The organism is Brucella pseudintermedia (assembly GCF_008932435.1).
Taxonomy (GTDB): Bacteria; Pseudomonadota; Alphaproteobacteria; order Rhizobiales; family Rhizobiaceae; genus Brucella; species Brucella pseudintermedia.
Genome location: NZ_WBWE01000006.1, coordinates 1 through 113,476, shown reverse-complemented (window position 1 = coordinate 113,476; position 113,476 = coordinate 1). Strand labels below are relative to the sequence as shown.

Below are 113,476 nucleotides of genomic sequence, written 5' to 3'. Positions count from 1 at the left end.
AGTAAGGCAATAGGAAAAATGGGCGGCGGCAATCCGGCAGATAAAACCATACTGCCCTACTGCCTTATTGCCCTATTCCCCTAAAACGGCAGCTTAAACCCCGGAGGGATCGGCAGGCCGGCGGTGAGCGACTGGGTCTTTTCGGCCATGGCGGCTTCGAGCTTGGCCTTGGCGTCGTTATGCGCCGCGATGATGAGGTCCTCGAGGATTTCCACCTCGTCTTCCTTCATCAGCGACGGGTCGATCTTCAGCGCCGACAGGGTGCCCTTACCGGAAAGCGTGATCGTCACCAGCCCGCCGCCCGAAGACGCCGAGGCTTCCAGATTGGCGATCTCGTCCTGCATGGCCTTCATCTTGGCCTGCAATTCCTTCGCCTGCTTCATCATGCCCATCATGTCACGCATGGGTTTACTCCATCATTCCGTAGTTCAGTCGTCTTCAGACGTTACGTCCGGTGTTTCCGGTATAGCGTCGAGGTCGATATCCTCGTCGTCATTCTGTTCCGGCACGGCAATGCGCACGTCCGTAATCTTCGCGCCCGGAAAGGCTGCGAGAATGGCGGCCACATCGGGATCGGCTCGGGCGTCGGTCACCAGATTGTCGCGGCGCTCGGTTTCAGCCTCGGAAATGGTCTGCCCCGCCACATCGCGCGCGACGGTGACGATCCAGCGAATGCCGGTCCAGTTGAGGAGGCGCTGCGAAATATCGCTCGGCAGCGACTTCGGCGCATCGTCGGTCAGGCCGATTTCGAGACGTCCGGGCGCAATAGAAGCCAGACGCACACAGTTCTTGACCAGAATCTTGAACTGCATGTCGCGGTGCTTGTCGGCAAGGGCCACAACATCGTGCAGGCTGTTGATCGGTACCGAGGGCTGCGGCGTGGGTTCGACAGCCGGCTGCGCTGCCTGCACCGGCTGCGCCAGTTGCGCCGTGGTTTCCACGATACGCATGGCCGTGGCTGGCCCACCGGAAGCGGGCGCCATCGAAGATGCGCCAACCGCGTCAGTGGCAAAACGCGCTTCGGGCTGGCCACCGCCATTTGGGCGCGGATTGCCCGGCTGCGGGCGCGGCGCGGAAACCGAACCACTGTCGAGACCGCGGATTGCTTCATCCAGCGTCGGCAGATCGGCGGCATGGGCAAGGCGAATCAGCAGCATTTCCGCTGCCTGAACCGGCCTTGTTGCGGTGTCCACTTCCGCAATGCCCTTGAGCAGCATCTGCCATGTCCGCGACAGCACGCGGACCGAAAGTTTCTGCGCGAATTCACGGCCTCGCACGCGTTCGTCTTCCGACAATGACACGTCTTCCGCCACGTCAGGCGTGAAACGGAGGCGCGTGACCAGATGGTTGAAATCGGCCAGATCGGTCAGCACAACTGAAGGATCCGCGCCGACATCATATTGGGCGCGAAATTCGGTCAGAGCGCCTGCGACGTCACCGCGCATCAGCATCTCGAACAGGTCGATGATGCGAGCGCGGTCGGCAAGGCCCAGCATGGAGCGCACGGCTTCCGCCGTGACGGTGCCAGCGCCATGCGCGATGGCCTGATCGAAGATCGACAGCGAATCGCGTGCCGAGCCTTCGCCTGCGCGGGCGATCATGGCCAGCGATGCGTCATCCACCTCGATCTGTTCGGCTTCCGCAATACGGCGCAGATGAGCGGCAAGCGTGCCCGATTCGATACGACGCAGGTCGAAACGCTGGCAGCGCGACAGAACCGTGATCGGTACTTTTCGGATTTCAGTGGTAGCAAAGATGAATTTGACGTGCGGCGGCGGCTCCTCCAGCGTCTTCAACAGGCCGTTGAAGGCGGCGGTGGAAAGCATGTGCACTTCGTCGATGATATAGACCTTGTAGCGCGCCGAAACCGGACGGTAGCGAACCTGCTCGATGATCTCGCGAATGTCATCGATGCCGGTATGCGAGGCGGCGTCCATCTCGATCACGTCGACATGGCGGCCTTCCATGATCGCCTGGCAGTTTTCGCCCTGCACGGAAAGGTCGATGGTCGGCTGGTCAACCGTATCGGTCTTGTAATTGAGCGCGCGCGCCAGAATGCGCGCCGTGGTGGTCTTGCCGACCCCGCGAACGCCAGTGAGCATCCAGGCCTGCGCGATGCGGCCCGTCTCGAACGCGTTCTTGAGCGTGCGGACCATCGGCTCCTGGCCGATAAGGTCGTTGAAATTCTGGGGGCGATACTTGCGGGCGAGAACGCGGTAGGCGCCATCAGCGGATTTTGTGTCCATGAGCTGCCCTTCCGTTCTCCATTCGCTTCTTTCTCAGCCGCCAGTTTGGACCGGACGCATGAGCGGCGTCAACCAAAGAGGCTGTCCATCAACAGTCGTCGGCGCGGTGAGAAGGGTGGGAGGCTGGCACGATGACCCGTGCCGTGGCTCGTTAGGGCTGCTTCCTTCCGGACCTGACCCGGTTGGCGAGTGGCTCGTCCACCACCAACCTCCCGGTCTGCATATCGTCAATCGTTGCGCAAAAAGCAAGCGCTGAACGAAAAAAACTGATAGGAATCGGCCTATGGGACAATTTGAACTTGATAAACGGCTCAATGCCGACACTTTTTCCGTCGCCAAGCTCGGCCTGTGCGAGCTTCGGCTGATGAATGACCGGCGCTGGCCTTGGCTGATCCTGGTGCCGCGCCGTCCTGATCTCGCCGAGATTCACGACATGACACCGCTCGACCAGACGATGCTGACCTTCGAGACCGGCATCGTTGCGCAGGCGCTCAAGTCGGCGACGGGCTGCGAAAAAATCAATACGGGCGCGCTCGGCAATATCGTGCGGCAATTGCATTTGCATGTGATCGCCCGCAACGAGGGCGATGCGGGCTGGCCCGGTCCCGTTTGGGGTTTTGGCACCCGCGAAGCCTACGACGAAAGAGACGCCGAAAAATTCATCGCCGCCATTCGCGCGGCGCTTTAGTTTGTTTTCGCGCGCATCTTTTCGGGATGCGTTTCGATCCCCCAAAATCCTTTCCAGAGATAATCATGGCTTTCCGTCTTTATGACCTGCCGGAAATCGAACCAAGCCGATCCGTCGGTTTTTCCGGCAACCGGATCGACCGCCAATCCGAAAAGCGGCAGGATGATTCGGCCTTCACGGCGCTGGAACTTCCCCAAACCCGAATCATGCTGCTGGGCGGCAACAGGCTGCTTCTCGACTATGCCGATGAGAAAGCGCCGCGCGCCTTGTTCCGCTTCGGCGAGGCGAAGGAATTTGCGCCCGACCTGCAGGAGCCTGTTCTGCTCGGGCTTCAGGACGGAATGCCGCTTGTGGCATTGACGACGCAGCTCGATCCGGAAGCGATGGAAGCGCCTTTCCGGATGCAGGACTATCGCAGCATCTATACGGAGGGGCTGGTGTCTGCCGAACTGCTTGGCGCGCTAGCACACGCAGCAGCACTCACCGCATGGCACGCCAATCACCGTTTCTGCGGACGATGCGGCACGAAAACCGAAATGCGCGCCGGTGGCGCCAAGCGGCAATGCCCCAATTGCGGCGCGGAGCATTTTCCGCGTACCGATCCGGTGGCGATCATGCTGCCGGTGCGCGGCGAAAAATGCATTCTTGCCCGTGGGCCGCATTTTGCGCCCGGCTCCTATTCCTGTCTCGCGGGCTTTATCGAGCATGGCGAAACAATCGAGGCAGCCGTGCGCCGGGAAAGCGTGGAGGAAATGGGGCTCGCCATCGGCCGTGTCGCCTATCATGCGAGCCAGCCCTGGCCGTTCCCCTATTCGCTGATGATCGGCTGCCATGCAGAGGTTTTGAGCGACGATTTCACCATCGACCGTTCGGAGCTGGAAGACGGCCGCTGGTTCTCGAAGGCTGAAGTGCGCACCATGCTCGAAGGCACGCATGAAAACGGGCTGCGGGTGCCGCCATCCGGCGCCATCGCAACCCATCTGATAAGGGCGTGGGCCTACGACCCGAGCTGACTACTCAGCGGCAAGTAGCTGTGTGCCGCGAATATCGCTGCCCTGATAGACGCCGAGGATGCGGACTTCCTTCGTGAAGAAGCGCAGTTCTTCCAGCGCAAGCTTCAGATTGGCATCTTCCGGATGCCCTTCGACATCGGCATAGAACTGCGTGGCGATGAAACGCCCGCCGATCTGGTAGCTTTCGAGCTTGGTCATGTTGATGCCGTTGGTGGCGAAACCGCCCAGCGCCTTGTAGAGCGCTGCCGGGACGTTGCGCACGCGAAAGACAAAAGTCGTCACGATCCGCTCGCCGTTTTCGGGACGCGGCGCCCATTGGCTGTTCTTGGACAGGACCACGAAACGGGTCACATTGTCTTCCGAATCCTCGACATTTTCTTCCAGGATATCGAGGCCATAGAGATCGGCGGCAAGGCGCGGCGCCAATGCCGCCATGGAGCGGTCCTTCATGTCGGCGACGAGACGCGCAGCTCCTGCCGTATCGCCCGCGATGACGCCCTTCCAGCCATTCTGGCGGATGACGTTGCGGCACTGGCCGAGCGCGTGGACATGGCTGTGCACGGTCTTGATTTCCTCCCGTTTGACGCCCGGAAGCACCATGAGCTGGAAATGGATCGGCAGGAAATATTCGCCGACGATATGCATGTCGGCGAGCGGCAGCAGATAATGAATATCGGCGACGCGACCGGCCAGCGTGTTTTCGATCGGGATCATCGCGAGGTCGGCGGCGCCGGTTTCAACCGCGTTGAAGGCATCCTCGAAAGTCGGGCACGGCAGAGGCTCCATGTCGGGAAACATGTTGCGGCACGCCGTATCGGAGTTTGCGCCCGCTTCACCCTGGAAGGAAATCCTGTTGGTTTTCATCGTGTCCATGCTTTCTCAATTGCCGCCAAACGACGGTCGTCAGATACCCTTTGCGACAAGAAGGCGCGCACGGTCAAGATCGGCCTGCGTGTCAACGCCGAGCGGCACCGTCTTCACCAGTTCCACATCGATGCGCATTCCAGCTTCGAGCGCCCGCAATTGCTCCAGTTTCTCGCGCTTTTCCAGCGGCGATGGCCCGAGCTTCACAAAGCGCTCCAGTGCCGAGCGGCGATAGGCGTAAAGGCCGATATGGTGATAGAGCGGACCTTCACCATAGGGCGCGGTTGCGCGAGTGAAATAGAGCGCGCGCAGGCGGCTGTTGCCTGCCAGCGGCGAGCCGACGATCTTCACCACGCTCGGATTGGTCTTTTCCGATTCTTCCTCGATTTCGACGCCGAGCGTCGCAATGTCAGCAGGTCCGTCTTCCAGCGGCAGAAGCGCGCGCCGGATGATGTCGGGATCAATGGTCGGCAGGTCCCCCTGAACGTTCACCACCGCATCGACCTCACCCGCGGGATCGACTTTCAAAAGCGCTTCATAGATGCGGTCCGAACCGGATTCGTGATCCTCCCGCGTCATGATGGCTTCGTGGCCATGCGCGGTCACGACCGAAAAAATCTCCTCGCTGTCGGTTGCAACCACCGTCCGGCCCAGCTTTGCAGCAGCAGCACGATCGGCCACATGGACGATCATCGGCTTGCCGCAAATATCGGCGAGCGGCTTGTTCGGCAGGCGCGTGGAGGCCATCCGTGCGGGAATCAGCGTGAGGGTCTTTAAGGTCTGCAGCATGATGGCCTCTTGAGAAGAAATAAGGTCGCGAACGCCTTGTACCGCGCTTCGCCGGTGCTGGAAATGCATCAAAAGTGTCAAAAAGTCACGGGTCCGGTCCCCTTTATTAGTGTTGCATCGCCCTGGCAAAAGACCTAGTTTCCGCCCGATGCCGGGGAGAGAATTGCGACCTTTATTAAAGGCTTGCATGCCGGCTAGGAGAGCGTTCTCGGGGAGAGCGTTTTGGTAGAGGGAGCGCTGACCGGCGATGAATTCAACCCGGACTAACAAGTTTATCATGGCTTTTCTGGCAACGGTATTCGTTGTCATGACAACGGGCATCCTGTCCGATTCGCTGTTTCACTCGCCTGCGCCTGAAAAGCCGGGCTTTGCCATCGAAGCGGCGGAAGCCTCCACCGGTGAAGGAGGAGCTGCACCGGCCAAGGAAGAAGTTTCGATCGCAACCTTGCTGCAGTCTGCCGATCCGGCACGCGGTGAAGCCGTCTTCAAGCGTTGCGCGGCATGTCATACCGGTGAAAAGGGTGGCGCCAACAAGGTCGGTCCGCATCTGTGGGATGTCGTGAACCGCCCGGCTGCCTCCGTTGAAGGTTTTGGCTATTCGGCTGCGATGAAGGAATTCGGCGCTGCGGGCAACAAGTGGGACTTTGAGCATCTCAACAAGTTCCTGACCTCGCCGAAGGGCTTCATCAAGGGCACGGCCATGGGCTTTGCCGGCGACAAGAAAGACAATGAGCGCGCCGATCTGATCGCTTATCTGCGCACGCTGTCCGACAATCCGGCTCCGTTGCCAGCCGCCGATGCGGCACCTGCTGAAGGTGGCGATGCAAAGCCAGCCGAAGGCGAAAAGCCCGCTGAAGGCAATGCACCGGCAGGCGGGGAGCAGAAGCCTGCGGAACCGGCACCGGCGAATTAAGCCGACGACACGGAATGACGATCAAAGCCCGGCTCGCCGGGCTTTTTTCTTGCCCGCATCAAATTTATTGTCCGCATGCCTTTCTTCCTCCGCAAAAACCCATAAGACTTCATCCTAATATATCCGAAACAGAGACGGAGAAGGCTGGATGAGAGCTTTTTGGGCGGGTGCGTTCGCGGTGGCCATGCTTGCGGGCACGGTTTCAATGGTTCGCGCAAATGATGCGGAACCCCAATGGCGCTATTCTTCCAGCCTGCTTGGCGAGCCCAAATATCCAGCCGATTTCAAGCATTACGACTATGTGAACCCGGATGCGCCGAAAGGCGGCACGCTGAATATGGTTGCCGTCGGCACCTTCGACAGCCTCAATCCCTTCGTGGTGCAAGGGGTTCCTGCCGCAGGACTGTCGGACTTCGGCGGCGGGATGCTTTACGATACGCTGATGACGGATTCGCTAGATCAGGGATCGACGCAATATCCGCTGATTGCCGAAGCGCTCCAATATCCCGACGATTTTTCGTGGGTGAAGTTCAAGCTCAATCCAAACGCCAAATGGCATGACGGCCAGCCGATCACGGTCGATGACGTGATCTGGTCGTTCGATGTGCTGAAGAAGCAGTCGCCCTTGTACAACAAATATTATGGCGACGTGGAGAAGGCAGAAAAGACCGGCGAACATGAGGTGAAATTCACCTTCAGCCAAAAGGGCAACCGCGAACTGCCGCAGATCATGGGACAGCTTGCCGTTCTGCCCAAGCACTGGTGGGAGGGCAAGGACGCGCAGGGCAGGCAGCGCGACATCACCCGCCCGACGCTCGAAATCCCGCTCGGCTCCGCCGCCTACAAGATCGAGAGCATGACGCCCGGACGCTCGATCACCTGGGCGCGCGTTGACGACTATTGGGGCAAGGATTTGGCCGTCAATGTGGGGCGCAACAATTTCGACCGGCTGCGCTATGAATATTATTTCAACGAGGACGCGACCTGGGAAGCCTTCAAGAAGGGCGGCCAGTATGACTATCGTCTGGAAAACCGCATCCAGCGCTGGATGGAGCAGTATAATTTCCCCGCAGTGCAACGCGGCGATGTCGTGAAGGCGTCTTTCCCCTACCATGCGGTCGGGCGGATGCAGGGTTATTTCCTCAATATGCGCCGCGACAAGTTCAAGGACCCGAAAGTGCGTCAGGCGCTGACTTACGCCTTTGACTTCGAATCGATGAACCGCCTGCTGTTCTTCAACCAGTACAAGCGCATCAACAGCTATTTCGCGGGCAATGAACTGGAACTGAGCGGCCCGCCGACGCCCGCAGAACAGGCCATTCTGGAAACGGTGAAGGATTCGCTTCCTGCCGATGCGCTGACCAAGGAATTCAAGCTGCCGGTCTATGACACGCCGCAGGCGACGCGCGACAACCTGCGCACCGCCCTGAAACTCTTTTCGGAAGCAGGCTGGACATTGCAGGGCAACAAGCTCGTCGATGCCAAGGGCAATCCATTCACCATCGAGTTTCTCGGCAAGGACCCGACGGACGAGCGCATCTACAATCCATTCGCGGCAAGCCTGCGCAAGATCGGCATCAACGCCACCGTGCGCATCGTCGACACAGCCCAGTATCAGGCCCGCGTCAATGATTTCGACTATGATGTCATCACCTCAGTCATCCCGCAGACGGCTTCACCGGGCAATGAGCAGCGCGACATGTGGGGCTCCAAGGCCGCCGACTTCAAGGGCAGCCGCAATTATGCGGGTATCCAGAACCCCGCCATCGACAAGCTGATCGACCGCGTCATCTATGCCAAGGACCGCGACGAGCTGGTCGCTTCCACCCATGCGCTCGACCGCGCGCTTCTGTGGAACTATTACGTCATTCCGCAATGGTATTCCGACAAGATCAACGTGGCTTACTGGAATAAATTCGGAATGCCTGAAAAGCAGCCCGACTATGTTGGGATTGACCCGTTCTCCTGGTGGATAGACCCTGCGAAGGAAGCCAAGCTCAAGACCGGCAGTGAATGAGGGCCGAACGGGAATGACAATCCTTCGCATGAACCGCCGCCATTTTCTGGGGTTTTCGGGAAGTGCCGCTTTTGCGGCCTTCCTGCCACCGAGAGCCATTGCCGACATACCGACAGGCAGGGCGCTGCACGGACTTTCGGCTTTCGGTGACCTGAAATACGGTCCCGATTTTCAGCATTTCGACTATGCCAGCCCCGAAGCGCCGAAAGGCGGCACGTTCAATTTCGCGCCGTCGAGCTGGATCTGGAACCAGAATACCGACACGTTCAACACGCTCAACACCTTCACCTTCAAGGGCGATGCGCCGCCGCGCGTGGAACTGACCTTCGATACGCTGATGGCTTCGGCGCTGGACGAGCCGGATTCCGTCTATGGCCTGATCGCGGAAAGCGCGACGCTTTCCAAAGACCGGCGCAGTTGCACCTTCAAGCTTCGCAAGGAAGCGCGTTTTCACGACGGTTCGCCGATCGAGGCGAAGGACGTGGTGTTCACCTATACGACCATCAAGCAGAAAGGCCATCCGACACTGCGCCAATATCTGGCAGGTGTGGAAAAGGTGGAGGCAACCGGCAAGCACGAAGTGCGTCTGCGCGTCGTAGAGGGGCGCGGCGCGAACGCCCTTCTCGATGCGGTTGTCGTGCCGATTCTGTCGGAAAACTGGTTCAAGGATCGTGACTTTGAAGCCACGACCATGGAGCCGGTGCTGGGTTCCGGCGCCTATAAGATCGGCAATTTCGCCGCCGGTCAGTTCATCGAATATGACCGCGTAGAGGATTATTGGGGCAAAGACCTGCCGGTGCAGAAAGGCTTCAACCATTTCGACCGCATTCGCATCGAATTTTTCCGCGATCGCCAGCCGCAATTCGAAGCCTTCAAGAAGGGCAACATCGATTATCGCGAGGAGACCGTCTCCAAGAATTGGGCGACGGCCTATGATTTCCCGGCCATCCAGCAGGGAAAGGTCATCAAACGCACCTTTCCGAAAGAAAAGCGCCCGCTGATGCAGGCCTGGGCGCTGAACCAGCGCCGCGAGCGGTTCCGTGATCCGCGTGTGCGCGAGGCAATTGCGCTCTGCTTCGACTTCGAATGGACCAACGAGCATCTGTTCTACAACATTTATACCCGTTCGCAATCCTGCTTTCAGGGATCGGATTTTCAGGCAAGCGGCCTGCCGACACCCGATGAGCTGAAGGTGCTTGAACGCTATCGCGGCAAGCTGCCCGACGCCATTTTCGGCGAAGCCGTGCTGATGCCGGTTTCCGACGGAACAGGACGGGACCGGAAACAGTTCGCAGAGGCCATCAAGCTGTTGGAGGCCGCGGGCTTCGAGCGCAAGAACGGTCAGTTCCACGACAAGGACGGATCGAAGTTCGCGCTGGAAATGCTCTCCAATTCCGAAGCTTTTACTCGGATCTATAATCCCTTTGCGCAGAAGCTGCGCGCCATCGGCATCGATGCAAGCCTGCGGCTTGTCGATGCTAGCCAGTATCAGGCGCGGCTGCAGGATTTCCAGTTCGACTTGGTGGGCATGGCGCTACAGTTCAGCCCCACGCCAACACAGGAATCGCTCGCCGGAATATTTGGTGCCGAATCGGCCAGGATGCCGGGCAGCTACAACCTTCCCGGCACGGAAGATCCGTTGATCGACGCGCTGATTGCGGATATCGGCGCAGCTTCGACGCGTGAGGAGTTCGTCGCCACGATGCGTGTGCTCGATCGGTACTTGCGTATCCGGCGCGACTGGATTCCAAATTGGACGTCAGCGAATCATCTCGCGGCCTATTGGGACCGGTTCGGTTTCAAGGAGCCGAAGCCCGATTACGGCTTCCCTGTCGAGATGCTGTGGTGGATTGATGAAGAAAAGGCAAGAGCTGTTGGCAAGCCATAAGACTGATCTGAACCTGCGGAGAAAAACGGGCTGATGGGCGCTTATATTCTCCGTCGCCTGCTTCTGATGATCCCGACGATTTTCGGCATCATGGCCATTTCCTTCGCCGTCGTTCAATTCGCCCCCGGCGGCCCGGTCGAGCGTGTGATCGCGCAGTTGTCGGGTCAGGGCGGCGATGCTCTTGACCGCCTTTCGGGTGGCGGCGGCGATTTCGGGCAAAGTGCCGTCGATAGCGGCTCAGTCAATTCCAAATATCGCGGCGCGCAGGGGCTGGACCCGCAATTCATCGCCGACCTTGAAAAGCAGTTCGGTTTCGACAAGCCGCCGCTGGAGCGCTTCGGACAGATGTTGTGGAACTATCTGCGCTTCGATTTCGGTCACAGCTATTTCCGCGACATCAGCGTGATTGATCTCATCAAGGAAAAGATGCCGGTTTCGATCTCGCTGGGCCTGTGGCTGACTTTTCTGTCCTACATGATCTCCATACCGCTCGGCATCCGCAAGGCGATCAAGGACGGTTCGCGCTTCGACACCTGGACCAGTGCCGTCATCATCGTCGGCTATGCCATTCCAAGCTTCCTGTTCGCCATCCTGCTGATCGTGCTTTTCGCGGGCGGCTCGTTCTTCGACTGGTTCCCGCTGCGCGGCCTCACTTCGCCCGAATTCGCGCAGATGTCGTTCTGGGGCAAGATCGGCGATTATCTTTGGCACATGGTTCTGCCGGTGACGGCACTGGTGCTTTCCGCCTTCGCCACGACGACGCTTCTCACCAAGAATTCGTTTCTGGAAGAAATCCGCAAGCAATATGTAACGACGGCCCGCGCCAAAGGGCTGACCGAGAACCAGGTTCTCTATCGTCACGTTTTCCGCAATGCGATGCTGATCGTTATTGCCGGTTTTCCGGGCGCGTTCATCTCGGCCTTCTTCACCGGCTCGCTTCTGATTGAAACCATCTTCTCGCTCGACGGACTTGGATTGCTCGGCTATCAGTCGGTCATCAACCGCGATTATCCGGTGGTGTTCGCCAACCTCTTCATCTTCTCGCTGATCGGCCTGCTGGTCGGCCTCCTGTCCGACCTTACCTATACATGGATCGATCCGCGCATCGATTTTGAGCGGAGGGACGTGTAATGACCGACACCACCCTCTCCGCCGCAAAGCCGGTAAAACGTCCGTTTCTGTCACCGCTCAACAAGCGCCGCTGGCAGAATTTCAAGGCCAACAAGCGCGGTTACTGGTCGCTGTGGATTTTCCTGTTCCTGCTTGTCGCAGCCCTTTTCTCCGAGTTCATCGCCAATGACCGGCCTATTCTCGTTTCCTACAAGGGCGAGCTGCTGATGCCGGTTTTCGTCGACTATCCGGAAGAAAAATTCGGCGGCTTTTATGCCGTCACCGACTATCGGGATCCGGTGATACAGGACGAGATCAACAATAATGGCTGGGCCATCTGGCCGCCGATCCGTTATTCCTACAACACCGTGAACAGCGAGATACCAGAAGCGGCCCCGTCGAAGCCGTTCTGGCTTTATTCGCCCGAAGAGCGCTGCCAGCGCTATCCACAAGGGGTGAGCGATCCCAATTGCCGTTTCGGTAATTTCAACCTGCTCGGCACCGACGATCAGGCCCGCGACGTCTTTGCGCGCGCGCTCTACGGTTTCCGCATTTCGGTGCTGTTCGGCCTCATCCTCACCTTCTTCTCGGCCATCATCGGCGTGACGGCTGGTGCGGTTCAGGGCTATTTCGGCGGCTGGGTCGATCTTCTGTTCCAGCGTTTCATTGAAATCTGGTCCTCGATCCCGGTTCTCTACCTGTTGCTGATTATCGCGGCGATATTGCCGCCCGGCTTCTGGGTCCTTCTCGGCATCATGCTTCTGTTCTCATGGGTCGCCTTCGTCGGCGTCGTGCGCGCGGAATTTTTGCGGGCGCGAAATTTTGAATATGTGAATGCGGCGCGCGCGCTCGGCGTGAAGAACGGCACCATCATGTGGCGGCATCTCCTGCCCAACGCCATGGTGGCGACGCTGACCTTCCTGCCTTTCATCCTGAACGGCTCGATCACCACGCTCACCTCGCTCGACTTCCTCGGTTTCGGCCTGCCGCCCGGCTCGGCTTCGCTGGGCGAACTTTTGGCCCAGGGCAAGAACAACCTGCAAGCGCCATGGCTCGGCATTACCGGCTTCGTGGTCATATCGCTGATGCTGTCGCTTCTGATCTTCATCGGTGAAGCAACACGTGATGCCTTCGATCCGCGAAAGGCATTTCAATGAGCGAGCCAATGAGCGGATCAATGAATAAAAACTTGCTGTCCGTCCGCGATCTGTCCGTCGCATTCCGCCAGAACGGTGAGGAACGCGTTTCTGTCGACCGCATATCCTTCGACATCGCCGAAGGCGAAACGGTGGCACTCGTCGGCGAATCGGGTTCAGGCAAATCCGTTTCGGCCTTGTCCGTCCTGAAACTGCTGCCCTACCCTTCCGCCAGCCATCCTTCCGGGGAAATTCTTTTCAACGGCAAGGATCTGATGAAGGCCTCGGAGCCGGAACTGCGGCGTGTGCGCGGCAACGACATCACGATGATTTTTCAGGAGCCGATGACCTCGCTCAATCCGCTGCACAGTGTGGAGCGGCAGATCGGCGAAATCCTGAAAATGCACCAAGGCATGGGCGACGCCCAGGCACGGGCACGCACGCTTGAACTTCTGCACGAAGTTGGCATTCGCGAACCGGAAAAGCGCCTGACCGCTTTCCCGCACCAGCTTTCCGGCGGTCAGCGCCAGCGCGTCATGATCGCGATGGCCTTGGCCAACAAGCCAAAGCTGCTGATTGCCGACGAGCCGACCACCGCCCTCGACGTTACCGTGCAGGCGCAGATATTGAAGCTGCTTGCCGAACTGAAAGCCGCACAGGGCATGTCGATGCTGTTCATCACCCACGATCTCGGCATCGTGCGCAAGATCGCCGACAAGGTCTGCGTGATGAGCAAGGGCAAGATCGTTGAGGTCGGACCGACCCAAGGGATTTTCGAGAACCCGCAGCATCCTTACACCAAGCACCTGCTTGCCGCCGAACCGAAAGGCGAACCGCCCGCTGCGGACCCGGCTGCGAAAACGGTGATGGAAGGCAAGGACATTCGCGTCTGGTTCCCGATCAAGAAAGGTTTCTTGCGCAAGACCGTCGACCATGTGAAGGCGGTGGACGGCATCGATGTGAACTTGCGCGCCGGACAGACGCTCGGCGTCGTTGGCGAATCCGGTTCCGGCAAGACGACATTGGGACTAGCGCTTTCGCGGATGATTTCATCCAAGGGTGAGATCAATTTCGACGGTCGCGATATCGCGAAGTTCAGCTTCAAGGACATGCGCCCGCTGCGCCGGGAAATGCAGATCGTGTTTCAGGACCCGTTCGGCTCGCTGTCGCCGCGCATGACCATCGCTGACATCATCGCCGAAGGACTTCTCGTGCATGAGCCCAAGCTTTCCGCAGATGACCGCGATGCCCGGGTGGTGGCAGCGCTCAATGAGGTGAACCTCGATCCTGAAACCCGTTTCCGCTATCCGCACGAATTTTCCGGCGGCCAGCGCCAGCGCATCGCGATTGCACGCGCCATGGTGCTGAACCCGAAATTCGTCATGCTGGACGAGCCAACCTCGGCGCTCGACATGAGCGTGCAGGCGCAGGTGGTCGATCTGTTGCGCGCATTGCAGCAGAAGCACGACCTAGCCTATCTTTTCATAAGCCACGATCTGAAAGTGGTGCGGGCGCTGGCAAATGATGTGCTGGTGATGCGCAACGGCAAGGCGGTCGAATATGGCGCGGCAAAGGATGTGTTTGCCAATCCGCAGACCGATTATACCAAGGCGTTGATGGCTGCTGCTTTCCATATGGAGGCAACACAGGGAGGGGTAAAACAATGAGCGAAACCAAGGGCAATATTCTTCTCGCGATCACCGACTGGGACCCGGAAATCTGGCTGAAGACATTTCGGGACCATGCGCCGGACCGTCCGGTGGTGACGGATCGTGCGGAAAACGACCCTTCCGTCCAATATGCGCTGGTCTGGAAGCAAAAGCCCGGTTCGCTTGCGAACCTGCCCAACCTGAAAGTCATCTTCTCGCTGGGCGCGGGCGTCGATCACGTCTTCCGCGACGACCGGATTCCCGATGTGCCATTGGTGCGCATCATCTCTGACGATCTTACCATGCGCATGACGGAATATGTCGTCTGGCAGGTGCTGGATCACCACCGTCTCGGACAGCGCTATCGCAAGCAGCAGCAGAACCATGTCTGGCACGAGGATCGCCGCCAGCCCGCCGCGCATGAAGTGACGGTCGGCATCATGGGGCTTGGCGTATTAGGGCGCGATGCGGCCGAAAAGCTGAAGGTGCTCGGCTTCAATGTCACAGGCTGGAGCCGCCGGCCGCAAGAGATCGATGGCGTGCAGACTTATCACGGCAAGGACGGCTTTGGAAAATTCCTCAAGGCGCCGGATATCTTTGTCTGTCTGCTGCCGCTGACGCCCGACACCAAGGGCATCCTCTCCATGTCAATGTTCGCGCAACTGAAGAGCGACGGGCCGCTCGGCGCTCCGGTGCTGATCAATGCCGGGCGCGGCGGATTGCAAAATGAGGCGGATATTCTGGCCGCGCTCGATCGCGGTCTTCTGTCGGCAGCGTCGCTCGATGTGTTCACGCAGGAACCGCTGCCAACCAGCAGCCCGCTTTGGGATCATCCGCGCGTGACGATCACCCCGCATGCGGCGGCGAGCTCATCCGCAACCGCTCTTGTGCCGCAGATCATCCGGCAGATCGAAGCGTTCGAGCGCGACGGCACGCTGGAACATGTCGTGGATCGTTCAACTCAATATTGACCGATCCAGATAGCCCCATCCTCGCCGACCGTCACACGATGGCCGGCGAGTTGCTTTTGCGCCTCCCGGTCAAGCTCAATGGCAATCGGCACGTCATGGCCCATTTCACGGGCAACGATGAGGCCAAGCAGCAGGATTGCATCAGGCTCGTGCAGGACAATGGCTGCGGGCGCGTGGCCGCTATGGACCAGTTCCAGCAGGACGGCAGCGGCTGACGACGAACCGATGGTTCCTGGCAGGCACAGCACGCGCCCGGCGATGCTTTGCCCATGTTCTGGATGGCGCACATCGGCAATCCGCCCGCTTTTCGGATCGACACCGCCCCAGAAGCTGATCGGCGCGGAGAGAACCAGCGCCTCCGCTTCCGCGCCTTTTCCGGCAACAAGGATCGAGGTTTCGAGCCCGCTCATACCGCTTGTCCCTCAAAAATGGGACGCCCCATGACAGCACTTTCCACGCATTCCTCCAGCGAGCCATACAGCACGCCGTAGCCGGTATTGCCGGGCGCATAATGGGCGAACTTGCCGGAATTGGTCATCAGGACGGCATCATCTTTAGCTGGCAAAATAGGCGTTACCAGCACACATGTATCAGCGACGATGATGACGCCCGCCTTTTCCAGCTCCTGCCTGCGCCCGCCCTTTTCCAGTTCAGCCAGCGCATGACGCCCGGTGCAGGCATAAAGCGGCACAGCGAGCTTGCGTTCCGCGATGGCTCGCTCCAAGCGGTCGAATTCCGTTATCGAAAGATGCGGACTGCCGATGGCGACCGCATCGATATGATCGACCCGTTCGACCGTCGAGAGCCGCTTGCGCGTCATCTCGATCATGTCTCGCGTGACCCGAATGACACCTTCCGGCTCCTGATGCTGCAAGGCCGTTTCAAGATCGGGCGCTTCCGGCGTCACGCCCGCGATATGGAACAGACCGACGGCACCAACCGACGCCGACGCCGCACCGAAAGCCTTGAGATCGTCCTCATCGGGATGGACAGGACTGCCAGCGACGACACCGATATTCGTGCCCACGCTGCGTCCGAACAGATTGCCGAGAATGGGCCAGGCCACCTCGGACGACAGGAAGCCAGGATCGAGCGCCGAAATATCGATCACCACGGTAGCGCGGCGGTTTTCGGGCCGGTGCAGGCCATAATCCGGCGCGCGGCCTGCAATGGCGCAGGCGATATCCAGAAAATCGCCATAGCGATTGGTGCGCGCGCCCAGAACCGAATTGCAGAACACGACCGCATTGGATTCGCCCCATGCGACATCGGTTCCCTGTGCTGGCCTGTGGCCGGCCTGATAAGGCGCGCAGGTCCATGTCGGCTCGCAGCCAAGCTTGATGTAGGCGCGCATCATACGCCTGGCCATATCCGCCTCGTGAGCCGGCAAATGATTATGCGAGCAGCCTGTCAGATCGATGGAACCGACATTGAGTGTGGCGCGCACCCTGACCTTCGCGCCGCCCTCTACAAGCTTCTCAGCAAAAAGCGTTCCGCTATCGCCGTGATAGAGGGCACCGTCGATATGCGCCGATGCGACAGGGATAAGACGCGGCGCACCCATAAGCCGCGCAGTGTCGGCTACGATGCGCATCGCCATCGCAGCGCCTTCCCCCTGATCGCCAGCCGCTATCGACCGCTCTTCATCGGTTAATGTCAGTGCCACGCGTGATCTCCTTGCGCATGGTTATGGATGTGGGGCGGCTATAGCCCGGATGCGCGGTTTCCGCGATCTTGCGATATCCGAGCTTCTCAAACACCGCCCGATTGCGCGCAAGCTCGATACGCACCTGCAACTCAATCGAGGGCTTGCCTTTTGCAAGCGCAACATCTTCCGCCTTTTGCATCAGCAATCGCCCAATGCCTCGTCCCTCAAAAGCGGATGCGACGGCAAGCTTGTCGAGATAAAAGCCCTCGGCCTTTTCCCGTATGAAGACACAGCCGACAAGTCTGCCATCAAGGAAGGCTGCAAAGCCGGTTTCTTCCTCGGCCTTCTGCCGCAAATTTTCCGCCGTCAGCAAACCTACTGACGAGGGCGGATCGATCACGCCGTCCATATAGGCGAAGCTGTCGCGGATCATGCCGAGCAATTCTTCCCACTGCCCGAAATTCCCGCCAATAACTTCGACACGCAGAGCCGTCATTTCGGTTTGCGCGCCTTGTAACGGATGGTTTCGAAACGGACATTCAGCGCATTATAGAGCAGCAAGCGCCCGACCAGCGGCTCGCCGATGCCGGTGATGAGCTTGATAACTTCCATTGCCTGCAGGCTGCCGATCACACCCGGCAGGACGCCCAGCACTCCGGCTTCCGCACAGGTCGGCACCGTTCCGGGCGGCGGCGCTTCCGGGAAAAGATCGCGATAGGACGGGTTGGGCGTGCCGTCGGGGCCGGTCGCGTAAGGCATCAGCACCGTGACAGTGCCATCGAAACGGCCCATGGCGCCGGTCACCAGCGGGCGACCGACTTTGGCAGCGGCATCGGCCAGAATATAGCGCGTGGTGAAATTGTCGGAACCATCCACCACAACGTCGTAATTGCCGATGAGGGCTTCGGCATTGTCCGCATCGAGGCGAAACTGATGACCTTCAACCTTTACATGCGGGTTGATGCGGGCAATGGTGGAAAGCGCGCTTGCCACCTTCGGCTGGCCGATGCTTTGCGTATCGTGAATGACCTGACGTTGCAGGTTCGACAGCGAAACCGTGTCGTCATCGACAATGCCGAGCGTGCCGACGCCCGCAGCCGCCAGATATTGCAGCACCGGCGCGCCAAGCCCACCAGCACCGACAATCAGCACGCGGGCGGCCTTCAGCTTCTGCTGGCCCGGGCCACCGATTTCCGGCAGCACGATATGGCGCGCATAGCGTTCAAGTTCTTCGGATGAAAAAGGCTTCGATGGTGCGTTCATGGTCGGCAAACATATGCCTCTGCCGACCCGCTGTCAGCGGATATTTTGCCTCAGAGCGGGGTAAGCGTGCCAGCCGCCACATTGAAAAATTGCGCTTCCCCTTCAAGCGCCTCAAAAAGCGCCCGATCAGTGCCGGTCATGAAAGCCTGCCCGCCAAGTTCATCCAGAATGCCGAACAGCGCTGCACGGCGTCCCGTATCGAGATGCGCGGCGATTTCATCGAGCAGGAGGATCGGCGCCATGCCGGAAAGTTCTGCCGTCAGCCGCGCATGGGCGAGAACCAGACCGATCAGCAATGCCTTTTGCTCGCCCGTGGAACAGAGCGCGGCAGGCATTGCCTTGGGTCTGTGCTGGACAATCAGGTCGGTACGATGCGGGCCTTCCAGCGTGCGGCCCGCCGCCCGGTCGCGCGCGCGGCCATCACGCAGAATGCGGCGGAAATCTTCTTCGAGGTCAAGCGCCGCCTCGACATTGATTCTCTGCTCCAGCGCGCCTTCCAGAAAGCAATCGGCCTTCGGAAACGGTCCTTCAGCAGGAAGTCGTTCGATCATCGCCGCGATCAGACGCATGGCCTCGGCGCGGGCGGCAGCGATGGCTGTGCCAAGCTCTGCCATTTGGCTTTCAATCGCATCCAGCCATTGGCCGTCACTGTTGCCGTCGCTCAGCAGCCGGTTGCGGCTGCGCATCGCCTTCTCATAATCAAGCACCCGCTTGCCATGAGCCGTATCGATGGCCAGCACCATGCGGTCGAGAAAACGCCGCCGATCAGAAGCGCCGCCGGTGAACAGCCCATCCATGGACGGCACCACCCAGAGAATGCGCGCATAATCAAGCAGATCATCGCCGGAGGCCGCAACACCGTTGATACGGACCTTGCGGCCACCCTCGCCGCCGCCTGCGGTTCCGGTCCCGATTTCCGCCTCACCATAGATCATGCAGTCGAGCGCGGCATGGATTGCAAAGCCGTCGAGCGAATTGGTGCGCGCCACATCGTCATAAGCGGCGCGCCGCAGACCGCGCCCCGGCGACAGAAAGGAAACCGCTTCGATGAGATTGGTCTTGCCGGACCCGTTTTCGCCGGTCAGGACCACATGTCCTGGCCCAAGCGGCAGCGACAATTCCGCATAATTGCGGAAATTGACAAGCTTAAGCCGCCGGATCGAAACGCGATCCGGGCGGCTTTGATCAGGCTCCGAAGTATTCACTTTTCCGTTCTTTAAACACGCATCGGCATGAGGACGTAAAGGACGTCATCGTCACCCGTATCGCGCACCAGTGTCGGCGAACCGGCATCGGCCAGCATGAAGACCGCATCCGAACCCGAAAGCTGGCTGGTAATGTCGAGCAGATATTTCGAGTTGAAACCGATATCGAGCGGATCGGCATCGTAGTCCGCAGCCAACTCGTCGGTTGCGCTGCCAGAATCCGGATTGTTGACGGTCAGCGTCAGCAAGCCATCGGCGATGGAGAGCTTCACTGCGCGGCCACGCTCGCTGGAAATAGTCGAGACGCGATCCACCGAGGCCGCAAATTCCTGGCGGCCGATGGTGAGCTTCTTGTCGTTGCCGGATGGAATCACACGCTGGTAGTCCGGGAACGTGCCGTCGATCAGTTTCGAGGTGAGCACGACAGAGCCGACCGTGAAGCGAATCTTGGCATCCGACAGCTCAACCGTAACGACCACATCCGGCACATCCACCAGCTTCTGTAGTTCCGCAACCGTCTTGCGCGGGATGATGATGCCCGGCATGCCTTCCGTGCCGGACGGCGCTTCCAGTTCGGCACGCGCCAGACGGTGACCGTCGGTCGCGACAGCGCGCAGCTTCAAGGCACCGTCGCTTTCGATGGCGTGGAAGAAAATGCCGTTCAGATAATAGCGGGTTTCTTCCGTCGAGATCGCGAACTGCGTGCGGTCGATAAGACGCTTCAGCGCCTGTGCCTCGATGCGGAAGGAATGAGTGAACGCGCCAGCCGTCAGTTCCGGGAAATCAGACTGCGGCAGGCACTGCAGGCGGAAGGACGATTTGCCGGAGATGACCGACATGGAACCGCCATCCGGATTGGTCGAGAGCATGACTTCGGCACCGTCCGGCAGCTTGCGGACGATGTCATAGAGGAGATGCGCCGGAACCGTCGTGGCGCCAGCCTGTTCCACCATGGCGGCAGTCGCTTCATTGACCTCAAGATCAAGATCGGTGGCTTTCAGCGCCAGGCTTGCGCCCTCAGCCTGCAAAAGCACGTTCGACAGAATCGGTATCGTGTTGCGGCGTTCCACGACGCGGTGGACGTGATTGAGAGATTTGAGAAGGTTCGATCGCTCTAGGGTAACACGCATGTTCAAACGCACTCGCTCGCTGGGACAGGGCAACTGCATCTGACGGGCAGGCAGACGGCCCCTGTCGATAAGGCGCCCCGGGGCGCCAGAAGGTCCGTTAAAGTGGCAGATTTTTAAGGAGAAAAGCAAGCCCGCGCCGCAACGTAAAACGCTGCGGCGCGGGCTTTATGCCCAATATCCACGCATGGATTGAACGGATGTCGTGGCCTCACCTGAAATCAGGCGGCCTGATCGTTGATAAGACGTTTCAGAAGTTCGAGTTCTTGCGCCAGCTTGGTATCGGCACCGACCAGATCCTCGATCTTGCGCACAGCATGAAGAACCGTGGTGTGATCGCGACCGCCGAAGCGGCGACCGATTTCCGGCAGCGAGCGGGGCGTCATCATCTTGGCGAGATACATCGCCACCTGACGCGGCTTGACGATGGTGCGCGTGCGGCGGTTCGACAGCAGGTCCTGCTTCGAGACATTATAATGACGCGCCACGATGCGCTGGATTTCCTCGATGCGGATGCGCTTCGGCTCACCAACGCGGGTCAGATGGCCGAGCAGCTCATCGACGCGGTCGATGGAAATATTCGGCTCGAAAGACTGGCGGAAAAGGAGCTGGTTGAAAGCGCCTTCCAGTTCGCGGCCCGATCCGGTGACGGTGCGGGCAACGTGCGAGAGAATCTCTTCGCCGATGGTGAGGCTCGGATCTTCCGCCTGTGCAGCGGCCAGACGGCGGCGCAGCATTTCGACCCGCATTTCATAGTCAGGCGCCGCCACTTCGAGCGCAACGCCACCCTGAAGGCGCGAACGAACGCGCACATCAAGCGATTCCAGTTCGGACGGCGCGCGGTCGGCGGCGACCACGACCTGCTTGGCGCTGTCGAGCAGCGTGTTCAGGAGATGGCAGAATTCGTGCTGGATCGACTTGCCCTGCAGGAACTGCATGTCGTCGATCACGAGAAGATCGATATCGCGAAGCTGCTCCTTGAAGGAAAGCGCGTTGTTGTCGCGAATGGCGGTTGCAAAGCGCCACATGAAATATTCAGCCGTCAGATAGACAACGCGGGCCTTTTCCTGGCGCTGGAGCGCGGCTGCGGCGATGGCCTGCAGAAGGTGAGTCTTGCCGAGGCCGACAGAAGCATGGATGAAGAGCGGATTGAAGCGCACGGCGCTGGAACCGGCTTCGGCGATGGTGCGGGCTGCAGCAAGCGCCACGCGATTCGATGCACCATCGACAAAGCTGTCGAACGTATAGCGCGGATCGAGCGGCGAACCGAGCACGGCACCCGAAGCCGCCGCCGATTCTGCGACAACCGCGGAACCGCGCTTCTCGCCCACCTGCTGGCCGCCAAAGGACTGACCAAGCGGAAACACCATCTTTTCGCGCGGGGCCGCGACCGGCTTGTTCTCGGCCGCTTCGCAGGCTTCCACCGGAGCAGCGCTGCGCACCACGCGACTAACGCCACGTACCACGACTTCAACCTTCAGAATCTGCGGGTTTTCTTCTTGCCACAGCTCGGTCAGCAGTTCGGAATAGTGATTGTTGATCCAGGAGCGCAAGAATGCCGTCGGAACCGACAGGCGGACAATGCTCTTGGAGATATCATCAAGCTTCAGACGACCGAACCAGCTGGAATAAATCTCGGTGCCGACGCGGGCTTTCAGCTTTGCCGTAAGGCGCTCGAAAACCTCATCACCGGCATTGCCGCTCAGCTCGACCAGGCTCTTGTCATTTCCGGTAGCAGAAGATCCGTGGATACGGTTCGCATGTGCATCATCACCCATCGTTGCCGTCGATTTGCCGGTCATCATTGCCATCGTCTCGCCTGCCTTCACATTCGTACGCGTCGTTTTCTGACGCTTGTCATTTTTTCCTGTCCGAACCGCGGATTTATCATCCGTCTTGCCAGCAGGTACTCACTCACAAAGCCCGGCTTCAAAGCTCTGGGCCAAACACAAACTCAAACGGTCCCTTCAGGACCAACACCCGGATACTCCTTCCCGGCGACCTTTTTACGACTCACAACACTTTTATCGGAGGCTGATTGCCCGGAAAGAAATCCGCCACAACCATTCAATTGTCGGGGACATGCCTAAAACGGCATTCCGGTTAATGAATGGTAAGCAATCAACCATGAGGATCAGGACCTTACGACCAGAATATAACACCCGCGGGCTGTGACGCCCACGCCGACAAACTCGCTATTTGATGCTAACTCCGGGCCGGTGGCCCACCCCTCTTATGTCCTGACTTTAGCGAAGCCTCGCAGCAAAGGGCAAGCCTAAGAAAACCACATTTTTTTGCTGAAAGCTCTTGCAGGGCCTCCCCGCAACAGGGGGGAATCGGATGCCAGCGAAATAACACCTTTGGATTCAATACGTTTTCCTGGGACAATTTTTAGGTGGTCCTGATATGTTCCGTTCGAAAAATAAATTTAAAAAAAATTCTTGACTCAAACCCACTTCCGAGTCCCTAAACCAGCCTGTGGATAACAGTGGACAACAATCCGCAACCATTTGAAAATACTGATTAAATTGACGCTCATAGAATTGACGCTCCTCCCAGGATTTCCAGCTAGCCATTGAAATATCTCTTCAATTCCAGGTGGGAGAGGAAGAATGCCGATTGTCCAAAAAACGCTCAAAAAAGAAAACCCGGCTAACAATGAGCCGGGTTTCGAAACTGATCCATTAGAATGGATGAATATTAGGCGTTGAGAGCCTTAACGCGCTGGGCAAGGCGCGAAACCTTACGCGAAGCGGTGTTCTTGTGCATCACGCCCTTGGAAGCTGCGCGCATCAGTTCAGGCTCAGCAGCCTTGAATGCGAGTTCCGCAGCCTGCTTGTCGCCGCTCAGCAGAGCGTCTTCCAGCTTACGTACGAAGGTGCGAACGCGCGAACGGCGGGACTTGTTGATTTCGGTGCGGGCAGCGATCTTGCGCACTGCCTTCTTGGCCGAAGGAGTATTGGCCATAAATGCCTCTCTTTTTTCTGTCAGCTAGCCAGGGGCAAAAACCGCCGGGCACAAAACCTCTAGGGCAGCCGAGAAAAATCCTTTGGGCCGCCGATCCGTGGGCGGGCTTATAGATCAGCTTTGGGGCGGCGTCAACGTGGATTCTGCCCCAAAGCTCGATCAAAGAGCCGCAAATCCGGCCCGAAAGCCCAATGAAAGCCAGTAGGAACAGCCGGAAGACTTCCATGGCACTCCCGTTAGGGCAGACAGCCGACCGCCGTCAGCCCGACCAATCAGCGATTCTTGAACGATGGCGTGCGCTTGTCGATGAAGGCCGCCATGCCCTCCTTCTGGTCTTCCGTCGCAAACAGGGAGTGGAACTGGCGTCGCTCGAAACGGAGCCCTTCGCTCAGCGTCATTTCATAGGTGCGATTGACCGCTTCCTTGACCATAAGCACGGAGGGACGCGAGAAGGACGCAATGCGTTCGGCAGCCTTCAAAGCCTCTTCCAGAAGTTCTTCCGGCGCGACCACCCGCGAGACCAGGCCGCTGCGTTCTGCCTCTGCGGCATCCATCATGCGGCCCGTGAGGCACATATCCATCGCCTTGGACTTGCCGACATAGCGGGTGAGACGCTGCGAGCCGCCCATGCCGGGCATGACGCCGAGCGTGATTTCGGGCTGGCCAAACTTGGCATTGCTGCCGGCAATGATGAAATCGCACATCATGGCAAGCTCACAGCCGCCGCCGAGCGCATAGCCCGAAACCGCCGCAATGATGGGCTTGCGGACACGATCGACCTTTTGCCAGTCCGCGAACATGTCCTGAAGATAGGCGTCCACGAAATCGATCGGCTGCATTTCCTTGATGTCAGCACCGGCAGCAAAAGCCTTTTCAGAGCCGGTCAGGACGATGGCGCCGATCTTGCCGTCTGCATCGAAAGCGCCGAGAGCTTCCGTCAATTCGTCCAGAACCTGGCGGTTCAGCGCATTGAGCGCCTGCGGACGGTTGAGGCGAATGAGGCCGACGCTGCCGCGCGTCTCGACGATGATCGTTTCATAGGCCATGAATTTGAACTCCTCCATCAACGGCTAGCTGTTTGGCGGGCAAGGTGGACCGGCAGAACTTCTTTTTCAAGCACTCATTGCTGGCAGGAGGCACAGAAAAAAGTCGAACGTCCAGATTGAACCGCCCGTTCCACAAAGCCGTTGCAGGCGGGATTTCGGCACGGCTCACCTTCGCGCCCATAGACGGAGAAGGCGTGCTGGAAATAGCCGAGCGCACCATCCGCCTGAATATAATCCTTGAGCGTGGAGCCGCCGGCGGCAATGGCTTCCGCAATCACCGTGCGGATGTCGGAAGCAAGCCGATCCATCGTTTCGGGATCCTTCGCAGCGGACCCCGCGGCGCGCATTGGCGACAGGCGGCTGCGCCAGAGCGCCTCGCAGACATAGATATTACCGAGACCGGCAATGAGGCGCTGATCGAGCAGCGCGGCCTTGAGAGGCGCCTTGCGGCCCGCGAGGAGTTCCGCCAAAACAGCGCCGGAAAGCAGATTGCCTGTCGGCTCTATGCCGAGGCCCGCGAGCAGCGGATGACTGTCGAGCGCGCCTTCTTCGGCAAAGAGCATGAAGCCGAACCGACGCGGATCGTTGTAGACGATGCGGGCCGTAGTGCCATCGGCGCGCTGAAGGTGAAACACCACATGATCGTGCACGCTCAGCTTGGAACGCTCATGATGGAATGCGCCGGGCACGCCAGCGCCCTCGTCGGTCTCGATGCGAAACGAGCCCGACATGCCCAGATGGCTGATCACCGAAAGACCGTCGTCCAGATGGATCGTCAGATATTTTGCGCGGCGGCCGAGTGCTGTGACGCGTCGCCCGGAAAGACGTTCGACAAAACGGTCGGGAAAGGGAAAACGCAGGTCCGGCCGACGCTGTTCGACCCGGGTGACGCTCGCGCCCTCCATGACGGGCTGCAGACCACGGCGAACCGTCTCGACCTCTGGTAATTCGGGCATTGAAAACTGTTCCTGAATAAGAGCCGTGCATCGGCTTTGTCCTTATATGTTCAGTTTTGCCCGCAATGCCAAGAGCTCAGCAATTGGTGCAGGGGATCGTGTTTGTATAGCGCGGCGCCAGATAATAGGTTTCACGCATCGGAATGCTGGTGGAAATCCATGCATTGAGCGGCTTGTAGTCAAGCTCGACATCAACCTTGATGAAATACGACCCCTCACTCACGAGATTTGACGGAATATCCCCGGCTGCGCCTGTTTTTGCCGCAAAACCTGCAACATTGGCATAGGACCAGTCGACCTTCGGCGTAAGATTCGTGGTAGTTGAAGTGCCCTCGATCCTGATTGCGGTGATCCTTATCTTCGGGTTGCTACGGCCGTAGGGCAGAAGCGAGGCGCGACCGATATTGAACATATTGTTCAGATCATTCGTCGTGACCGACAATTGGCGGGCAACCAGATCGGCAAGGACGCTCGCCGAACGCGACACTTTCTTGTTGGTATCCACCCCCTCGGCAAGATCGACGGAGCCCAGATAAATCAGAAGCAGGAGAGGCGCGATGAGCGCGAACTCAACCGCCCCCAAGCCGCGCCGGTCACCCAGAAAATTCCGAATAGAGTTACGCATGACAATTGACCGCTCTGGTGATCGCTGTAGAACGCATCCGGAAAACACGAACCTGCTTTCCAACGAGATGCGCGTCGGTTGTGTCAGTTGGGAAAGGGTTCGTTCTGCCAGGTGATGGTTGCAAAAAGCGGCATGGTGCCGCCGGCTGCATGAGGACTTTTGACCAGATAAAGAATGTTCGTCAGCACGGGCCAGGCGTAAACCACGTTGAGCTGGTTGATTGCCGAGGTTCCGCTTGTACCGGCAATGCCAGTCCGGGTTAGTCGGCCCTCATCGTCGAGAATCTCGTCCGTCGGAACCTTGTCGAACCCATCATAGGTTCCAAGATTGAACGAAAGATTGGGACAGCCCGCAGCGACCATGAACTGCATTTGCTGGCAGAGTTCGGTGCGCAGGGCTTCCTCGCTGATTGCGGCGTCCTTGATCTGGATGTCTCCGATCTTGCCCGTCGTCTGCAGCTTGCGCGCCACGGTCTCCGTCGCGTTGGATATCACCTGACGTGCCGCGAAACTCACGCCTACCTCGATCGTCGCAAAAACGATGAGCAGGAATGGAACGATAAGCAGCGCGAATTCCACTGCCGCCACGCCATTTTGCGCACGCAGGAAACGGCGCAGGCTTATGTCCACCCGCGCAAGGCGACACGCCAAAAAATCCGGTCTCATAACCCCACCCAATTCTGCCTGAATTCGATCAAGAATTCGATTGGGCGTATCGTTACAACAGGACAACCTGAAAGAGTATTAACGGAAACGGTAGCTTCCGCCTGAATATCGTTATTTGTCGTCGAAACCGTTCTTTGTCGAAGCCTTTTCGCAATAGGGTGTGCAGGAAAGCGTTTGCACCTCAGCCTGACGATAAATCCGCGTCGTTCCGCGCGTATTGCGGGAAACAACCAGTTCGCGGTCAAGGATCGGTTCGCCCTGCTTGTCCATCACAACAATATTGGTGACGCCAAAATCCCTGCCGGTCAGGACGATGGTCTGTGCGTCCTGAACGACTGCATCGGCAATCGACGGATTGCCGATCACAACGCTGTCGGCGGGACGGGCGAGGCGCAAAATGCGCGCCTGGCTGGTTTCAAGGGAAATATAGTCTTCCGCCGATGCCGGTGTGACCGCGAAGACAGCCACGAGTGCAGCACAGATGACGGGCAAGATGCCGAAGCTGCCCAAAGAAAACAAACGACGCACCACGCGACATTCCCCCGCTGATATAATGGGCCAAGCTCATGAAGCCCCATCGATATAATGAGTAAAGAATGAACGGGATTGGTGAAGGAAGCATTAAGTCACCACCCTGCAGGGCGGGCCGCGCCCGCTATTCGCCAAAGATTAACCAATCGCGCGATTGTTGTCGCTTCACAAGCGCTGCAGTATTTCGTTAACCATACCCGTTAAGAAGGCCACAATTCCTCTCTCCTATGCTTCAGCACATCCGAAATTAATGCGCGCTTCCAAAAACCAGCGCAATCGGAACAGCGAGGAGCATGCGATGCCGACATTGATGACGCGTTTCATGAAGAACAGGGCCGGTTCGACAGCGATCGAATATGCGCTGATCGGCACGCTCGTTTCCATCATGATCATCAGCGGCGTCGCGCTTGTGGCCGGCAGTGTCGGCGAAAAATTCAACGACACCGCCACACAATTCCAACAAGCGACCAACCGCTAAGCATAGGCGAGCAATTCCGCGCAAACAGCGGCCAGATAATGGGATGACAGGCGACGCGGGGGCGGCAATGACAGCAACAGCCATGACGGCAATCTTCGCTCTGGCCATGGTGACTGCGATGGTCACCGACCTGACGTCGATGACGATCCGCAACCGTGTTTCCATCGGATTGACGCTCGGCTTTCTCATGCTCTCGCCACTTTGCGGCATTTCACTTTCCGAATTTGGCTGGCATCTGGCGGTTGGCGGCATTGCGCTCATTATCACCTTTTCGCTTTTCTGCCTTCGCGCCATGGGCGGCGGTGACGCCAAGCTCATCGCGGCGACAGCCTTGTGGTATGGCCCCAATCCCGGACTCGTGGATTATCTCGTGATGGTCTCGATCCTTGGCGGCGTGCTCACGCTCACGATCATTGTCTACCGGATGGCTCCGCGTCCGCTTCTGGCTGACCGCTTCGCCTTCATGGGAACGCTCGCCCGCAAGGACGCAGGCATTCCCTACGGCATTGCGCTCGGCGCTGCCGGTCTGTGGACATTTCCGCTGACGCCGGTCGGAGAATCGGTGAAAGCCTCTATGGCGGGGATATTTTGAGTGCACCGATGTGCAACGCCAACGTGCAATTTCAATCTTTCTTTATGCGAATAAGATTATATTAACCATAATTACACGATTGCCAGTGCAATTTTGGAACACGTCATCAAGGCGTGGGGATTTGCGCGGGGCACATCATGAAATCAGCTCGACTGCTCATTCTAGGAGTAGCCGTACTTGCGGCTGGTGGAGCGGGCTATATTGCCATGAACCTCGCCACACCGCCGCCTGCGCCTGTCGCCGCCGCGCCTGAAGCACCGCAGATCAAACTGGAGGATGTGCTCGTCGCCACCGAGAATCTCGGTGTCGGCGCAGAGCTCACATCGCAGATGCGCTGGCAGCCCTGGCCCGCGGAGGCCATCAGCGAAGGCTACATCACCCGCGCGAGCGAACCCGATGCCATCAATCAGTTGAGCGGCGCCACGGTGCGGCTCCAGTTCTTCACGGGCGAACCGATCCGCAAGGCCAAGCTTATCGGCCCCGGCCAGAGCTTCATGTCGTCGATCCTGCCGCCGGGTATGCGCGCTGTTGCGACGCAGATCAACGCCGAAAGCTCGGCTGGCGGCTTCATTCTTCCCAATGATTTCGTCGATGTCATCATGACCCGCCGCAAGCCGGACAATGGCGACAAGTCGCTCGCACCCTTCACCACTGAAACCGTGCTGCAGAATGTGCGTGTGCTGGCCATCGATCAGGCCATTCAGGAAGACGAGCAGGGCCGCAAGGTCATGGTGGGCCAGACCGCGACACTAGAAGTTACGCCCGAACAGGCTGAAATCATCACCGTCGCCCAGCAGATGGCCGACCGCCTGACGCTGGCGCTTCGCTCGACACAGGATGTCGAGGACAGGGATATCAAGCAGGCCGACTATCTGGTTTCCTCGCCGACACGCAGCGGGACGGTGAAGGTCATCAAATCCGGCAGCGTTACAGAAATAGGACCGCGCTCATGAGAAAGACAAACCGCGTGCGCCCATATTCCGCAAAGATCGCACTGGTAGCCAGCGCGCTTGCAACCGTTTCCCTGCCGCTTGCCGACATGACAGCAATGGCGGCGGCTGGCATCGTCAAGGTGGGCAGCCAGCAGCGTTCGCAGACGATCAAGCTTGGCCTCAACAAGTCGGTCGTCCTCGACCTTCCGCAAGACGCCTATGACGTTCTCGTTTCCAATCCTTCAATCGCCGATGCAGTGACGCGCACGTCGCGGCGCATCTATCTTTTCGGCAAGCAGGTCGGCCAGACCAATATTTTCGTCTTCGGTCCGAATGGCGAACAGGTCGCATCCATCGATGTCGAGATCGAGCGGGACGTAAGCGGGCTCTCGTCCCAGCTGAAGCGTCTCATTCCCGGCTCCGACATTCGCGTCGAACTCATCAACGACAATGTGGTGCTGACCGGAACCGTGCAGACCCCGCAGGATTCGGCGCAGGCGGCCAAGCTCGCCGGTCTTTTCGTTTCTGGCGGCGAGGCTACAACCGGCCAGTTCACCACGACTGCATCCGCGCCCACCGACGGCGGCGGTGTCGCCATCAACAATCCCGACTGGGGGCGCCGTCAAAGCGCCATCGTCAATATGCTGACTATTGTGGGCGAAGATCAGGTGACATTGAAAGTCACCGTTGCCGAGGTCAGCCGCTCGGTCATGAAGCAGCTTGGCGTCAATATGAGCGGCAGCGGCGTTTCGAACGGGATTTCCTACGGCGGGATTTCCGAGAGCATTGCGGGCGCCATTGGCAACAACCTGTCCGATACCGGCTTCGGCCTCGCGACGAGCAACTTTTCCGCCTATCTGCGGGCGATGGAATCGGCAGGCGTGATGAAGACGCTGGCTGAGCCGACGCTGACCGCAATCTCCGGCGAAAAGGCGGCTTTCAATGTCGGCGGCGAATATAATGTCATCAACAGCGTGACTTATGATGATGACGGAAAACGCACCAATCAGCTGGCCAAGATCAATTATGGCATCGGTCTGGAATTCATGCCGACCGTGCTCGGGCCGGGACGCATCAGCCTGAAAATCAGAACCTCCGTGTCGGAGCCGACAACGGAAGGTGCGGGCACGACAAACAAGATGGAAGGCGTTGGCGCGAGCGTCCTGTCGCTGCGCAAACGCGTCGCCGACACGACGGTCGAACTGCCGTCGGGCGGTTCCATGATGATCGGCGGCCTGATCCGCGATGAAGTGCGCCAGTCGGTTTCCGGCTTTCCGGGCCTCACCAAGATTCCGGTCCTCGGGGCGCTGTTCCGCAGCAAGGATTTCATCCGCAACGAATCCGAACTGGTGGTGATCGTAACGCCCTACCTGGCGCGACCAGTCGCCCGCCAGCAGCTTGCGCGGCCCGACGACAATTTCAACCCGGCCAGCGATGGCGCGGGATACATACTCGGCAAGGTCAATCGCGTTTACGGCACGATGGAAACCAAATTGCCGCCCGGTCGCTACAACGGCGTCGTCGGTTATATCTATAAGTGAGCGGGGACAGATCATGACCTATTCAGCCAGAGGCTTTTGCAGGATTCCAGCCCGACCAGCGCTCGTCGCCCTGTCGCTCGCCCTTCTTGCGGGCTGTGCGAACCGCCAGCACGTCACGGTGGGCGCCTTGCCGGACGATTACCGCACCAATCACCCGATCACGATTGCGGAACGGGAGCAGGTTACCGATATCCCGGTCGCACAGGCGGACCAGAAACTAAGCCCCATGCAGCGCGGCATCGTTGAGGGCGCCATCGCCAATTACCGGCGCAACGGTTCCGGCATGCTCTATGTTCTGGTGCCTTCGGGCGCGTCCAATCAGGCCGCGGCCTATCGGCTGAGCACGGAAGTGTCGGCGGCACTGCGGCGCAGCGGCATCAAGGCGAACAATATCGCCATCGAAAACTATCCGGTCGAAAGCCCCGACGCGGCAGCGCCAATCCGCATCAGCTATTATGCGATCACGGCCGGCACGACGCCGTGCGGACGTTGGCCGGACGACCTCGCCAGCACGCCCGAAAACCGCCATTACGCCAATTTTGGCTGCGCCTCGCAGAACAATCTGGCCGCGCAGGTGGCCAATCCGGCCGATCTTCTGGGACCGCGCACCATGTCGCCCATCGATTCGGATCGGGCTACGGCACGTTTCAACGGCAATCAGGGCTATGTGAAAATGTCGCCTACACAGACGCAAAACTGGCGCGAACCTCGCAGCCAGCAGGCCGAGTATTAAGAGGGCGCCATGAGCAACTTCGCGTTGGAACCGGAGGAAGAAGCGCCGGAAACAGGTCGTGCGCCGATCATGCTTGAAAATGTGCGTCCCATCCCGCGCATTTCCATCCAGGCATTCTGCGTGAACGAAAGCGTCGCCATTCCGATTGAGCGAGCAGGTGGCGACCGGCGCATGGCAAAGACCCATCTGAAGGTGATGATGGGCGGCATTGCGGCTGCAATCGAGTTTTACCAGACCGCCTCCACACCCAATCTGATCATCGTCGAATCAGCCTCCGAACCCAATGTGCTGCTTGAAGAACTGCAGCAGTTGTCAGAGGTCTGCGATCCCGGCTCGAAGGTCATGGTCATAGGCCATTCCAACGAGGTCTGGCTCTATCGCGAACTGCTGCGCCGGGGCGTCTCGGAATATATTGTGGCGCCTGTTTCGCTCGCCGACATTCTGGCCATCGTGTCCTCGATCTTTCTCGATCCCGGTGCGGAACCGCTTGGCCGTTCGGTCGCCTTCATCGGCGCGAAAGGCGGCGTGGGCGCGTCTACCATGGCCCATAACGTCGCCTGGTCGATCTCCAACATGTTCCGGCACGATGTCGTGCTGGCAGACATGGACCTGCCCTTCGGCACGGCAAACATCAATTTCGATCAGGACCCGACGCTCGGTATCGCCGATGCGGTCTTCTCGCCGGAACGCATTGACGAGGTTTATCTCGACCGGCTGCTCGTGCAGTATGGCGACCATCTGTCTATCCTCGCCGCACCTTCGACCCTGGAGCGCACATTCGATTTTGCCGAGGACGCCTTTGCCGAATTGATCGACGTTGCGCAGCGCAATTCTCCGCTGGTCGTACTGGACGTCGCGCATGGCTGGAACGGATGGACACGGACCACCTTGATGCGCGTCGATGAAGTCGTGATCGTCGCGACGCCCGATCTTGCCAATCTTCGCAACACGAAGAATCTGCTCGACACGCTGGCGCAGCTGCGTCCGAACGATGTGAAGCCGCATCTGGTGCTGAACCAGATGGGCATTCCGAAGCGACCGGAAATCGCGCTCGCCGATTTTGCCGAACCGCTCGGCATCGATCCCATCGCCACCATCGACTTCGATCCGCAACTTTTCGGCAATGCCGCCAATAATGGCCGGATGATCGCGGAGACCAATCCGGAAAGCCCGGTTGCCGAAGCCATCAGCCATATCGCGCATGTCGTGACCGGCAGGGCCGATGTGCAACCGCGCAAGAAGAGCGGCATATCGGGCCTTCTCGGCAAGTTTGCACGCAAGACCAAGTAACGGCAGGAAATCATGTTCGGCAGAAGAGGCAACGATACGGGAAACAGACCGGAAAGCGGAATGCGACCGGTTGCACCAAAACCTGCCACGCCTGCTGCAACGTCCGCATCGGCCCAGCCAACCGTGCAACCGTCCCGCATACAGGCATCCGTTCCTTCGACGCCGGTAAAATCCCCGGTCCAGGCCGGCACGCAAGGACGTGAAAAGACCGAGAGCTATTACGACACCAAATCGCAGGTCTTCTCCGCGCTGATCGACACGATAGATCTGTCGCAACTGTCCCGCATGGCGCCGGATGCCGCGCGCGAGGAAATCCGCGATATCGTCAATGACATTATTGCCATCAAGAACTTCGTCATGTCGATTGCCGAGCAGGAAGAACTGCTCGACGACATCTGCAATGACGTGCTGGGTTATGGTCCCCTGGAGCCGCTTCTTTCCCGCGATGACATTGCCGATATCATGGTGAACGGTTCGCGCCGCACCTATATCGAAGTGGATGGCCTGCTGCAGGAAACCGGCATTCGTTTCCGCGACAACCAGCAGCTTCTCAACATCTGCCAGCGCATCGTGAGCCAGGTGGGACGCCGCGTCGATGAATCGAGCCCGATCTGCGATGCCCGCTTGCCGGACGGCTCACGCGTCAACGTCATCGCGCCGCCGCTGTCGCTCGACGGTCCGACCCTCACCATCCGCAAGTTCCGCAAGGACAAGCTGACGCTCGACCAACTGGTGCGGTTCGGCGCCATATCGAATGCCGGGGCGGAACTCTTGCAGATCATCAGCCGGGTGCGCTGCAATGTCATTATTTCGGGAGGCACCGGCTCGGGCAAGACCACGCTTCTGAACTGCCTGACACGCTATATCGACGCGCACGAACGCATCATCACCTGCGAAGATTCGGCAGAACTGCAATTGCAGCAGCCGCATGTGGTGCGTCTGGAAACCCGCCCGCCCAATCTGGAAGGCGAAGGCGAAGTCACCATGCGCGATCTGGTAAAGAACTGCCTGCGCATGCGTCCCGAACGCATCATTGTCGGCGAAGTGCGCGGGCCTGAAGTGTTCGATCTCCTGCAAGCCATGAATACAGGCCATGACGGTTCGATGGGCACGATCCATGCCAACAGCCCGCGCGAGTGCCTCAACCGCATGGAAGCCATGATCGCCATGGGCGGTTATGTGCTGCCGCAAAAGACGGTGCGCGAGATCATCGTCGGTTCGGTCGACATCATCATCCAGGCCGCACGCCTGCGCGACGGCTCGCGCCGCATCACCCATATTACGGAAGTGGTCGGGCTCGAAGGCGACGTCATCACCACGCAGGATCTCGTTCTCTACGATATCAAGGGGGAAGACGCTTCCGGCCGCATTCTCGGCAGCCATAGCTCGACCGGCATCGGGCGTCCCGCCTTCTGGGAGCGCGCCCGCTACTATAATGAAGACAGCCGCCTTGCATCCGTGCTCGACAGCATGGAAAGGGCCAGTGCATGACAGGGCCGGCCAGCATTGTGATGTTCGTGGTGCTCGCCGTCATTGCTTGTGCTGCTTTGTTCTTTGCGCTCTTTTACGACAAGCTCGGCAAGAAGGATCATGCAGCGCGGCGCTTTGAGACCGTGCGCAACAGCGGCTCGGAACGGGCGATTACGCGCAGCGAGCGCGACAGAAACGCCGACATCCAGAAGCGCCGCAAACAGCTCCAGGACAATATCAAGGATCTGGAAGCCCGGCAAAAGCAGCGTGAGAAGAACCAGAAATACCCGCCCCTGCGCATCCTGCTGACGCAGGCGGGGCTCAATCTCACCTTACAGAAATTCTATCTCTATTCCGGCGTGACGGCATTTTTTGCCACTTTCATCGCGCTGCTTTTCGGCGCGCCGCTACTTTTCCTGCCGGGTGTCGCCGTTGCCGGTTTCTTCGGCTTGCCGCGCTGGTTCGTGCTGCACAGGCGCAAGCAACGGCTGAAGAAGTTCCTTGAGGAATTTCCCAACGCGCTCGATGTCATCGTGCGCGCGACCCGCGCTGGGCTTCCGCTCAATGACGGCTTGCGGCTCATTGCAAGCGAGGCGGTGGAACCGGTCAAGAGCGAGTTCAAGAAGGTCGTCGAGGCGCAACAGATCGGGCTTTCCATCCCCGAAGCGGTCGGCAAAATGCCCGATTCCATGCCTTGCCCGGAAACCAACTTCTTCGCCATCGTCATCCAGATACAGGCACAGGCGGGCGGCAATCTTTCCGAGGCGCTCAATAACTTGTCAAAGGTTCTGCGCGACCGGAAAAAGATGAAGGCCAAGGTCAATGCGCTTTCCATGGAAGCCAAGGCTTCGGCTGCGATTATCGGCGCCTTGCCCTTCATCGTTATGGTTCTCGTCTATTTGACGAGCCCGCAATATATGACGCTGCTTTTCACGTCTTCGACCGGCCATATGCTGCTCGGCATTGCGGCTGTCCTGATGCTGACCGGCATTTTCATCATGAAGAACATGATCAACTTCGATATGTGAGGCACCGGATATGATCTCTCTCCTCACACAGAAATTGTCCGACCCGCATTTTCTGATCGGCGCCCTGATCACGGTCGCGGTTTTTGCAACCGCGGTGACAATCCTCCTGCCGGTACTGAGCGGCAGCGCGCTCAAATCGCGCATGAAGTCGGTCGCCATCGAACGCGAAGCCATTCGCTCGCGCGAGCGGGCCCGTCTCGCCGCCGAAAGCGACCGTCGCAGCAGCCTGCGTCATCAGCAGAAGCAGGGCATCCGGGAATTCGTTGAAAAGCTCGATCTCAAACGCGCGCTGGCTGACGAAAAGACGATTGCTTCGCTCAGGCAAGCGGGCTTCCGGGGGCAAAATCCGCTCAACATCTTCCTGTTCCTGCGTTTCGTGCTGCCTTTTGGGGTAATGGCCGTTGCCGCGATCTATATTTTCATGCTCGGCGTGCTTGCCGATCAAACATTCTTCGTTCGTCTTCTCGTCTGCATTTTTGCCGGCTATGCCGGTTTTTATGCGCCCAACCTCTATGTCTCGAACCGGGCAACCAAGCGCAAGCAATCGATCCGGCGGGCATGGCCGGATGCGCTCGATCTCATGCTGATCTGCGTCGAATCGGGCATGTCCACGGAAGCGGCTTTCCGCCGGGTAGCCGATGAAATCGGCATCCAATCCGTCGAGCTGGCCGAAGAACTCATGCTGACCAATGCCGAGCTTTCCTTCCTGCCGGAGCGCCGTCAGGCCTATGAAAATCTCGCCAATCGCACAGGTCTGGAACCGGTGAAATCGGTCACGCAAGCGCTGATCCAGGCCGAACGTTACGGCACGCCGGTCGCGCAGGCGCTGCGCACGCTTTCTCAGGAAAGCCGCGACCTGCGTCTGCTTGAAGCCGAAAAGAAGGCTGCAGCCCTGCCGCCGAAACTCACCGTGCCGATGATTGTTTTCTTCCTGCCGGTGCTCTTTATCGTCATCCTCGGCCCGGCCTTCATCCAGATATCCGCGCAAGGCGGATTGTTCGGCGGCAACTGATGAAAGAAGGTTCAGCCCTTCGGCTTGTCCTTGAGCATGTTCCAGGAATTCTGCTGGGCCAGCATTGACCGCAGATAATCCGTATTGGCCTTAGCCTGCTGCGGAGAAATCTCTTGCGCGGCAATCGCCTCGGCTTCCTGAAAGCGGCCTTGCAGACCGACCGACAGGGCAAGATTCTGGCGCACGCGGCTGTCGGCACCGGGGGCAGCCGCGGCCTGCTTGAAATAGGTTTCCGCAGTCCGCGCATCACCGGCCAGAAGATAGGACATGCCCATATTGGAGATGATTGACGGTTCATTCGGCTGAAGCTGCAGCGCCTTTTGATAAGTCGCGCGGGCTTCTTCCTTCCGGCCCATCTGGTCGAGAATGGCGCCCTCGGCGGAAACCAGTTTCCAGTCGGGATAGGCCGGGTTTTGCGCGCGGCGAATGGCGTCGAGCGCGCCGTCGAACTGCCCAGCACCAGCAAGCGCCTTGCCATAGGCGGCAAGAACGGCCTGATCCTTCGGATAGACGATGGCAAGCGCCCGCATGACGGCCAGCGCCTGATCGTTGCGGCCAAGGCGCGCCAGCACATTGGCGTAGTTGAGCGCCGTCTGGCGATCCTTCGGATTGCGCTCATATTGCGCGCCGAGCCGCCCGGCCATGGCTGCAAGCTGCGCGTCGTTCATGTGATCGAAAGTGGCAACGGTTGCGGCGCGGCGCACCGATCCGGTCGTGGTCCGGTCTACCGATGTGCAGCCGGAAAGTACCAGTGCTGAAAGAATACAGGCGAAGCCAAGACGTGTTGCGATAGCGTCTTTTCGAACGATGTTCAGCATCCCGCCTCTCCTGCCAAAAGCGTGTCGTCACCCGACATGCTTTAGTCACCCTCAAGCCCAATTCCTGCTCAATCAATAATCTGTTAACCCTAATGATTGGTTAATATAGCGATTGTGGTTTTGGTTTCCGCACGGCAATAATCGCGCTATCTGTCTGTTTTTATGGACTTCCGACAAAACCCATGCGCTTTTGCGGAACATCACCTACTGGCCAGAAAGAGGCATCATGTCTGTCGAACTTCTTTCCCGAAAATCCGAACAAAGCCGTCCGGTCTGGTTTACGCCGAATGGCGGGCTGGAAACTTCCGGCCTTCCCGCCGGGGCCGTTGCATGGGCCAAGGCCAATGGCTTTGATGGCGAAGCCGGACGCGTGCTCGCTCTCCCGGGCGCAGACGGATCGGTATCGGGGGCACTTTTTGGAACCGGCGACGCGGAGAAGGGCGGCCAGTCGCAGCTTCTGGCCGGAAAGCTCGCCCGCAGCCTTCCAGAAGGGGACTGGCATTTTGAGGGCGCGGTCGATGACAGAGCGCTCGCAGTGCTGGGTTTCCTGATGGGCGGCTATAGTTTCACGCGCTATCGCAAAGCGAATGGCAAGGCGATCCGCCTTGCCTTGCCTGATGGTCTGGATGAAGCCGAAATCCGCCGCATCGCCACGGCGATAACTCTGGTGCGCGACCTCATCAACACACCAACCAACGATATGGGGCCGGATGCCCTCGAAAACGCCGCCCGTGAACTGGCGAAGAAATACAAGGCAGACATTGCCATCACACAAGGCGATGCGCTTCTGGAGAAGAATTTTCCCATGATCCATGCCGTCGGTCGTGCTGGCGCTATTGAGCCACGCCTGATCGATCTTGGCTGGGGTAAGTCAGACGATCCGAAAATCACCCTTGTCGGCAAGGGTGTCTGCTTCGATACAGGCGGTCTCGATATCAAACCGGCAAGCGGTATGCTTCTCATGAAGAAGGACATGGGCGGAGCCGCCAATGTGCTGGGCCTCGCCTCCATGATCATGGATGCACAACTGCCGGTGCGCTTGCGGGTGCTCATCCCGGCAGTGGAGAATTCGATCGCCGGAAACTCGTTCCGTCCGGGCGACGTACTGCAAAGCCGCAAGGGCCTGACCGTCGAAATCGGCAATACCGATGCGGAAGGCCGTCTGGTCCTTGCCGACGCGCTTGCGCTGGCCGATGAAGAAGAGCCTGCACTCCTGATCGACATGGCGACCCTGACGGGTGCTGCGCGTGTTGCGCTCGGCCCTGATCTGCCGCCATTCTACACGCATGATGACGAGCTTGCCGCTTCGATTGCAAACAGTGCTGATGTGACGGCGGACCCGCTGTGGCGGATGCCGCTCTGGAAGCCCTACGCGCAAAAACTCTCCTCGCGGATTGCCGACATCAACAATGTCACCACGGACGGGTTTGCCGGGTCGGTAACGGCGGCACTCTTCCTCGACAAATTTGTAGAAAAGGCACGCGCATGGGCGCATTTCGACATTTTCGGCTGGGTGCCGGTGGAAAAGCCTGCTTCTCCGGTCGGTGGCGAGGCGCAAGCCATTCGCGCTCTTTACCAGCTTTTGAAGGAACGCTACCCGGCGCGCTGAATCCGCTTGCCTGAAACGCCGAAAGCAGATTGGATAAAACGGTTCCGAAACAATCCCAGCTTTGGTGGAGCCGGATGCCAATTGAGCTGAAGCCGCTGCAGGCGCTGACATTGCTGAGAACCCTGTCGCTGGAACAGGTGCGCGACGAGATGCCCGATCTCACCACGCGACAGGCAGCCATTTTGCTCACCATCTATCTGGAGCCCCCGCCACATACCGTGCGGGGGCTCGCAGCGAAACTGAATGTCACCAAACCGGTTATCACACGCGCGCTCGACACAATGGGCGCGCTCGATCTTGTTTCCCGGCATCGTGATGAAAAAGACCGGCGAAATGTGCTAGTAAAGAGAACGGTTGCCGGTGCACTTTATGTTGAAAGACTGGGTGATCTGGTGATCGCCAAAGCCAGGGAGTTACCACTTTGACCATGCTCGATCGCCGCCTCAACGCCTACCGTCCCGACCTCGCCGATGAAAGGCTGGCCGGTCAGGTGGAAGCGGCGCGTTTTGCCGCCGGAACGCCCATGCAGGTTTCCGTCCCGGTTGTCGATCTGCGGGCCGAACCGCGCATGGATAGCGGGCCGCAGACCCAGATGATCTTTGGCGATTCTGTCCGCGTATTCGAGGAAATGGACGGATGGTCGTGGGTTCAGGCCGAACGCGACGGCTACACTGGTTATGTCTCCGCTGCCGCGCTGGAACGCCCGGCGAGCGATGCGACGCATATGGTGGCAGTGCCCCGAACCTTCGTTTATCCCGGCTCTGATCTCCGCTTCCCGCATACGAAGGCGCTGTCACTCGGTTCCCGCGTGCGCATCGTCGGCGCCGCCGAGACGCGAGGCACCAAATATGCGCTGCTGGAAAGCGGTGAGGCGCTCATCGCAAGCCATCTTGTGCCGGTTGACGAACACGCGGCGGACTATGTGGCCGTCGCAGAAACCCTTCTTCACACGCCCTATCTGTGGGGCGGCACGTCCGGCTTCGGCATCGACTGCTCCGGTCTCGTGCAACTTTCCATGTGGGTGGCGGGCCGCAAGGTTCTGCGCGATTCCGACATGCAGCAGAATACGCTTGGCGATATCATCAAGCCCGATGCAACCTATTCCAATCTGAAGCGCGGCGATCTCGTCTTCTGGAAGGGTCATGTCGCTATCTGCGCCTCGCCCGACATGCTCATCCATGCAAGCGGCCATACGATGACGGTTACGCTTGAACCGCTGCAGGACGCGATCAAGCGCATAGCCTATCTCTACGATCTGCCGACGCTTGTGAGAAGACCCTGAATACGGGCGGGAAACTCATGAAGGGAAAGACGACTCTGACGGTTGCGGTTCTGCTGATCGGCTTTGCCTTGTCTTTTCCTTCCTCCGTTTCGACCGAGAGGATTGCGCGCATGGCCATCCCCGCATCCCCTGCCGCTTTTGCCGCGGTCAACGGCATCGAAATGCACTACCGGGTTGTGGGCAAGGGATCGCCAATCCTGCTCATTCCGGGGGGCCTGTCCGACCAGCATGTATGGGATGCGCAGCTTCCGATCCTTGCGCGCCATCACACCGTCATCGTTGCCGACAGTCGCGGACAGGGACGATCCACCCGCACCAAAGATCCGATCACCTATGGCTTGATGGCCGACGATTATGTGGCGCTGCTCGACTTTCTCCGCATCGACAAGGTTGATCTCGTCGGCTGGAGCGATGGCGGCATTATCGGCCTCGATATCGCCATGCGTTATCCCGAGCGGCTGAAAAGCCTGTTTGCGCAGGCAGCAAATGTCACGCCTGACGGAAATACCGGCTATATCGAGGCCCGGGCCGAGGGAAAACCAATACCGGAACTGCGCCACTATGAGAGCATCGACAAGGAAATTCATGCGCTCTGGGCAAACGAGCCGAATTATACCGGCGAGGAACTGTCGGACATCAGCGTGCGCACGGCGATAGTCATCGGCGACCATGATACGGCGATTAGGCGTGAGCATACCGAATTCATCGCAAGCCAGATACCGGGCGCGCAACTGATTATCCTGCCCGACGCCGGACACGGTGTTCCGGTAGAGAATCCGCGCCTTTATGCACATACGGTACTGCGCTTTATCGACGGCAAGAACGCCGGAGAAACGCAGACCATCGTCCGGAAAAACTAAACCCGGTTTGGCAATACGCGATCGGGCGGGCGATGCCCGTCGACAAAAGCCTTGATATTGATGATGACCTTGTCACCCATATCGATGCGGCCCTCCATGGTGGCCGAGCCCATATGCGGCAGCAGGACAACCTTGCCTTTTTCCGCAAGGGCCAGCAAACGCGGATTGGCCGCCGGTTCGTTCTCGAACACGTCCAGACCTGCGCCTGCGAGCTTGCCCTGTTCGATCAGCTCGATCAGCGCATTCTCGTCGATGATCTGGCCGCGCGCCGTGTTGACCATATAGGCGGTTGGCTGCATCAACGCGATGCGGCGAGCAGACAGCAGATGGAAAGTGGCAGGCGTCGATGGGCAGTTGACCGAGATGATGTCCATCCGGGCCAGCATCTGGTCGAGACTATCCCAGTAGGTCGCCTCCAGTTCTTCCTCGACCTGCGGGCTGACGCGTTTGCGGTTGTGATAGTGAATGGAAAGTCCGAAAGCCTTGGCGCGGCGGGCAACGGCCGTACCGATGCGCCCCATGCCGACAATGCCGAGACGCTTGCCCCAGATACGCCGCCCCAGCATCCAGGTCGGCGACCAGCCCGGCCACTGCCCGTGGCGCTCGCCCAGCACATTGGCGCCCTCCACCAGACGTCTTGGCACGGAGAGCAGCAGCGCCAGTGTCATGTCCGCCGTATCCTCGGTAAGAACATTCGGCGTATTGGTGACGGTAATGCCGCGCTTTGCTGCTGCGGCAACGTCGATATTGTCCACGCCGTTGCCGAAGTTTGCGATCAGCTTGAGATTGGGGCCAGCCTGCTCGATTGCTGCTGCGTCGATGACATCCGTGATGCAAGGCACCAGAACGTCCGCTTCTTTCATGGCGGCGATGATTTCCGGCTGATTCATGCGGTGGTCGTCTATATTCAGACGCGCATCAAACAGTTCCCGCATCCGGGTTTCCACTGGGTCCGGCAATTTACGCGTAAGAACGACCAGCGGTTTCTTCTTGTTCGACATCTCCACCCCATTGTTGAGCAAAGCCTCCGGAACGGCCCGTATTGTAATCAGCCGACAGGGCGCGCTCCAAGAAATTTCCTGCACATTTCCAAGGGAAAACCTACTCCCACATTCCCGGAAAATGCGTTAACCGAAGCTTCACGTTGAGACCTCCTTAACCAAGGCGGTGCAATATGGGATATTGCTTCGGCTCAACATCTCTATCAAGGCGAAGCGGCAAAGACAAAGAAAAACCGGAAACTTCGGGTGCCTGTTGGAAAATCTGCAACGGTTTTCCGCAAGGGCATTAGAAATCAAATAATTGGATCGCAGCTCGATCTGTAACGCACAGATGGATGCACGATCTGAAAAACAGGACGGCACCGTCGCCTCGCAGCTCCCACCAACTGCCGAAGCCGCTACCGTTCTGTCGTGACAGGACGGCGAGAGGTCGCAGTTTGTACAGGGTACTTTCGCAACGCTTTATGATAGCCACGCTTGGCTTTCTGGCATTTTTTCTCATTCTGGAGCCGCTTGGCGCCTCCGACACGCATGGCGCAATGGCTGCGGAACCCGCAGGCACTTCCGTGGGCGCAAGCGGTCTCCCGGTGCCGCGTTTCGTCAGCCTTAAACCCGCGCGCGTCAATCTGCGCGTCGGACCGGGGCGTGACTATGCGGTTTCATGGCTTTTCATGAAGGCCGGATTGCCGGTCGAAATCATTCAGGAATACGACAACTGGCGTCGCATCCGCGATGCGGACGGCACGGAAGGCTGGGTTTACCAGTCGCTGCTCTCCGGCAAGCGAACTGCCATTACAGCTCCGTGGCTCAAGAATAATCAGGGTTCGATGATCAATATGCGGCGCGATGCCAGCGATACAGCGGGGCTTGCGGCCGAGATCGAACCGGGCGTGGTCGGGACCGTGCGCGAATGCACCGGCCAATGGTGCCGGATGGATATGGGCGGGGTTCGCGGCTGGATAAAACAATCGGACCTGTGGGGCGTTTATCCGGGCGAAGTCTTCGACTAGCCCTCTCCACGGGATTGGATAGCAGAACCGGCCAAACTTGACTTCGCCCGGCTCGGACCGATATTGTGAAGCGGTTGAATTTCGAAGGAGTTTTATGCGCAGACGTTCATCGCTGCCGTTTTAACGGATTTGAACCCACCCGCGCGGTGGAATTTTTGCGTATACCTAAAACTCTGGCAAATCATGAAAAATCACGAAGTGACGATCCGTGCCTATAAGGCATCGGATAAGCCATCCTTATCGTCCATCTGGTATCGTGCTTCCCTGGAAGCCCATTCTTTTCTCGGAGAAGATCGACTTCAACAGCAGCGCCAGCTTATTGAAGATGTCTATCTCGAAAAGGCGGAAACATGGGTTGCCGCGATTAATGACAGGCCAGCCGGTTTTATTGGCCTTCTGGATTGCTTCATCGGCGGGCTGTTTGTCGATCCCGACCTTCAAGGTTCTGGTGTGGGCCAAACTCTGGTCCGCCACGCCTTGGCATTGAAGAGCGAGTTATCGCTTGAAGTCTATGCCGACAACGAGCGGGCCTGTCGTTTCTATCGCCGTATGGGCTTCAAGGTGATTGGCGAGCGGTCGGAAGATGACGAAGGCCTACCCTTCCGCAACATTCGGATGGAACTGAAAGGCTGACAAGCGAGCGGGGCGAAAATCGCCCCGCTTCCACTCAGAATTATTACCAGGCAGGAATCACTGATCCCTTGAACGTTGTGGCAATGAACGCCTTCACCTCGTCACTGTGATAGGAGGAAATCAGGGTTTTCACCCAGTCGGCATCCTTGTCTGCGGTGCGAACGACGAGAATATTGATATAGGGTGCCTTCTCGCCTTCCCGCACCAGCGGATCGGTTGCTGGATTGAGGCCTGCTTCCATGGCGTAGTTGGTGTTGATGACCGCGGCATCGACATCTTCCAATGAACGCGGAAGCTGAGCGGCGTCGAGCTCAACGAATTTGAGGTTCTTCGGGTTCTCGACGATATCAATGGCGTTGACCTTCAGCCCCTTGGACGGATCGAGCTTGATGATTCCGTTTTCAGCAAGCACGAGCAAAGCGCGCCCGCCATTCGTCGGATCGTTGGGGATCGCAATCGTCGCGCCGTCTGCCAGCTCCGAAATATTCTTCAATTTCTTCGAATACATTCCCATCGGAAAGTTGACGGTTTCGGCAACGCTCACAATGTCGAAGCCGCGATCGGCGACCTGATTGTCGAGATAAGGCTTATGCTGGAACGAATTTGCTTCCAGCGCGCCATCCGCAAGCGCCATGTTCGGGATGACATAATCAGAGAATTCCTGAATATCCAGTTCAAGGCCGTTCTTCTCGGCGACTTCCTTGACCTTTTCCATGATCTGGGCGTGTGGCCCCGGCGTAACGCCGATCCGGACGGTTTTTGCAAAGGCGCTACCGGTCGCAAACACGGCGAGAATGGTTGCGGCGACAAACAGTTTACGCATGATATCTCCTTGGTATGAGCCCGACTGGAACCTGGGAGGCGATTCATTCGGGACGGCGGAACTTTTCCCTTTTCAGCCTCATGCGTGCCGATAGGCAACAAAAAAAGCGGCCATGACCGCTTTCTTTTATTCCCAGCCGAAAGACGGCGCCGCTACTGGCCCTTGCGGCGCAGGCGCACGATGATGTCCACATTGACGATTTCCATGCCGTCCGGCGCGTCGGGCATGTTGGCAACGGTCGGCTGCCCCTTCTCGCCGTGCGGAATATCGAACACGACATTTTCGCCTTCGAGGAAGAAATGCTGATGATCCGAGATATTCGTATCGAAATAGGTCTTCGAGCCTTCGACCGCGATAATGCGCAGCATACCGGCTTCCGTGAACTGGTGCAGCGTGTTGTAAACCGTCGCCAGCGACACCGGCACGTCGGCCATGACAGCCTCTTCGTGCAAGTCTTCCGCGGACAAATGGCGATCGCCCTGCGCGAAGATCAGGCTCGCAAGCGCAACGCGCTGCCGCGTCGGACGCAGGCCCGCGCGGCGGAGCTGCTCTTCCATCGAGACCGTCGAGTGGGTATGTGAAGACTGCATATTCACCGTTGGTACCGTCACAAGCTTGTTGCAAAATCATCAATCGTCAAACGGGCTGTTGCCCATTGCATACTGACATTGATATATGCCGTTGCGAAATAACTATCAATAGCCTTGGGAATTGCGCGGTTTTTCAGATAAACCCCGGATTAATCCAATGCATGATTTTACTGCCGGAAACTGTCTGTGGTAGGGATGTTCCGGTGAAACCTACAACCGGGCCGGATTGCCGGTCGATACAGAATGAACCTCAAGGGAGGCGTAATGGCAGAACAGAAATCAAGCTACGGGTATGAAGAACTCCTGGCCTGCGCGCGCGGCGAGATGTTCGGTCCCGGCAATGCTCAGCTTCCCCTGCCTCCGATGCTGATGGTCCATCGCATCACAGATATTTCCGAAACCGGCGGCGAGTTCGACAAGGGCTATATCCGCGCAGAATATGATGTGCGGCCGGACGACTGGTATTTCCCATGCCATTTCATGGGCAATCCGATCATGCCGGGCTGCCTCGGTCTTGACGGCATGTGGCAGCTGACCGGTTTCTTCCTCGGCTGGCTGGGCGAGCCTGGCCGCGGCATGGCCCTGTCGACCGGTGAAGTCAAATTCAAGGGCATGGTGCGTCCGCACACGAAGCTTCTTGAATATGGTATCGATTTCAAGCGCGTCATGCGTGGCCGCCTCGTGCTCGGCACGGCTGACGGCTGGCTGAAAGCCGATGGCGAAACCATCTACCGGGCAACCGATCTGCGCGTCGGCCTGTCGAAGGACAGCGAGGGCCAGTAAGGCGCCTCAATCATCATCATTCCCGAGCGCGACTGCAAAAAGTGAACAGTTTTCATGCGGTCGCGCTCAAAACATGCGAAGATCACACCTATGTAACCGCGAACAGGCGGCAGTCCGCATGACGGCGCGCCGCTCACGGATCAGGTGTAAAGGAGAACGCGATGCGGCGTGTGGTCGTAACGGGTATGGGGATCGTATCCTCGATTGGTAACAACACCGAAGAAGTCACGGCTTCGCTGCGTGAAGCAAAGTCCGGCATTTCCCACGCTGAGGAATATGCCGAGCTCGGTTTCCGCTGCCAGGTGCACGGTGCCCCGAATATCGACGTCGAAGCGCTCGTCGACCGGCGCGCGATGCGCTTCCATGGCCGTGGCACGGCCTGGAACCACATTGCCATGGATCAGGCGATTGCCGATGCCGGACTTTCCGAAGAGGAAGTTTCCAATGATCGCACCGGCATCATCATGGGTTCCGGCGGTCCTTCGACCCGCACGATCGTCGATAGTGCCGACATCACCCGCGAAAAAGGCCCGAAGCGCGTCGGCCCGTTCGCCGTGCCGAAAGCCATGAGCTCGACGGCCTCCGCGACGCTCGCCACGTTCTTCAAGATCAAGGGCATCAATTATTCGATCTCCTCGGCCTGCGCCACATCGAACCATTGCATCGGCAATGCGTTCGAGATGATCCAGTATGGCAAGCAGGACCGCATGTTCGCAGGCGGCTGCGAAGACCTCGACTGGACGCTTTCGGTCCTGTTCGACGCCATGGGCGCCATGTCGACCAAATATAACGACACGCCGTCCACAGCATCGCGTGCCTATGACAAGAACCGCGACGGTTTCGTTATCGCAGGCGGCGCCGGCGTCCTGGTGCTGGAAGACCTCGAAACGGCGCTTGCACGCGGCGCCAAGATTTATGGTGAAATCGTCGGCTATGGCGCAACATCCGACGGCTACGACATGGTTGCTCCATCCGGCGAAGGTGCTATCCGCTGCATGAAAATGGCGCTTTCGACCGTCAAGACCAAGATCGACTACATCAACCCGCACGCAACCTCCACGCCTGCCGGCGACGCACCGGAAATCGAAGCCATCCGTCAGGTCTTTGGCTCCGGCGACGCATGCCCGCCAATCGCAGCGACCAAGTCGCTGACCGGCCACTCGCTTGGCGCGACCGGCGTGCAGGAAGCGATCTATTCGCTCTTGATGATGCAGAACAATTTCATTTGCGAAAGCGCACATATCGAAGAACTGGACCCAGCCTTCGCGGACATGCCTATCGTTCGCAAGCGCATTGACAACGCTCAGCTCAACACCGTGCTCTCCAACTCCTTCGGATTTGGCGGCACCAATGCGACGCTGGTTTTCCAGCGTTACCAGGGCTGAGGGAGAGGGAAAATATGGAAGGTCTGATGAAAGGCAAACGCGGCCTCATCATGGGGGTCGCGAATAATCACTCACTCGCCTGGGGAATTTCGAAGCAACTTGCAGCACAGGGTGCAGAACTCGCATTCACCTATCAGGGTGATGCGCTCGGCAAGCGCGTAAAGCCGCTGGCCGAACAGGTCGGTTCGGATTTCGTGCTGCCCTGCGATGTCGAAGATATCGAATCGGTCGATGCGGTTTTTGCCGAAATCGAGAAGAGGTGGGGCAAGCTCGATTTCATCGTTCACGCCATCGGCTTTTCCGACAAGAATGAACTGAAGGGTCGCTACGCAGACGTCACCACGCGCGAAAATTTCAGCCGCACCATGGTGATTTCCGCCTACTCCTTCACGGAAATGGCACAGCGCGCCGAGAAGCTCATGAAGGACGGCGGCTCGATCCTGACGCTGACTTATGGCGGTTCCACGCGCACCATCCCGAACTACAACGTCATGGGCGTTGCCAAAGCCGCGCTTGAAGCCATGGTTCGTTATCTTGCTGCCGATTACGGTCCGCAGGGTATTCGCGTCAATGCGATCTCGGCTGGTCCTGTGCGCACGCTGGCCGGTGCCGGCATTGGCGATGCACGTGCGATCTTCAGCTATCAGCGCCGCAATTCACCGCTGCGCCGCACCGTCGATATCGACGATGTGGGCAAATCGGCAGTCTATCTGCTGTCCGATCTTTCGAGCGGTGTCACCGGCGAAATCCATTATGTGGATTCGGGCTACAACATCGTCTCCATGCCGACGCTGGAAGAGCTGAAAAGCTCTGACGCCGAACGCGGCGAGTGACCTTCTTTTTGCTCAACAAAAAAACCCGGCTGAGATGCCGGGTTTTTTGTTTTATTTCTTCGCATCGAAGATTTTGAAACCATTCGCCTCTTCAAGAAGCGTCACGTTCTTGAAGAGTCCTTTGAGCGTCGTCTCGTAGGGCAGCTGACGATTTGCGACCATCAGCAGACGTCCGCCGGTTTTCAGCCGTGAAGCGGCAGCGGCTATAAATGCCTGTCCAAGCGAAACATCCGTCACCCGCCCCTCATGGAACGGGGGGTTCATGACCACAGTGTCATAGATGCCCGTCAGCTTCTCGCTGGTCACATCGAACCAGTTGAAGCTGATCGGCACCGATGCGGCGAGCCGTTCCAGATTGCCGCGTGCGGCCTCCAGCGCCTCAAAATCGGCCTCATAAAGGTCTATTGCCTTGATGCGATCAGCAAATTTCAGGCATTGGGCAGCCAGATAGCCCCAGCCAGCGCCCAGATCGGCAACATTGCCGAAGACGATCTTTTCCATATGCGGCACGAGCAAGGCGGATCCCTTGTCGATCACGCCATGCGAGAACATGCCGGGTTCGGTCCGGAATACATCATCGATATTGGCGGCAAGCGGCTTCAGGGCGGCGATGAAATCGCCGGTGAGGTCGGCAGGTCTTCTCAGCCAGAAAACCACCGCATGGTTCTTAGACATGCGGTCGCTGATTTCGGCAATATTGCCGACCCATTTGCGAAAACTGTCAATACCGAGCTTCTTGTCACCGGACACGGCTATCCATCCGCCCGGTTCAACACGCTCCAGAAGCTCTGCAAACCATGCCTCATTGCGTCCGCGATGTTTTCCGAGCAGGAGTAGCCCACCGGCGAAACGGCGCTCCTCGTCCAACTTGGGGGCCAACCTGGGTACTGCCTTGAAGCCTTCCTTTTCCAAAGCAAGCCAATCAGGACGCCAGGGCTGCAGGAAAGTGAGCGCCTGTTTCCATTCATCTTCAAGACGCCGGTCAGCAGACAGGCCGCAGGCAAGAAAGGACTGGCCTTCTTCGGGCATATCCAGAATGCCCTGATCGAAGGGGAGGAAGAGAGTTTGTTGCGCTGGTGTGATCATGGTTCATCCATGGTCTTGAAATGAATCCCATGCAACAAAAAAGCGCGCCCGGAGGCGCGCTTTCCAATTTCAGAAAGGACGCAACGCTTATTCAGCGTCAGCTTCTTCCTTCTTCTTTTCCTGTACGATTTCCTTGCCGGTTTCCTGATCGACGACCTTCATCGACAGGCGAACCTTGCCGCGTTCATCGAAGCCCATGAGCTTGACCCAGACCTTCTGGCCTTCCTTGACCACATCGGTGGTCTTGGCAACGCGGTCGCTAGCCAGCTGCGAAATGTGAACCAGACCGTCACGCGGGCCGAAGAAGTTCACGAAAGCCCCGAAGTCGGCGGTCTTGACGACCGTGCCTTCGTAGATTTCGCCGACTTCCGGTTCGGCAACAATCGAATGAATCCACTTCTTGGCGGCTTCGATTTCCTTGCCGTTGGACGATGCGATCTTCACCGTGCCGTCGTCTTCGATGTTGATCTTGGCGCCGGTCTTTTCCACGATTTCACGGATGACCTTGCCGCCCGAACCGATAACATCGCGGATCTTGTCGGTCGGGATGTTCATCACTTCGATGCGCGGAGCGAATTCGCCCAGTTCAGCGCGCGACGACGACAGAGCCTTCGACATTTCGCCGAGGATGTGCACGCGGCCGCCCTTGGCCTGCTCCAGAGCAACCTTCATGATCTCTTCGGTGATACCGTCGATCTTGATGTCCATCTGGAGCGAGGTAATGCCGTTTTCCGTGCCGGCAACCTTGAAGTCCATGTCGCCGAGGTGATCTTCATCACCCAGAATGTCGGAAAGAACGGCGAAGCGTTCGCCTTCCTTGATCAGTCCCATGGCGATACCGGCAACCGGACGTGCAAGCGGAACGCCTGCATCCATCAAGGCCAGCGAGGTGCCGCAGACGGTCGCCATCGAGGACGAGCCGTTCGATTCCGTGATCTCGGAAACAGCGCGGATCGTGTATGGGAACTGTTCGGCGGCAGGCAGCATCGGATGGATTGCGCGCCATGCGAGCTTGCCGTGACCGATTTCGCGACGGCCCGGCGAACCCATGCGGCCGGTTTCGCCGACGGAGTAAGGCGGGAAGTTGTAGTGCAGCATGAAAGGCTGCTTGTAGGTGCCGGTCAGGGCATCGATCATTTGTTCGTCTTCGCCGGTGCCGAGGGTGGCGACGACGATTGCCTGCGTTTCACCACGGGTGAACAGGGCCGAGCCGTGGGTACGCGGCAGAATGCCGACCTCGGACACGATCGGGCGAACGGTCTTCAGATCGCGTCCGTCGATGCGGCTGCCGGTATCAAGAATGTTCCAGCGAACGATCTTGGCCTGCAAGTGCTTGAAAATGGTCGCGAACTGTTCCGGCGACATTTCGGTTTCTTCCACGCCTTCCGGGAAGAAATGTTCCTTTGCCTTTGCCTTGGCGGCATCGACGGCAGCATAACGGGCCTGCTTTTCGGTGATCTTGTAAGCGTCGCGCAGGTCGCTTTCAACAACGGCGAGCATCTTGGCTTCGAGGGCCGACAAGTCTTCCGGCTGGAAGTCGCGCGGTTCCTTGGCGGCAACTTCGGCGAGCTTGATGATCGCGTCGATGACCGGCTGGAAGCCCTTCTGGCCAAAAACCACGGCGCCGAGCATGACTTCTTCAGAAAGTTCCTGCGCTTCGGATTCGACCATCAGCACAGCTTCCGACGTACCGGCGACGACCAGATCGAGCTTCGATTCCGGCATTTCGTCGATATTCGGGTTCAGAACATATTCGCCGTTGATGTAGCCGACGCGCGCGCCGCCGATCGGGCCCATGAAAGGCACGCCGGAAATGGTGAGAGCAGCGGAAGCGGCAACCATCGACAGGACGTCCGGATCGTTTTCCAGATCGTGCTGCACGACGGTGACGACAACCTGCGTATCATTCTTGTAGCCGTCGACGAAGAGCGGACGGATCGGACGGTCGATCAGGCGCGAAACCAGCGTTTCGTTTTCGCTCGGACGGCCTTCACGCTTGAAGTAACCGCCCGGAATCTTGCCGGCAGCGTAAGTCTTTTCCTGATAGTTGACGGTGAGCGGGAAGAAGTCCTGGCCCGGCTTCGGCTCCTTGGCAGAAACGACAGTCGCCAGAACGACGGTTTCGCCATAGGTTGCGAGAACAGCGCCGTCAGCCTGACGGGCGATCTTGCCGGTTTCGAGCGTAAGCGGACGACCGCCCCATTCGATTTCTACTTTATGGGTATTGAACATATCTTGTCCTCATGTGGCAATGCCGCGCAAAAGCGCCTGAAGGCAACGCCGGGTTGGCGGACAGGCCACGGGCAAGACAACGGGAAGCTCGCGGAAAACCAAACGAACTGCCTGCAATCCTGCCCCATGACTGGTCCAGTCGTGAGCCGTTTGGCTCTCGGGCATCCGATCCGGGGGCACCATGCCGCCGGTCCGGTTTTTCAAGGGCCACGAATAGCCCCATTCAAAATCAAACGGGCGACGTTTTGAGGCGTCGCCCGATTTCAACCTTAACGGCGCAGGCCGAGACGGCCGATCAGCGCCTGATAACGCGCTTCGTCAATGCCCTTGACGTAGTCAAGAAGGCGACGACGCTGCGAAACCAGCTTCAGGAGGCCGCGACGCGAATGATTGTCATTCTTGTGGCCCTTGAAGTGTTCGGTGAGGTTGGCGATACGCTCGGAAAGAACGGCAACCTGTACTTCAGGAGAACCGGTGTCGCCTTCCTTGGTGGCGTATTCCTTGATAAGTGCTTGCTTGCGCTCAGCAGTAATCGACATCGTAACACCCTTTCTAGATGAGAGAAAAACCAGACGCCCGGGCCGGGATGTCGTCCAGCGCGGGCCATTTACACGATTGACATGCTTTTACGCATGATCGATGAGGGGCATATAGTGCAAAATTGGCACGAATACCAGCCTCAATTCAATTTGCCGCCTCACCGGCAGCTTCCAACGAAACATCAGCCGGTTGTGAAAACCCGCTTCGGCTTGAATTGCCCGTGCTCGATATAGCCGATGGCGAGCAGTTTTCCGCGTGTGGTGACGCAGGCTTCATCCGCTTCCAAAGGCGCGTCGCGCCCGCGCAAGATTACCGGATTGCCCAGACGCACGCGCTGCGCCTGATCGTCGGTCAAGGGCACCTGCGGCAAGCAGTCAAGGGCAGCACCCGTATCAATGACCAATGCGTCAATCGCCGAAAAATCGCGGCGCGGAGCCGGCTCAATGACATTGCCGTCCTCATCCTTCGGCGGCAGCGGCGGCCATGCCTGTTCCAGTTCCGCCAGCGTCACCGAATCCTCTTCCGTGAACGGGGCAACTTCAATGCGACGCAGCTCCGAAATATGACCGTAGCAGCCGAGATCGCGCCCCATGTCGCGCGCCAGCGAGCGCACATAGGTGCCCTTGGAGCATTCAACTTCGAATTCGGTACGGTCGGCATCCGGAACGCCGACGATCTCCAGACGGTCGATCTCGACTTCGCGGGACGGGATTTCGACCGTTTCACCTTCACGGGCGAGGTCGTAGGCGCGCTCGCCATCGATTTTGATTGCCGAAAACTGCGGCGGAACCTGTGAAATGACGCCGGTATAGTTCGGCAGCAATGCTTCGATTTCCGCGCGCGTCGGGCGCTTATCCGAGGTCTTGGTCGGCTGGCCTTCCAGATCGTCGGTCGACCGTTCCTCACCCCAGGTTACGGTAAAACGATAAATCTTTGTTCCATCCATGACATAAGGCACGGTCTTGGTCGCTTCGCCCAGCGCTATGGGCAACATGCCGGAAGCAAGCGGATCGAGTGTACCGGCATGACCGGCTTTTTCGGCGTTGAACAGCCACTTGATCTTCGAGACCGCCTCGGTCGATCCCATCCCTTTCGGCTTGTCGAAAATGACCCAGCCGGATATCGGGCGACCTTTTTTCTTGCCCCGTCTTGCCATGCTTTATTCGTCTCCATTGCGGGAGGTTTTGTCCTCGCCGTCTTCGTCTTCATTATGGGTCAGGTCGCGGGCGACTTCCGGCGAGCGGAGCAACGCGTCGATCCTGGAAAAATTGTCAAAGCTGGTATCGGCCCTGAAGCGGAATTCCGGCATGTATTTCATCTGGCTGAGGCTGGGCGCCATACGACCACGAATGAATTTCGCATTCGCCGCCAGCGCCTTGATGACCGCCTGCGTATCGGCATCGCCGAGCGGCGTGATGAAACAGGTCGCGATCTTGAGGTCAGGCGACATGCGTACTTCCGAAACGGAAATCACCGTGCGGGCAATGAGATCGTCGCGGATTTCTCCGCGCTGAAGCACCTGCGCCAATGCGTGGCGCACCTGCTCGCCCACGCGGAGCTGACGCTGGGAGAGGCCGCCCGAGCCTTTTGGATCTGGAGAACGTGCCATGGCTATATCCTCGATAAACAGCCGCCAATCGGCATCCAGCCACAAAGGACTGTCCGACAACATGACTACAAATTGGCAGGCGCAATAATACGCAACTTACCACAATCCAGCCGGGAGTCAGACCCTCTGGACCGGATAACGAAAAGCCGGGCCACCTCTCGACAGCCCGGCGGGATAGTTTTTAAAGCGTGCGCGAAACGTGTTCGACGCGGAAGGCTTCGATGACATCGCCCGCGCGAATGTCGTCGTAGTTCTCGAACGCCATGCCGCATTCCTGACCGGCCGGAACTTCCGACACTTCGTCCTTGAAGCGCTTGAGCGTCTTGAGCTTGCCTTCGTGAATAACCACGTTGTCGCGGATGAGGCGGACGCCTGCGCCGCGCTCGACCTTGCCTTCGGTGACACGGCAACCGGCAACCTTGCCGACCTTGGTGATGTTGAAGACTTCGAGAATCTCCGCATTGCCAAGGAAGGTTTCGCGGCGTTCCGGCGACAGAAGACCCGACATCGCTGCCTTAACGTCATCGATGAGATCATAGATGATGTTGTAGTAGCGAATTTCGATGCCCTGCTGGTCGGCTGCGTCGCGTGCCTGCTTGTTGGCGCGGACGTTGAAGCCGATGATCGCGGCATTGGAGGCCTCGGCCAGCGACACGTCGCTTTCCGTGATGCCGCCTGCGCCCGAATGGACGATGCGGGCGCGAACTTCGTCCGTGCCGAGCTTGTCCAACGCATTGCTGATCGCTTCGATGGAACCCTGAACGTCGCCCTTGATGACGAGCGGGAATTCCTTCGTGCCCGAAACCTGAAGCTGGTTCATCATCTGCTCGAGCGAACCGCGCGCACCCGACTGGCGTGCAACCGCCTTGTCGCGCGCCAGACGCTGGCGGTACTCAGCGATTTCACGGGCCTTGGCTTCATTGGCAACCACGGCAAAGCGGTCACCTGCCTGCGGCGTTCCCTGAAGGCCGAGGATTTCGACCGGCATTGCCGGACCGGCTTCCTTGACATGCTCGCCACGGTCGTTGACCAAGGCGCGCACGCGGCCCCATTCGCTGCCTGCGACCAGAATGTCGCCCGGATGCAGCGTGCCCTTCTGAACAAGAACGGTAGCAACGGAACCGCGACCGCGATCAAGCTGGGCTTCAATAACCACACCTTCGGCGGTACGGGTCGGATCGGCCTGCAGATCAAGCATTTCAGCCTGAAGCAGAACAGCATCGAGCAACTTGTCGAGGTTGATCTTGTTTTTGGCCGACACTTCGACGTCGAGCACTTCACCGCCCATCGATTCCACGAAGACTTCGTGCTGCAGCAGGGCCGTGCGAACCTTCTGCGGATCGGCAGCCGGCTTATCGATCTTGTTGATCGCCACGATGATCGGAACACCCGCCGCCTTAGCGTGGTTGATCGATTCAATCGTCTGCGGCATCACGCTGTCGTCAGCCGCAACCACCAGAATGGCGATATCGGTAGCCTGCGCACCGCGGGCACGCATTGCGGTAAATGCGGCGTGGCCCGGCGTATCGATGAAGGTGATTTTCTGGCCGTTCTGTTCGACCTGATAAGCACCGATATGCTGGGTGATGCCGCCCGCTTCGCCCGACACGACATTGGCATGACGAATGGCATCGAGAAGCGAGGTCTTGCCGTGGTCGACGTGGCCCATGATGGTCACGACCGGCGGGCGCGAAACCATGGCAGCCTGATTGTCTTCCACGTTGAAGATACCTTCTTCAACGTCGGATTCGGCAACGCGCTTCACGGTATGACCGAATTCTTCGGCGATTAGCTGCGCGGTATCGGCATCGATGACGTCGCCCGGCTTCATCATCTGGCCCTGCTTCATCAGGTACTTGATGATATCGACGGAGCGCTCCGCCATACGCTGGGCCAGTTCCTGCAGCGTGATGGTTTCAGGAATGGTGACTTCACGCGAAATTTTTTCGCGCGTTTCCTGCATCTGCGAACGCTTGAACTTTTCCTGACGACGGCGCATCGCGGAAAGCGAACGCGACCGGCCTTCCTCTTCGAGGTTGCTGGTGAGCGTCAGCTTGCCACGGCGGCGATCATCCTCGCCCTTGGTGGCTTTCGGCGCACGCACTTCCGGCTTCGCGGGAGCGCCGCGACGGACTGCGCCACGACGATCATCATCGTCATCCGACTGGCCGGGCTTGCGGAGCTGGCTCTGCGGAAGCGGCTTGCCGGGGATAGGAGCAGCATCGACGAGGCTTGGCGCCGGACGCGGTCCGCCCTGTTGCGGACGGCCACCTTGCGGCGGACGGTTCCCCTGTGGGCGGCCGGCTTGCTGCGGACGATTGCCTTGCGGCGCCGGACGCGCATCATCACGGCGCTCGGTGCGGGCTTCCGACTGCGGCATGCGCTTGGCAGCTTCTTCCTCAGCCTTGCGGCGGGCATCTGCCTCTGCCTTGAGGCGGGCTTCCTCTTCCGCCTGACGACGGGCAGATTCTTCACGCTCCTTGGCGCGGCGCGCTTCTTCCTCGGCGCGGCGCTTGGCCTCCTCGGCGGCACGTGCGCGTTCCTCAACCTCACGAACCTGCGCTTCTTCGAGCGCACGACGGCGTGCATCCATTTCGGAGCGCGACAGCGTGTTCAGAACCATGCCGGAACGGTCGGACGGGCGTGGGCGTTGTGCCTGCTGGCCACCGGGACGCTGCTGCGTCGGTCGCTGCTGCGCGACATGCGGCTTCGTCACCGAAGCAGCAGGTGCCGCCGGTTTTGGCGCCGGGGCTGCCGGCGCACGACCTGCCGGAGCGGGCTGTGCAGCCTGGGCAGGCTGCGCGGGCTGTGCCGGTGCGGGCGTTGCAGACGCAGGAGCCGCCGGTGCAGGAGTTGCAGGCCGTGGAGCCGCCGATTCTACTTCCGGCTTCTCGTCAGGCCGCGAGAATTTGCGCTTCTTCGTTTCAACGACGACAGCCTTCGTGCGGCCGTGGCTGAAATTCTGGCGCACGGTGCTCTGCTCGACGCCTGGCCGCTTCATGGTCAGCGTCTTCTTCGTATTAACGCTCAGCGTCTTGTCGTCGTTCGTTTTATCGCTCATTACGTTTCCGTTTCCTTCGCGGCTCCGGCCGCTCTACTCGAGCATTATCCAACGCGACCCGGTCATGTTGGATAAAGCTCCAGTCATCCGTTTCAACGTGCAATCCCATCCGGGGCCTGCCAAACCCCTCCAGAGTTGCACCCTACTCCGAGTCCGATGCGCTTTCACCGCGATAGCGATGCAATATAAGCGCCCGCTTTACGAACCCGGCTGCCGCCTTTCCTTTAAGTACGGCTGCATGTATCACATTTCCGCCCCCAAATGCCAAATCCATTTCTTCTCCTGTAAAAAGAGAGAAAGATGGGATCTCCGGACCATCCAGATGCACTACGGCACGGCGAGCCTGATCCAGCTTGCGCACGCCGTCGGCGGCGGCTTCCTTTGCGTGCAATACCATGGCGGCTGTCCCGGTCCGGATCGCCTGATCCACCTTGGTCGAGCCCGACACCACGGCTCCCGCCTTGCGAGCCAGAGCCAGGCTGCCGAGAGCAGATTTCGTCAGCAGCTGGTCAACCAGCGCGCCAAGATCCGCCTGCGGCGTTACACCTTCCTTTAGCGCCCGCGCAAAAAGCTTGCGCTTGACCGCCTCATCCACCAGGCGGCGCTCGGCCTTCACCCAGCATCCCCTTCCCGGCAGATTCCGTTTCAAATCCGGTACTACGGCCCCATCGGGACCGGCCACGAACCGGATCATGTCATCGGCAGAACCGCTTTCGCGCGTGACGATACAGGTTCTGTCATTCATATCCTGCTCCACGCGAACTCCCGTCTTGCCATATCGCGGTCTGCCCGCACATCGGACGCAACGCGGGCGCTGTACCAGAGCAAAAGCCCTACCACAACCCGTCAGAGCGTCACGCGTTCTCATAAACGCACAAAGGACGCTCTAAACCATTGAATCAACACATCGCGCTTTCCGAAAATCCTGACGCATTTTTCAGTCCAATGCGGCAAATGCCAGAACCGTTCCCCAAAGGCCGGACTGACCGATCCATTCAGATGCACGACGGCTATTTTTCAGAGCCTAATTGCGAGAGCCGCACAGCTTACGCCTGAATCGCTCCAGACGTAAGAAGCCACGCGGCTCTCTTGTTCCCGCACGCTTCTTAGGAAGCTGCTTCCTCTTCACCGGCTTCTGCTTCGGCGACTTCTTCCTGAGCCGATGCCAGTTCTTCTTCCGTGATCCATCCCGCTTTCAAACGCGCAGTCAGCACCATCTGTTCCGCATCGACGCGCGAAACGTCAAACGGAGAGAAGATACCGCTATGGGCAACGGTTTCGCCGTCCTTTCGTTCACGCCAGCCGACCAGATCGTCAACGGCATAACCGGCAAAGTCTTCGATCGTCTTTACACCGTCCTCACCGACAGCAACCAGCATAGCCGTGGTGATGCCCGGCAGTTCGCGCAATTCGTCCTCGACGCCCAGTTCCTTGCGGCGCGCATCCTGTTCGCTCTCGATGCGATCCAGATATTCGCGGGCGCGTTCCTGGATTTCACCAGCCGTATCGTCGTCGAAACCATCGATAGAGGCGATTTCGCCCGGCTCGACATAGGCCAGTTCTTCAATCGAGGCAAAGCCTTCGGAAGCCAGAACTTGACCGACCATCTCGTCCACGTCGAGCGCTTCCATGAAGAGGGTCGAACGTTCGGCAAATTCCTTCTGGCGACGTTCGGATTCTTCGTCTTCCGTCAGGATGTCGATATCCCAGCCAGTGAGCTGGGAAGCCAGACGCACATTCTGGCCGCGACGACCGATTGCAAGTGATAGTTGGTCATTCGGGACGACAACTTCAATACGTTCGGCATCTTCATCGAGAACAACCTTGGCAACTTCAGCGGGCTGGAGCGCGTTGACGATGAAGGAAGCCGCATCCGGCGACCACGGAATGATGTCGATCTTTTCGCCCTGCAGCTCACCGACGACGGCCTGAACGCGGGAGCCGCGCATGCCGACGCAGGCGCCGACCGGATCGATGGAAGCGTCACGCGACACAACCGCGATCTTGGCGCGGGAACCCGGATCGCGGGCAACCGACTTGATTTCGATGATGCCGTCGTAGATTTCCGGCACTTCCATGGTGAAAAGCTTCGCCATGAAGGACGGATGGGTGCGCGACAGGAAAATCTGCGGGCCGCGCTGTTCGCGGCGCACGTCATAGACATAGGCGCGAATGCGGTCGCCATAACGGAAAGCTTCACGCGGGATCAGTTCGTCACGACGCACGATGGCTTCGCCGCGACCGAGATCGACGATCACATTGCCGTATTCGACGCGCTTCACGGTGCCGTTGACGATTTCGCCAACACGATCCTTGTATTCGTCATACTGACGGTCACGCTCGGCTTCGCGCACCTTCTGCACGATGACCTGCTTTGCCGACTGCGCGGCAATACGGCCAAAATCCATCGGCGGAAGCTGGTCGGCAATGAAATCGCCGATCTGCGCGTCCGGGTTGCGATCACGGGCGGTGAAGAGCGAAATCTGCGTCGCGTAATCCTCGACATGTTCAACGACTTCGAGCAGGCGCTGCAGCTTGATCTCACCGGACTTCGCATTGATGTCCGCGCGGATGTTGCTTTCCTGGCCGTAACGCGAACGCGCCGCCTTCTGAATCGCATCGGCCATGGCCGCAAGAACGATCTCGCGGTCGATCGACTTCTCGCGTGCGACCGCGTCGGCGATCTGCAGAAGCTCCAGCCTGTTAGCACTGACTGCCATTGGACTCTCCTTGGTGTCGCATCCGGCTCCTCAAGATGCCGGACGCCTGAAACTTATTCTTTATCTTGGGCTTCGTCCGGCGCGGCTCCGCCGGACTGCTCGTCCGCTTCATCGCTACCGAGATCGTCGCCCGGAATGCGGCCTTCGCGCAGGGCCTTGTCCTTGCGCAGCGCATCGCGGATCAGGTCATCAGTCAGAACGAGGCGCGCATCCGAGATCAGATCGAATGGAATGCGAACGACAGGTTCGCTGCCATAGGAAATCTGATCGCTTTCGATCACGACGGATTCCGCATCGCCCAGAACGATGCGCCCGCGAAACTTCTTGCGGCCTTCATGAACTATCGAGGTTTCCACCTTTGCAATGTGACCAGCCCAGTCGACAAAATCCGACTTGCGGACCAGAGGGCGGTCGATACCTGGAGAGGAAATCTCCAAATGGTATTTTCCGTTGATCGGATCTTCCACGTCGAGAACCGGCGCAACCGTGCGGCTGACAAGCTCGCAATCGTTGACCGTCATCGTGCCGTCGGGACGCTCGGCCATGATCTGCAAGGTCTGGCCGTTGAGGCCGGAAAGGCGTACACGCACAAGGCGGAAACCCAGCGTATTGATCACCGGCTCCACAATGCCTGCCACTTTTGCATCGATGCCCGTTTCGCGAATGATACGCTCATCCGCGCTTGCGGCTTCAATTGCCTGTTCCTGTTCCGTCACTCGATAAACCTCTTCAGAGAGCCGTAAGTAACAAAAAAGAGCGGGTCCGGGAGGGCCCACTCTTGTTCAAACGACCAAGAATTTGAAACCTATATACCAGCGGAAGCGGATTTTTTCAAGACCGCTTCTGCTGTTCGATTCATTCCGCACGCGGTCAGCAGCTTCATCGGCGAATGAAGGTCAGATAAGCGGCGCGTCGACCCTCGCGAAAAGCCTTCGCTTCATAGCGCGTGCCCGGCCAGCCTTCATAGGCATCGTTCCAGTCGGAGGGACCTTTCGCCTGCCAGTCGAATGCCTCATGGCGGCGGCAATGCTGGAGCGTCCAGTTGACATAATGTTCGATATCCGAGGCGAAACGGAATTTTGCGCCGGGCTTCAGCACGCGAGCGAAGCGGTCCAGATTGGCGTCGCTCACAAAGCGACGCTTCCAGTGGCGTCGCTTGTGCCAGGGATCGGGGTAGAAAAGATCGATGCCCGACAGGGAAGCATCCGGCAGCCAGTCCAAGACCGCCGTCGCATCCTCATCATAAAGGCGCAGGTTTTGCCGTGGCTGTGCATCCAGCGCCGCCAGCATCTTGGCCATGCCATTGATAAACGGTTCAACGCCGATGAAGCCCGTCTGTGGATAGCGACCGGTTTCATGATGCAGATGCTCGCCGCCGCCGAAGCCTATTTCCAGACGCACGGCATCGACCTTTGCTTCAAAAAGCGTGCGCAAATCCTGCGGCGCCGGGTTTTTGACATCAATCTTCAGGCGCGGCAGAAGATCCTCGAACAGGTTCTTCTGGTGGCTTCGCAGAGGCTTGCCGTGGCGACGACCGAAGAAATTTCCGGCACCGCGCAGAGGATGAGATTCTTCGGTCATGATTTATCCATCGGCATCATATCAGGTTCAAATAACAGAAAAGCGCGATCCAAGACCGCGCTCCCCGAAATTCGTCGGCACACATAACGCCAAGCGGCTTTCGATGCAACCTCCTGCCAGGAAGTTACGCAACCGCTGCCTTCAGCGCCTTGGTCAGATCCGTCTTCTCCCAGGAGAAGGAACCGTCACGGCCCGGCTTGCGGCCAAAGTGACCGTAGGACGACGTTTTGGCATAGATCGGCTTGTTGAGATCGAGGTGTTTGCGGATGCCCGTCGGCGACAGGTCCATGACCTGACGCAGCGCTTCCTCGACCGCAGTTTCCGACACCTTGCCGGTTCCATGCAGATCAACATAGACCGAAAGCGGCTGCGCCACACCGATAGCATAGGAAAGCTGGATCGTGCAGCGGTCAGCAAGCCCGGCGGCCACCACGTTCTTGGCGAGATAGCGCGCGGCATAAGCTGCCGAGCGATCCACCTTGGTCGTATCCTTGCCCGAGAATGCGCCGCCGCCGTGCGGTGCTGCGCCACCGTAAGTGTCCACGATGATCTTGCGGCCCGTCAGCCCGGCATCGCCGTCCGGTCCGCCGATGACGAACTTGCCGGTCGGGTTGATGTACCAGTTGCAATTGGCGGCGATCGGAAGGTCACCGAGCGCTTCCCGGATATAGGGTTCGACAACGGAACGGACCTTTTTCGAATCCCAGCTCGCATCCAAATGCTGCGTGGAAAGAACGATCTGCGTAACCTCGGCGGCCTTGCCGTTCTCGTAGCGCACCGTGACCTGGCTCTTGGCATCGGGACCGAGCTTGCCCGCATCGCCCTCGCCCTTGTGGCGGGCTTCCGAAAGCTTTTCGAGAATCTTGTGCGAATAGTAGATCGGCGCCGGCATGAGATCGGGGGTTTCGCGGCAGGCATAGCCGAACATGATGCCCTGATCGCCCGCACCTTCTTCGCCCTGACGGTCGGCGGCGTTATCCACGCCCTGCGCAATGTCGGCGGATTGCGGATGCAGAAGCACGTCGATTTTTACGGTCTTCCAGTTGAAGCCGTTCTGTTCGTAACCGATTTCACGGATCGCCTTGCGCGCCGCCGAGCGGAAACGCGAAGGATTGATGAGCGGATGCCCGGCAGCATCATGGGCGATGGTGCCGTCCTTATTCTTCTTCAGGAAAGTATCCGGCACGCGCACTTCGCCGGCGATGACCACGCGATTGGTGGTCGCAAGCGTTTCACAGGCAACACGGACAGACCACGGATCGACGCCGGTACGGCGCGCTTCCTTGTAGATCATGTCCACGATTTCATCGGAGATGCGGTCGCAAACCTTGTCCGGATGGCCTTCGGACACAGATTCGCTGGTGAAGAGATAAGAACTGCGCGACACGGGTAACCCCTCTTGAAAATCCAGCGGAAAATATTTCCGCCATGGAAACACAGTAGCGCCCGGAACAGGTTCCAGCGTTCCGGGCACGGTAATGTGTTAGCGAAGTTGGGATTAAACCGTCAATGCATATTCTTGTTGCCACAGCACCGCAGCGCGAAAATTCATTCTGGATGACATTTTCTGCCTGATCCGGCGCCATCAAGCGCAAAGTCCGGCGGGACACGGCTATGTCCCGCGCTCATCATCTTTTTAGGATATGCAATCAGTCGGCGTCCGCAGCGAGCGACTTCACGAGATCGATGATCTTGCGGCGCACTTTCGGATCTGAAATTTTCGTGAAGGCGCGGGTCAGCTGAACACCTTCATTGGAATTCAGGAAATCGACAACGTAGGTCGCTTCATTATCTTCTGCAAAACCGGCCTGGTTCGAGGAACCTGGTGCATCTTCAAAAAAGAAAGAGACCGGGACATTCAGAATTGCCGAGATCGCCTGCAGGCGACTTGCACCGACACGGTTGGTGCCTTTCTCGTATTTCTGGATCTGCTGAAAGGTGATCCCGAGATTTTCGCCCAGTTTTTCCTGACTGAGGCCCAGCATGTTACGACGAAGACGGATGCGGCTGCCGACATGCACGTCAATGGGGTTGGGCTTCTTTTTATTCTCAATCATACAACTGTCACTCCTCGCAGCTGCGAGCTTTCATTCATGCTCTGTTCATCTGAACAGCGATAACAATAAGTGTTGGGAGGTAGTCTGACGATTTTCCGCAAAAACCGTCGCCGCCGAGCCATAACATCGTAACAATATTAGTCTGTCAATGAAAACGCCTGCCGATTGGCAGTCGGAAAGCCACGCTCACCGCGAGTAAGGTTAACAGCGCTACCAGAGATTGTCGCGGACCGGGCGGCGTGCTCCAAAATGGTGCACGAGTTGACGGTAGGTAAGCGTCAATTACCCCGATGGCATCGTGCGGAAGACCGTCAGTGATTCGACCATAGGTATCCACGACCGCTGAAAGACCATTATTGGCAGCGCGAATAAGTGGCAGCCCTTGCTCCACAGCGCGAACCTGTGCCTGCCGGAAATGCTGGTACGGCCCTGGCGTATCGCCATACCACGCGTCATTTGTCACATTGATGATGGCGCTCGCCTTCTGGCCCGAATATCCAAGCTCGTCGGGAAAAATCGCCTCGTAGCAGATCAGCGGCAAAAAGGTTTTGTCATCTTTCACGTTCAGCGCCCGGCGCGCAGTACCGGCGGTAAACCCGCCGGGCATTTCCACCACCTCCTGAAGCCCGAGCCTGCGAAGAAAATTCTCATAAGGCAAGTATTCACCGAAAGGGACCAGATGCACCTTGTCGGCGGCATCGACAATGACGCCCCGGTCATCGATCGTGTAAATCGAATTATAATAGCGCGGCTCGCCGCCACCGGATGCCTTTTCTTCACGAACGGCACCCGTCAGCAGCACCTGACCGTCCTGCAGAACTTCGCCGATCCGCGAAAGAACCTCGGGCGTTGAGGTGAGGATATAAGGAACTGCCGTTTCGGGCCATATGATCACATCGGGCTTCGGCTTGCCTTCGGCGGGCGTTTCCGCCGTCAGGGAAACCAGCTTGTCGAAAATGGACCGGCGTTCGGCATTATCCCACTTCATGGTCTGGGCGATGGATGGCTGCACGATACGAACCGCGAGCGAGGTTTTTTCCTCGCCCAATGCGGGCGCTTGTGAAAGCGTCCACGCACCAAAGCCGACATGGGCAGCGATTAGTATCAGAGCAAATGCAATGCCCGTCCTTGCAAATCGCCCGCCTATCAGCAGGGCCGGTGCGGCAAAGACAAACGCTGCCAATGCGCTCATTCCAGTCAGTCCAAGCACGGTCACCGATTGCATCAGGAGCGGTGTCGGCATGATGGCATAGCCGATGGCGTTCCACGGAAAGCCTGTGAACAGGAAAAGACGCAGCCATTCCGCCAGCGCAAAACCGAATGCAAGCGCGAAAATGCGCCCCAAGCCATCCGACCAGAAGACACGCGCGACCATGGCCGCAAGCGCGTAGAAAAGCGCCAAAAATGCAGGCAGGCCCAGAACCGCAAGCGGCAGAGCCCAGGCGAACTGATCCGCATCGACCAGCAACGCCGCGCCGATCCACCACAGTCCGGACACGAAATAACCGAAACCGAACCACCAGCCGATTATAGCTGCTGGAAACAGGCGTCTGACCGGACCGGCGTTCGCATTGGCGATTGCGCCATCGATCAGCCAGACCAGAATGGGAAAAGAGATGAAGCCCGCCACAAAGATATCAAATGGCGGCTGGGTCAGCGTGGCGAAGGCACCACTCAGAAAAGCGGCCAGCGCACGACGCCAGCCGCTCGACAGAATGATTTTCCCTGCCAGCCTTTCGATCATCCGGCCTCGTTGGAGGCGTCGGTTGTGGTCTCGGCTTGTGCGGGCTGTTCTCCGGGCTTGGTGGATATGACAGCCCGTTGCTGGCGGCGACGGTCAGCCGCGGAAAGCGGAACGATGCGCACCTTCTTCACGCGGCGCGGATCGACTTCCAGCACATGGAATTCGTAACCTGGAATTGCCTGCACCACCTCACCACGAACCGGAATGCGTCCGAGAACCGAGAAGATGAGACCGCCGACCGTGTCGACGTCCTCGCCATGCTCGCCCACCTCGAAAGACGGGCCGATCTTTGCGGCAAGTTCTTCCAGATCGGCGCGCGCATCGACAACGAACACACCATCGGCTTCTTCAGCGATCATGATTTCTTCGTCGTCATGTTCGTCTTCGATATCGCCTACCACCATTTCGACAATGTCTTCCAGCGAAACCAGACCATCGGTCCCGCCATATTCGTCGATGACCAGCGCCATCTGGATGTGGGTCGCCTGCATGCGCGCCATCAATCCGCTCGCCATCATGGATGGCGGCACGAACAGGACCTTGCGCATGAGATTGAGTTCACCGATCGTCTTGGTAAGATCGATGCGGCCCATGTCGAACTTCGCGGCCTTGTCTTCGGCTGTCGCCTTGCTGCGCGTGCTGCTGCGGCGCGCGGTCTTCTGGCGTGCCTGCTTGGTGATATAATTGAGAACATCGCGGATATGGATCATGCCGCGGGGATCGTCCAGCGTCTCGGCATAGACCGGCATACGCGAATGGCCGGATTTTTCGAAAAGCTCCAGCACCTCCCAGAGCGGCGTGGAAATTTCAACGGCCTCGACGTCGGCGCGCGGGATCATCACGTCTTCGACGCGGATTTCACGCAAGCGCAGGATATTGTGCAGCATCGCCTTTTCTTCAGGCGAGAATGCTGAGTCCTGTTCGCTGGCCGTGCTGGAAAGTGCATCGGCCAGATCTTCGCGCAACGAAGAGGATTGGCGCGAGCGCATAAACGGGAAAATATTCGACAGCAGGGAACGCTTCTCGGCCACTACGGGCCGCTGCGTACTTTGCCCTTCGGCGTCTTGGGTCTCGCTGCGGTTTTCGCCAGCGGACGGAGGGTGCGATGTTTGATCAGCCATGGTCAATCGTTGTTAAGGTCGTAATCGGATACAGCATAAGGGTTGGGGATGGCAAGAGCATGAAGGATCTCACGCTCGCGGCCTTCCATCACCTCCGCTTCCGCATCGGTTTCGTGATCGTAACCCAAAAGGTGCAAAAAGCCATGCACGACGAGGTGTGCAAGGTGATTTTCGAGCGGCTTTCCTTCTTCTAGGGCCTCTCGCTCGACGGTTTCCCGCGCAATGATGATGTCGCCTAGCATCGGACCCGGTTGCATCCCGGCCTTCACGGGAAAGGCCGGAAACGACAGCACATTGGTCGGCTTGTCCTTGCCGCGCCATTCGGCATTCAGGGCCTGGATCGAAGCATCGTCGGTGAAGACGACACTGAGTTCGCTTGCCGCGCTGTTCAGTCCAAGATTTGTCCAGGCGGCCTCGACGGACTTCCTGACGAGCCCTTCAAGGGCAGCCTCATCCGGCCAGTTGCCAGCTTCGACCATGATATCGATATGGATCGCGTTATTTGACACGTTCTGCGGCGGCTCTCCATGTGGCTAGCCGCATCATCCTTTCAGTTACAAGAAAGCTGCCTGCCAAAAGGCAGACAGCATCTTTTAAATCGTTATTCCAACAAGCAATTGCAAGATCATTCCGGACGCGCGTGCTGTTTGCCATCGCGATCGTATGCACCGACAATGGCCGCCACAAGCGGATGACGCACGACGTCCTTTTCTGTGAAGCGCACCTTGACGACACCCTCCACATCGTCCAGCACGCGAAGCGCCTCTACCAGCCCTGATTTTTGGCCCGGCGGAAGGTCGATCTGGCTTGGGTCGCCAGTCACGATCATGCGCGATCCTTCACCGAGACGGGTCAGGAACATCTTCATCTGCATGGAAGTCGTGTTCTGTGCCTCGTCAAGAATGACCGCAGAATGCGCCAGCGTGCGCCCGCGCATGAAGGCAAGGGGCGCGATTTCGATCACACCGGCGGTAATGGCACGCTCCACCTTTTCCGCTGGCATCATGTCGTAAAGCGCATCGTAAAGCGGGCGCAGATAGGGATCGACCTTTTCCTTCATATCGCCCGGCAGGAAGCCCAGACGTTCCCCCGCTTCGACAGCGGGACGGGACAGGATGATCCGCTCCACCAGCCCGCGTTCAAGAAGCATGGCAGCATGGGCAACGGCAAGATAGGTCTTGCCGGTGCCAGCAGGGCCGACGCCGAACACCAGTTCCGACCGGTCGAGCGCACGCATATAAGCATCCTGTGTCGGCGTGCGGGCAAAGATCGTCTTCTTGCGTGTGGAAATCTGGGCTGCGGAAAGCTTGCCCTTGTTTTCCATGGTCGGCAAGGTGAGCTGGTCGTCGGCGGCAATAGCCATACGCAACGCACCATCCACATCCGATGGTCCGAGCTCATGCCCCTTCTGCAGCGTTGCATAAAGATGGTCAAGCGCGCGCCGCGCCTGTTCGGTCGCGGTCGGCTCGCCCCGGATCGACAGCTGATTCCCCTTGGAGCGGACATCCACGCCAAGCTTCTGTTCGATACGGGCAAGGTTTTCATCGAACTGACCGTAAAGCGCGCTGGCAAGACGGTTGTTGTCAAAGGTGAGCACGATATGGGCCATATCCGAGGCCCCGGTCGTCGGGCTTTTTTGCGTTTGATTGGTTGGCTTGGCAGACTTCAGCTTTTCCGTAGCGCTCAACCGTATCTCCTTAAAGCACAATCGTGAAAAGTAGGGAACTTTTCAGACCAGACTATGCATGAACGCAAACCGTCCACGCATTGCAATCACAGTCTCGACAGGATTACCGGCAAGCGACTCAATACGCCGAAATTTTCTGCCTCGGCATCATCATGCCTTCAGGCCAGTTTTTGCGCAATAAGGCTGTTGGTCCCTGTAGAGGTGATTTTCACATGAATGATGTCGCCGATCCGGTCCTGATTGTCGTCGATGATGACAGGCAGGAGCCATGGCGAGCGGCCCACCATCTGGCCAGCCTCGCGACCCGGCTTTTCCAGAAGAACATCCATCTCGCGACCGATCATGGAATCCTGGAACGCATATTGCTGTTCCGACAGCAGCGCCTGAAGGCGTTGGAGGCGTTCATCCTTGACCGCTTCCTCCACGTGGCCGTCGAGATCGGCCCCCGGCGTGCCCGGACGCGGCGAATATTTGAACGAATAGGCCTGCGCGTAATTGACCTCCCGCACGAGCCGCATCGTATCCTCGAAATCCTGATCGGTTTCGCCGGGAAAACCGACGATAAAATCGCCCGACAGCGCCATATCCGGGCGCACTTCACGAATACGCTCGATCAGGCGCAGATATTCATCCGCCTTGTGACGGCGGTTCATTGCCTTGAGAATCCGGTCCGAGCCGGACTGCACCGGCAGATGCAGATAGGGCATCAATTGCCGCAGGTCGCGATGGGCGGCAATCAGGCTGTCATCCATGTCACGCGGATGGCTGGTTGTGTAGCGCAAACGCGCAATACCCGGAATGCGCGCCAGACGAAACAGAAGTTCGCCAAGCCCCCATTCGCGGCCATCGTCGCCAGCGCCGTGCCATGCATTGACGTTCTGGCCAAGCAAGGTCAGTTCACGCACGCCGCTATCGGCAAGGCGCTCGGCCTCCGCCACGATCTGCTTCACGCTGCGTGAAACTTCGGAGCCGCGCGTATAGGGAACCACACAGAAAGTGCAGAACTTATCGCAGCCTTCCTGCACGGTCAGGAAGGCAGAAACACCGCGCTTGCGCGTTTCCTCGCGCTTGGGCGACGGCAGATGCTCGAACTTGTCTTCGAGAGCGTATTCCGTCTCAACTACCTTTTCGCCGCCGCGAACCCGCGCAAGCGCATTGGGCAGGCGATGATAGGTCTGCGGCCCGATGACGAGATCGACATTCGGCGCGCGGCGCAGGATTTCCTGTCCCTCGGCCTGCGCGACGCAACCCGCGACGCCAATGGTCAATTCCTTGCCATTCGCTTCACGCGCATCCTTCATCTTCCGCAGACGACCAAGCGCGGAATAGAGCTTTTCCGATGCTTTTTCGCGAATATGACAGGTGTTCAGCAAGACCAGATCGGCATCGTCCGGTGTGTCGGTCGCGACATAGCCTTCCGCGGCAAGGCTGTCGGCCATGCGCTGGCTGTCATAGACATTCATCTGGCAGCCATAGGTCTTTACGAAAACCTTGCGCGCGTTGGGGCGCTCTGCCGTGGGGTCGAGATCGGTAATATTGTCGCTCATGCGCGGCTATCTACAGCTTTTGTCGCCATTTTGGAAGGTGACAATCTGACGGCTGTCACTCTTCGGGAATATCGCGCCCCAGCAAAGCGCTTTGCAAAAGCGCGCGCACCCGGTTTTCCATCGTGCGGGCGAGCGCCTTGCGATCTGTCCCGGCCGTTACGACGACAGGTTCTCCGAAACGCACCTCGACGTCTATCGCCCCCTCCCGCAAGATGCCCTTGAGGTGTGGCATCAGCTCGACATCGCCCGGCCATGAGGCGATCGGGCGGAAATACCGGCCCATCGCCATGCCGTGAACGCCCGTATAGGCAATGGCGACCGGCTGAACGATGACTTCGGGAACGTTCGCTTCCTTGATCGCGGCATGCGCCGCGCCGAAAAGCGCCGTCTTGAACGGCAAGACCCGATTGCCGTCCGATGTCGTGCCTTCGGCAAACAAAACCATTGCGTCGTCGGTTGCCAGACGCCGTGCAATCTCCGACGTTTGCTCACCCGTCTTGCCGCGCCGCTCGCGCTCCACGAAAACGGTGCGCTGCAAGACTGCGAACATGCCAAAGACGGGCCAGTCGCGCACTTCGGATTTGGCGATGAATGACACAGGGCCTACTGCCGAAAGAACAACAATATCGCTCCATGAAGTGTGATTGGCGACGAGGAGAAGGGGGCGACCTTCATGCATCTGGCCGACGGTCCTGATGCGAAAACCGAAAAGGCACGCGACAACCCGATGGAAGAAATTGGGCAGACGGCGTTTCCATCCGTTCTTCATTTTCAGCAACAGATATTGGACCGGTATCAGCGACAAGCTCAGCGCAATCATGGCCGCGACAACCAGAAATATCCTGATCGCGCCGATCATCATGCCCTCTTCAGGTCACGCCGGAGGATGAGCGCTGCCGATCGGCCGTTCGGCGTTTCGTAATAGGCAGGACGCACGCCAACCTTCTGGAAGCCAAGGCGGCGATAGAGCGCCTGCGCGGCGATATTCGCCTCGTCCACCTCCAGAAAAAGCGTTTCGGCCCGTTCCTGATAGAGATGCCGCAGCACGGCATCCATCAGCGCACGCCCGACGCCCTGCCGCAGCACGTCGCGCGCGACGGCGATGGTGAGGATTTCCGCTTCTCCTGCAACCAGACGCGCCAGCACAAAGCCACAGGCATCGTTCGGCTTGCCTTCCGGACGGGCCACAAAGCCGAAAACAGTGCTTTCGCCAATCAGCGACCTGAAATCGTCGGAACTCCAGCCATGAAGGAAAGCGACGGCGTGAATGCGCTGGATAGCATTGCTGTCCTGCGCGTTCAGCGGTTCTACCGAAACCTCCCTGCGACCGAAACGGCCGAACGGCAAGCCCATCATTGACTATTCCCCGGCACTCTTTCGCGGCAAAGCAAACCCGACCTGCGGCTTCGCATCGGGGCCGCGCATGTAAAGCGGCTTCGGCGCATCCCCCGGCTGGCGTAAGCTTGCCAAACGCGCATAGGTGCCGATTTTTGCAGTCGGCTCTACCGGACCTAGCGCGAAAGGGCCGCCAATATCTTCGTTGATTGCGCGAGCGGCGGAACCAGCAAGAACCGTATTTTCCGCCCGAGAAGCGGCAAGGGCCTGAGCTTCCTCACGTGCCAGAACCAGAGGCCCTGCGCTCGGGATCCCTTTTGCATCGAACGATTGCGCATAAATCTCACCGCGATGGGCGTCGAGGAAGACAAGCACCGGTTTTTCCGGGCTCTCGATCCGGGTTTCAGAGGCAAGCGCTTCGAAGGCTGTTATCCCGATGGCCGGCACGCCCAGCGCCAGCGCGAAACCACGTGCCGCCGAGACACCGATACGAACGCCGGTAAACGATCCCGGCCCTATATTGACCGCCACCCGATCCATGTCGGGGAGCGATAGTCTCGCTTCCGTCAAAGCGCGTTCGACATAGGTCATCAATACTTCCGCGTGGCCCTTGCCAATGTTTTCGCTCACATCGGCAAGCACCACATCGCCATCGGAATCATAGACGGCAACAGAACACCACGAAGCGGCAGTATCAAGCGCGAGTATTTTCATGCGCAACCGGGTAAATCAGATTTCGCGCTGCGACAAGCTGTAACTTGGCGGAAGCCGGACCGGCTCCCTTTTTAGCCATTTCTCACGGAACAAAAACTGTCGGAATGCATTTTACCAACGGGTGCGGGAATGTTTTGCGTTGCCTTTAAGGCAACGAAGGCCCTCCGGCGATCGAGCCTTCTAAGGATCTGGCGGGTTCGTTTGGGCCGGAACAGCCGCCCACGATCATGAGCGACACTCTCCCAGTCTCTCTAGCCGGATCGAGCAAAGGATGTGAGGATAAAATGTCCAATAAGTCGATGCATGCAACCCGCAACGATCTTCCTTCCAATACGAAGACGACAATGATCGCCCTGCTCAACGAAAATCTGGCCGCAACAATCGATCTTGCCCTCATCACCAAGCAGGCGCACTGGAATCTCAAAGGACCGCAATTCATCGCCGTGCATGAAATGCTCGACGGGTTCCGCGGCGATCTTGACGAACATGTCGATACGATTGCCGAGCGTGCCGTACAGCTTGGCGGGACAGCCTTTGGTACCACGCAGGTCGTTGCCAAGGAAAGCAAGCTCAAACCTTATCCGACCGACATCTATGCCGTTCACGACCATCTGCTGGCGCTGATCGAGCGTTATGGCGACGTCGCCAACCTGCTGCGCAAGTCGATCAAGGATGCGGATGATGCAGGTGACGACGATACAGCGGATATTTTTACCGCTGCTTCCCGCAGCCTCGACAAGGCGCTGTGGTTCCTCGAAGCTCATGTTCAGGAAAAGAATTGACCCAACGGATATTGGTACAAAGGCCGGGAAATCCCCGGCCTTTGCATGATCAGTTAGCCCATTCGCCGCCGCGCATCACCGGCTCCCGGGTTCCGTCCGCGTTGATACCATCCACGTCAATCTCGCCGGAGCCGATCATCCAGTCGATATGGATAAGGCTCGAATTGCCGCCCTGCGTCTTGATCTGTTCGGGCGTCAGCTTCGCTCCGTCGATAAAGCATTTGGAATAGCATTGGCCGAGCGCGATATGGCTCGCTGCATTTTCGTCGAACAGCGTATTGTAGAACAAAAGCCCGCTCTGCGAGATCGGCGAGGAATGCGGCACCAGCGCCACTTCGCCCAGACGACGCGCGCCCTCGTCCGTATCGAGCACCTTGTTGAGTACTTCTTCGCCGCGGCTGGCCTTCGCCTCCACAATGCGTCCGCCCTCAAAGCGAACTGCAATATTCTCGATCAAGGTGCCTTGATGGGACAAAGGCTTGGTGCTGGTCACATAGCCCTCGACACGCAGGGCGTGGGGCGTCGTAAACACTTCTTCCGTCGGAATGTTCGGATTACAGGTAATGCCGTTTTTCGCCGTGGAAGCGCCGCCGTGCCATTCATGGCCGTCGGCAAGCCCGACGGTCAGATCAGTGTTCGGACCTTTGAAATGCAGGGCGCGATAAGCCTTGCCGTTCAGAAAACGGGTGCGCGTGCGAAGCGCTGCATTATGCGCGGCCCACGCGCCGACAGGATCGTCGACATCGACACGCGAAGCCGCAAAGATCGCATCGGCCAGCTTGCGGGTCGCGATGTCCGCCGGGTCGTTCGCAAACATGAGCTTTGCCCATGCCGGGTTGGGATAGGAGACGATGTTCCAGTTGATGTCGAAACCGGCAATCTTTTCCAGCGCCGGCTGATATGCCTTTGAATTGGCGCGGTTGGCGCGTGAAACCTTGGCCGGATCCTGGTTTGAAAGCAGCATCGGATTATCGGCGGCGATAGCCAGACGGGCAGCACCGTCCGAATAGGCCTTTGCCATGCCTTCATAAAGCCAGCTGGCCGCGCGGTCGAAACTCGCATCCGATGCATTCTCGTACCGGGCGACCGCCATTTCGTCATCCGCGAAGAAGGGCGTTACCAGCCCGGCTCCGGCCTTGTAGGCATGTTTGGCGATAAGGCGAACCAGCGGCAGTGCCACGACCGGCGCGGTGATGACGAGATCCTGCCCCTCGCGCAATTGCAGACCGACACGAACGGCGACTTCCGCGAGACGTTCGAGTTTCACCGGATCGATGACGGGGTTCAGCGGTTCATGAGCCATGGGTGGAAGACCTCTTTGGATAGGGAATCACCGGCAGTTTATCAGACGGCATAATTTCACCACCTTTTTTCCTGCCTTTACGCTATAGTATTCATGCGGTCAGTTGCAGAAGAAAGCAGAAAACGATGAATAAGAAAGTGCTTATCTTACTGGGCGTTACCGGCCTTCTGGCCGGTTGCGTGACGATGACACCCGAACAGCGCCGCGCTGCCGACGAACAGACCTGCCAAGGCTATGGTTTCAAAGCCAGGACGGACGCTTTCGCCAATTGCCTCATGCGGCTCGACCTCGATCGCAGAGCCGACAGGCGCGCCTGGCAGAATCAGGTCGATTTCTACGATGCACCGATGGTGATCTACCGGCCCTAAGACCTTGTGCGAACGGCCACGACTACCAGCCAAAATCAGAACGCCGGTCTGAAGCAAACAGACCGGCGTTCTGATTAATCAAGTGGAAATCAGCTTTTTATAGCGGCGCTTCCGGCCTGTCTTGCGACAGAAGTAGCGCGCCGATGGCGTCAACCTGCTTCTGGCTTGCCGGAGCGTAGCCAAGCGACGTCGGCTGCGGAGCCGTCGTATCGAATTGCGGCTGGTAGGAGGCCATCTGCATATGCTGTTCCTGCTGGGGTGCCGCAACACCGCGATGACGTGCCAGACGGTCGCCGCGCGCCTGCGGACCGACGCCGCTGTTCTGCTCCACGCTCTGAAGCTTGGCAGCCTCCGCGAGCGCCACCTGAACTGTCGGTGCTGCTCCCGGAACCGGACCTGTCTGCGGCAGGGTCACGTCATAGGATGGATCCTGGGGAACGGATGGCGATTGCGGCGAATAGGCGAGTGCAAGATTGTATGGTTCCTGCGGGACCGGATTCTGGAGCGAGCCGTCGCGATTGCGCTTTTCATAGAAGGAATTGCCGCCGGCGACGAGCACATAGTGCATGTTGTTGTAGGGGAACTTCAGGCCCGCCGTGTGGAAGAACATGGCGTTCTTGAGCTTCGGATGACGCTGGCCCTTCAACACTGCATCGGCAGCGGCCTGAACATCAGGCAGCGCCTTGGAATTCATCTTTCGGGTGAGAACGCCGGGCGCAAACTGGTTTTTCTGGCCGACCACACCGCAAATCGTATCAGGATAACGGCCCGATGCGAGACGATTCATGACGACCGTGCCGACAGCGAGAAGCCCGTCTGGACTCGAACGGTTGGATTCGAAGAACATCGCGCGTTCAAGGCATTCCTTGTCACGTGCAGTATAGGTGTAGGTCTTTACGCCATTCACGGATTTGACGTGGCTTGCCGCCGTCTTCTCCGAATTGGCTTTTCCCGAAGTTCCGGTTGTCGTGCAACCGGTCACCACGAAAGGCGCAACCACCAGCCCGATAAGAACGGGCAATTTCCACTTGGCGGCGCGCGTCAATGGCTCAGTCTCATGTTAGGACCCTCAACTGATCCAGTCATGCGTTCAAGGCAGACACATCCGAAACGATGCGCGCGAACGTCTGACTGCGGTGCAAGTCAAAGAGGACGAAGTTTAAAAATCACACGTCCTACTGTCGCTCAATCGACTTCAAGGTTTTGGAATTTTTAGGCCAAAAAAAGGCGAAGGGTCAAATCCCAAGGATGCAGAAGGCGGTCGAACTGCCTTAAATGATTTTCGAATCGCGATGGGGCATATGCCGCCAAACCCTTTGAATATATTAATAATTTCTTAACGTGAATTATGAATTCAGATAAGCTATTGATTTAATGCGATTCAAATTCTCACAATACAAGCCATATCGCTGCCTTAATTCGTTTTTGCTTGAATAGTTTTTTCATTCGCATTCCCGGTGCTTTGAATGATCTGCAAAAAATCTGTTTCGCGTCGGTTCCGTTGATTGGCGTCAACTTTGGAAACAGATGTGTAATATCGCGTGAAAACGCGTGGGTGACGCTGATTTTGGCCCAACCGATGCGAATCGCGTCGCTGCTCTTTCGGCTGATCATGCCGCAAGACGGCCCGCCACGATGAATATGACGAGCCGGGCAAGAACTGTTCTTGAGACTTTGGATGACAGCGCCGATCAACCGAAAGAATAACCGGCGCCGCGAACGGTGCGGATCGGATCAAGGGCTCGACCGACATTGATCGCCTTCCGCAGCCGTCCGACATGCACGTCCACGGTGCGATCGTCCACATAGATGTCGGGGCCCCAGACGCCATCCAGAAGCTGGCTGCGCGAGAAAACACGACCGGGCGACATCATGAAATATTCGAGCAGCCGGAATTCCGTCGGTCCGAGACGGACTTCCTTGTCCTTGCGGTAAACCCGGTGCTGCTGACGGTCCAAAACAAGGTCGCCCACTTTCAGCACATGAGAGAGGATGCTCGGATTGGAGCGGCGCAGCATCGCCTTGACACGCGCTAGAAGTTCAGGCGTTGAAAACGGCTTTACAACATAGTCGTCGGCGCCGACGCTCAGACCGCGGACGCGTTCGCTCTCTTCGCCGCGCGCTGTCAACATGATGATCGGAAGGCGCTCGGTTTCCGGCCATTGGCGCAGGCGGCGGCAAAGCTCGATGCCCGACACGCCCGGCAGCATCCAGTCGAGAATAAGCAGATCCGGCACATTCTCGCGCAGTGCGATTTCGGCCTCATCGCCGCGCAGCATTGTATCGACCTGATAGCCTTCTGCCTCGAGATTGTAGCGAAGCAGAACGCTCAGCGCCTCTTCATCTTCCACCACAGCGATTTTGGGTGCCTGTGACATCCGGTATTTCCCTATCCAAATTCGGCGGGCGGTGGATACAGTCCCCCCAATCGACCGCGTGCCGCCGCGCTATTCATACGTTCTTAACCGCCGGACCTAGCTCCGGCCGGATGCTGTTCAGGGTTTACGCGCCTCATCCACGACAATACCGTGGCTCAGGTCTTCCTTGGGTCGCTCAGCCGGCATTTGCAGGCCGGTCACGATGTAATAAACGGTCTCCGCGATATTGGTCGCGTGATCGCCGATGCGCTCAATGTTCTTCGCGCAGAACAGAAGATGCGTGCAGGCAGAAATATTGCGCGGATCTTCCATCATGTAAGTCAGCAATTCGCGGAACAGCGACGTATACATGGCATCGATTTCGTCATCGCGGTCGCGAACGACATTGATCTGCTGCACCGAACGCGACGCATAAGCATCCAGAACGTCTTTCAACTGCGTCAGCGCCAGTTCGGCCAGCGTTTCCAGACCGCGATAGAGCTTTACCGGCTGGCGCGATTCCGAAACGGCAGCAACACGCTTGGCAATATTCTTGCCCAGATCGCCCACGCGCTCCAGATCGGCGGAGATGCGGATTGAGCCGATAATCTCGCGCAGGTCCACGGCCATGGGCTGGCGCTTGGCGATAATCATCACGGCCTTGTCGTCGATCTCGCGCTCGCTGGCGTCGAGGATGAGATCGTCGGAGATGACGCGCTGTGCGAGCGCGTTGTCCGCATTGACGATTGCGGCGACCGACTGCTCGACCATACGTTCCGCATGTCCGCCCATTTCGGCGATCTTATGGGTGAGAAACTTCAATTCCTCATCGTAGGAGCGAACGGTATGCTGAGACGGCATAGTAGACCTCGTAATATAAATTGCGGGGAAGCCGCACTGTCTGTTGAAACGCAGTTCCGGATCAGCCGAAGCGTCCGGTGATATAGTCCTGCGTGCGCTTTTCGGTCGGCGCGGTGAACATGGTTTCCGTGTCGCCCACTTCGACCAGATTGCCGAGGTGGAACATGGCCGTGCGTTGCGAAACGCGCGCGGCCTGCTGCATCGAGTGCGTGACGATCACGATCGTATAGTTCTGGCGCAGTTCGTCGATCAGCTCTTCCACTTTTGCGGTTGCAATCGGGTCGAGCGCCGAGCACGGTTCGTCCATGAGGATGACTTCCGGGCTGACGGCAATCGCGCGCGCAATGCAAAGGCGCTGCTGCTGGCCGCCGGAAAGACCGGTGCCCGCATCGTGCAGGCGGTCCTTGACTTCCTCGAACAGGCTCGCCTTCTGCAGGCTCGTCACGACGATTTCTTCCAGATCGGCCTTTGTGCGCGCGAGACCGTGGATGCGCGGGCCGTAAGCGACGTTCTCATAGATCGATTTCGGGAACGGATTCGGCTTCTGGAACACCATGCCGACGCGGGCACGCAGTTCAACGACATCGATCTTCGGATCGTAAATGTCCTCATTGTCGAGCGTGATCTTGCCGCCGACCTTGCAGCCTTCGATCGTATCATTCATGCGGTTAAGCGACCGCAGGAAGGTAGACTTGCCGCAACCGGAAGGACCGATCAGCGCCGTGACCATCTTTTCCTGGATTTCCAGATCGACATCGAACAGAGCCTGCTTCTCGCCATAAAACACGCTGACCTTGTCGCCGCGCATCTTTATGGAACTGGCGTTGGCGTTCATTTTTTCTCCTACGGCTTTCTCGAGAGATCGTTCAGTCATCAGGTTCATAGCTTTCGACTCCCGTTTACCAGCGGCGCTCGAAGCGGCGGCGCAGAATGATTGCTGCAATATTCATCACGGCAAGGAACAGAAGCAGGACGATGATAGCGCCTGACGTGCGTTCCACAAAGGCACGTTCTGCTTCGTTTGCCCACATATAGATCTGCACCGGCAAAGCCGTCGCCGGGTCCATCGGTGTCGACGGCACATCGGCGACGAAGGCCACCATGCCGATCAGCAGAAGCGGTGCGGTTTCACCAAGCGCATGGGCAAGGCCGATGATCGTGCCGGTCAGAATGCCGGGCGCGGCAAGCGGCAGGACATGGTGAAACACCATCTGCGTCTTGGATGCTCCAAGGCCAAGGGCCGCCGAACGGATCGAGGGCGGCACGGCGCGAAGCGCGGCGCGGGTAGCGATAATGATGGTGGGAAGCGTCATCAATGTCAGCACCAGACCGCCGACCAGCGAGGCGGAACGCGGCAGGCCGAAGAAGTTGATGAAGACGGCAAGTCCGAGCAGACCAAACACGATGGACGGGACCGCTGCCAGATTGTTGATGTTCACCTCGATCATGTCGGTGAACCGGTTCTTCTTGGCGAACTCTTCCAGATAGATCGAAGCAGCAACGCCGATAGGCAGCGAGAGGCCGAGAACGATGAGCATCATGTAGAGCGAGCCGACCAACGCAACTCCGAGGCCGGAGGTTTCCGGGCGGCTGGATGCGCCGAATTTGAACAGACCGGTATTGAAGGCCTCCTTCATCACGCCTTCTTCGGAAAGCGTCTGCATCCAGCCCACCTGACGGTCCGAAACCTTACGGCTCGTCTCCGGCACGGAAAGATCGATCTGTCCCTTGAAGGCGGAATCAATATCCGCGCCCGCCAGAACCGGAACGGTCTGTGTCGTGCCGATGAGCGATGGATTGTTCATCACCATTTCGCGGAGCTGAATGCGTACGCCATCGGAATAGAAGCGGCCCAGATCGCGCATAGCCGGCCGGTCTGTCGTGGAAACACCAAGCTTTTCGGCCAGGGCATTGCGCACCAGCAGCGGATAATTGGCCGTGATCAGCACATTCGGATCGGTCGCACGCTTGTTGCCCGGATCGATCACGCTCTCTTCAAGCTTTACCGGTAGATAGAGTGTCGTCTGCCAGAAGGCTGTATAGCCCTTGGAGAAAACCGAAAACAGGAGCGCGCACAGAAAGAAGACGCCGATGGCAATCGCAGCAATGCCATAATAGCGGAAGCGACGTTCGGCAGCGTAGCGGCGTTTCAGCCCGATATCGCGGCGTGTCGGCTGTGCCGTGGCACCGCTGGCGTTAAAGGTCGTATCGGTCATTATTCGTACTGCTCCCGGTACTTGCGCACGATGTGCAGCGCAAAGATGTTCATGATCAGCGTCAGGACGAAAAGCGTGATGCCGAGTGCAAAAGCCACCAGCGTCTGCGGCGAATTGAACTCAAGATCGCCGGTAAGCTGGTTGACGATCTTCACCGTGATGGTGGTCATCGCCTCGAATGGATTGATGTTGATGCGCGCCGCAACACCTGCCGCCAGAACCACGATCATGGTCTCACCGATGGCGCGGGAGGCAGTCATCAGAAGCGCGCCGACGATGCCCGGCAATGCCGCCGGAAGGACCACCCGCTTGATGGTTTCGGAGCGGGTCGCGCCAAGACCAAGCGAGCCATCGCGCAACGCACGCGGCACTGCAGTGATGATGTCATCGGAAAGCGACGACACGAATGGGATCAGCATCACCCCCATGACGAGACCGGCAGTCAGCACGCTCTGTGCCATGATGAAGCCCTGACCGCCTGCGATGGCAATCGAAAGATCGCGCAGGAAAGGACCAACTGTCACGAGAGCGAAGAAGCCATAGACGATGCTGGGAATGCCCGCCAGAAGCTCCAGAACCGGCTTTACGACTGTGCGCACGCGAGGCGAAGCATATTCGGCCATGTAGATGGCGGAGAACAAGCCGACCGGAACCGCGAACAGCATGGCCACGAATGCGATATAGAGGGTGCCTGCCAGAAGCGGGATGAGACCGAACTGACCTGTCTCGCCGCCCGAACCGGCAGCGGCAAAGCGCGGATCCCACACCGTGCCGAAGAAGAAGTCCCACGGCGAAACGGATTGGAAGAAGCTGATGGTCTGGAACAGCATCGAACAAATGATGCCGATGGTCGTCAGGATGGCGATACCGGAGGCTGCAATCAGCCCCCAGAGAACAATCCGCTCGACATTGTTGCGCGCACGCATGCGCCGGCTGATCGTGGAGAGGCCGAAGATCAGACCTGCCACCGCGATCACCAGGGAAACAGCAGAACCGATGGTGTGCGTGAGCGCAGTCGCCTTTTTCAGGTATAGCGCGATCGGCACCATATAATCCTGACCTTCGGTCGCAAGGGCCACGCCTTTTGCGCCCAGCAGCGTGCGGGCGTCCTGATAGTTCGACGGGAAACTTTCAAGTTCCGCTGGCGTCAACCGGTCGAGCCCGCTGGCAAGACCGCGAATCATGCCGAGCTGCAGGCTGCGATTGGTGAAGGAACCTTCCTCAATGGCATCCGGCAGGCGGGCGGTCGCACTGTGATCGAGATAAACCGACGTTCCAACAGCCCAGACCGCAAGGAACAGAACCGCAGGCAATGCGGAAACGAGGAAAACCCACCAGCCATGATAATGCGGGCGGGAATGCATTTTCTCGGTCGGCGAGGCCTTTGCGGAAGCAGACTGCGCCTTGTCCAGTGCAACGGCACGCTGGCGACCTATGAAGAATCCGATCAGCCCGATTGCAACGATACTGACGAGAACCAGAAAGAAGGACATTCAATTTCCCCGGTTGCCCTAATGAATGCGGATGGCTTCAAGGTGCAGCTTCCACCCATGCCGTTCCACGCGGATGCGCCTGTATTAATAAAAAGGCGCGAAAGGAGAAGAACGCGGAGATTTTTCATCCCCGCGTTCCACAGGTCAAAAACTTACTTCGCAGCCAATGTCTTGCCTTCGGTGAAGGCAGCGCGCTGTGCTTCACGTTCTGCATCCGGAGCCGGCACCAGACCGTATTCAGCGAGCGGACCGTCAGGGCCGATCATCTGGTCGTTGAGGAAGAATTCAACATATTCCTTGAGGCCCGGGATAACACCGAGATGCGCTTTCTTCACGTAGAAGAACAGCGGACGCGACACCGGATATTCGCCAGAAGCGACAGTTTCAGCGGAAGGGGTAACATCGTTGACGGTGGCGACCTTCAGCTTGTCGGCATTGTTTTCGAAGAAGTAGAGGCCGAAAACGCCAATGCCGGTCTTGTTGGAGTCAATGCGCGCCAGCGTTTCAGCATAATCGCCATCGATGTCGACAGCCTTGCCGTCCTTGCGGACTGCGATACAGGCGGAAGCGGCGGCCTTGTCATCGAGACCGGTCTTTTTGATTTCGTCCAGGGCGCCGGAGTGCTTGCAGCCGTCGGCCAGAACCTTTTCTTCAAACACTTCGCGGGTGCCGTGCTTTTCGCCTGGAATGTAGGCAGCGATGTCCCAGTCCGGCAGGTTCGGGTTGACCTGGTTCCACTTGGTGTTTGGATTGTCGACCAGCTTGCCGTCCACGACCAACTTGGCTGCGAGCGCCTTGTAGACGTCTTCCGGCTTCAGTTTCCAATCTGGACCCTTGGCGTCGGTCGCAAACACGATGCCGTCATAGCCAAAGCGCACTTCCTGGACGTCCTTGACGCCAGCGTCGATGCACGACTTCAGTTCCGAGTCCTTCATGGCGCGCGATGCATTGGCAATATCGATGGTGTTTTCACCGACGCCCTTGCAGAATTCCTTGATGCCTGCGCCCGAGCCACCCGATTCAACAACCGGCGTCTTGAAGTTCGGGAAGGTTTCACCGAACGTCTCGGCAACGATTTTTGCATAAGGAAGAACGGTCGAGGAACCGGCAACCTGAATCTGATCGCGCGCCTGGGCGGCGGAAACCGACATAACGGCAGCGATGGCAAGCGCTGCGGTCGAGGAAATCATCTTGTTCATGAGCTGCGGCTCCTGTTGTAAAAGACATATGACGATGTGGCGTCGTTAGCCCTCTACGCGCTCTATATTACATTCATATGACACTATTGTTACAGGTTTGTATCAGAGACGTTTGCCAGTGAGTTTGTGGGGTTTCGGGCATCACTGAACCGGCAAAGGGAAAGACGGCCGTCGTCCGCCGCATAAGTGCCGGGTTTTTGAGTGGATGGCCCCGGACACACGCATAATGGCTCCCAACTTCCGGCCAGTTTACCCAACCACAGTCCCCGACCTATGCTTCGAGTGACATAGTGACAACACAAGGTTCCGCGTGACTTATCCACGTCTGTTCAATCTCGTCTGTATAATGGCGCTCACAAGCTGGGCGCCGCCGTCTTATGCACAAAGTGCTCCCTCCGTGCTCACCATTGCCACAGAGGGGTATTTTCGGCCCTATAATCTCACGCGGTCCGACGGCACGCTCGACGGCTATGAGGTCGAGCTCGGCAAGCACCTTTGCCAGGCGATGAAAGTCGAATGCGAATTTATCGCCATTCCCTTCGATGCCATCATTCCAAGCCTGCAGGCCGGGAAGGTCGACGCGGTAATGGGAGCGCTGTCGGCCACCGAAGCACGCGAGAAAGTCATCGATTTCTCCATATCCTACGGTCGCACGCCGCAAGTTTTCGCCACCCTGCGCGACAGCCCATACAGCAAACTGCCTCACATGGAAGAAAATCTGGACCTTTCCAGTAATCAGCCGGACATGGATCAGGCTCTTCAGGATGTCACCGCCGCGATAAAGGGAGCGACTGTCGGCGTCGTGGGCGGATCGATAGCCCAATCTCTGATCAATACCTATTTCAAAGAAGGTATCACGGTCCGCGAGTATAAAACCGCCGAAGAGGCCGATCTCGATCTTGCAAGCGGACGCATCGACATGCAGGTCACCGCCCGGTCCTATCTGAACACGCTCCAGAAAACGCAGGCCTATTCCAATGTCGTGATGACCGGTCCGCTTTTCAAAGGCGGACTGCTCGGGCGCGGCGTCGCCGTGGGCCTGCGCAAGGATGAAGCTGATCTGAAGCGCAGATTCAACTTTGCGATCATGGCAGCGAAGGCCGATGGCACCATCAAAAGCCTATCCGAAAAATGGTTCGGATTTGATGTGACGCCGTAGGGCGGCCGAGGTTACTCGTTCGGGCGCGACAATACGTAGGTGGCAGAGCCCAACATAAATAGCGTCACCGCTCCTGCCAGCAGCCAGCCGGGCCTTGCGCCCCACCAGAACAGGCCGTATCCGAGAACCATGCCAAGACATGCGTAGAGCTTGGCGCGCGGCGGAATGGCGCCACGCTCACGCCATTTCATGACCAGCGGCCCGAAACGCTGATCGGCCAGCAGCCGTGCCTCAATCTTTGGCGACGACCGCGCAAAGAACCATGCCGCAAAAATGATGAAGATTGTTGTCGGCATGACCGGTAAAAAGGCACCCACAATGCCGAGACCGAGCATGAGAAAGCCGAGGCAAAGATACACGATCCGCTTGCTCGCCGAAATCGCCGGCGAAGCGGTGTCGATCCTGTTTTTTTCGGAGTGGTCCTGCATGGCGTTCCGTCGTCTGGTCTGAACGCTTATAGCAGGAATTCAGCGCTTCCGTGCAGGGTAACAGCGGTCAAAGAAACGTCATCTCACCATCTTTCGGGCCTGTGGATAACTTTTAAAGTTCGAGAAGAACCGTCCGAACACAGCCACAAATTGCAAATTTGCCCCCAAAACGCCTTATTTTATCAACTTTGCCGCTGCCCCCGAGAACTTGCCTTGCAAATAAAAATTGCACCTCGCGCGGGGCCACCTACCGGGCATGCAAGCAGCTTTTCTTGCGATCGGCGCGTGAAATCAAGGCGCAGCAAAGCCGTCCCGCAGATTCCTAACGAATCGTAAACGACGTTACAGCAATAAGCCCAAACACTTCCTAATATTCCTTTGTTATGTTTAAGCTCTTAAGTAAATAACGATTAGTATAGGATGATTTTCCCTACGCGATATAGATTCGAGCATCGCACAATGTTCTCATTCGAACCACGCCAGCGCCATATTTAGATTCCAGTTCGAGACTGTCTTTCTCAGCGACAACTGTGAGACACCCCGTTAACAACTAGTGGAACTGGCATGACTTTCAAGACCCGTATGGCTATGCTTGCCGTTGCGGCAACCGGTCTTCTCGCGGCCACCGCAATCGAGGCTTCAGCACAGCAATGCGGCGGTGCCTCCTGGTACGCCCTCACTTCCCGCACGGCTTCGGGTGAACGCATGAACCCCGCCGGCCTGACCGCAGCACATCGCACCCTGCCGCTGGGCAGCAAGGTCAAGGTTACCAATCAGAGAAACGGCAAGTCGCTCATCGTGCGCATTAATGATCGCGGCCCGTTCATCAAGGGACGCGTTCTCGACCTGTCCAAGGGCGCCGCAGGTAGGCTCGGCTTCATCGGCGCAGGACATACCAAGGTCTGCTTTACGCCTCTTTGATTTCAGCTGCACTTCGCCTGACTGCTGGATCTATTTCCGATCCAGCCGGTCGGTGAACCAGCGGGTCAGCTTGATCCAGACCTCGTCCTTTTCGGCTGCGTCCTCGATACCGTGTTCGAGATTGGGATTGTCGTTGACCTCGATCACGACAACGCCATCGTCCGTTTCCTTCAGGTCGACGCCATATAGTCCGTCGCCAATGCAGCGCGCCGCGCGCAAGCCCGTTTCCAGTACCGATGGCGGCGCGTCGCCCAGCGCATAGGATCGAAACCCGCCTTCCAGCGGCTTGCCGCCCGTATCGTGCTTGACAATCTGCCAGTGGTTCTTGGCCATCATATACTGGCAGATGAAGAGCGGCTTGCCGTCCAGAACGCCAACGCGCCAGTCAAACCTCGTCGGCATATATTTTTGCGCCAGCAGGAGATCACTGTCCTCCAGCCATAAACTCGCAAGCGCTTTCAGTTCACCGAAATCCTTCACCTTCTTCACGCCGCGCGAGAAAGAGGAATCCGGTATCTTGATGACCATCGGAAAGCCCAGCATATCGGCAGCACGCTCCAGATCCTCCTCACCCGCGATCATCACCGTTGGCGGCACCGCCACCTCGTTGGCCTGCATCAATTCGTGCAGATAAACCTTGTTGGTGCAGCGGATCATGGACATCGGGTCATCGATCACCGGCATGTTTTCCTGCTGCGCCCGGCGGGCGAAACGATAGGTATGATTGGAGATCGACGTCGTCTCGCGGATGAACAATGCGTCGAAATTGGCGAGCCGGGGCAGATCGCGCTTGCCGATCGGTTCCACTTCCACGCCGAGCCTTGCCGCGATCCTTGCCCAATGCTTCAGCGTTGATACGGTTGAAGGCGGCATCGCTTCCTTCGGGTCGCACAGCGTTGCGAAGGAATAGCGCGCTGGCACCTTTGGGCGCGCCGCGCGCCACTCGCGCTGGGTATATCGGTCGAGTGCCTCCTCGAAACGCTCCTTCTGGTCCTTGGAAAACTTGGCGATGTTGGCAAAGCCGATCTTCTGGATTCGGGCCCATTCACCTGGCTTGACGGATACTTCCAGCGATGGCGCGCGAAACCAGTCGAAGAGCAGCCGTCCGAATTTTTCAAAGTCGGGGCTGTCGGCAAGTCCGAAATGCACATGGATTGTCTCGGGTGCCTTTTCCGGATGCTTGCCGAGCGCCTTGTTCAGCATGTCTTCGAGTTCGGGAATGGCGTTTTCATAAAGGCGCCGTTCCGAGAGATCGATCATCGTTTCCACGGAAGGGATGATGCGATGTCCCCGCGCTTCGGCAAGAAGCGAAGCGTAGTAGCCGCGGCTTTGATAGGCGTAAGAGCGCGACAGATTGATGATGCGCGGACGCAATTGGTTGTTGAAGAGTGCCGGATGCGCGAGATAATCGCGCGTGGTCATGACCTTGTGCGGCGTCGCCCCGTTGTCGATATCCGAGAGGCGTCCTACCAGAATGACGCAGATCGTCATCAGTCCGTCCTTTTTTCCAGAATAACGGCGGCCCTCAACCCATCGCTGCCAAACCGCGCAATGCGGTCGAAAATGTGAAAGGGTACAGGGACATTCGCAGCATCGGCAATGGTCTCGCCGAGTTCTTCTTCTACCCAGGGGTCGTGAATGAGAATGTGGCGCCCGTCTTCGCCATGGGCAAGCACCCAATGCGGTACCTTCTTGCCGAACATATGATAGCCGCTGACAAGCACGATCACTGCTGCTCCACGACGCAGGGCAGCCAGAATGTCGTGCAGCGTGAAACCACGATATTCCACCGGAATGGCATAGGCTTCGGTGCGTTGCCGGAAATCGGTTTGGGCCAATTGCATGACCTTACGCTTTTCTTCCGAACGCACAGATTGCAGGAAAAGCATGTCTTCGATGGATACGATGACCGATGCTTTTAGTCCGCGCTCATGCGCGGCGACTGCAAGTCCGAAAGGTTCGCAGCCGCCGGGACCCGACATCATGTAGATGGTGGTCGCATCACGCCACAAACGAACTTCCAGCACGGGATCAAGCCGTGTCTCTCGATTGTGTCGGGCAAGCACCATCATCAGGCAGGCCGCGCCGCACGTGAAATCGGTGGTCTGCTCGTAATAGGGAAAAGCGGTGACCGGCGAAATGTCACCACGAACCGTCTTTTCAAAACGCAGCGCATCCGAATGGTCTGCATAGTAATCGAGATAGCGTCCGATAGGACGGTAGCCGTGCCGCTTGTAAAGCGCGATGGCACGTTCGTTATCCTCGCGTACCTCAAGCCGCAGCAATGGACGGTCGTGGTCATAAGCCGCTGTTTCCGCCGCCTGCAGCAGAAGCGAGCCGACGCCCTTGACCTTTGCCTCCGGATCAACCGCTATCGAATAGAGCCGCGCCAGCGCAGTGCCATGGCGAAACAGGATCATCGCATAGCCGATGACTGCGCCATTCACCGTTGCAACAATGGTTTCTGCGGTCGGCCGCGCGATGAGGGCGCGAAATGAGCGTCGGGAAATCCGGTCCGTCTCGAAACAGCGTTCTTCGATGCGCAAAAGCGCATCCATGTCGTCTGCCGTGGCCTTGCGCGTCGTTGCGCCAGTCATCTTTTGGCCTTTGCAAAGGGATCGTTCCGATCCGGTCGAACACCAACAATTGGCTTATTCGAGGCAAAAGACAAGCGCCCGGACCGTGGCAAAATTATGGGTGCTTTTCGCCGTCCAAGCTGTGCCCTATTCTCTCGCGAATTCTACCAATGATTGTATTATTGAAGGATACCCACATTAACCATTAATTAAGAAGTCAGGCTGTCCCGAGGCGAACCGAATTGACTCCAGACTGTTTCAGACATTAACGTTTCGTTAATAAATGAGTAATGGCGAGAGCCAAAGGGCGTTGAGTATGTTTTGCGTTGTTCGCTCGACCACAAGGATTATGGCAGCCGCCGGTTTCGCAGCGTCGCTGCTGATGGCAAGCTTCAGCGCGGAAGCAGCCTCCGGTGACTTCATGCAAACCGGCAAGCTAACTTCGCAGCCGATCGGACATTACGAATTCTGCAAGCGTAAGCCCAAGGAATGCGGCATTACCAGCCGAGACACCCGCGCGCTGCAGCTCAACCATGCAAACTGGCAGCGCATTGTCGAAATCAATCTTGCGATCAACGAGCGCATCAAGCCAATGACTGACATGGAAATCTACGGTGTCGAGGAATACTGGGCTTATCCGACGACCGTTGGCGACTGCGAGGATTACGTCCTGCTGAAGCAACGCGAATTGCAGAAAGCTGGCATACCGCTCACCGACCTTTTGATTACTGTTGTTCGCAAGCCAGACGGCGAAGGACATGCAGTCCTCACCGTTCGCACTGATCGCGGTGACTTTGTTCTCGACAACCTGACCGACGAAGTCATGCGCTGGAACGAAACGGATTACACCTATCTGAAGCGTCAGGCCGCCAACGATACCGGTCGATGGGTCACCATTGAAGGCCCTGACAATCTCCTCGTCGGCTCCGTGCGCTGACATTGAGAGCTCCTTGTTTATTTGAAAAATGCCCCGGAACGTGCTATTCATTCCGGGTCTTAAAAGGAGAGGTCGGTGCGGTTAGCCCGATCCCCGTTGCAAAGCGGGTCCTGGCCTTCGCGATTGCCGTCATTTGGCAGATGCGTCGAGTCCCTTGACCTTCCACTCCGACGCAATGGTGCATTGGAGAACAAGAGGTCTTGGTCATGAAACAGCAAATCTCCGTCATCACACTTGGTATCGCCGATATTGCGCGCTCACGTCGCTTTTATGCGGAAGGCTTCGGCTGGGTTCCAGTTTTCGAGAATGAGGAAATTATCTTCTATCAGATGAATGGCTTCGTTCTCGGAACGTTTCTGAAATCGTCGCTCGAAACAGACATGAACCGCGATGGCCTTTTGCAACCTGGTGCCTTTTCGCTTGCTCATAATGTGGAGCGGGAGGCAGATGTCACGCCGCTGATGGACCGGCTAGTTGGGGCTGGCGGAAAACTGTTGCGGTCGGCGGATACACCGGCACATGGCGGCTTTCGCGGCTATGTCGCCGATCCTGACGATCACGCCTGGGAAATCGCCTGGAACCCGGCCTGGGCCATCGACGAGAACGGCTTTGTAACATTCGGGGTTTGAATGTTACGCGGTGACCACAGGGCGTGTTTCACGCCCTCTGGTTTCTGATGACGGGACGATGAGAGGCCACGCGTGACAAGAATCTATTTCATTTCACATCCGGAAGTCGTGATCGATCCCGCCAGTCCTGTTCCATCATGGAATCTGTCAGAGCGTGGCCTTGAACGCATGCATTTCTTTGCCAGCCAACCCGAGCTGCGCTCAATCACGTCGATCTGGTCCAGCACCGAAACAAAGGCAATTGAAGCTGCCGAAATCCTGGCCGGTGTTTTACGAATAGTTCCGTCGACCGACGATCGTTTTAGTGAAATCGACCGAAGCTCCACCGGCTTTCTGCCTCCCGACCAGCACGAAATGGTTGCCGACCAGTTCTTTTCTACCCCAGACAAAAGCATTCGCGGATGGGAGCGGGCCATCGATGTGCAGCAGCGCATTGTGGACGGCTTCAAAGCAGTGAAACCGGCCCCGCCCTCTGGCGATATTGCTATTGTCGGTCATGGCGGTGCCGGTACGCTTCTTCTCTGCTTTCTTGCCGGGCTTCCGATCAGCCGCCAGTATGACCAGCCTTATCAGGGGCACTACTGGTGCTATTCGTGCCAGCACAATGCCGTCGTCCATCTCTGGAAGCCGATAGCGCCACGCTGATCCCAATCTAGCCTCGGCTTATGCTGCTGAAACCAGCCTTTCCGCGCCCATGCGGTAGGAAATGGCACTGGCCAGATGGATGCGGCCAACCTTGTCGCTTCCATCGAGATCCGCCAGCGTGCGGGCCACTTTCAGGATGCGATGATAGGCGCGAGCGGAAAAATGCATCTGCTCGCTCGCATCGCGCAAAAGCTTCAGTCCTGCTGCATCCGGCTCCGCGACCTCCTCTATCAGTTTGGCCGAACAATAGGCGTTGGTCATGAAGGGTTCCAGACCGAGCGCGGAATAGCGCTCGCTCTGTACTGCGCGGGCGCGCGCGACACGTTGCGCGACCGTCTCGCTCGTTTCTGATCGCGATGGCTTGATGAGATCGAAAGCGGAGATGGCAGGCATATCCACCCGCAAGTCGATACGATCAAGAAGCGGCCCTGAAATGCGCGCCTGATAGTCAGCCTGACAACGCGGCCCGCGTGCGCAGACATGGCCGGGTTCGCCCGCCATGCCGCAGCGGCAGGGGTTCATGGCCGCGATCAATTGAAAGCGCGCCGGATAGCTGGTTCGGTGATTGACGCGGGCAATCATACATTCGCCAGTTTCAAGCGGCTGGCGCAGCGAATCCAGCACTTGCGGGGAGAACTCCGGAAACTCGTCCAGAAACAGCACGCCATTGTGCGCAAGCGATACTTCGCCGGGCCGTGCGCGTAGTCCGCCACCAACCATCGCCGCCATCGATGCCGAATGATGCGGTGCGCGGAACGGACGGCGATCCGACAATTTTCCACCTGAAAGCTCACCCGCAATCGAGGCGATCATCGAAACGTCCAGCAATTCGCGCGGAGAAAGACGCGGCAGAATGGATGGCAATCGCTGGGCAAGCATGGATTTACCCGATCCCGGTGGCCCTACAAGCAGCAAATTATGGTTACCAGCGGCGGCGATTTCAAGCGCCCGCTTGGCGGTCTCCTGCCCCTTTATGTCGGCAAGATCGAGTTCCGTTTCACCGGAAATCCGCATGGATGGTTCAGGCCGGGTCAAAACCTGCGTACCGCGAAAATGGTTGGCAAGAGCGATCAGACTACGCGGTGCCAAAATATCAATCTCAGCGCCCGCCCAGGCCGCCTCCGGCCCGCAGGCATATGGGCAGATGAGTCCCTTTTCTTCCCTGTTAGCGCCAATCGCGGCAGGCAGCACACCTGCGACTGAGGTTATCGAACCATCGAGCGACAATTCACCCAGAACGAGATAGGACTGGATCGCATCCGCCGGGATAGCTCCGATCGCCGCCATAAGCCCGACTGCAATCGGCAAATCATAATGCGACCCTTCTTTCGGCAGGTCGGCAGGCGCCAGATTGACGGTCACCCGCTTTGTAGGCATGGAGAGGCCTGAGGCGTGCAATGCCGCCTGAACCCGCTCACGGCTTTCCGCCACGGCCTTGTCCGGCAGTCCGACAATGGACATGCCCATCTTGCCTGGCGCAACCATTACCTGCACGTCGACAGGCACAGCCTCTATGCCTTGAAAAGCAACCGTCCCAACCCGCGCGACCATGTGCCCCCGCTCGCCACGCACCACATCTCTTAAGTGAGTAAATACTCAAATACAACTTGAAGAGTTAAGCACGGACGAGCGGCAAATTCAAGAACAATAAGAGAACGAAATGAGGTCTGCCTCTACCGCTTGGCTTCCACCGCGTCCCAGAACAAGGCCGCAATGTTGGTTCCGTCGAAACGCTGGATTTCGCGGATGCCGGTTGGCGAGGTGACGTTGATCTCGGTCATGTAGTCGCCGATCACATCGATGCCAACCAGAATGAAGCCGCGCTCTTTCAGCGATGGGCCAATGCGCTCGCAGATCTCGCGTTCACGCGGCGTAAGCTTGCTCTGTTCGGCGCGTCCTCCAACATGCATGTTGGACCGGGCATCGGTTTCCGACGGCACGCGGTTGATTGCGCCCACGGGTTCACCGTCGATCAGGATAATACGCTTGTCGCCAGCACGCACATCCTTCAGATAGCGCTGCGCGATGAATGGTTCCTTGAACAGCTGGCCGAACATTTCCAAAAGCGAGGTCAGGTTGCGGTCGCCATCGGCCAGATGGAACACGCCCGCACCGCCATTGCCGTAAAGCGGCTTCAAGATGATGTCTCCGAACTCGCGCCGGAAATCCATCACTTCCTGCGGGTCCTTGGTGATCAGCGTTTCCGGCATCAGGTCAGGAAACTCGGTCACGAAGATTTTTTCGGGACTGTTGCGTACCCACGCCGGGTCGTTGACCACCAGCGTTTTCGGATGAATTCGCTCCAGAAGATGGGTGGTCGTAATGTAATTCATGTCGAAGGGCGGATCCTGACGCAGAAGCACCACATCCATTTCCGACAGGTCGCGGCGAACCGGCTCGCCCAGCGTATAATGATCGCCCTTGATGTCGCGCACTTCCATTGTTTCGAGGCGAGCGGAAACGATGCCATCGCGCATCGAAAGGCGGTCCGGCGTATAATGATAAAGCTCATGACCGCGCTTTTGCGCCTCGAGCGAGAGGGCGAACGTGGTATCGCCTGCGATATTCACCGTGCTGATATGGTCCATCTGGACCGCGACTTTGAGAGCCATGATTTCCTCGCGATTCGAAGTTGCGGGAAATCTAAAACGGAATGATCAGGCAATATAGCCCTTTCTCTCAATCCGGCGCGGACTCCGTTTGTGCTTTTCCAGTATGTGAAGTTGAACTGGATCGGTTTTCATCCATTATCTATGCTTGATGCAATTGCTGCGGGCGTCTCGGGAGGAAAATGTGACCGTTGTTAAAACTACCCTGTTTGCCGACCATGTAGCAGAACTGGGCGAAGGTCCCGGCTACGATCCACTGAGCGGTAATGTCTGGTGGTTCGACATTCTCGGCCAGAAACTGATCGAGAAGAACTGGGACAGCGGCGAAACCCACGTCCATGCGCTCGGCATGAAAGCGAGCGCCCTCGCTGTGATTGATCGCGATCGGCAGTTGATTGTCAGCGAACATGGTCTGTTCATCCGTGAGCGCGCCAACGGGCGCCTCACTCTTCATCATCCACTCGAAGCGGACAACGAAATCACCCGCTCTAACGACGCGCGCGTGCATCCTTCGGGATCTTTCTGGATCGGCACGATGGGCAAGAAAGCGGAACCCGATGCAGGTTCCATCTGGTGGTATCGCGAAGGCCAGGTGAAAAAGCTGTTTTCCGGCATCACAATCACCAATTCGATCTGCTTTTCCCCTGACGGAAAGATCGCCTATTTTGCCGATACGGATCGCAATATTATCTGGCGGGTCGATACGGACCCCGAAACCGGATTGCCGGTATCGGACAAAAGCGTCTTCCACCACCGGACTGAAGAAGGCGGTGTCGATGGCTCTGTCGTTGACGCGGAAGGCACGCTGTGGAATGCCTGCTGGGGCGGCCAATCGCTCAACGCCTATTCAGCGCAAGGCCGCCTCATCCGCTCTGTTCCGCTGCCTGTCGGCCAGCCATCATGCCCGGCTTTCGTCGGACCGGATGCGACGGCGATGATCGTGACAAGCGCCCACGAGGGCCTGAATGACGAAGCCCGCCGGTCCGACCCTCATGCCGGAAAGGTGTTGCTGCTTGATCTCACAGTTGCCGGGCGGCACGATCCGCCGGTCCGTCTATAGAGCACAAATGAAAAAGGACCCGCAGGCCCTTTGATTTCAGATGCCCTCGACGATGATGATCTCGCCGTCGGCCACTGTCTGGCGGATAGCCTTCGCCGCCTGATATTCCGGCGAATTGTAGCAATCGAGCGCGTGCTGCATGGTCTCGAATTCGATGATCACATTGCGGGCGCGGCCCGGCCCCTCCACGGCTTCAGCCTTGCCCCCGCGTGCGATGAAATTTGCCCCGTAGCGCTCAAAAGCCGGTTTCGCCGTCGAAACATAATCCTTGTATCGCTCGGGATCGCGGACATCCACGCGGGCAATCCAATAGGCTTTCGTCATATTCTCTCCTCCAGTGTACTTTCACGCAACCGAGCGCATTTCTTCCAGAATGGCAAGGGCTGCGGCTTTGCGATCAACTGCGCCGACAATCGGTCGGGCGACAACCAAATGGCTGGCTCCGGCCTTCAAGGCATCGGCAGGAGTCATGACCCGTTTCTGGTCACCCTTTTGCGAACCGGCGGGACGAATGCCGGGCGTGACGATGGCCATGTCCGGACCGACCGCCTGACGGATGGCCGTGGCTTCAACAGCAGAAGCGACAATGCCGCCCATACCCGCCTCGCGCGCCTGACGGGCCCGTTTCAGCACCAGTGTTTCCGCATCGTCGGAATATCCGGCTTCCCGCAAATCAGCATTGTCCATTGAAGTCAGAACCGTCACGCCCAAGAGGCAGAGGTCCGATCCCTTTGCGGCTTCTACGGCTGCCCGCATCGCTTTGGGGTAGGCATGGAGCGTGAGCATGGAAACGCCCATCTTCGCGACGTTTTCGACGCCTTTTGCGATGGTGTTGTCGATATCGAGGAGCTTCATGTCGAGGAAGACTTTTTTCTTCGCCGCGACAAGGCTTTTTGCGAAGCCGAGACCGCCCGCGAAAACGAGCTGATACCCGATCTTGTAGAAGGAAACAGCATCGCCCAGCTCTTCGACCGCCTTCTCCGCCTCAGCAATAGTCGGCACGTCGAGGCCCACGATCAGTTGATCGCGCAAATCTGTCGTCGTCATGAGAGTCTCCGTGGTGATTTTTACTCTCTTCGCACAACAGGTCCCGTTACGAAAGAGACGTAATCAGCTTTTTGCTGCTTCCACCCGCGCGATGAGACTGCGGCAGACAGCGGAGAGCATCCTGGCACTGCGCTCTTCTTTCAGCGTGCCGTCCTCATTGAATGCCACCGATGCATGACCGACTGAACATTGCTCTGTGACGATCTGCACCCCGACATTCATCAGCACGGCACGCAGGTGATAAAGCCCTCGCATCCCGGCAAACACGCCGTCGGAACTGGAACAGAGCCCGACGGTCAGGCCGGCATAGGGCCTGAACGGTTTGTCGCCATCGCTTGAGATGCGGCTGACCCAATCAATGGTGTTTTTCAGAAGAGGCGGGATTGAGGCGTTATATTCCGGCGAGCAGATCATCAGCCCGTCGTGCTGGGCAAACAAACGACCGAGTATCAACGCGTTCTCGGGAACGCCATGCTCCTTTTCCAGATTCTGGTCCATGAGCGGCAGCGGATAGTCGGCAAGCGTGATGCGTGTTACCTCAGCGCCCTGCGCCCGCAATTCCTTTTCGGCTGCATCGGCCATATGTCCAGAAAAAGCGCCAATGCGAACCGAACCCGCGAAGACGAGAATACGTGCAGTCATACTAAAACTCCGCGAGGAAAAATCTAAACCAGTGGGCTGCGATAAACCCAGAGCTGTGCGGGCGGCACATTCCGCACTACAAAATCATAGTGCTGGACGGTATAATTGCCGCGACCGGCAGGAACCGGCGGCAAGGGGCCGTAGGTGATCTGCATCAGCGGGCGTCCGCGCGGAATACGCGAAAGCAGGCTTTCGACAAGCTGGATGCGCCGATCCATGGGGAAATTGAGCATCGGCACGGCAGAAATGATGCAGTCGAATTTCTGGTCCTTCTTTTCACCCAGCGCTGTATCGAGATCGAATGCGTCACCCTGGATGATATTGACCTCCGGAAAGATCGTATTCAGGTGGTCCACGAAATCCTGCGAATATTCGATGGAATAAAGGTCGGCAGGTTTGACGCCCTGTTTCAGGATCGCCTTGGTGATAACGCCAGTGCCCGGCCCAAGCTCCAGAACCGGAAGACCGGAGCCGGTATCAATAACGCTTGCCATGCGGCGGGCCGTAATGGAACTCGTCGGCAAAATAGCGCCGACCGCTTTCGGTCCGTCTATCCATCCCTTGAAAAAACGGATCTCCTCATCGAACTTAGCGGCCAGTTTCCTGCCGAGCTGTCCTGCCATTCTCGCTGCTCCCATTGTCGTTATTGGACAAGTTTATGCCGCTTTGAATTCTCTAAGCAAGGCGTGATTAAGGAAAAGAACAAAAAAGGGAGCCGAAAGGCCCCCATTTTTATTCTCCTATACCTTCGAAGAATTCCTTCATCCTTGAGAAGAACCCGGCTGATTTCGGGCTATTCTCCTGCGAAGAAAGTTTTTCAAACTCTTCCAGCAGTTCGCGCTGACGCTTGGACAGGTTCTGCGGCGTCTCAATGTCGATTTGTATGTAAAGATCGCCGACAGCTGCCTGGCGCAGAACCGGCATTCCCTTGCCCTTGAGGCGGAACTGCTTGCCGTTCTGCGTGCCTTCCGGAACCTTCACACGCGTCTGTGTGCCGTCGAGCGTCGATACTTCAAACTGGCCGCCAAGCGCTGCCGTCGTCATCGAGATCGGCACCTTGCAATAGAGGTCCGAGCCGTCACGCTGGAAAAATTCATGCGGCTTGACGGAAAGGAAAATGTAGAGATCGCCCGACGGGCCGCCGCGCATGCCGGCTTCGCCTTCACCGGCAAGGCGGATACGGGTGCCGTCCTCGATGCCTGGCGGGATATTGACCGACAGCGAACGTTCCTGCGTCACGCGGCCCTGACCGTGGCACTTGCCGCAAGGGTCCTTGATGATCTGCCCGCGACCGTTACAGGTCGGGCAGGTGCGCTCCACCGAGAAAAAGCCCTGCGCGGCGCGGACACGGCCCGAGCCCGAGCACATAGTGCAAGTGGTGGGTTGCGAACCGGCCTTTGCGCCGGAGCCGGAACACTCATCGCACGTGATGGAAGTCGGAACGCGGATTTGCGCGGTCTTGCCCGCATAGGCTTCTTCCAGCGTCACTTCCATATTGTAGCGAAGATCGGCACCGCGCTCGCGCCCGCCATTGGAGCGGCGGCGACCGCCGCCCATCATCTCGCCAAAAATATCCTCGAAAATATCGGCAAAACCGCCGCTACCGGCAAAACCATTGCCAAAACCGCCACCCATACCGCCATTTTCAAAGGCAGCATGGCCAAAACGATCGTATGCAGCCCGCTTTTGCGGGTCCTTCAGCGTTTCGTAAGCCTCGCCAATTTCCTTGAACTTGCGTTCAGCTTCCGGATTATCCGGATTGCGATCCGGATGATATTCCATGGCGAGTTTGCGAAACGCCGTCTTCAGCGTCTTGTCGTCTGCTGTTCTATCAACACCCAGAGCTTCGTAGTAGTCGATCTTCATCAGTTCGTTATCCCGGCGACAGGAACGCGCCTTTTGTTTTCACGGACATCGTATCCCGAAACCGGTCCCCAGATTCGTGCGACACGCCCCGAAGCGTTCTACACTTGTCAGGGGCCAGCGTTTCCAATTGTTCATCCATCGAAGTGCCTTCCGATCCATATGTCGGCGGAGCACTCCAGGTTTCAGTATCAACGTATCGTGCTTTTCAAGATGTATGCAGGCCAGAGCGATTTTTCAAATGGAGGCTTTTGCCCGATATTTCCATCGGCATTCCACCGACACCGGCCAACATGCAGGCTTATACAAAACCTGCGAATATAACATTTCGAAAACTGGCAAAAGCCCGGGGAAAACCCCCGGGCTTGAACGTATTAAGCCTGAAATTACGACTTCTTCTTGTCGTCGTCGATTTCTTCATAATCGGCGTCGACGACATCGTCGTTCGAAGCCTTATCTTCGCTACCGCCGGCAGCACCGGTTTCAGCAGCTTGAGCGGCTTCGTACATGGCCTGACCGAGCTTCATGGAAGCTTCGGCGAGCGTCTGCGTCTTGGCCTTGATGTCATCGGCATCATCGCCTTCGAGCGCAGTCTTGAGGCTTGCCAGAGCATCCTCAATCGCCTTCTTGTCCTCAGCCGAAACCTTGTCACCATATTCACTCAGCGACTTTTCAGTCGAGTGAACGAGGCTTTCACCTTGGTTCTTGGCTTCGACGGCCTCCCGACGCTTCTTGTCGGCTTCGGCGTTTGCCTCGGCGTCCTTGACCATCTTTTCGATGTCGGCATCGCTCAGACCACCGGATGCCTGAATGCGGATCTGGTGCTCCTTGCCCGTGCCCTTGTCCTTGGCCGTCACATTAACGATGCCGTTGGCGTCGATGTCGAAGGTCACTTCGATCTGCGGCACGCCACGCGGTGCGGGCGGAATGCCGACGAGGTCAAACTGGCCGAGCAACTTGTTGTCGGCAGCCATTTCACGTTCACCCTGGAAGACGCGGATCGTCACGGCCGACTGATTGTCTTCGGCGGTGGAGAAGGTTTGCGACTTCTTGGTCGGGATCGTGGTGTTGCGGTCGATCAGACGGGTGAACACGCCACCCAGCGTTTCGATGCCGAGCGACAGCGGGGTCACGTCGAGCAACAGAACGTCCTTGACATCGCCCTGCAGAACGCCGGCCTGAATTGCGGCGCCCATGGCGACGACTTCGTCGGGGTTGACGCCCTTGTGCGGTTCCTTGCCGAAGAAGGCCTTAACGACTTCCTGAATCTTCGGCATGCGGGTCATGCCGCCGACCAGAATAACTTCGTCGATTTCGCCAGCCTTGAGACCGGCGTCCTTCAATGCAGCCTTGCACGGCTCGATGGTGCGCTGGACGAGATCGTCAACCAGGCTTTCGAACTTGGCGCGCGACAGCTTGATGGCAAGATGCTTCGGGCCGGTGGCGTCAGCCGTGATGAACGGCAGGTTGACCTCGGTCTGCTGCGAGGACGACAGTTCGATCTTGGCCTTTTCGGCAGCTTCCTTCAGGCGCTGCAGAGCAAGCTTGTCGTTCTTGAGGTCGATGCCGCTTTCCTTCTTGAATTCGGAAACGAGGTATTCGACCAGGCGCATGTCAAAGTCTTCACCGCCGAGGAAGGTGTCGCCGTTGGTGGACTTCACTTCAAAGACGCCATCGCCGATTTCAAGAACCGACACGTCGAAGGTGCCGCCGCCAAGGTCGTAGACAGCGATGGTCTTGCCATCGTTCTTGTCCAGACCGTAAGCGAGTGCGGCAGCAGTCGGCTCGTTGATGATGCGCAGCACTTCAAGACCGGCGATTTTGCCGGCGTCCTTGGTTGCCTGGCGCTGGGCGTCGTTGAAGTAGGCCGGAACGGTGATGACCGCCTGCGTGACAGTTTCGCCGAGATAGGATTCAGCGGTTTCCTTCATCTTCTGAAGGATCATCGCAGAGACCTGCGACGGGGAATATTTCTTGCCGTGAACTTCAACCCAGGCATCGCCATTGTCGCCCTTGACGATCTGGTATGGAACCAAGTCCTTGTCCTTGGCAACCATCGGGTCGTCAAAACGGCGGCCGATCAGGCGCTTGACCGCAAAAATGGTACCTTCCGGATTGGTGACGGCCTGACGCTTTGCAGGCTGGCCGATAAGACGTTCGTCACTGTCGGTGAATGCAACGATCGAAGGGGTTGTACGCGCACCTTCGGCATTTTCGATGACCTTCGCGCTTTTGCCGTCCATGACGGATACGCAGGAGTTGGTCGTTCCCAGATCGATACCAATAACTTTAGCCATATTTCTCTCCATTCAGCAAACCGCCAAGACCTCTACCGAGCGTTCCGTGGGCGGTTCCTATCGGTTTCACAATGCTCTTTTCACGATGCGCGTCCAGATACCGATCCTGGTTACCCGACACACATCAATGCCCTGTGCGAGGCGTATATAAGAAACACGGTTTTTCACTGCAAGTCACAAGAGCCGGACAAAGACAGATTCCTTGCCCGATATTCCTTACAGGTTCAACGGACTGTCTCGCTCATGCCGGTTTTGCCAGCACGATAGATCGCATCGATGAATTTCTGGTTCGCCTTTGAATCTTCAAGCAAGAACAGCCGCGCGTCCCTGTCGCCCCGTGCAGCCCGCACAAAGCTTTCGGCCTGAAGCTGGTAATGATTGGCGTCGCTGAACGACCATTCGCTCGCTTGTGTGTGTCCGGCATCGAAAAGCGCGATGCTGCCGTGACCATATTTGCCGGTATTGAACGGCGCATAGACTTCGATGAAGCCCTTGTCGCCGTGGAAAACCATTGTCTGACGTCCTGCAAGCTGCGTCGCGACATAGAAGGTCAGATCAAAGCCGTCGAAACGCGCCGAAACATTGGCATAACGGTCGGTGCCGAAGGCCGGATCATATTCCACCGATGCCTGGACCGAGAGAGGCTCCTGACCAGTGACCATGCGCGTGATCACGGTCGGATAAACGCCGATATCGGGCAAGGCGCCGCCGCCTAGTTCCGGCTGGTTGCGCATATTGTCCGGATCGACATTGAAATAGGAGAAAACACCCTGCACGTGGCGCAATCGGCCGATAGCGCCTTCGGCCAGAAGTTCCTGCAACTTGATCCATTGCGGGTGATAATAGACCATGAAGGCTTCAGCTATCGTAACCTTATGCTTGCCACGCGCGGCGACAAGCTGGTCGATATCATCGGCCTTGAGCGCGATCGGTTTTTCACACAGCACATGTTTGCCAGCTTCCGCCGCCTTGAGGCTCCATTCGATGTGCTGCGAGGTGGGCAGCGGAATATAGACGCCATCAATGGCATCGCTTGCCAGAAGCTCTTCATAGGAACCGAATGCCAGCGGTGCGCCAAAACGATCGGCGACAGCGCGCGCACGTGACTGATCCCGGCTCGCGACGGCATGAACGACGCCATTCTCGGAAGCGCAAAGTGCGGGAATCACCTGCGTGACACCGATCCTGGCGGTTGAAAGAATACCCCAACGAAACATGCAATCCCCTCATCTAAAGAGTTCAATCCGGCGCATCCCAGCCCTGAACAGCCAGTTCCGGCCAGAATTTGAGCGCGCGGTCGGCCTTGATCTCATATGTTTGGCGGTTATCGATGGCACGATTGGGCCGAAGGCGAAATGAAAAAATATCATCGAGGCCGAAAGGAGCGTGGATGAGCAGCCCACCCTGTACCGTCTCACCCTCCTTTGCTAGCCGCGCGCCTACACAATGGGCGATCGCCGAATAGCGTTCTATCGATTCGGTCGCGCAACGAAGTGGTGCATAGGGCTGCCCAAAGCGCTTTTCGAACCACAGATGCACCCGGGCCTGATTGCGTATCTCGACTGGAAGCGGAAAGTTACGGAAGACCTCCGCTCCGCGGGCGATAACGGCATCCTCCGCTTCCCAGGAAAGATCGCTGTCGTCGAAATAAATAATGTTGAGGTCATTGATTCCATGCAGGCCCGGTCGCCTGGTCAGCCGGTTCCAGATGGTGTTGTAAAGCGCGCCCGAAACGAGCCAGGAATCGGACGTTTTTCCTCCCAGCTCTTGCAGCCGACGCAGCGCATCGGCCAGCATCGGACTTTCCAACACCATCTGCGAAAAGACATGCCGCTGCAGTGAGGGCGAAAGACCGGCGTAGCGGAGATGATCCAGCGTTCTGTCCATTGGCTCCAGCAGAGATTGGATTCGGCCTCATTCGGCTTGCATTATGCTTGCCATCATTGTGCAGACAAGCGCTGTATAACAGCGCCAGTTCCGCTGCCCTCTGGGAGCCTGCGGGCTCCCGCCCTCTTTACATCCGACGCAAGGCCGGCGGTGCGAGCGTCAGAAGCCCGCCCAGCGTCATGGCGAAGCCAACCCATAGAGGCGCATGCAAGCCGTAGCCGGCCTCCATCGCCTGTCCGCCAATCCACGGCCCTAGACCCAGACCGATATTGATGACCGAAGCATGCATCGCATTCACCAGCGCGCCGGGATGTGCAATCCGCATCACCCGCGCGATGAAAGCGGGGTTGAGGGCAATGCCCGTCAGGCCGATCATAACGATGGCGAGAATTGCAGCAGGCTTCAGTTCGGCGAAAAGCGCGAAAATCAGCATGGCCGTCAACATCAGCACCAGACCGATGGCGATGGTAGGGATCGTGTGGCGATCCGCAAAGCGACCGGTAATATAATTGCCAACGATATTGGCACCGCCGTAGACCGCGAGCAGCAATGGCACCTGCATGGCCGAGAAACCGGCAAGCTGCACCGTGATCGGCGACAGATAGCTGTAGACCGCGAAGGAAGAACCGATAGCGAGCGCGCTTGTGGCGTAGGCAGCCCAGAGTTTCGGCTTGCGCATTTCGTTCAGTTCGGAGCGCAGATCCGCCTGCGGCGCATCGGGCGAAGATTCGATCTTGATTGCAATGACAAGCGCACAGACCAGGATCAGAACCACAATGGCCCAGAAGCTCGCCCTCCAGCCGAATGCATTGGTGATTGCGGTCGCGATGGGCACGCCGAAGACGGTGCAGAGCATGAGGCCTGCGAAGACGAGCGACGAGGCGCGTCCGCGCAATTCTGGCCCGACAAGCTGCGCCGTAATGGCGAGCATCAGCCCGAAGCTTGTCGCCGCCGCCATGCCGGTCAGGACGCGCGCGACGAGCAAGACCTGAAAACTGCTGGTGGACGCCGCAACACTTTGCGCCGCCGCATAAAAGACCAGCAAAAGCAGAAGCCCGCGCTTGTTCTCGATCTTGAGCGCCAGAAACAATATCGTCACCAGCGGACCGCCGACCATCATGCCAAGCGCGTAAAGCGAGATGAGATTGCCGATATCGGCAATGGAACGGTCGAACGCCACCTGAAGGGAGGGCAGCATTCCCGAAATCATAAGCTCGGAAGTCGTGAGCGCAAAAACGCCAAGACTGAGACAGTACACGACCAGCGGGATTGCCCGCGCCTTTTGCGCGGACGCAAAGACCCCTTCCGCCGCCAGGGCGGAATCGCACATATCGTTCATGGGACGAATCCTATTTATATAGTATAGATTACATAATTAATATCGACTTGCCCGAAAGGGTCAAGGGAATTATATAAGGATGATTATAGAAAGGGAGAAAAATGGTTCCACGCGGACGTCCGCGCAGCTTCGACCGCGATGCGGCGCTGGACAAGGTGATGAAGGTTTTCTGGGCCAAGGGCTATGAATGCGCCCAGATCAACGATTTCACGACCGCCATCGGCATCACGCCGCCGAGCTTTTATGCCGCTTTCGGCAATAAGGAACAGGCATTTCGTGAAGCTGTCGACTATTATCGCCGCACCATCGGCGCCGTTCCTTTCGACGCGCTTGAAAATGCGCCCACCATTCATGAAGGCTTGCGCCAATGGCTGGAGAAAACCGCCGACAGCGCCTTTGCATGCCCGGCGGGTGGCTGCATGATCAGCGTCAGTTCGATTCAGTGCAAACCGGAAAATGTACCTGTGAAGGAATTTCTCCAGGCCATCCGTCACGCCAATCATGAGCGACTTTCAAAGCGCCTGCGGAGCGCTGTCGCGACAGGCGAACTGCCTGCCGACACCGATATTGCGCAGATGACCGAATTCTATCACATGATCCAGCAGAGCATTTCCTTTGAAGCCCGCGATGGCAATTCGCGCGCCGCAGTGCAAAAGATCATCGATATGGCAATGCTGGCCATGCCTGCGTGTGCAACCGGAAAGCCTGATCCCGTCAGTTGATCCACTTGTCGCGGATTGCATCAAAACTGCCGTCCTTTTTCGACAGATCAATCCACTGATTGACGAATGCAGCCCAATAGGGATCGCGCTGAATCCAGTAGGCCTTTTCGATATGGTTGAATGGCTTCTCCACATCAACAGCGCATAGAATGCCGGGATGCTGCTTCTGTTGATAGTGCGTTTCCGCACCGTCGGTAATCATCACGTCGCCCTTCCCGGCGGCAAGCGCATCAAAGATGCTTTTATTGTCTTTCCATGCGACGATCTGGGCCTGCTTGATATTGTCATGCACGAATAACGAGTTCGTGCCACCCGGATTAGCGATAACCTTGACATTGGGCTTATCGATCTCGGCAATTGTCTTGAACTTATCCTTGTCTGCGCAGCGTGCAATCGGGGCTTTTCCATCCTCAAGATAGGGATGGGAAAACAATCCGATCTTTTGCCGCTCCAGCGTCACGGAAACCCCGCCCATCGCGATGTCAAACTTGTCATCGCGGAAATCCTGCGTAAGCGTTGGCCACGATGTCTCGACGATTTCCAGACGGACACCCAAGGCCTTTGCCAGATCCTGCGCCTGATCAATATCGAGTCCAGTGAACTCTCCGGTTTTCGGGTCCTTGAAGGTAAACGGGCTGTAATCGCCGGGTGTGCCTACTTTCAGCGCACCGCGGGCAATGATTTCATCCAGCCTTGATTGCGTCTGCGCAACACTAAAAGACGAACCAGCAAGAGAAAATAAAAACGAAATCAAAATGGCCTGAAAATAGCGCATATCTATCCTTCCATAAATTTTAAATTCAAAAACTATATCGCATAAATGGGCTTATTATATTTCTGAATGGAAAAAGCGCCAGCCTGAATTCATTGGGCCAGCGCTTCCACCTCCATCACATGGCGGTCTTATCCGCGAAGAACACCGCCGGTCTGTTTGGCGACACTCGCTACGACCTGTTTCGACAGCGTTTCCAGATCTTCATCCGTCAGTGTGCGGTCTTGCGGCTGCAACAGCACTTCAACCGCAACCGATTTCTTGCCTTCACCGAGCGAGGCGCCTGTGAAGATATCGAAAACCTGAACGCCGACGATCAGTTTCTTGTCAGCAGACGAAACCGCCTTCACAACATTTCCGGCCTCTACACTTGCATCCACCACAAACGCAAAATCGCGCTTGAGGCTCTGGAACTGCGAGAGGTTGAGTGCGGGCTTGGTGCGGGTGGATTTCGCCTTCGGCTCAGGGATCGCATCGATATAGACTTCAAAGCCGCAAACTGCGCCCGAAACATCAAGCGCCTCCAGCGTATCCGGATGGAACTCGCCGAAATAGCCGAGCACGACCTTCGGTCCAAGTTTCAGCGTGCCCGAGCGACCCGGATGGAACCATTCAGGCCCCCCGGCTTCGATCTGGATGCGATCCACCGGCGCACCGGCAGCTTCCAGCGCGGCCAGGGCATCGGCCTTGGCGTCGAACACGCCGACGGGTGCCGCATTGCCAGCCCAGAAACGGCCAGAGCCGTCAACCTTTGCCGTGCCGCGCCGCACGCCACCGGCAACGCGGCGCTGCTTGTCCGGTGTGTCGCCTTCATAGATGCCCGATACCTCGAACAAGGCCGTATCGCCAAAGCCGCGATCCGCATTGCGCTGCGCCGCGACCAACAAGCCCGGCAGAAGCGACGGACGCATATCCGACATATCGGCGGCAATCGGGTTGGCAAGTTTCAGTTCCGGCTTGCCGCCACCGAACGCCTTGGCCTGCGCTTCTGAAATGAAGGAATAAGTCACGGCTTCCATCATGCCGCGCGAAGCAAGCATGCGGCGGGCATGGCGCGTGCGGATTTGCAGCGTCGTCAGAATACGGCCGTTGACCGCGCCGTGGCTCGGCAACGGCTGCGGCGCAATCTGATTGATGCCATGAATGCGCATGACTTCTTCAACGAGATCGGCCTTGCCTTCAATATCGCCGCGCCATGACGGAACGGTCGCCTTGATGACCTTGCCGTCGCCTTCAACGCCAAAGCCAAGGCGCTTTAAAATATCGAACGATGCTTCGTACGATACCTCGATACCCGTCAGGCGCTTGACTTCCGATACCGGGAAATCGATCACGCGCGGCACCGGCTTGCTATAGCCGATCACATCGAGAACCGTTGGCTGGCCACCGCAAAGCTCCAGCACGAGCTTGGTTGCAATTTCCGCACCCGGCACCATCATTTCCGGGTCCACGCCGCGTTCGAAGCGATAGCGCGCATCGGTGACGATGCCGAGTTCGCGCCCCGTGCGCGCGATCATACGCGGGTCCCAAAGTGCTGATTCAATCAGCACATCGACCGTGTTCTCATCGCAGCCCGAATGTTCGCCGCCCATGATGCCGGCAATCGATTCCGGACCGTTTTCATCGGCAATGATATACATGCCGGATTTCAGTCTGTACTCGCGCTGGTCGAGCGCCAGAATGGTCTCGCCATCACGCGCCGAACGCACCGTCAGATTGCCCTTGACCTTGGCCGCATCGAAGACGTGCAGCGGACGGCCCTGATCGAAAGTCACGTAATTGGTGATGTCCACCAGCGCGTTGATCGGGCGCAGGCCGATAGCCTTCAGGCGCTGCTGCATCCATTTCGGGCTTGGACCGTTCTTCACGCCCTTCACCATACGCAGCGCGAAGCCGGTGCAGAACGGGTTTTCGGCATCTTGATCGAGAACGACCTTGGCCGGCGTTTCGCCTTCACCCTTGACGGGTTCCGGCAGCGTGTTCTTCAGCGTGCCGAGACCGGCGGCGGCAAGATCGCGCGCAATGCCGCGAATGCCGGTGCAATCGGCGCGGTTCGGTGTCAGGCCAATTTCAATGATTGGATCGTCAAGGCCCATATAGGCGGCAAAACTGGTGCCGACCGGCGCATTTTCCGGCAGGTCGATGATGCCATTATGCTCGTCGGACAATTCCAGCTCGCGCTCGGAACACATCATGCCGAAACTCTCGACACCACGAATCTTGCCGACCGACAATGTGACGTCGAGGCCCGGAACATAGTCGCCTGGACGGCCGAGAACACCGACCAGACCCGCGCGGGCATTTGGGGCGCCGCAGACGACCTGAACCGGCTTGCCGTCACCCGTATCGACCGAGAGCACGCGGAGCTTGTCGGCATCGGGGTGCTGAACGGCGGTCAGCACCTTGGCGATCTTGAAGGCCTTGAAAGCGGCGCGGTCATCGACCCCATCCACTTCCAGACCGATATCGGTCAGTTTTTCGACGATTTCATCCAGTGTCGCATCGGTTTCAAGGTGATCCTTGAGCCAGGAAAGCGTGAATTTCATGATCGTGTTCTTTCCTAAATTTCAGCGTTTGAGCACTTCGACCACGCGAAAGCGCTCGCAAAGCAATTTCATGTCCGGAGAAAAGCCGCCGTTGCGGCGAAAATAGGCTTCGTGCCCTTTTCGCCAGTCAGCCAGTGGACCTTCCCCCTCATCTTCCGCAAATGCGGCGTCAACTTCATCAAAGCGGCGCACCGTCAGTTCGATGGTCTCCAGCACCGCAGCAGGTCGGCCCTGACCGTCCAGAACCACATCGCGGCGACCGATAACCGGCATTGGCTCACCATCTTCCCCGAAAGAGGCAAACGCGGCACAGGTCGCGGTCTTTCGGCCCGCGAGCACCAGCGCAAGCAGCTCATCGGCGAGTTCCGGCGAATCGCCAAAGGCGAAGGTCACGGCATCGCGATAAGGTTCGGGCAGTTGCGTCATGCGCTCAGGCCGCCGAACAGGGTCGGAATGTCGAGCGGACGGAAACCGTAATGTTCGATCCAACGCACATCGGCGTCGAAGAAGGCGCGCAAATCAGGCATGCCATATTTCAGCATGGCGATGCGGTCGATGCCCATACCCCAGGCAAAGCCCTGATAGACGTCCGGGTCGTAGCCGGAAGCGCGCAGCACATTGGGATGCACCATGCCGCAGCCCAGAATTTCCAGCCAGTCATTGCCTTCGCCGAACTTCACATGCGGGCCGGAACGGTCGCACTGGATATCCACTTCAACCGATGGCTCGGTGAAGGGGAAGAAGCTTGGGCGCATGCGCATCTTGACCGAAGGCACTTCGAAGAAAGCCTTGCAGAACTCTTCCAGCACCCATTTCATATTGGCGACAGTGGCCGACTTGTCGACAACCAGACCCTCGACCTGATGGAACATCGGCGAATGGGTGGCATCGGAATCCATGCGGTACGTCTTGCCCGGAATGACAATGCGGATCGGCTCGTCGCGGCCTTCCTTGTCGCGGATGGCGGCGAACTTCTCCATTGTGTGAACCTGCACCGGAGAGGTATGGGTGCGCAGAAGCTTGCGCTCGCCCTTCTCGTCCGCATTGAAGAAGAAGGTATCGTGCATCTCGCGCGCCGGATGACCTTCAGGAAAATTCAGCGCCGTGAAATTATAATAGTCGGTTTCGATATCCGGACCTTCGGCAATCGAGAACCCCATATCGGCGAAGATTGCCGTGATCTCGTCGATCACCTGCGAAATCGGATGAATGCGGCCGCGCGATGCAGCGCTTTCGCGGACAGGAAGCGTCACATCAACCTTCTCGCGCTCAAGGCGCGCTGCAATCGCCTGACGGCGCAGTTCCGTCTTGCGCTCGGTCAGCGCTTCGGTTACCCGGTTTTTCAAACCGTTGATGGCCGGTCCCTGCGCCTGTCGTTCTTCCGGCGTCATACTGCCCAGCGTCTTCAGCTTTTCCGAAACCGAGCCCTTCTTGCCAAGCGCTGCGACACGGACGGCTTCAATCGCCGGCTCATCAGCCGCCGCCGCGATGTCTTCGAGAATCTGCCGTTCGAGTTGTTCTAAATCACTCATTTTTAAATCCCTGTCGCGCCTGCGGCGCTACACGCCTCTTGGTTCACATCCCTGTCGCGCCTGCGGCGCTCCACGCCTCTTGATTCAAATCCCGTTGCGCCTGCAGCACTCCCAATATTTCACTTTGCAGCCAAAGGAGCTTTTTTCGTCACTCTCTTTGGCCTGATTGGTGAGGCGCATCAAGATTTGCGTCAAAAAATTCCATCGCCTGCAAAAGCCGTCTTCCATCGCCGCCGAGAAAAATGCGGCGGAACAGCCGCAGCGGCGCGATGGTAAATCGGAAAAACTCGACGATTTTCCTCAGTTCCGGAAGCACCACCGCCGGGGCCACCGCCCGGTAAGCTGCAAATGCCTGTAGCGGCGTCTCGGCAAGCCGCGCCTGCGCGGTGATCTGAAAGAATAAAAGCCAGACGTCGCGCGCCTGCGCGGCGGCAAGCGGCATAACCATTTCCGGCTCCTCCTCGAAATCAAGAAAACCGGCAATGCCGTTCTTCTCGAAGAAATCGCGGGGGTGCGGACGCCCGTGACAAAGCCCAACCGCATGCGCTTCGCCCAATGCGCGCGCGCAATGGATGAGAAGCGCGTCATGTCCTTGCGGGTCATCAGGGCCAAGATGGTCAAGCCGATCCTGAATGATCGGTGCAACATCGCTCAGAACCATCACCGCTCCATGGCGGTAAACAATCCTTGGCACCTGAAAGCCCGCCTGCAGGAAAGCACTCATCTTGCGCTCTTCGCGGTCGCCCATGCCTGCTTCTCCAATATCTTTTGGGCTGCGCAGGAAGGGATAGGGAAGAAGCGGCGAAATCAGGCTGTGCAGGCGCTTCGGGAACGGACGCCTTTCGGCGTCATAACGTTTGATCCAGACACGATGACCGCCAATGACAGCGCTGGAAATGCGCTTGCCCTGGCTCTGGACGAGCAGAACCAGCAGGTTGCGGAGGTCGTCCGCATCCAGGTCCAGTCTCAGCTTGCCCGGTTCATCCTTCATATCCGGTTTAAACTCCTCAAAAGGAAAAACCCGCGCCAGCCGAGCCAGCGCGGGTCCCCAAAATTATCGATACTGCTTGGGAAAGGCGGCTGGCTTAGCGGACAGCGCCTTCAAATGCGTTCGGCGTTTCGGTGTTCTTGAGGTACTCGAGAGCCTTCTTTGCCGATGCAACCAGCGCACCGAATGCATCCGGTTCGTGGATTGCGATGTCGGACAGGACCTTGCGATCAATCTCAATGCCAGCCTTGGAAAGACCGTCAATAAAACGGCCATAGGTCAGGCCCTGCTCGCGGACAGCAGCATTGATGCGCTGGATCCAGAGAGCGCGGAATGTACGCTTGCGGTTCTTGCGGTCGCGGTAAGCATACTGCTTCGAACGGTCAACCGCAGCCTTGGCGGTGCGGATGGTGTTCTTGCGACGGCCACGGAAACCAGCAGCCTGATCCAGAACCTTCTTGTGCTTTGCGTGGGCGGTTACGCCGCGTTTTACGCGTGCCATGTTATGATCTCCTTCTCAGACTAATCTTAGAGGCCGTTCGGCAGGAACTGCTTCACGATCTTTGCATCGGCGTCGGCGAGAACCATGGTGCCGCGTGCATCGCGAATGAACTTGTTCGAACGCTTGATCATGCCATGACGCTTACCAGCAGCTGCAGCCTTGATTTTGCCGGTGCCGGTGATCTTGAACCGCTTCTTGGCGGCCGATTTGGTCTTCATCTTGGGCATTTTGCTACTCCTTTGTTTAGTCCCCGTCGTGCCTGCGGCACTCTACGCCTCTTGATTTGAGCAGCGTCGGTGCTGCCACCGACCGGGACCCTGTTTCACTTCCAGACTGACCAAGCCTGAAAAGCATACGAAACCGCCACGGCATGCCCTGCCGGGCGGTTCGAACGCGGCCTTATAGGCTCAAAGCCCATAAAACGCAATGGCTGAATCGACTGAAATCAATCAATAAAGCCGTAACAAAACCGGCAGGACGTCAATGCCCTGCAGGTATTCGATGAATTCGAAGAACGGATAGGCCACGAAGAACACCAGACCATCGGTAAAGGTGTGATAGAGTCGGTCCGGCTTCACCGTCACCGTCGCATCGTCGTTATAGAGGGAAAGCTTTGGAAAGAAGCGCGGCACGTCGCGGCAATAAGCGCGATAGGGTTCGCCGAAATTCTGTTCCAGAAACTTTTCTTCCGCGCGGATGACGATCGAAAAGGCAACATAGCAAAGAATGCCGAAGCCAAGGGCCACAATGAGACTGCCCGTCTGCGCGCCGATGCCCATCGCACCGATGGTGCTGAACACATAAAGCGGATTGCGTGTAACCGAATATGGACCGCTGCGCACGATTTCGGCGCTCTTGCGCCCGCCGATATAGAGCGTGCACCACATGCGGCCGATAATGGCTGCAACGATCAGGCTGAGACCGAAAGCCTCGATATATTCGTGAAAGTGCCCGGTCGACCGCGAGCCGACAAAAAGCAGCGCCACAACCAGAAGCACCACCACAGCACCGATCGCGAGGCGTCGCCGCTGCTGATATTTCCCCAGTTCTCCCAAGGTCTTCATTGTATTTCCGTTATTTCTTATTTATCCAGGCAAATGAAAAGCCGCCCGAAGGCGGCTTTTCCAAGGCATTTCGAATATTCATCGTGGAGCGAGAACCATCATCATCTGACGGCCTTCAAGCTTCGGCTCGGATTCGACCTTGGCGATTTCGACAGTGTCTTCCTTGACGCGCTGCAAAAGCTTCATGCCAAGTTCCTGGTGCGCCATTTCGCGTCCGCGGAAACGCAAGGTAACCTTGACCTTGTCGCCTTCCTCAAAGAAACGCTGAGCAGCTTTCATCTTCACCTCATAATCATGGGTGTCGATGTTCGGTCGCATCTTGATTTCCTTGATTTCAACCGTTTTCTGCTTCTTGCGCGCTTCAGCGGCCTTTTTCTGATTCTGATACTTCAGCTTGCCGAGGTCGACGATCTTGCAAACCGGAGGCTCCGCGTTCGGCACGATCTCGACGAGATCGAGACCTGCTTCTTCCGCCATGGCCAGCGCTTCCTGAATGGAAACGTCACCATGGTTCTGGCCTTCGGCATCGATAAGCTGAACCCGGGGAACCCGGATATCACGGTTGGAGCGCGGTCCGTCTTTCTGAACCGGCGTCGCTCTGAAGGGTCGGCGAATGGTCGTTATCTCCTAATTGTTACGTCTCATGCGGTCGGATGCTTGCTGCCAGACGGCATGTCCCCGATCAAACCACAGTTGATCGCGGAAATGTCGTCAAGCAGGCGGCGAAGTCAATAGCATCTTTGACAGGAAAAATCACCCCCGCGTGATAAACGTGCATTTTATTATCATTTCGCGGCGGACAAGCGGCATATCGGTCACATTTGCCGTCATTTCAAGGGCCTCGCCTCACATGGCGGGTTTTCTCTCTTTTCCGAACATGCCAAAACGTTCCCGGAAAATGAGGAGATCTGACATGAGCGTTGCGGGGCCGGAATTCATCGACGTGGATGGAGCAAAAATCGCCGTGCGGTACAGGGCAGGCGACAAGGCACCAGGCGTCGTCTGGCTCGGCGGATATCGTTCGGACATGCTGGGCACCAAGGCCGCCGCTCTCGATGAATGGGCGGCTGAGACCGGGCATAGTGCACTCCGGCATGACTATTCAGGTCACGGCGAATCGGGCGGCGATTTCAATCAGGGCACCATCTCCCGTTGGCTGAAAGAAAGCTTGGCCGTCTATCGCAAATATGCCAAGGGTCCACAGATACTCGTCGGGTCCTCCATGGGCGGCTGGATCGCGCTACGCATGGCGCAGGCACTCATGAAGGAAGGCAACCCGCCTGCCGGGATCGTGCTGATCGCGCCTGCTCCGGATTTTACCGCTGTGCTTGTAGAACCGACACTTTCCGAAGCGCAAAAACGCGATCTCGAGGAAAAGGGCTATTTCGAAGAACCCTCCGAATATTCCCCCAATCCCTACATCTACACTCGCGCCTTGATCGAGGACGGACGAAAGAATCTGGTTCTCAACGGAATCATCGAGACCGGTTGTCCCGTGCACATCCTGCAAGGGATGCAGGACCCGGATGTCCCCTACAAGCATGCGCTGCGGCTCGTGGAACACCTACCCGTGGACGATGTGACTCTGACGCTGGTGCGCGACGGCGACCATCGCCTGTCGCGACCGCAAGATCTCGATCTCCTGGTCCGCACCGTATCCGGCCTTGCGGAACGTATCGGCGAAAAATCGTAACGGAGCACAGTCATGCGGTTTTCGGTTTTCGCCTCCTCCGCGGTTGCGGCCATTGTCGGCTTCGGCGGCACGCTGGCGCTCATCATTGCGGCAGCGCAAGTGCTGGGCGCCACGCAGGCCGAAACCGCAAGCTGGGTCACGGCGATCTGCCTCGCGATTGCCGCTTCCTCCGCCTGGCTCAGCATCCGCTACAAGATGCCGATCATCGCCGCCTGGTCCACGCCGGGGCTGGCACTGATCGGCGCCAGCGCCGGCTTCACCATGCCGGAAGCTGTCGGCGCTTTCATCGTGACAGCGCTGGCGCTGGTCGCCACCGGGCTTATCCGCCAGTTGTCGATGCTCGTTTCACGCATCCCGGCTTCCGTCGCATCAGGCATGCTGGCGGGCGTGCTGCTCAGTTTCGTCATTGCCGCTGCCAAGACCGTCCCCGGCGATCCGGTTTTCGTCCTGCCGCTGGTGGCGCTGTTCTTCATCATACGCCTGTTCAATCCGTCGCTCGCCGTCATTGCCGTTTTGGTCATCGGCATGGTCTTTGCTCTGATCACGGGGCGGTCGCCTGCGCTGCCCGCGCCTGAAGTTTCCACGCTCACCCTCGTCTGGCCGCAGTTTCACATGGGCGCAATGATCGGCATTGCGATCCCGCTCTATCTGGTGACCATGGCGTCGCAAAACCTGCCGGGCTTCGCCGTGCTGCGCGCTTCCGGCTATGAGCCGCCTACCAGCGCCTGTCTGCGCGTAACCGGCCTGTTTTCACTACTGTCCGCTCCTTTTGGGGCGTCAACCACTAATCTCGCAGCGATCTCGGCTGCTCTTTGCACCAACCCGGACGCACATCCCGATGCCACCAAGCGCTGGCTCACCGGGCCGGTCTATGCCGCGATCTATGTGGTGTTTGCCCTCTTCGGAGCGTCACTGGTCGCGATTTTTGCCGTATTGCCGGTGTCGCTCATCGCACTTGTTGCCGGGCTTGCCCTGACCGGCCCGTTCATCAACGCGATGTCATTGGCGTTGAAGGATGAACAGGAGCGCCTTGCCGCGACCATAACCTTTGCGGTGACAGCCTCCGGCATGGCGTTTTTCGGCATCGGCTCCGCCTTCTGGGCACTGATAGCAGGACTTTGCGTCACTTTTCTTGAACATCTCCGCAAAAAAATTTCGAATTAATCACATTGGTTACGGGACGCCTGGCCTGAATCCGAAGGTTACATTCTTGAAAAGCCGCAATCTTCTCACCACGTCGATATCAAGCCGCCAGAAGAAAATGCCCGCATGGGTGGGCTGGCTGGCGCTAGTTTCGCGCATGTGGCCGAACGATTGTCGAACGGTTTGATGGCATGCGCTTTTTTTGACGGAGCAGACCATGACCAATACTGCATTGATCCGCCCGGCATGGACGCCAGCCACGATTGCGCTGATGGTGCTCGGCTTTTTCCTGTTCTGGCCGCTTGGCCTTGCCATGCTCGCCTACATCCTCTGGGGTGATCGCCTCGAAGGGTTCAAGCGCGGCGTGAACGAGAAAACCGATTCCATGTTCGGCTCGTTCCGCAACTGCCACAAGGGCGAAAGCTTCAACTTCGGCGGCACCACCGGCAACGAGGCCTTCGATGAGTGGCGTCGTGCCGAGCTGGAGCGACTGGCCGAAGAACGCCGCAAGCTTGAAGAAGCACGCGCCGAATTCGAAGCCTATGCCGCTGAATTGCGCCGTGCCCGCGACAAGGAAGAATTCGACCGCTTCATGGCCGAGCGCCGTGCGAGCGCGAAGAAGACACCTGCCAAGGGTGGCAAGAACGACATCACCGATGTTTGAAAGAGCCTAACACCCTGAAAACCTTGGAGACGGCGCGGTCAAACCGCGCCGTCAGACCGCTGACAAACCCATCGATATTTTCGACGGGTTTTGTTCTGGGAAGTATGCTGTTTTGGGCGGCAGAGTTTTGACGCAGATTGAGAAGGGTGTATCCGGCTCATGCGCTGACCGGTTTTGG

Annotated in this window: 111 protein-coding genes and 1 other RNA gene; 39 read left to right on the top strand and 73 right to left on the bottom strand. The window is 58.1% G+C overall.

The window, feature by feature from the left end:
• Positions 1-80: 80 nt before the first annotated feature.
• The 3 genes from F9K78_RS09820 to ffs all read right to left on the bottom strand — a co-directional run bounded on the left by F9K78_RS09820 (position 81) and on the right by ffs (position 2,459).
• On the bottom strand, positions 81-404 hold the full coding sequence (locus tag F9K78_RS09820; RefSeq protein ID WP_112588560.1) for a YbaB/EbfC family nucleoid-associated protein: 324 nt from the start codon (positions 402-404) through the stop codon (positions 81-83).
• Between the two features lie 24 nt (positions 405-428).
• On the bottom strand, positions 429-2,246 hold the full coding sequence (locus tag F9K78_RS09815; RefSeq protein ID WP_122066368.1) for a DNA polymerase III subunit gamma/tau: 1,818 nt from the start codon (positions 2,244-2,246) through the stop codon (positions 429-431).
• A gap of 115 nt (positions 2,247-2,361) precedes the next feature.
• Positions 2,362-2,459, bottom strand: an RNA gene (gene ffs / locus F9K78_RS09810) — signal recognition particle sRNA small type.
• Positions 2,460-2,529: 70 nt separating this feature from the next.
• On the opposite strand from ffs, the gene F9K78_RS09805 reads away from it, so the two are divergent.
• On the top strand, positions 2,530-2,934 hold the full coding sequence (locus tag F9K78_RS09805; protein WP_121986961.1) for an HIT domain-containing protein: 405 nt from the start codon (positions 2,530-2,532) through the stop codon (positions 2,932-2,934).
• A gap of 65 nt (positions 2,935-2,999) precedes the next feature.
• Positions 3,000-3,947: an NAD(+) diphosphatase gene (nudC, locus tag F9K78_RS09800; RefSeq protein WP_121986962.1), complete on the top strand. Its 948-nt coding sequence runs from the start codon at positions 3,000-3,002 to the stop codon at positions 3,945-3,947.
• Here the strand turns inward: nudC and F9K78_RS09795 are convergent, their stop codons facing one another.
• Both F9K78_RS09795 and F9K78_RS09790 read right to left on the bottom strand, forming a co-directional pair.
• A complete protein-coding gene (locus F9K78_RS09795) occupies positions 3,948-4,811 on the bottom strand; it encodes a prephenate dehydratase (protein ID WP_121981411.1) in 864 nt (287 codons plus the stop codon).
• A 39-nt stretch (positions 4,812-4,850) separates the two neighbouring features.
• Positions 4,851-5,600 (bottom strand): 3-deoxy-manno-octulosonate cytidylyltransferase, encoded by a 750-nt coding sequence (locus F9K78_RS09790; protein WP_121987042.1) that lies wholly within the window; start codon positions 5,598-5,600, stop codon positions 4,851-4,853.
• Positions 5,601-5,847: 247 nt separating this feature from the next.
• Between F9K78_RS09790 and F9K78_RS09785 the strand changes: the two genes are divergently transcribed.
• From F9K78_RS09785 to F9K78_RS09755, 7 genes are all read left to right on the top strand, one after another.
• Complete coding sequence (locus F9K78_RS09785) at positions 5,848-6,513, top strand: c-type cytochrome (protein WP_121981335.1); 666 nt, start codon at positions 5,848-5,850, stop codon at positions 6,511-6,513.
• A gap of 148 nt (positions 6,514-6,661) precedes the next feature.
• Entirely contained in the window at positions 6,662-8,530 is a 1,869-nt protein-coding gene (locus F9K78_RS09780) for an extracellular solute-binding protein (RefSeq protein ID WP_121986963.1), read from the top strand.
• Between the two features lie 13 nt (positions 8,531-8,543).
• A complete protein-coding gene (locus F9K78_RS09775; protein WP_121986964.1) occupies positions 8,544-10,418 on the top strand; it encodes an extracellular solute-binding protein in 1,875 nt (624 codons plus the stop codon).
• Between the two features lie 33 nt (positions 10,419-10,451).
• Positions 10,452-11,549, top strand: a complete 1,098-nt coding sequence (locus F9K78_RS09770) for a microcin C ABC transporter permease YejB (RefSeq protein WP_121986965.1) — start codon at positions 10,452-10,454, stop codon at positions 11,547-11,549.
• Positions 11,549-12,685, top strand: coding sequence for an ABC transporter permease (locus F9K78_RS09765; protein ID WP_122066369.1), 1,137 nt, complete (start codon positions 11,549-11,551; stop codon positions 12,683-12,685). The genes F9K78_RS09770 and F9K78_RS09765 overlap by 1 nt, the downstream gene beginning before the upstream one ends.
• A gap of 20 nt (positions 12,686-12,705) precedes the next feature.
• Positions 12,706-14,331 carry an ABC transporter ATP-binding protein gene (locus tag F9K78_RS09760; protein WP_121986967.1) on the top strand — a complete coding sequence of 542 codons (1,626 nt, stop codon included), beginning with the start codon at positions 12,706-12,708 and terminating at the stop codon, positions 14,329-14,331.
• A complete protein-coding gene (locus F9K78_RS09755; protein WP_121986968.1) occupies positions 14,328-15,284 on the top strand; it encodes a 2-hydroxyacid dehydrogenase in 957 nt (318 codons plus the stop codon). Before F9K78_RS09760 ends, F9K78_RS09755 begins: the two co-directional genes overlap by 4 nt.
• Here F9K78_RS09755 and F9K78_RS09750 read toward each other — a convergent pair.
• The 13 genes from F9K78_RS09750 to F9K78_RS09685 form a co-directional block, all read right to left on the bottom strand.
• Entirely contained in the window at positions 15,275-15,694 is a 420-nt protein-coding gene (locus tag F9K78_RS09750) for an aconitase X swivel domain-containing protein (RefSeq protein WP_121986969.1), read from the bottom strand. The genes F9K78_RS09755 and F9K78_RS09750 overlap by 10 nt on opposite strands.
• On the bottom strand, positions 15,691-16,950 hold the full coding sequence (locus tag F9K78_RS09745) for an aconitase X (RefSeq protein WP_186443317.1): 1,260 nt from the start codon (positions 16,948-16,950) through the stop codon (positions 15,691-15,693). Before F9K78_RS09745 ends, F9K78_RS09750 begins: the two co-directional genes overlap by 4 nt.
• Positions 16,928-17,428 (bottom strand): GNAT family N-acetyltransferase, encoded by a 501-nt coding sequence (locus F9K78_RS09740; protein ID WP_122066370.1) that lies wholly within the window; start codon positions 17,426-17,428, stop codon positions 16,928-16,930. The genes F9K78_RS09745 and F9K78_RS09740 overlap by 23 nt, the downstream gene beginning before the upstream one ends.
• Positions 17,425-18,195 (bottom strand): molybdopterin-synthase adenylyltransferase MoeB, encoded by a 771-nt coding sequence (locus tag F9K78_RS09735; protein WP_121986971.1) that lies wholly within the window; start codon positions 18,193-18,195, stop codon positions 17,425-17,427. Before F9K78_RS09735 ends, F9K78_RS09740 begins: the two co-directional genes overlap by 4 nt.
• 50 nt (positions 18,196-18,245) lie before the next feature.
• Positions 18,246-19,400: a DNA replication/repair protein RecF gene (gene recF, locus F9K78_RS09730; protein WP_121986972.1), complete on the bottom strand. Its 1,155-nt coding sequence runs from the start codon at positions 19,398-19,400 to the stop codon at positions 18,246-18,248.
• An 11-nt stretch (positions 19,401-19,411) separates the two neighbouring features.
• Entirely contained in the window at positions 19,412-20,530 is a 1,119-nt protein-coding gene (dnaN, locus tag F9K78_RS09725) for a DNA polymerase III subunit beta (protein WP_121986973.1), read from the bottom strand.
• Between the two features lie 218 nt (positions 20,531-20,748).
• On the bottom strand, positions 20,749-22,332 hold the full coding sequence (gene dnaA / locus F9K78_RS09720) for a chromosomal replication initiator protein DnaA (RefSeq protein ID WP_121986974.1): 1,584 nt from the start codon (positions 22,330-22,332) through the stop codon (positions 20,749-20,751).
• Between the two features lie 895 nt (positions 22,333-23,227).
• Positions 23,228-23,494 (bottom strand): 30S ribosomal protein S20, encoded by a 267-nt coding sequence (gene rpsT / locus F9K78_RS09715; protein ID WP_121981323.1) that lies wholly within the window; start codon positions 23,492-23,494, stop codon positions 23,228-23,230.
• Positions 23,495-23,766: 272 nt separating this feature from the next.
• Entirely contained in the window at positions 23,767-24,540 is a 774-nt protein-coding gene (locus F9K78_RS09705; RefSeq protein ID WP_121981321.1) for an enoyl-CoA hydratase, read from the bottom strand.
• Positions 24,541-24,614: 74 nt separating this feature from the next.
• Positions 24,615-25,496: a bifunctional DNA-formamidopyrimidine glycosylase/DNA-(apurinic or apyrimidinic site) lyase gene (mutM, locus tag F9K78_RS09700; RefSeq protein WP_121986975.1), complete on the bottom strand. Its 882-nt coding sequence runs from the start codon at positions 25,494-25,496 to the stop codon at positions 24,615-24,617.
• Between the two features lie 76 nt (positions 25,497-25,572).
• Entirely contained in the window at positions 25,573-26,121 is a 549-nt protein-coding gene (locus tag F9K78_RS09695; protein WP_121986976.1) for a TadE/TadG family type IV pilus assembly protein, read from the bottom strand.
• A gap of 83 nt (positions 26,122-26,204) precedes the next feature.
• Entirely contained in the window at positions 26,205-26,786 is a 582-nt protein-coding gene (locus F9K78_RS09690) for a TadE/TadG family type IV pilus assembly protein (RefSeq protein WP_121986977.1), read from the bottom strand.
• Between the two features lie 111 nt (positions 26,787-26,897).
• Complete coding sequence (locus F9K78_RS09685) at positions 26,898-27,317, bottom strand: pilus assembly protein N-terminal domain-containing protein (RefSeq protein WP_121986978.1); 420 nt, start codon at positions 27,315-27,317, stop codon at positions 26,898-26,900.
• Positions 27,318-27,615: 298 nt separating this feature from the next.
• Here F9K78_RS09685 and F9K78_RS09680 point away from each other — a divergent pair, with 298 nt between their 5' ends.
• The 9 genes from F9K78_RS09680 (at position 27,616) to F9K78_RS09640 (ending at position 36,393) form a co-directional block, all read left to right on the top strand.
• Complete coding sequence (locus F9K78_RS09680) at positions 27,616-27,795, top strand: Flp family type IVb pilin (protein WP_121987044.1); 180 nt, start codon at positions 27,616-27,618, stop codon at positions 27,793-27,795.
• 67 nt (positions 27,796-27,862) lie between these two features.
• Positions 27,863-28,387 carry an A24 family peptidase gene (locus tag F9K78_RS09675; protein WP_235925405.1) on the top strand — a complete coding sequence of 175 codons (525 nt, stop codon included), beginning with the start codon at positions 27,863-27,865 and terminating at the stop codon, positions 28,385-28,387.
• Positions 28,388-28,524: 137 nt separating this feature from the next.
• Positions 28,525-29,340 (top strand): Flp pilus assembly protein CpaB, encoded by an 816-nt coding sequence (gene cpaB / locus F9K78_RS09670; protein WP_121981316.1) that lies wholly within the window; start codon positions 28,525-28,527, stop codon positions 29,338-29,340.
• Entirely contained in the window at positions 29,337-30,860 is a 1,524-nt protein-coding gene (locus tag F9K78_RS09665) for a type II and III secretion system protein family protein (RefSeq protein ID WP_121986980.1), read from the top strand. Before cpaB ends, F9K78_RS09665 begins: the two co-directional genes overlap by 4 nt.
• A 13-nt stretch (positions 30,861-30,873) precedes the next feature.
• A complete protein-coding gene (locus F9K78_RS09660) occupies positions 30,874-31,593 on the top strand; it encodes a CpaD family pilus assembly protein (RefSeq protein WP_151682173.1) in 720 nt (239 codons plus the stop codon).
• Between the two features lie 9 nt (positions 31,594-31,602).
• Positions 31,603-32,883, top strand: a complete 1,281-nt coding sequence (locus F9K78_RS09655; protein ID WP_121986982.1) for an AAA family ATPase — start codon at positions 31,603-31,605, stop codon at positions 32,881-32,883.
• Between the two features lie 12 nt (positions 32,884-32,895).
• Complete coding sequence (locus F9K78_RS09650; protein WP_121986983.1) at positions 32,896-34,374, top strand: CpaF family protein; 1,479 nt, start codon at positions 32,896-32,898, stop codon at positions 34,372-34,374.
• Positions 34,371-35,381, top strand: coding sequence for a type II secretion system F family protein (locus F9K78_RS09645; protein ID WP_121986984.1), 1,011 nt, complete (start codon positions 34,371-34,373; stop codon positions 35,379-35,381). Before F9K78_RS09650 ends, F9K78_RS09645 begins: the two co-directional genes overlap by 4 nt.
• Before the next feature lie 10 nt (positions 35,382-35,391).
• Entirely contained in the window at positions 35,392-36,393 is a 1,002-nt protein-coding gene (locus tag F9K78_RS09640; RefSeq protein ID WP_121986985.1) for a type II secretion system F family protein, read from the top strand.
• An 11-nt stretch (positions 36,394-36,404) separates the two neighbouring features.
• On the opposite strand, the gene F9K78_RS09635 is transcribed toward F9K78_RS09640, so the two are convergent.
• Positions 36,405-37,211 (bottom strand): tetratricopeptide repeat protein, encoded by an 807-nt coding sequence (locus F9K78_RS09635; RefSeq protein ID WP_121986986.1) that lies wholly within the window; start codon positions 37,209-37,211, stop codon positions 36,405-36,407.
• A gap of 226 nt (positions 37,212-37,437) precedes the next feature.
• Between F9K78_RS09635 and F9K78_RS09630 the strand changes: the two genes are divergently transcribed.
• The 4 genes from F9K78_RS09630 to F9K78_RS09615 all read left to right on the top strand — a co-directional run bounded on the left by F9K78_RS09630 (position 37,438) and on the right by F9K78_RS09615 (position 40,962).
• Positions 37,438-38,820 (top strand): leucyl aminopeptidase family protein, encoded by a 1,383-nt coding sequence (locus F9K78_RS09630; protein ID WP_121986987.1) that lies wholly within the window; start codon positions 37,438-37,440, stop codon positions 38,818-38,820.
• A gap of 74 nt (positions 38,821-38,894) precedes the next feature.
• Positions 38,895-39,245, top strand: coding sequence for a MarR family winged helix-turn-helix transcriptional regulator (locus F9K78_RS09625; RefSeq protein ID WP_121986988.1), 351 nt, complete (start codon positions 38,895-38,897; stop codon positions 39,243-39,245).
• Between the two features lie 2 nt (positions 39,246-39,247).
• Positions 39,248-40,102: a C40 family peptidase gene (locus F9K78_RS09620; RefSeq protein ID WP_174813448.1), complete on the top strand. Its 855-nt coding sequence runs from the start codon at positions 39,248-39,250 to the stop codon at positions 40,100-40,102.
• Positions 40,103-40,119: 17 nt separating this feature from the next.
• A complete protein-coding gene (locus F9K78_RS09615; protein ID WP_121986990.1) occupies positions 40,120-40,962 on the top strand; it encodes an alpha/beta fold hydrolase in 843 nt (280 codons plus the stop codon).
• Here F9K78_RS09615 and F9K78_RS09610 read toward each other — a convergent pair.
• Positions 40,959-41,963, bottom strand: coding sequence for a 2-hydroxyacid dehydrogenase (locus tag F9K78_RS09610; RefSeq protein WP_121981305.1), 1,005 nt, complete (start codon positions 41,961-41,963; stop codon positions 40,959-40,961). The genes F9K78_RS09615 and F9K78_RS09610 overlap by 4 nt on opposite strands.
• 464 nt (positions 41,964-42,427) lie before the next feature.
• On the opposite strand from F9K78_RS09610, the gene F9K78_RS09605 reads away from it, so the two are divergent.
• Positions 42,428-42,973: an SH3 domain-containing protein gene (locus F9K78_RS09605; protein WP_121986991.1), complete on the top strand. Its 546-nt coding sequence runs from the start codon at positions 42,428-42,430 to the stop codon at positions 42,971-42,973.
• A gap of 183 nt (positions 42,974-43,156) precedes the next feature.
• Positions 43,157-43,606, top strand: a complete 450-nt coding sequence (locus F9K78_RS09600; protein ID WP_121986992.1) for a GNAT family N-acetyltransferase — start codon at positions 43,157-43,159, stop codon at positions 43,604-43,606.
• A 43-nt stretch (positions 43,607-43,649) separates the two neighbouring features.
• Here the strand turns inward: F9K78_RS09600 and F9K78_RS09595 are convergent, their stop codons facing one another.
• On the bottom strand, positions 43,650-44,429 hold the full coding sequence (locus F9K78_RS09595; protein ID WP_121986993.1) for a MetQ/NlpA family ABC transporter substrate-binding protein: 780 nt from the start codon (positions 44,427-44,429) through the stop codon (positions 43,650-43,652).
• Positions 44,430-44,581: 152 nt separating this feature from the next.
• On the bottom strand, positions 44,582-45,019 hold the full coding sequence (gene irrA, locus F9K78_RS09590) for an iron response transcriptional regulator IrrA (protein ID WP_025090646.1): 438 nt from the start codon (positions 45,017-45,019) through the stop codon (positions 44,582-44,584).
• Between the two features lie 264 nt (positions 45,020-45,283).
• Between irrA and fabA the strand changes: the two genes are divergently transcribed.
• From fabA to fabI, 3 genes are all read left to right on the top strand, one after another.
• The gene (gene fabA, locus F9K78_RS09585) at positions 45,284-45,802 is read left to right on the top strand and encodes a 3-hydroxyacyl-[acyl-carrier-protein] dehydratase FabA (RefSeq protein ID WP_006473091.1); all 519 of its coding nucleotides are present in this window, start codon (positions 45,284-45,286) and stop codon (positions 45,800-45,802) included.
• 161 nt (positions 45,803-45,963) lie between these two features.
• On the top strand, positions 45,964-47,187 hold the full coding sequence (gene fabB / locus F9K78_RS09580) for a beta-ketoacyl-ACP synthase I (RefSeq protein ID WP_121986994.1): 1,224 nt from the start codon (positions 45,964-45,966) through the stop codon (positions 47,185-47,187).
• Between the two features lie 14 nt (positions 47,188-47,201).
• The gene (gene fabI / locus F9K78_RS09575; protein WP_121986995.1) at positions 47,202-48,020 is read left to right on the top strand and encodes an enoyl-ACP reductase FabI; all 819 of its coding nucleotides are present in this window, start codon (positions 47,202-47,204) and stop codon (positions 48,018-48,020) included.
• A 51-nt stretch (positions 48,021-48,071) separates the two neighbouring features.
• Here fabI and F9K78_RS09570 read toward each other — a convergent pair whose 3' ends face one another.
• The 20 genes from F9K78_RS09570 to tsaB form a co-directional block, all read right to left on the bottom strand.
• A complete protein-coding gene (locus F9K78_RS09570) occupies positions 48,072-49,106 on the bottom strand; it encodes a class I SAM-dependent methyltransferase (protein ID WP_121986996.1) in 1,035 nt (344 codons plus the stop codon).
• Between the two features lie 87 nt (positions 49,107-49,193).
• Positions 49,194-51,338, bottom strand: coding sequence for a polyribonucleotide nucleotidyltransferase (gene pnp, locus F9K78_RS09565; RefSeq protein WP_121981298.1), 2,145 nt, complete (start codon positions 51,336-51,338; stop codon positions 49,194-49,196).
• A gap of 269 nt (positions 51,339-51,607) precedes the next feature.
• The gene (gene rpsO / locus F9K78_RS09560) at positions 51,608-51,877 is read right to left on the bottom strand and encodes a 30S ribosomal protein S15 (RefSeq protein ID WP_006473093.1); all 270 of its coding nucleotides are present in this window, start codon (positions 51,875-51,877) and stop codon (positions 51,608-51,610) included.
• 182 nt (positions 51,878-52,059) lie between these two features.
• Positions 52,060-53,034 carry a tRNA pseudouridine(55) synthase TruB gene (gene truB / locus F9K78_RS09555; RefSeq protein WP_121986997.1) on the bottom strand — a complete coding sequence of 325 codons (975 nt, stop codon included), beginning with the start codon at positions 53,032-53,034 and terminating at the stop codon, positions 52,060-52,062.
• A gap of 3 nt (positions 53,035-53,037) precedes the next feature.
• Positions 53,038-53,487 carry a 30S ribosome-binding factor RbfA gene (gene rbfA / locus F9K78_RS09550; RefSeq protein WP_121987045.1) on the bottom strand — a complete coding sequence of 150 codons (450 nt, stop codon included), beginning with the start codon at positions 53,485-53,487 and terminating at the stop codon, positions 53,038-53,040.
• Between the two features lie 181 nt (positions 53,488-53,668).
• A complete protein-coding gene (gene infB, locus F9K78_RS09545; RefSeq protein ID WP_121986998.1) occupies positions 53,669-56,548 on the bottom strand; it encodes a translation initiation factor IF-2 in 2,880 nt (959 codons plus the stop codon).
• A gap of 142 nt (positions 56,549-56,690) precedes the next feature.
• Positions 56,691-57,305 (bottom strand): RNA-binding protein, encoded by a 615-nt coding sequence (locus F9K78_RS09540; RefSeq protein WP_268903000.1) that lies wholly within the window; start codon positions 57,303-57,305, stop codon positions 56,691-56,693.
• A 349-nt stretch (positions 57,306-57,654) separates the two neighbouring features.
• Positions 57,655-59,268, bottom strand: a complete 1,614-nt coding sequence (nusA, locus tag F9K78_RS09535; RefSeq protein ID WP_121981294.1) for a transcription termination factor NusA — start codon at positions 59,266-59,268, stop codon at positions 57,655-57,657.
• A gap of 53 nt (positions 59,269-59,321) precedes the next feature.
• Positions 59,322-59,984: a ribosome maturation factor RimP gene (gene rimP / locus F9K78_RS09530; RefSeq protein WP_121987000.1), complete on the bottom strand. Its 663-nt coding sequence runs from the start codon at positions 59,982-59,984 to the stop codon at positions 59,322-59,324.
• 163 nt (positions 59,985-60,147) lie between these two features.
• On the bottom strand, positions 60,148-60,849 hold the full coding sequence (gene trmB / locus F9K78_RS09525; RefSeq protein WP_121987001.1) for a tRNA (guanine(46)-N(7))-methyltransferase TrmB: 702 nt from the start codon (positions 60,847-60,849) through the stop codon (positions 60,148-60,150).
• Between the two features lie 124 nt (positions 60,850-60,973).
• Positions 60,974-62,236, bottom strand: coding sequence for a methionine adenosyltransferase (metK, locus tag F9K78_RS09520; RefSeq protein WP_121981291.1), 1,263 nt, complete (start codon positions 62,234-62,236; stop codon positions 60,974-60,976).
• Positions 62,237-62,498: 262 nt separating this feature from the next.
• On the bottom strand, positions 62,499-62,906 hold the full coding sequence (locus tag F9K78_RS09515) for a helix-turn-helix domain-containing protein (protein ID WP_006468145.1): 408 nt from the start codon (positions 62,904-62,906) through the stop codon (positions 62,499-62,501).
• A gap of 145 nt (positions 62,907-63,051) precedes the next feature.
• Entirely contained in the window at positions 63,052-64,650 is a 1,599-nt protein-coding gene (lnt, locus tag F9K78_RS09510) for an apolipoprotein N-acyltransferase (protein ID WP_121987002.1), read from the bottom strand.
• On the bottom strand, positions 64,647-65,771 hold the full coding sequence (locus F9K78_RS09505; protein WP_121987003.1) for a hemolysin family protein: 1,125 nt from the start codon (positions 65,769-65,771) through the stop codon (positions 64,647-64,649). The genes lnt and F9K78_RS09505 overlap by 4 nt, the downstream gene beginning before the upstream one ends.
• Before the next feature lie 2 nt (positions 65,772-65,773).
• A complete protein-coding gene (gene ybeY, locus F9K78_RS09500) occupies positions 65,774-66,280 on the bottom strand; it encodes an rRNA maturation RNase YbeY (RefSeq protein ID WP_121987004.1) in 507 nt (168 codons plus the stop codon).
• 116 nt (positions 66,281-66,396) lie between these two features.
• A complete protein-coding gene (locus F9K78_RS09495) occupies positions 66,397-67,458 on the bottom strand; it encodes a PhoH family protein (RefSeq protein WP_174813449.1) in 1,062 nt (353 codons plus the stop codon).
• Positions 67,459-67,616: 158 nt separating this feature from the next.
• A complete protein-coding gene (miaB, locus tag F9K78_RS09490; protein ID WP_121987006.1) occupies positions 67,617-69,005 on the bottom strand; it encodes a tRNA (N6-isopentenyl adenosine(37)-C2)-methylthiotransferase MiaB in 1,389 nt (462 codons plus the stop codon).
• A 55-nt stretch (positions 69,006-69,060) separates the two neighbouring features.
• Positions 69,061-69,864, bottom strand: coding sequence for a lyso-ornithine lipid O-acyltransferase (olsA, locus tag F9K78_RS09485; RefSeq protein WP_121987046.1), 804 nt, complete (start codon positions 69,862-69,864; stop codon positions 69,061-69,063).
• Complete coding sequence (gene rimI, locus F9K78_RS09480) at positions 69,864-70,361, bottom strand: ribosomal protein S18-alanine N-acetyltransferase (RefSeq protein WP_121987007.1); 498 nt, start codon at positions 70,359-70,361, stop codon at positions 69,864-69,866. Before rimI ends, olsA begins: the two co-directional genes overlap by 1 nt.
• Before the next feature lie 3 nt (positions 70,362-70,364).
• Positions 70,365-71,054: a tRNA (adenosine(37)-N6)-threonylcarbamoyltransferase complex dimerization subunit type 1 TsaB gene (tsaB, locus tag F9K78_RS09475; protein ID WP_121987008.1), complete on the bottom strand. Its 690-nt coding sequence runs from the start codon at positions 71,052-71,054 to the stop codon at positions 70,365-70,367.
• A gap of 284 nt (positions 71,055-71,338) precedes the next feature.
• Here tsaB and dps point away from each other — a divergent pair, with 284 nt between their 5' ends.
• Entirely contained in the window at positions 71,339-71,836 is a 498-nt protein-coding gene (gene dps / locus F9K78_RS09470; RefSeq protein ID WP_121987009.1) for a DNA starvation/stationary phase protection protein Dps, read from the top strand.
• Between the two features lie 49 nt (positions 71,837-71,885).
• Here dps and F9K78_RS09465 read toward each other — a convergent pair whose 3' ends face one another.
• The gene (locus tag F9K78_RS09465; protein ID WP_121987010.1) at positions 71,886-73,139 is read right to left on the bottom strand and encodes an aminopeptidase; all 1,254 of its coding nucleotides are present in this window, start codon (positions 73,137-73,139) and stop codon (positions 71,886-71,888) included.
• 125 nt (positions 73,140-73,264) lie between these two features.
• On the opposite strand from F9K78_RS09465, the gene F9K78_RS09460 reads away from it, so the two are divergent.
• Complete coding sequence (locus F9K78_RS09460; protein WP_121987011.1) at positions 73,265-73,507, top strand: hypothetical protein; 243 nt, start codon at positions 73,265-73,267, stop codon at positions 73,505-73,507.
• Positions 73,508-73,604: 97 nt separating this feature from the next.
• Here F9K78_RS09460 and F9K78_RS09455 read toward each other — a convergent pair whose 3' ends face one another.
• The 7 genes from F9K78_RS09455 to F9K78_RS09425 all read right to left on the bottom strand — a co-directional run bounded on the left by F9K78_RS09455 (position 73,605) and on the right by F9K78_RS09425 (position 81,633).
• Positions 73,605-74,552 (bottom strand): cell wall hydrolase, encoded by a 948-nt coding sequence (locus tag F9K78_RS09455; protein WP_121987012.1) that lies wholly within the window; start codon positions 74,550-74,552, stop codon positions 73,605-73,607.
• A 646-nt stretch (positions 74,553-75,198) separates the two neighbouring features.
• Entirely contained in the window at positions 75,199-75,885 is a 687-nt protein-coding gene (gene phoB / locus F9K78_RS09450; protein ID WP_121981277.1) for a phosphate regulon transcriptional regulator PhoB, read from the bottom strand.
• A gap of 117 nt (positions 75,886-76,002) precedes the next feature.
• Complete coding sequence (gene phoU, locus F9K78_RS09445) at positions 76,003-76,725, bottom strand: phosphate signaling complex protein PhoU (RefSeq protein ID WP_006468129.1); 723 nt, start codon at positions 76,723-76,725, stop codon at positions 76,003-76,005.
• A gap of 61 nt (positions 76,726-76,786) precedes the next feature.
• Positions 76,787-77,560, bottom strand: a complete 774-nt coding sequence (gene pstB / locus F9K78_RS09440) for a phosphate ABC transporter ATP-binding protein PstB (RefSeq protein ID WP_235925404.1) — start codon at positions 77,558-77,560, stop codon at positions 76,787-76,789.
• 64 nt (positions 77,561-77,624) lie between these two features.
• Entirely contained in the window at positions 77,625-78,941 is a 1,317-nt protein-coding gene (gene pstA / locus F9K78_RS09435) for a phosphate ABC transporter permease PstA (RefSeq protein ID WP_121987014.1), read from the bottom strand.
• On the bottom strand, positions 78,941-80,434 hold the full coding sequence (gene pstC / locus F9K78_RS09430; RefSeq protein ID WP_121987015.1) for a phosphate ABC transporter permease subunit PstC: 1,494 nt from the start codon (positions 80,432-80,434) through the stop codon (positions 78,941-78,943). Before pstC ends, pstA begins: the two co-directional genes overlap by 1 nt.
• Before the next feature lie 152 nt (positions 80,435-80,586).
• The gene (locus F9K78_RS09425) at positions 80,587-81,633 is read right to left on the bottom strand and encodes a PstS family phosphate ABC transporter substrate-binding protein (RefSeq protein WP_121981273.1); all 1,047 of its coding nucleotides are present in this window, start codon (positions 81,631-81,633) and stop codon (positions 80,587-80,589) included.
• Between the two features lie 310 nt (positions 81,634-81,943).
• Between F9K78_RS09425 and F9K78_RS09420 the strand changes: the two genes are divergently transcribed.
• A complete protein-coding gene (locus F9K78_RS09420; RefSeq protein WP_121987016.1) occupies positions 81,944-82,792 on the top strand; it encodes a transporter substrate-binding domain-containing protein in 849 nt (282 codons plus the stop codon).
• Positions 82,793-82,803: 11 nt separating this feature from the next.
• Here the strand turns inward: F9K78_RS09420 and F9K78_RS09415 are convergent, their stop codons facing one another.
• A complete protein-coding gene (locus tag F9K78_RS09415; RefSeq protein WP_121987017.1) occupies positions 82,804-83,220 on the bottom strand; it encodes a YbaN family protein in 417 nt (138 codons plus the stop codon).
• A 564-nt stretch (positions 83,221-83,784) separates the two neighbouring features.
• Here F9K78_RS09415 and F9K78_RS09410 point away from each other — a divergent pair.
• Positions 83,785-84,141, top strand: a complete 357-nt coding sequence (locus F9K78_RS09410) for a septal ring lytic transglycosylase RlpA family protein (protein ID WP_121987018.1) — start codon at positions 83,785-83,787, stop codon at positions 84,139-84,141.
• 30 nt (positions 84,142-84,171) lie between these two features.
• On the opposite strand, the gene F9K78_RS09405 is transcribed toward F9K78_RS09410, so the two are convergent.
• Both F9K78_RS09405 and F9K78_RS09400 read right to left on the bottom strand, forming a co-directional pair.
• Complete coding sequence (locus tag F9K78_RS09405; protein ID WP_121987019.1) at positions 84,172-85,632, bottom strand: RimK family protein; 1,461 nt, start codon at positions 85,630-85,632, stop codon at positions 84,172-84,174.
• On the bottom strand, positions 85,632-86,738 hold the full coding sequence (locus F9K78_RS09400) for a GNAT family N-acetyltransferase/peptidase C39 family protein (protein WP_121987020.1): 1,107 nt from the start codon (positions 86,736-86,738) through the stop codon (positions 85,632-85,634). Before F9K78_RS09400 ends, F9K78_RS09405 begins: the two co-directional genes overlap by 1 nt.
• Positions 86,739-87,033: 295 nt before the next feature.
• Between F9K78_RS09400 and F9K78_RS09395 the strand changes: the two genes are divergently transcribed.
• The 3 genes from F9K78_RS09395 (at position 87,034) to F9K78_RS09385 (ending at position 88,928) form a co-directional block, all read left to right on the top strand.
• Complete coding sequence (locus tag F9K78_RS09395; RefSeq protein ID WP_121987021.1) at positions 87,034-87,654, top strand: transglutaminase-like cysteine peptidase; 621 nt, start codon at positions 87,034-87,036, stop codon at positions 87,652-87,654.
• Positions 87,655-87,860: 206 nt separating this feature from the next.
• Positions 87,861-88,283: a VOC family protein gene (locus F9K78_RS09390; protein ID WP_121981266.1), complete on the top strand. Its 423-nt coding sequence runs from the start codon at positions 87,861-87,863 to the stop codon at positions 88,281-88,283.
• A 72-nt stretch (positions 88,284-88,355) separates the two neighbouring features.
• Positions 88,356-88,928 (top strand): histidine phosphatase family protein, encoded by a 573-nt coding sequence (locus F9K78_RS09385; protein ID WP_121987022.1) that lies wholly within the window; start codon positions 88,356-88,358, stop codon positions 88,926-88,928.
• 18 nt (positions 88,929-88,946) lie between these two features.
• Here the strand turns inward: F9K78_RS09385 and F9K78_RS09380 are convergent, their stop codons facing one another.
• Both F9K78_RS09380 and gshB read right to left on the bottom strand, forming a co-directional pair.
• Positions 88,947-90,479, bottom strand: a complete 1,533-nt coding sequence (locus tag F9K78_RS09380) for a YifB family Mg chelatase-like AAA ATPase (RefSeq protein ID WP_121987023.1) — start codon at positions 90,477-90,479, stop codon at positions 88,947-88,949.
• Positions 90,480-90,601: 122 nt separating this feature from the next.
• On the bottom strand, positions 90,602-91,540 hold the full coding sequence (gshB, locus tag F9K78_RS09375) for a glutathione synthase (protein ID WP_121987024.1): 939 nt from the start codon (positions 91,538-91,540) through the stop codon (positions 90,602-90,604).
• A gap of 181 nt (positions 91,541-91,721) precedes the next feature.
• On the opposite strand from gshB, the gene F9K78_RS09370 reads away from it, so the two are divergent.
• Complete coding sequence (locus F9K78_RS09370; RefSeq protein WP_121987025.1) at positions 91,722-92,597, top strand: SMP-30/gluconolactonase/LRE family protein; 876 nt, start codon at positions 91,722-91,724, stop codon at positions 92,595-92,597.
• A gap of 36 nt (positions 92,598-92,633) precedes the next feature.
• Here F9K78_RS09370 and F9K78_RS09365 read toward each other — a convergent pair whose 3' ends face one another.
• The 9 genes from F9K78_RS09365 to F9K78_RS09325 all read right to left on the bottom strand — a co-directional run bounded on the left by F9K78_RS09365 (position 92,634) and on the right by F9K78_RS09325 (position 101,672).
• Complete coding sequence (locus F9K78_RS09365) at positions 92,634-92,921, bottom strand: DUF1330 domain-containing protein (RefSeq protein ID WP_121987026.1); 288 nt, start codon at positions 92,919-92,921, stop codon at positions 92,634-92,636.
• A 21-nt stretch (positions 92,922-92,942) separates the two neighbouring features.
• On the bottom strand, positions 92,943-93,644 hold the full coding sequence (pyrF, locus tag F9K78_RS09360; protein ID WP_121987027.1) for an orotidine-5'-phosphate decarboxylase: 702 nt from the start codon (positions 93,642-93,644) through the stop codon (positions 92,943-92,945).
• Between the two features lie 63 nt (positions 93,645-93,707).
• A complete protein-coding gene (locus tag F9K78_RS09355) occupies positions 93,708-94,286 on the bottom strand; it encodes an NADPH-dependent FMN reductase (protein WP_121987028.1) in 579 nt (192 codons plus the stop codon).
• A gap of 23 nt (positions 94,287-94,309) precedes the next feature.
• Positions 94,310-94,909, bottom strand: coding sequence for a phospholipid N-methyltransferase PmtA (gene pmtA / locus F9K78_RS09350; protein ID WP_121981257.1), 600 nt, complete (start codon positions 94,907-94,909; stop codon positions 94,310-94,312).
• A gap of 109 nt (positions 94,910-95,018) precedes the next feature.
• Positions 95,019-96,152: a molecular chaperone DnaJ gene (gene dnaJ, locus F9K78_RS09345; protein WP_162929747.1), complete on the bottom strand. Its 1,134-nt coding sequence runs from the start codon at positions 96,150-96,152 to the stop codon at positions 95,019-95,021.
• Positions 96,153-96,535: 383 nt separating this feature from the next.
• The gene (gene dnaK, locus F9K78_RS09340) at positions 96,536-98,446 is read right to left on the bottom strand and encodes a molecular chaperone DnaK (RefSeq protein WP_121981255.1); all 1,911 of its coding nucleotides are present in this window, start codon (positions 98,444-98,446) and stop codon (positions 96,536-96,538) included.
• Positions 98,447-98,670: 224 nt separating this feature from the next.
• Positions 98,671-99,663 carry a Gfo/Idh/MocA family protein gene (locus tag F9K78_RS09335; protein ID WP_121987030.1) on the bottom strand — a complete coding sequence of 331 codons (993 nt, stop codon included), beginning with the start codon at positions 99,661-99,663 and terminating at the stop codon, positions 98,671-98,673.
• Positions 99,664-99,685: 22 nt separating this feature from the next.
• On the bottom strand, positions 99,686-100,333 hold the full coding sequence (locus F9K78_RS09330; RefSeq protein WP_121987031.1) for a nucleotidyltransferase family protein: 648 nt from the start codon (positions 100,331-100,333) through the stop codon (positions 99,686-99,688).
• A gap of 127 nt (positions 100,334-100,460) precedes the next feature.
• Positions 100,461-101,672, bottom strand: a complete 1,212-nt coding sequence (locus F9K78_RS09325; protein WP_121987032.1) for an MFS transporter — start codon at positions 101,670-101,672, stop codon at positions 100,461-100,463.
• A 101-nt stretch (positions 101,673-101,773) separates the two neighbouring features.
• Here F9K78_RS09325 and F9K78_RS09320 point away from each other — a divergent pair, with 101 nt between their 5' ends.
• On the top strand, positions 101,774-102,394 hold the full coding sequence (locus tag F9K78_RS09320) for a TetR/AcrR family transcriptional regulator (protein WP_121987033.1): 621 nt from the start codon (positions 101,774-101,776) through the stop codon (positions 102,392-102,394).
• On the opposite strand, the gene F9K78_RS09315 is transcribed toward F9K78_RS09320, so the two are convergent.
• The 9 genes from F9K78_RS09315 to infC all read right to left on the bottom strand — a co-directional run bounded on the left by F9K78_RS09315 (position 102,387) and on the right by infC (position 110,413).
• Positions 102,387-103,169 (bottom strand): transporter substrate-binding domain-containing protein, encoded by a 783-nt coding sequence (locus F9K78_RS09315; RefSeq protein ID WP_122066373.1) that lies wholly within the window; start codon positions 103,167-103,169, stop codon positions 102,387-102,389. The two genes, F9K78_RS09320 and F9K78_RS09315, sit on opposite strands and share 8 nt — an antisense overlap.
• A gap of 128 nt (positions 103,170-103,297) precedes the next feature.
• Positions 103,298-105,712: a phenylalanine--tRNA ligase subunit beta gene (pheT, locus tag F9K78_RS09310; RefSeq protein ID WP_121987035.1), complete on the bottom strand. Its 2,415-nt coding sequence runs from the start codon at positions 105,710-105,712 to the stop codon at positions 103,298-103,300.
• A gap of 21 nt (positions 105,713-105,733) precedes the next feature.
• Entirely contained in the window at positions 105,734-106,138 is a 405-nt protein-coding gene (locus tag F9K78_RS09305; RefSeq protein WP_121987036.1) for an ASCH domain-containing protein, read from the bottom strand.
• A complete protein-coding gene (gene pheS, locus F9K78_RS09300; protein WP_121981248.1) occupies positions 106,135-107,244 on the bottom strand; it encodes a phenylalanine--tRNA ligase subunit alpha in 1,110 nt (369 codons plus the stop codon). Before pheS ends, F9K78_RS09305 begins: the two co-directional genes overlap by 4 nt.
• A gap of 148 nt (positions 107,245-107,392) precedes the next feature.
• Positions 107,393-108,235: a BUD32 family EKC/KEOPS complex subunit gene (locus tag F9K78_RS09295; protein ID WP_121987037.1), complete on the bottom strand. Its 843-nt coding sequence runs from the start codon at positions 108,233-108,235 to the stop codon at positions 107,393-107,395.
• A 94-nt stretch (positions 108,236-108,329) separates the two neighbouring features.
• Positions 108,330-108,734: a 50S ribosomal protein L20 gene (gene rplT, locus F9K78_RS09290; RefSeq protein WP_121981246.1), complete on the bottom strand. Its 405-nt coding sequence runs from the start codon at positions 108,732-108,734 to the stop codon at positions 108,330-108,332.
• A 26-nt stretch (positions 108,735-108,760) separates the two neighbouring features.
• Positions 108,761-108,961: a 50S ribosomal protein L35 gene (gene rpmI / locus F9K78_RS09285; protein WP_006473268.1), complete on the bottom strand. Its 201-nt coding sequence runs from the start codon at positions 108,959-108,961 to the stop codon at positions 108,761-108,763.
• Positions 108,962-109,183: 222 nt separating this feature from the next.
• A complete protein-coding gene (locus F9K78_RS09280; RefSeq protein WP_121981245.1) occupies positions 109,184-109,798 on the bottom strand; it encodes a methyltransferase family protein in 615 nt (204 codons plus the stop codon).
• 78 nt (positions 109,799-109,876) lie between these two features.
• Positions 109,877-110,413, bottom strand: a complete 537-nt coding sequence (gene infC, locus F9K78_RS09275; protein WP_075041821.1) for a translation initiation factor IF-3 — start codon at positions 110,411-110,413, stop codon at positions 109,877-109,879.
• Between the two features lie 298 nt (positions 110,414-110,711).
• On the opposite strand from infC, the gene F9K78_RS09270 reads away from it, so the two are divergent.
• From F9K78_RS09270 to F9K78_RS09260, 3 genes are all read left to right on the top strand, one after another.
• On the top strand, positions 110,712-111,491 hold the full coding sequence (locus F9K78_RS09270; RefSeq protein WP_121987038.1) for an alpha/beta hydrolase: 780 nt from the start codon (positions 110,712-110,714) through the stop codon (positions 111,489-111,491).
• A gap of 12 nt (positions 111,492-111,503) precedes the next feature.
• Positions 111,504-112,655 (top strand): benzoate/H(+) symporter BenE family transporter, encoded by a 1,152-nt coding sequence (locus F9K78_RS09265; protein WP_121987039.1) that lies wholly within the window; start codon positions 111,504-111,506, stop codon positions 112,653-112,655.
• A 196-nt stretch (positions 112,656-112,851) separates the two neighbouring features.
• Entirely contained in the window at positions 112,852-113,298 is a 447-nt protein-coding gene (locus tag F9K78_RS09260; protein WP_121981405.1) for a DUF2852 domain-containing protein, read from the top strand.
• Positions 113,299-113,476: the final 178 nt, after the last annotated feature.

What these genes read in the sequence shown, in the direction of transcription:
- F9K78_RS09820 (WP_112588560.1), bottom strand. Translation starts at nt 404, where the DNA reads ATGCGTGACATGATGGGCATGATGAAGCAGGCGAAGGAATTGCAGGCC.
- F9K78_RS09815 (WP_122066368.1), bottom strand. Translation starts at nt 2,246, where the DNA reads ATGGACACAAAATCCGCTGATGGCGCCTACCGCGTTCTCGCCCGCAAG.
- F9K78_RS09805 (WP_121986961.1), top strand. Translation starts at nt 2,530, where the DNA reads ATGGGACAATTTGAACTTGATAAACGGCTCAATGCCGACACTTTTTCC.
- nudC (WP_121986962.1), top strand. Translation starts at nt 3,000, where the DNA reads ATGGCTTTCCGTCTTTATGACCTGCCGGAAATCGAACCAAGCCGATCC.
- F9K78_RS09795 (WP_121981411.1), bottom strand. Translation starts at nt 4,811, where the DNA reads ATGAAAACCAACAGGATTTCCTTCCAGGGTGAAGCGGGCGCAAACTCC.
- F9K78_RS09790 (WP_121987042.1), bottom strand. Translation starts at nt 5,600, where the DNA reads ATGCTGCAGACCTTAAAGACCCTCACGCTGATTCCCGCACGGATGGCC.
- F9K78_RS09785 (WP_121981335.1), top strand. Translation starts at nt 5,848, where the DNA reads ATGAATTCAACCCGGACTAACAAGTTTATCATGGCTTTTCTGGCAACG.
- F9K78_RS09780 (WP_121986963.1), top strand. Translation starts at nt 6,662, where the DNA reads ATGAGAGCTTTTTGGGCGGGTGCGTTCGCGGTGGCCATGCTTGCGGGC.
- F9K78_RS09775 (WP_121986964.1), top strand. Translation starts at nt 8,544, where the DNA reads ATGACAATCCTTCGCATGAACCGCCGCCATTTTCTGGGGTTTTCGGGA.
- F9K78_RS09770 (WP_121986965.1), top strand. Translation starts at nt 10,452, where the DNA reads ATGGGCGCTTATATTCTCCGTCGCCTGCTTCTGATGATCCCGACGATT.
- F9K78_RS09765 (WP_122066369.1), top strand. Translation starts at nt 11,549, where the DNA reads ATGACCGACACCACCCTCTCCGCCGCAAAGCCGGTAAAACGTCCGTTT.
- F9K78_RS09760 (WP_121986967.1), top strand. Translation starts at nt 12,706, where the DNA reads ATGAATAAAAACTTGCTGTCCGTCCGCGATCTGTCCGTCGCATTCCGC.
- F9K78_RS09755 (WP_121986968.1), top strand. Translation starts at nt 14,328, where the DNA reads ATGAGCGAAACCAAGGGCAATATTCTTCTCGCGATCACCGACTGGGAC.
- F9K78_RS09750 (WP_121986969.1), bottom strand. Translation starts at nt 15,694, where the DNA reads ATGAGCGGGCTCGAAACCTCGATCCTTGTTGCCGGAAAAGGCGCGGAA.
- F9K78_RS09740 (WP_122066370.1), bottom strand. Translation starts at nt 17,428, where the DNA reads ATGACGGCTCTGCGTGTCGAAGTTATTGGCGGGAATTTCGGGCAGTGG.
- F9K78_RS09735 (WP_121986971.1), bottom strand. Translation starts at nt 18,195, where the DNA reads ATGAACGCACCATCGAAGCCTTTTTCATCCGAAGAACTTGAACGCTAT.
- dnaN (WP_121986973.1), bottom strand. Translation starts at nt 20,530, where the DNA reads ATGCGTGTTACCCTAGAGCGATCGAACCTTCTCAAATCTCTCAATCAC.
- dnaA (WP_121986974.1), bottom strand. Translation starts at nt 22,332, where the DNA reads ATGATGACCGGCAAATCGACGGCAACGATGGGTGATGATGCACATGCG.
- rpsT (WP_121981323.1), bottom strand. Translation starts at nt 23,494, where the DNA reads ATGGCCAATACTCCTTCGGCCAAGAAGGCAGTGCGCAAGATCGCTGCC.
- F9K78_RS09705 (WP_121981321.1), bottom strand. Translation starts at nt 24,540, where the DNA reads ATGGCCTATGAAACGATCATCGTCGAGACGCGCGGCAGCGTCGGCCTC.
- mutM (WP_121986975.1), bottom strand. Translation starts at nt 25,496, where the DNA reads ATGCCCGAATTACCAGAGGTCGAGACGGTTCGCCGTGGTCTGCAGCCC.
- F9K78_RS09695 (WP_121986976.1), bottom strand. Translation starts at nt 26,121, where the DNA reads ATGCGTAACTCTATTCGGAATTTTCTGGGTGACCGGCGCGGCTTGGGG.
- F9K78_RS09690 (WP_121986977.1), bottom strand. Translation starts at nt 26,786, where the DNA reads ATGAGACCGGATTTTTTGGCGTGTCGCCTTGCGCGGGTGGACATAAGC.
- F9K78_RS09680 (WP_121987044.1), top strand. Translation starts at nt 27,616, where the DNA reads ATGCCGACATTGATGACGCGTTTCATGAAGAACAGGGCCGGTTCGACA.
- F9K78_RS09675 (WP_235925405.1), top strand. Translation starts at nt 27,863, where the DNA reads ATGACAGCAACAGCCATGACGGCAATCTTCGCTCTGGCCATGGTGACT.
- cpaB (WP_121981316.1), top strand. Translation starts at nt 28,525, where the DNA reads ATGAAATCAGCTCGACTGCTCATTCTAGGAGTAGCCGTACTTGCGGCT.
- F9K78_RS09665 (WP_121986980.1), top strand. Translation starts at nt 29,337, where the DNA reads ATGAGAAAGACAAACCGCGTGCGCCCATATTCCGCAAAGATCGCACTG.
- F9K78_RS09660 (WP_151682173.1), top strand. Translation starts at nt 30,874, where the DNA reads ATGACCTATTCAGCCAGAGGCTTTTGCAGGATTCCAGCCCGACCAGCG.
- F9K78_RS09655 (WP_121986982.1), top strand. Translation starts at nt 31,603, where the DNA reads ATGAGCAACTTCGCGTTGGAACCGGAGGAAGAAGCGCCGGAAACAGGT.
- F9K78_RS09650 (WP_121986983.1), top strand. Translation starts at nt 32,896, where the DNA reads ATGTTCGGCAGAAGAGGCAACGATACGGGAAACAGACCGGAAAGCGGA.
- F9K78_RS09645 (WP_121986984.1), top strand. Translation starts at nt 34,371, where the DNA reads ATGACAGGGCCGGCCAGCATTGTGATGTTCGTGGTGCTCGCCGTCATT.
- F9K78_RS09640 (WP_121986985.1), top strand. Translation starts at nt 35,392, where the DNA reads ATGATCTCTCTCCTCACACAGAAATTGTCCGACCCGCATTTTCTGATC.
- F9K78_RS09635 (WP_121986986.1), bottom strand. Translation starts at nt 37,211, where the DNA reads ATGCTGAACATCGTTCGAAAAGACGCTATCGCAACACGTCTTGGCTTC.
- F9K78_RS09630 (WP_121986987.1), top strand. Translation starts at nt 37,438, where the DNA reads ATGTCTGTCGAACTTCTTTCCCGAAAATCCGAACAAAGCCGTCCGGTC.
- F9K78_RS09625 (WP_121986988.1), top strand. Translation starts at nt 38,895, where the DNA reads ATGCCAATTGAGCTGAAGCCGCTGCAGGCGCTGACATTGCTGAGAACC.
- F9K78_RS09620 (WP_174813448.1), top strand. Translation starts at nt 39,248, where the DNA reads ATGCTCGATCGCCGCCTCAACGCCTACCGTCCCGACCTCGCCGATGAA.
- F9K78_RS09615 (WP_121986990.1), top strand. Translation starts at nt 40,120, where the DNA reads ATGAAGGGAAAGACGACTCTGACGGTTGCGGTTCTGCTGATCGGCTTT.
- F9K78_RS09610 (WP_121981305.1), bottom strand. Translation starts at nt 41,963, where the DNA reads ATGTCGAACAAGAAGAAACCGCTGGTCGTTCTTACGCGTAAATTGCCG.
- F9K78_RS09605 (WP_121986991.1), top strand. Translation starts at nt 42,428, where the DNA reads ATGATAGCCACGCTTGGCTTTCTGGCATTTTTTCTCATTCTGGAGCCG.
- F9K78_RS09600 (WP_121986992.1), top strand. Translation starts at nt 43,157, where the DNA reads ATGAAAAATCACGAAGTGACGATCCGTGCCTATAAGGCATCGGATAAG.
- F9K78_RS09595 (WP_121986993.1), bottom strand. Translation starts at nt 44,429, where the DNA reads ATGCGTAAACTGTTTGTCGCCGCAACCATTCTCGCCGTGTTTGCGACC.
- irrA (WP_025090646.1), bottom strand. Translation starts at nt 45,019, where the DNA reads ATGCAGTCTTCACATACCCACTCGACGGTCTCGATGGAAGAGCAGCTC.
- fabA (WP_006473091.1), top strand. Translation starts at nt 45,284, where the DNA reads ATGGCAGAACAGAAATCAAGCTACGGGTATGAAGAACTCCTGGCCTGC.
- fabB (WP_121986994.1), top strand. Translation starts at nt 45,964, where the DNA reads ATGCGGCGTGTGGTCGTAACGGGTATGGGGATCGTATCCTCGATTGGT.
- fabI (WP_121986995.1), top strand. Translation starts at nt 47,202, where the DNA reads ATGGAAGGTCTGATGAAAGGCAAACGCGGCCTCATCATGGGGGTCGCG.
- F9K78_RS09570 (WP_121986996.1), bottom strand. Translation starts at nt 49,106, where the DNA reads ATGATCACACCAGCGCAACAAACTCTCTTCCTCCCCTTCGATCAGGGC.
- pnp (WP_121981298.1), bottom strand. Translation starts at nt 51,338, where the DNA reads ATGTTCAATACCCATAAAGTAGAAATCGAATGGGGCGGTCGTCCGCTT.
- rpsO (WP_006473093.1), bottom strand. Translation starts at nt 51,877, where the DNA reads ATGTCGATTACTGCTGAGCGCAAGCAAGCACTTATCAAGGAATACGCC.
- truB (WP_121986997.1), bottom strand. Translation starts at nt 53,034, where the DNA reads ATGGCAAGACGGGGCAAGAAAAAAGGTCGCCCGATATCCGGCTGGGTC.
- rbfA (WP_121987045.1), bottom strand. Translation starts at nt 53,487, where the DNA reads ATGGCACGTTCTCCAGATCCAAAAGGCTCGGGCGGCCTCTCCCAGCGT.
- infB (WP_121986998.1), bottom strand. Translation starts at nt 56,548, where the DNA reads ATGAGCGATAAAACGAACGACGACAAGACGCTGAGCGTTAATACGAAG.
- nusA (WP_121981294.1), bottom strand. Translation starts at nt 59,268, where the DNA reads ATGGCAGTCAGTGCTAACAGGCTGGAGCTTCTGCAGATCGCCGACGCG.
- trmB (WP_121987001.1), bottom strand. Translation starts at nt 60,849, where the DNA reads ATGACCGAAGAATCTCATCCTCTGCGCGGTGCCGGAAATTTCTTCGGT.
- F9K78_RS09515 (WP_006468145.1), bottom strand. Translation starts at nt 62,906, where the DNA reads ATGATTGAGAATAAAAAGAAGCCCAACCCCATTGACGTGCATGTCGGC.
- lnt (WP_121987002.1), bottom strand. Translation starts at nt 64,650, where the DNA reads ATGATCGAAAGGCTGGCAGGGAAAATCATTCTGTCGAGCGGCTGGCGT.
- F9K78_RS09505 (WP_121987003.1), bottom strand. Translation starts at nt 65,771, where the DNA reads ATGGCTGATCAAACATCGCACCCTCCGTCCGCTGGCGAAAACCGCAGC.
- miaB (WP_121987006.1), bottom strand. Translation starts at nt 69,005, where the DNA reads ATGAGCGACAATATTACCGATCTCGACCCCACGGCAGAGCGCCCCAAC.
- olsA (WP_121987046.1), bottom strand. Translation starts at nt 69,864, where the DNA reads ATGATCGGCGCGATCAGGATATTTCTGGTTGTCGCGGCCATGATTGCG.
- rimI (WP_121987007.1), bottom strand. Translation starts at nt 70,361, where the DNA reads ATGATGGGCTTGCCGTTCGGCCGTTTCGGTCGCAGGGAGGTTTCGGTA.
- tsaB (WP_121987008.1), bottom strand. Translation starts at nt 71,054, where the DNA reads ATGAAAATACTCGCGCTTGATACTGCCGCTTCGTGGTGTTCTGTTGCC.
- dps (WP_121987009.1), top strand. Translation starts at nt 71,339, where the DNA reads ATGTCCAATAAGTCGATGCATGCAACCCGCAACGATCTTCCTTCCAAT.
- F9K78_RS09465 (WP_121987010.1), bottom strand. Translation starts at nt 73,139, where the DNA reads ATGGCTCATGAACCGCTGAACCCCGTCATCGATCCGGTGAAACTCGAA.
- F9K78_RS09460 (WP_121987011.1), top strand. Translation starts at nt 73,265, where the DNA reads ATGAATAAGAAAGTGCTTATCTTACTGGGCGTTACCGGCCTTCTGGCC.
- phoB (WP_121981277.1), bottom strand. Translation starts at nt 75,885, where the DNA reads ATGTCACAGGCACCCAAAATCGCTGTGGTGGAAGATGAAGAGGCGCTG.
- phoU (WP_006468129.1), bottom strand. Translation starts at nt 76,725, where the DNA reads ATGCCGTCTCAGCATACCGTTCGCTCCTACGATGAGGAATTGAAGTTT.
- pstB (WP_235925404.1), bottom strand. Translation starts at nt 77,560, where the DNA reads ATGAACGCCAACGCCAGTTCCATAAAGATGCGCGGCGACAAGGTCAGC.
- pstA (WP_121987014.1), bottom strand. Translation starts at nt 78,941, where the DNA reads ATGACCGATACGACCTTTAACGCCAGCGGTGCCACGGCACAGCCGACA.
- pstC (WP_121987015.1), bottom strand. Translation starts at nt 80,434, where the DNA reads ATGTCCTTCTTTCTGGTTCTCGTCAGTATCGTTGCAATCGGGCTGATC.
- F9K78_RS09425 (WP_121981273.1), bottom strand. Translation starts at nt 81,633, where the DNA reads ATGAACAAGATGATTTCCTCGACCGCAGCGCTTGCCATCGCTGCCGTT.
- F9K78_RS09415 (WP_121987017.1), bottom strand. Translation starts at nt 83,220, where the DNA reads ATGCAGGACCACTCCGAAAAAAACAGGATCGACACCGCTTCGCCGGCG.
- F9K78_RS09410 (WP_121987018.1), top strand. Translation starts at nt 83,785, where the DNA reads ATGACTTTCAAGACCCGTATGGCTATGCTTGCCGTTGCGGCAACCGGT.
- F9K78_RS09405 (WP_121987019.1), bottom strand. Translation starts at nt 85,632, where the DNA reads ATGACGATCTGCGTCATTCTGGTAGGACGCCTCTCGGATATCGACAAC.
- F9K78_RS09400 (WP_121987020.1), bottom strand. Translation starts at nt 86,738, where the DNA reads ATGACTGGCGCAACGACGCGCAAGGCCACGGCAGACGACATGGATGCG.
- F9K78_RS09395 (WP_121987021.1), top strand. Translation starts at nt 87,034, where the DNA reads ATGTTTTGCGTTGTTCGCTCGACCACAAGGATTATGGCAGCCGCCGGT.
- F9K78_RS09390 (WP_121981266.1), top strand. Translation starts at nt 87,861, where the DNA reads ATGAAACAGCAAATCTCCGTCATCACACTTGGTATCGCCGATATTGCG.
- F9K78_RS09380 (WP_121987023.1), bottom strand. Translation starts at nt 90,479, where the DNA reads ATGGTCGCGCGGGTTGGGACGGTTGCTTTTCAAGGCATAGAGGCTGTG.
- gshB (WP_121987024.1), bottom strand. Translation starts at nt 91,540, where the DNA reads ATGGCTCTCAAAGTCGCGGTCCAGATGGACCATATCAGCACGGTGAAT.
- F9K78_RS09365 (WP_121987026.1), bottom strand. Translation starts at nt 92,921, where the DNA reads ATGACGAAAGCCTATTGGATTGCCCGCGTGGATGTCCGCGATCCCGAG.
- pyrF (WP_121987027.1), bottom strand. Translation starts at nt 93,644, where the DNA reads ATGACGACGACAGATTTGCGCGATCAACTGATCGTGGGCCTCGACGTG.
- F9K78_RS09355 (WP_121987028.1), bottom strand. Translation starts at nt 94,286, where the DNA reads ATGACTGCACGTATTCTCGTCTTCGCGGGTTCGGTTCGCATTGGCGCT.
- pmtA (WP_121981257.1), bottom strand. Translation starts at nt 94,909, where the DNA reads ATGGCAGGACAGCTCGGCAGGAAACTGGCCGCTAAGTTCGATGAGGAG.
- dnaJ (WP_162929747.1), bottom strand. Translation starts at nt 96,152, where the DNA reads ATGAAGATCGACTACTACGAAGCTCTGGGTGTTGATAGAACAGCAGAC.
- dnaK (WP_121981255.1), bottom strand. Translation starts at nt 98,446, where the DNA reads ATGGCTAAAGTTATTGGTATCGATCTGGGAACGACCAACTCCTGCGTA.
- F9K78_RS09335 (WP_121987030.1), bottom strand. Translation starts at nt 99,663, where the DNA reads ATGTTTCGTTGGGGTATTCTTTCAACCGCCAGGATCGGTGTCACGCAG.
- F9K78_RS09330 (WP_121987031.1), bottom strand. Translation starts at nt 100,333, where the DNA reads ATGGACAGAACGCTGGATCATCTCCGCTACGCCGGTCTTTCGCCCTCA.
- F9K78_RS09325 (WP_121987032.1), bottom strand. Translation starts at nt 101,672, where the DNA reads ATGAACGATATGTGCGATTCCGCCCTGGCGGCGGAAGGGGTCTTTGCG.
- F9K78_RS09320 (WP_121987033.1), top strand. Translation starts at nt 101,774, where the DNA reads ATGGTTCCACGCGGACGTCCGCGCAGCTTCGACCGCGATGCGGCGCTG.
- F9K78_RS09315 (WP_122066373.1), bottom strand. Translation starts at nt 103,169, where the DNA reads ATGCGCTATTTTCAGGCCATTTTGATTTCGTTTTTATTTTCTCTTGCT.
- pheT (WP_121987035.1), bottom strand. Translation starts at nt 105,712, where the DNA reads ATGAAATTCACGCTTTCCTGGCTCAAGGATCACCTTGAAACCGATGCG.
- F9K78_RS09305 (WP_121987036.1), bottom strand. Translation starts at nt 106,138, where the DNA reads ATGACGCAACTGCCCGAACCTTATCGCGATGCCGTGACCTTCGCCTTT.
- pheS (WP_121981248.1), bottom strand. Translation starts at nt 107,244, where the DNA reads ATGAGTGATTTAGAACAACTCGAACGGCAGATTCTCGAAGACATCGCG.
- F9K78_RS09295 (WP_121987037.1), bottom strand. Translation starts at nt 108,235, where the DNA reads ATGAAGGATGAACCGGGCAAGCTGAGACTGGACCTGGATGCGGACGAC.
- rplT (WP_121981246.1), bottom strand. Translation starts at nt 108,734, where the DNA reads ATGGCACGCGTAAAACGCGGCGTAACCGCCCACGCAAAGCACAAGAAG.
- rpmI (WP_006473268.1), bottom strand. Translation starts at nt 108,961, where the DNA reads ATGCCCAAGATGAAGACCAAATCGGCCGCCAAGAAGCGGTTCAAGATC.
- F9K78_RS09280 (WP_121981245.1), bottom strand. Translation starts at nt 109,798, where the DNA reads ATGAAGACCTTGGGAGAACTGGGGAAATATCAGCAGCGGCGACGCCTC.
- F9K78_RS09270 (WP_121987038.1), top strand. Translation starts at nt 110,712, where the DNA reads ATGAGCGTTGCGGGGCCGGAATTCATCGACGTGGATGGAGCAAAAATC.
- F9K78_RS09265 (WP_121987039.1), top strand. Translation starts at nt 111,504, where the DNA reads ATGCGGTTTTCGGTTTTCGCCTCCTCCGCGGTTGCGGCCATTGTCGGC.
- F9K78_RS09260 (WP_121981405.1), top strand. Translation starts at nt 112,852, where the DNA reads ATGACCAATACTGCATTGATCCGCCCGGCATGGACGCCAGCCACGATT.